Genomic DNA, 115,343 nt, shown 5'->3' on the forward strand with positions numbered 1-115,343 from the left:
CCCATGTTAACTTCAGACTTGCTCACACTGGTGGCTCTTCATCAGCAGTCAAAGTAGTGAAAAGTGACCTAATTTGAACTGCGCTTCAAACGTACTATGTTAACTAATCTATAAAACCAAGACCCCTATTCACTAACTGGCTATTGATTTTAGAAGCTTCAGCTCGTCTTTTTGATGCGAGGCCGTTTGGGTCTGGCAGGCTTAGTAGCTGGTGAGGAAGTTAGTTTGTTGGGCTGGGGTAAAGTTGGTTTGTCAGTATCCATCTTGTAGGGTATAGTCAATTGATCCAACCACATTTTAAGCAGTAGAGTTTACAGTAATGAGGTTGTGGCGACGGGGGTTTACTCGTAATTGGACGATGGGCAGACACTTTTCTAAGTGGGCGATTACCGTTGGGGTACGAAGCTGTGGCTCGTAAAATACGTCACTTACCTACAATTCCGTGTAACTCAAATTGAGGGTTTAAAGAGATGATGTTACATGACTAGTTAGCCTACTAGTTTGTATTTTAGCTATCAGTCAACAGCTTGCACAGCAACTTTTTACATAACGAAGCCTTAAGGCGGTGAAAGTAAATGAACTTAGTTAAACCAACAGTCCTAAAGCCCGGCGATAAAGTAGCTACCATTTCACTTTCCTGGGGAGGAGCAGGCGAACTACCCCAGCGCTACCAACAAGGCAAGCGAGAGTTACGAGCGACATTTGGGGTGGAGGTTGTTGAAACAAAACATGCCTTAAAATCGGCGCAGTGGATCTACAAAAACCCCCAGGCACGTGCCCAGGATTTAATGGAAGCTTTTGCCAACCCAGCCATAAAAGCCATTATTTCCACCATTGGTGGAGACGACAGTTGTCGTCTCTTACCCTATGTAGATGTCGAGATTATCCGGCAAAATCCAAAAATATTCATGGGCTTTTCCGATAGTACCAGCACTCATTTTCTTTGTTTAAAAGCCGGTCTGTCAACCTTCTACGGTACGTCTTTGCTGGTTGGTTTCGCCGAAAACGGGGGCATGCATCCCTATCAGATTGCCGATATTAAGCGAACGCTCTTTTCAGCAGAAGTGATCGGAGAAGTAAAACCCAATCAGATGGGGTGGACATCAGAGCTGCTGGACTGGTCGGATCGCTCATTACAAACTAGGAAACGGAAGTTAGAACCGAATCCAGGGTGGAATTTTCTGCAAGGGGAGACAATCGTGCAGGGTAGGTTAATTGGGGGTTGCATGGAGGTGTTAGAAATGCTAAAAGGCACCGAATTTTGGCCTGACAAAGACCTGTGGACCAACTCGATCTTATTTTTTGAAACCTCCGAGGTTCAGCCAACCCCCGACTCTTTTCGGTGGTGGCTACGGAATTATGCCCGGCAAGGCATCTTGACCCGTGCGAATGGTCTTATTTTGGGTAGGCCCGATCACAATGCTTATGTGAAGGAATACAATGCTGAACTCCTGAAGGTGCTCCACGAAGAGGGCTTAACGACAATGCCTGTTATAACGGAAATGGACTTTGGCCATACCTGCCCCGTTTTTAGCCTTCCTTATGGGGCCATGGCCCAAATTGACTGTAGTTCGAAAACGTTTAGTATCCTGGAAAGCGGTGTTGAAGGCTAAACACCCCATTTTAGAAGCAGATGCACAAAGAGTACATCGTCTCAAGAATGAGCCATTTTGTAAGACAGTTGGATAGAGAACATATTTAGGGTAGCTAACAGTTTTAGGCCGGGTCGCATCAACATAAACTTACTAATTCAATGGCGGTCTAATCTACGACGAAAGGGTCAAAACGGTCAGCATCTCTCGTTACGTAATTAATACTTCCCAGCATGGCATCTATCAATACGGTTAAATTTCGATCTGATTTGGCCTTAGAGCTCGAATTAACCGCCATCCGGCGTATCTTAGATACCAACGCTCCCGCCTTGTTTGCGCCCTCCCGGGCGGGGTTTTATCATATCATCTGGATCGAGCGTGGACAAGCGGTACACCTGGTAGACTTCAAACCCGTTCTCCTAGCTTCAGGTACCCTATTATTTGTCGGGCCCAGCCGCGTCCACACCTTTGATAAAACAGCCGACTATGATGGGCAGATGATCCTCTTTACCGACGCATTCTTCGCCCGAAGTGAGGCAGACAGGCAATTTCTGCATATGACAACCCTATTTCAGGATTGGCTTGACAGTCCGGCAGTGCCAGTCGGCCGAGAAGACATAACGTTTACAACACTGTTCGCGCAGTTTGCCACCGAACTGAGCCAAGTGCCTGACGCCTGTCAACCCGTCATATTACAAAATTTGTTGCACAACCTACTGCTTCTGGCGGAACGTATAAAGCAGCAGGACGATCCGCTATTCGAACAAGGGCCCGATCTACACTATACGTTGCTGTTTCGCAACTTAGTAGAGGAGCAGTTTAAGACTTTGCGTTCCGTACATAAGTACGCTGGCCAACTAAGTGTGTCGGAGAAACGCCTGGCCCAGGCCACGAGTAGAACCTTGGGAAAACAGCCCAAGAAGGTCATTGACGAACGGGTTACTTTAGAAGCCAAGCGCCTGCTAGTACATACCAGGGCCTCTATTAAAGAGATTAGCTTTGATTTAGGATTCGAAGAGCCCACTAATTTTATCAAGTTTTTTCGCCGACAAGTAAGCTTAACGCCCACCGAGTTTCGGGCATTGCCCTTAGCATAGACAGTAGCATTGCTTGGGGGCATGGCTAAATTTTATCATAAATAGGCGTTAATTGACCTTTTAATGATAAAGAAACAGCGGGAATTTTGTCTGATGAATTGGATACCAAAAGCAAGCGCTTCGACTATGCGTTACGTTGTGCGATCGCTGTTAGGTAAAACTTGTGCCCAAGATCAATAGCATGCCTAGGCATATTTCCCGTTCATAGTGTTAATTTAAAGCTACTGCTATGACAGACAACGAATTGCAAGCCATCTTCGAAAATTACTTACATGCCTTTGCCGCCCCCTCTAAAGCCGAGCAGCAACGCCTGTTACACGGTAGCGCCGTGGATGAGGTAGTCTATTCCAATCCCGGAGTGGCTGGTAGCGGAATTAATGATCTTTTGATGCATATCGAGGGTTTCCAGCACAAGTTTCCAGGCGGCCGCTTCCGCATAAACTGGCTTCGGCAACAGCACGGCCAAGCGCTCACGGAATGGACCCAACTTGACCAGGATGGTTCTGAACTTCTTACCGCCCACAGCTATGTGCGAGTCAACGAAGCGGGCCGGATAACGCACTGGGCTGGCTTCTGGGATACCGGAGCCGTATAGCCCACCAAGACTTTGGTTGTCGTGCTGGTATTGAGGGCGAAGACCTCATACCATACCCCTCGGCCAGATGAGCCGCCTGTAGCTCGGTATGCACCGACTGCCCGGTTTTGGCTACCTGTCCGTACAAGTCAAACCAGCCTTATTTGAGATTGATACAGAGCCCGTTTAGTGGTCAGATCCTGGTCATTCCCTGTTGCACATTAGACACCCGTACCGTCTATCTCGTTTAGGTTTGGCAATGGCCATTAGCCCATGCTAGCTGGAAGCACCACCTGAACCCCGGAGAAGTCGGTTGATGTTTTCTTTGTAGAAGTCCCCTACCGGAATCTCTTTGCCCCCGATACAGACCAAATCCCGCTTGACAACTGTAATTTTTCGGACAGATACTAGATACGACTTATGCGTTCGAACAAAGGCCAACGCTGGCAACTTTTCTTCCATCGCTTTGATCGACATCCGTGTCAGCACGGGTTTAGGCTTCGAGGACAGAAAAATTTTGATATAGTCGCCTAAGCCCTCGATGTAGGTAATGTCGGATACGTCAATTTTTACTTGGCTATATTCGACAGGAACAAATAAATCGGCTACTTCCGGAGCCGATTCGGGCAGGGCACTCTGTTGCAGCCGGAACAACTCATGCGCCCGGTTGCAGGCTTTTACAAAACGCTCGAACCGGAAGGGCTTGACTATATAATCAACTACCTGGAAACTATACCCTTCCAGCGCATACTGCTCGTAAGCCGTAACTAAGATGACCAGGGGCGGCTTGTCCAGCAACCGAAGAAACTCAAGTCCGCTTAGGCGGGGCATCTGAATGTCCAGAAATAGCAGATCGATGGGCTCGGTTTGCAGAATGGTGTTCGCTTCCAGCCCATTTTTACAGGTGGCTACCAGGTCCAGGAACGGAATCTGTCGGATCGTGTCTTCCAGCAGCTCACGCACCAGGTATTCATCATCAATCACCAGACAGCGCATCAGTATAAAGACAGGGTTAGGGTAACGTCAAACCAACTATTCGTATCGGTAATGAGTAGGGTATGGGTATGCCCGTAAAGCAAGGCCAGGCGCGCCCGCAGATTCGCCAGCCCGATTCCCCGATTCGTATCGATATGAGCCGCCGATTCCGCATCGAACCGATTTCGCACCCTAAAAACTAACTCCTTCTGTCTAACGGCCAGGCGGATATAAATCTGGGAATTTTCGATCACATTAACCCCGTGCTTAAAGGCGTTTTCGACCAATGGAATCAGCAGCATGGGTTCTATCTGATAAGGATAGTCCGCTTGATCGACCTCAATCTGGCACGTGATAGGTACATCCTGGCCAAACCGGAGTATCTGTAAGTTGATATAGCTGTTGAGGTAATCCAGTTCTTGGTGAAGGGTGATTTTTTGTCCCTGAACATCATAAAGCATATACCGCATCAACTCGGAGAGCATCAGCAGGGATGGCTCCAGTTGGTCCGAATTCTGGCGGGCTAAGGACACCAGATTGGTCAGGACATTAAACAAAAAATGGGGACTGACCTGCGAGCGAAGAAAACTTAACTCCGCCCGGAGTTGCTGGGCCTGCTGGTTGGTCTGCTGCTGCTCGGCTTGCCGCTGATCAAGGATGTTTCGATACACCAGGCTGATGAAGAAAAAAGCAACCGAGGGGCCAAAGATAAATTTGTCCGCATTGGCTTCTCCCAAAACAGCCGGAAACCAGCTAACCAGCATCTGATACTTTAACCGAAAGGATAAGCCAATAAGTCCAACACTGGCCAATAGGTACAACCACCAGAATCGCCGGTTTAGCCAGCGGGGGTATAGCACATAAGCGTTGAGATAGAAGATGGCCAGGTGAATCAGGCCCGTCAGGGTGAAAAACAGACCGGGTAGTACGCCTAGTTTATACCCATCAGCAGCCGTTGAGACCACGTAAGGGAGCAGCAGGTAGATGCTCCAAATCAGGCTATGAAACCCAATGGCTATCAGTCTGGGTTGGCGAATCGAGTTCATTTGAATGGGGTGAAACCGCGGAAAACATTCGGCTAGTGGGGCAACGAACCGGGGCTTTTGGGTGAGGAACGGGTGTACGTTATCCAAACTTCGGCTCCGATGAGGTGTATTACAAAACCAATCCAAAAACTAGTACCAAAAAAATCAGCTAGGGCCAGGCCCGTCCAAGGGCTGGTCGCAAATAAGAGCGCGTTAACCAGCCGGATGGTGGCCACCGACAGCCCAATGGCATACACCCGGATCATCCACTCCCGATGCAAGGCAACGTTGCGGTGTCGAATAGAGCGAAATCCCTGGTAGAGCGCCACCAGAAAAAAGAGGGCGAAAAGCGTGGTGGCGGCTGCCTGAGGGAACCCGCCAATGGCCGGCATGGTAAAGCTCATCCACAGGGCGGTTAGACCCATAACGCTGCTAGCGACTACAAAAATGCGACCACTCCATCGGTGCCAGTTGAGGTGACGACGGCGAATTCGTCGGCTGAATTGAAGGGGTCCCAAACCAATAAAAAGCAAGGCGGGTCCTATGTGGATTAGGGTTAATAGGGGGTGCTGGCCAAAAAAAACGTCTATTTGTCCAAATGGAGAAGCCCTCCTGGACGTAGCCACTTCTGTTTGATAGCCACCGACCAGCGTTGGCCATAGGACAACGATTCGCCGGATGACAATGCCCACCCCAATGAGTGACAGCAGCGTTAACAGCCCATAGCCGATGTACAGCGTTGTATTGGGTAAACGCGCGTTGTTTTTCCACGGAACAGTTCTTCTCATCTTGGCTCAGTAACTAGTCGTGCGGTAAGGGGTTAAAACTGATTCAACAGGGTACGTAGGTTGAGGCTTTTCGCATCTTGGTCAATGCTTACCTGGTAGAGTGCTTTCTTCTGGGGGCCATCAACACCCACCCGATAGATACCAGTGGGAAGGTGGCTTATGTTGATTAGACCCGCGTGCTCTTTTTCTTTCGACTGATTTTTGTAGAGATAGTGAAACGAATCGTCGGCGATGGTGATTAGCAGTTGTTCACCAGCGGGATTTCGGTACGTAAGCAGGAGCTGACCCGGATTAACAAGCTTTAGATTGACCATTGGTCGATGTAAGCCAACACTCAGGGGCACCCTATCTTCGGACTCAGTCCTTGTTTTTTCGCTAGGCGAACTCGCTATCCATTGGTTACTGGCCAGTAAGTCATATGATTTTACCTGATTAACTACCAGGTTATGATTCACCAATCGCATTAATAGGTCGTCAAATTGGCGTATGGTTCGTTTGGATAAGTTGACATAGCGGTCTTTGATTTTTTCCTGGTAGAGTAGTTCATGCCGACTGGCATAAAAGCTAACGTAGGTCGTGCGCGTGGCATAGTCGGTGTATACTCGCCAATAGCCTTGGGTCGAATCACCGCTTAAGGGTTGATTCTCGGGGCTTGACTGACCTATTGCCGCACTATGGGTGAGCAGCAACGAGCTAACCAGTAGGGTTCTTAGGAGCCAGCTGCAGGGTGAGGGCTGAACAATCGACATCGTCTTAGCGACTAAAAATGAAACCAATGAGCTAGTAAGTAATAGCAGGACCCAAGGGATGGAAATTGGGCTACGGTTCGTTCGAAACGAAGATATAGGATGGAAAGCAGTGCTAGAAAATGAATCGACAAACGGATCAACTGTGTCGGTCAACCGGGTAAATGGCGCTCGCTACTTATTCAGACCAGGGTATACGCTGGCTGCCACTTGATTATAAACTCATTAGGGCTTACTAGCTTTTACTAGCAGAAATCAACGAACGTATGTGACTGATGGGGTTGACCGTTATTAAACCAAGCCGTTTACTAAACGACCGATTTTATGACTGTGATCATTCCTGTCTCAAGTAGGAGCGTTTTTTTGAGTCGTAGTTAGAATAGGGGCTTTGCTAGCTGTCGTATACAAGCCCATTCCTACGTTAGTAGCTATCCCACCCAGCGGTCCCATGTAGTAATGCCAACGTAGGGGCCTTTACAGAGCCAGTCGGGCTGCTTACTTGACTACAGGGGCGACCTATCGCCGGAAAATTGAATCTAGAATTTTGGATAAGCCTACACTGAATTTCTAAAACGAATTTTACGCTATCGCTAAGGCCTTCCGTATTTGTCAAGCTGAACAGACTACTGATTCTGGCACATAGCCAAATAAACAACGACGTACCCAACATGTACAAAGCCGCATCTTGGCTGCTGCCCTGTCGTCAGTTGGCTAAGGCAAAATCAACCGCTGCTTTCGAATGAATGGCAATAGTGTCAAATATGGGAATACTGCAATCTGTCGGTTTAAGCAGTATGGAAAATTCAGCGCTGCCAAAGACAACACCTTCTGCTCCGCCCCGTTTTAATTTGTCAATAATTTCGATGTATTTATTTTTTGTCTCGTCGTTGAAAACTCCTTTTGTCAACTCGTTAAAAATAGACGCATGGATATAGTCTTTATCCGCTTGGTCGGGCAACATGGTGGTAATGCCGAACTGGGATAGACGATCCCTAAAAAAAGGATTGTCCATGGTAAATTTTGTGCCCAGAAGAGCCACCTTATGCCTGTTTTGACCAACGATTTCCTTGGCTGTTTCCTCCGCACTGTGAATCAACGGAATGGTTATTTTTTGGCGGATCGCGTCAGCAACCAGGTGAACGGTGTTGGCGCACATCACAATGCAGTCTGCACCCGCCTTCTCCAGTTGTATCGCAATGCCCGATAACATGTTTTCAACTGCGTCCCAGTCGCCCACTTCTTGAAGTACTCTGAATTCCTCAAAGTCGACCGAAAAGAGCAGGAGTTTAGACGAATGGGAGTTACCAAGCCGTTGATTTGTGAGTTCATTGAGCATTTTATAATAAACGGATGTAGCATACCAGCTAAGCCCACCAATTAGTCCTATTGTCTTCATAAGTTATCGTATTACCGGAACCCCTCATTATCGCCTTTTGTGATAACCGGATTACCTTTTTCTAAACTTGTTTTATTCGTCTCAATTAGTGGAATCAAGCTTTTTTGTCAGATGCTATAGTCAATTAATACTTGAAAACAGAGAATTGTTTCCCGAACCAGAACGTGATTGTCTCTCCAGACGCCCAAATATTGAGGCAACGCATAAAGGCTCGTTCGTCACAATTGGGAGCCTTTTTTGAGAATTCGCCTTTTGGGTACTAGTCGGCCTGCCTAGTAGAAAACGCCTATTAGCTGCAGCTTTATATTGACAACATTGCTAAACCAGTAGGTTAAAAATAACTTAACCACCAGTTTTCTTTATGACGCTGTTTGTAAGCAGCAAACTTTTTACAGATTGGATATAACAAACCAATCAAGCTTACCCAAACCACATAAACCACCCAAAGCGGATAGCCATAGCCTTGCAGGTCAGGATTAAAACTGGTCCAAGCCCTTAACAGATAGTGGCGCCAGCCAAAACCGGACAATTCAGCCAACAACATCGCTAGCCCATGGATAAAATAGATGTGCAGAATGTAATAGAAAAAAGGCACCCGGCCGAAGGTAGAAAAGAACGTAACGACTTTACCCCGTACGTTTTCTGAATTAGCCAAAAAAATTAAAACGGTCCCTACTGTCATTAATAAATACAACAGGGAAGGGGGATATTTGGTGGGATTGAAAAAAGAGATCAGGTCTTTACTAAACGAATGATAATGGACAAAAGCGCTTTGGTCACCGTATAGGTTGGTGATTCTAAGAAATATGAATAGTAGCCAGGCAAAAACGCCTATTCTATTAAACAACTTTCTTCGTTTAGTCCCGTCATATAGTGGCCCATAAAATAAGCCAAACCAATAGCCCAACGCCATGACCGCTATCCACGGTAAAACAGGATATCCAACATAGAGGTTGTAAATGCCCCAAACAGGAAACACGTTCTCTTCATGAAGCAAGCTCCAGCTAATACTGTTTTCAAAATGGATATTATCCAGCAGGTTATGGCCGAAGATCAACAGACAGCAAAGCCCCAATAACAAGCCTCTTGGGAGATAGATCAATCCTGCCAATGCCATCATACTAATACCTAACGACCAAAGTACCAGCAGGTCAATATTTCTGAAGTGCACATCGAAATACCATCCAAAGTTCACCACGGTCAGTTCCATCACCACTAGCCACATCCCCCTTTTCAGTAAGAAGGCGGAGCGGTCTTTTTGGGGTTTTCCCTGGCCAGCCATATAGGCAGAAAGCCCGGCTAGAAAGCTAAAGGCAGGCGCACAAAAATGGGTGATGAACCGGGTCAAGAAAATGGGTACTGACGAATGAAGAGGATCAGCTGGATCGAACAGAAAAGCCGGTGCATGAAAATACTCCCGGGTATGGTCAATGGCCATCAGTATCATCACGACTCCTTTTAAGAGATCGATGGATGCAATCCGGCTCTTTATTTTTGCTGTCACAACTAAGCTCATTAATAGGCTTATCAAGAAGGGCTGTCCCCTAAGGAGGTGCGTCTTGTTGCTGAAACGACAGAGCACCCACTTTTTTTCATAATCCAGCCCGTTTGGTTCCGCAATTTTTCACACCATGTATTTCTTTCCGTCTTAACGGAAAGAAAAATTGGCCGATGCATCTTATCTACAGTCGTTTAGTGCCATGCCTTGATGGTAGCTTGTAAGTTGTAAGCTAGGGTTTATTCTGATAAACACGACTTCATTAGCTTATTATTTCCTTTTGGTCACAGTCTACTTAACCGACCTATTTATGGACCAGAAACACGAATGCTTCTTCGTCTCAAGAGGGAGCATTTTGTGAGAATATTCATCCAGATATAAGCCGTCCATAATTTTAGTATTTTGGCGGACCTTTTGCCAATGACACGACCGATTGATTCACTCAACAAACACACCAAGGCATATGAAAACTTTTTATCTACTTATTGGCTTCCTACTAACCAGCACCTTAACCGCTTCGGCCCAGTATATTGAGGTAAGCGCACAACTCACAAGTAGCCTATTTTCCTTTCAGGGTAATAATGTTGTTCACCAATCCTTCTTTAACATTAGCCGGGAACTTCCGCCACCCAAGGTTGGCTCTGCTTCTTATACCAATGATCCCTGGAGTAACCGCAGTAGTTTTTCTTGGGGAGTGACCATGCAGGCTCAACGTGTGGCCAAAACAAACTGGATCACTGGGCTACAGCTCGCCTATGAATCGCTGGCGACTCAAACCAGCATCATAGGTGGCAGTGATCTGGGGCGATTCATTAGTTTTCAGCAAGGCCGCTCAACCTTTACCTATGAATATATTACGCTGCATCCGTTTTTGGGCCATCGTTTTGGCAATCGACAAGTGAGTCTGGATTTAACAGCCGGCCTGGATGTGTCCTTCAACTTACGGACTTGGGAAAAGGGAAGGGCTCAACCCCGACGAATGAGCTATACGTAACTTATCACAAACATACCATGCCCGATTTGGATATGCGTCCTCGTCTGAATGCTACAGCTTATTTTCATCGTGTAGGGTTGAGTGCTAGCTACGCTCGGGGCTTGACCAACTACAGTGCAAATCTGGTAGGTCCCTCTCCTACAGCGACCACCAGTCAAGTTTGGCAACTAAGCGCTATCTATCGCTTGACCAATTAAGAGCTATCGTACGTATCACATTTCCAACAGTATTTCCCAAGTAGTAGATAGTTGAATACTTCTTGGTCTTAAGTAGGAGCATTTTGGGAGATTGTAAATGAATCGTCTAGGTGAGAAAAGCCGGCCTTTTCTTAATGGATTACCGGATCATCTCCTTTCAAGCAAATCTAGGCATCCCCCGTTGACACAAGTTTAAGTAGCCCGCTGTAACCTTAGCCCGAAACCAAAGTTTCCAGCTAAAAATTAGGGGCTTACTTACAGAAAGCAGCATGCTACGCAACTACCTCAAAATCGCACTCCGCAGCTTCCGCCAGAACAAAACCGTTTCAATCATTAACAGCCTGGGACTTGCTCTGGGACTGACTTGTGGCTTGTTCATTTTTCTATGGGTTCAGGATGAACGAAGCGTGGATCGCTATCATACCAACGGGCCTCACCTCTACCGACTCATGTGGCGACAAATCGCCGACGGCAAACGCATGGCCATGGCGGCTACCCCTGGACTCATTGCCCAGGAATTGCCCAAAAAATTTCCGGAAATTGTCCGGGCCGTGGGCTATACCGATCGGCATATGGCCATGACAGTCAGGGCCGGTGATCAGTTTGCCAAACACATTGGCGACTGGGCCGGTGTGGATTGGTTCAAGATGTTTAGCGTACCGCTAGTGGTGGGCTCTGCCCAAACCGCCCTGCAAGACCCGACCAATATAGCTATCTCCCGAAAACTGGCCGAAACGTATTTTGGCAGCCCTCAACAAGCCATGGGCAAAACCGTTCAACTCGACAATAAGGCCGTCTATCAGGTAACGGCCGTCTTCGAGAATTTGCCCCGCAACTCCTCCCAACAGGACGATTTTCTGCTCAACTGGGATGATTTTTTAAGCCGTAATCCCTGGGCGCGTGGATGGGATAGTCCAAGTCCCCTGGCGTATGTACAACTCCGGCCAGACGCCGACGTGTCGGCTTTCGAAGCCAAAATTAAGCATTATGTACGCCCCTATTTAGGGATTACAGCCAGTAAAGCGAATCGGTTTGATGTCGAGTTATTTCTTCAGCCGTTTGAAGAGGCCTATTTACACGATCAAACCGAAAACGGTGAAGTATCCGGGGGGCGTATCACCTATGTCCATCTGCTGAGTGGGGTAGCCATCTTTATTTTGCTGATTGCTTGCATCAACTTTATGAATCTGTCCACAGCCCGTTCCGCTAAACGAGCCAAAGAAATCGGCATCCGCAAAGTGGTAGGAGCCGAGCGATGGCGGTTGATCCTCCAGTTTTTGGTCGAAACCATCTTACTGACGACCCTGGCGGCTATGGTAGCACTTTTGGTAGTGGGTGTGCTTCTGCCCCGCTTTAATCAACTGAGTGGTAAACAAGTAGCCCTGCCGCTTGGGGATGGCCAGTTCTGGGTCGCTCTAGGCTGTATTATAGGGGGTACAGGGTTGGTAGCGGGCAGTTATCCGGCTTTTTTTCTCTCTTCACTCCAGCCCGTTCGTGTGTTAAAAGGCATGGGTGCCACCTCCGCGTTACTCCTTCGACGAGGCCACCTGCCGCTGCGTGAAGCCTTGGTGGTGGTTCAATTCGTGATTTCACTGTTTTTGATGATTGGTACGTTTGTGGTGTACCGACAAGTCCACTTTATTCAAACCAAAAACCTGGGTTTCGACCGAGAAAATCTGATTTATGTCCCCTTGGAGGGTAGCTTAGTGGCCAACTACGAAACGCTCAAGCAAGAATTACAACGTATGCCGGGTATTCAAGCAGTGGCCAGGATGGACTATCAACCCAGTAACATTGGTAGCACTACCAGTTGGGTCGATTGGCCTGGAAAAGGGACTAGTAAAACCGCCCAGTTCGCCCAAGTTTCGGCCGGCTATGATATCGACAAAGTACTGAAGATGAAGCTCCTGAAGGGACGTTTCTTTTCGCCCTCTTTTTCAACTGATTCGGCCGGCTATGTGATTAACCAGCAGGCCGCCCAGCAAATCGGCTATACGGATCCGATCGGCCAGCCGCTTACTTTCTGGGGCAAGCCGGGTAAGATCATCGGCGTAGTGAACGACTTTCACTTTCAGTCCCTACGCGAACCGATTAAACCCCTCATCATGTGGTTTGGCGAGCAGGCCAGCTTGGGTAATCTGTTGGTGCGCACCCAGCCGGGCCAGACCCAGCAGGCCCTGGCGAGCCTGAAAACCCTCTACCAGCAGTTGGCTCCGAGCGTTCCGTTTAGTTATTCGTTCGCTGATGAGCAGTATCAGCGCATGTATCAACCGGAACAACTGGTTGGCCAGCTGCTGAATTACTTCGCGGTGCTGTCACTTTTCATCGCGGGTTTAGGCTTATTTGGGTTAGCTTCGTTCAGTGCCGAGCAGCGCCGAAAGGAACTGGGTGTGCGTAAAGTCTTAGGCGCATCGGTGGTCAGTCTGGTTGGCTTAGCTTCGGGGGCTTTTCTCAAACTGGTCCTGCTGGCGATTGCCATTGCCAGCCCTTTGGCTTGGTACACCATGACCAACTGGATGCAGGGATTCACCTACAAAGCAAGCCTACCCTGGTGGCTTTTTGTGGGATCAGGTTTGTTAACCATGGGCATCGCTTTGGCTACCATCAGTGTTCAAAGTATTCAAGCAGCCTTGGTAAACCCGGTAAAAAGTTTGCGAAACGAATAGGTTAGCCTAATTAAGTGATAAAGGCTTCAACGCATCAACCAACCATTGATGCGTTGAAGCCTTTATCACAAAACGCCCTATTTATGGACATAGAATTTCTGCCTGTCGCACTTAGGAGCGTTTTTGCGAGACTGTAATTATTTAATATCTGTACATTTAAATCCGTCGCATACGTTCACTTATTTTAATGAAAATGGTTACAGGTTTTCCATTCTATGTCACTAATGTGCTAATGGCGGTTGGGCCGAACAAGGGAGCCAGGACGTGAGAACGGGCTCGCTGATCGGACTCGGCTTCGGCTGGCTTTGGTGGCTGGCCGGTACGGGCGTCGTGGCCGGCTTTCCCGGATCGGTCCTCCAGGTGCTCGGCATCCTGATCTTCGCCGTGTCGGGCATCTGGATCGTTAAGCGCCGACCGCAGCCGGCACACCTGCAGCCGCGCTGGGCTTATTATGTGGCTGCCATCGTCGTCGAGATCGCCGCGATCGTCCTTGCGCAGGCCTGGCTCACCGCGCGGGGTCTGGAGCCGCTGCTCTTTCCTGTTATCGGGATCATTGTCGGCCTACATTTCACCGGGTTGTGGCCCGCCTTCGGACGACGCCGCTTTCTGGTCCTCGCAGGAGCAATGATGGCTATCAACCTGTTGGCGCTGCTCCTGCCGCTTGAGCCCGACACGCGGCTGATGCTATCGGGCTTCGGCTCATCGGCATGCCTCCTCGCAACGGCGCTGCTGCCGTAAGCTTGCGCATTAATAGGGGAATGCGCTTCCGCAGCGGTTTAGTATTCGGATATTCAGAATACCCGAATACTAAACCGCGTAAATACGACCGAGCCGGCAACTTGCAAAGCCGATGTGTTGAAAATGATTACTAATGCCAGAATATGGCCTATGTGTTGTTGGCACTTGATTATTGAGATTGAAAAAGAGGGTTTTCTGAACCAGAATGATTTACTCCTGAATAGAAATCTGAATAATTTTATCATCATTCACTTTCTGGGCAACCCCCTTCTTAGTTTGTGCCTTTACGTCTTCTAACTGAATCACCAACCGATCCCCTTTTTTAGCCTCTTTGAGCAAAGTAACTATTGATTCCTCTCCTGACCAATCTAGATACCCAACCCGTTTAGTATCTCGTACTAAATTCAAAATTGCTTTATTAATGGCTATATTAGGCTTTAATTGGGGGTACTCTCGTAAACTCTCCTGAGTGAGTTGGGCCGTTAAATCCAAGGTCTTAGTCGTGAGTGAAATGCCCTGACTAAGATTTAAGGGTTTACCATCGGCTACTACTGTCACAATGTATTTTGGATTCTGGGCTAAACAGGCGAAGGGAACCAAGAGAGTGCTTGCGGCAATAATGAAGGAAAAGAAGACGATGGTACGCATGGGGCCGGGGTCTTAAGTGACATCTACCCTGAAAACGAAGTTGATAGGCAAAACAATATAGGCAAAACTAGAAATATAGTTATTGGTAAAAATCACGAGTATAACTTCTTTCTTAATTCGTCTTCAAACAACGATCATAATTGAAACGCCCTAAAACAGAAGCAGAAATATGAACGTATCTTCGTCTAACTTGGGAGCGATTTATGCGACGATTGTTTTTAACAACTGTCAACCCTAAATCGTAGCATACGAACCAACAAACACTATTTTACTGGCAAAGTGATTTGTAAAATTGCAAACCCGGCAATCTTGCTTTTATCCCCTTTTCAATGAACCCGAATAAGGCGGAGTGAATCAGTTTTTGGCCGACCAATACCAAAATAACCCCGCAAATGGAATTTAAGAGGGTTGAGGTATTTCATACGTATTACACCCACTCTTGATAATACTGCTCACTCCTGGCAAAAAAATACTCATTTATTATTCAATTAAGCCTATTTAATTGATAGGGAAACTAAGTATACGTTCATTTGTTCCTATCAAGCCGGGTCATCCGGCACTAAACTTAACTAAGATACGCTTATGAGTAACACAGACTCAACGCCCCGCAGAACCTTTTTTAAAAAGTCAGTAACAGGTGGTCTTGCCCTTAGTGGTGGTATGTCTCTCCTGGGTTCGTTGCTAACCTCGCTTACAAGCGAAGCAGCCATTCTGGTAGATGATTCGCCTACGGCAGCCTCGGAAAAGGAATTTCGGCAGAAGGTTCTCGGGCCTGCCGAGTTGTCACTGGCAACTAGTCAGATTGCCGTGAGCAAAGCCGCCAATAAGTACGCCAAGGAGTTTGCTGGTTTTGAGTTGGAAGAAGCCAAGGCCGTTACGTCTGTACTTAAAGATCTGGGTACCCCCGTACCAGCCATGAACGCCAAGGCCCAGGCAACGCTGACTAAAATCAAAACGGCCACCGGTGCTGCCTTCGACAAAGCGTATATTCAGGCCCAACTCGAAAACCACGAATTCTTACGGGATCTGGCCCAGAATTATTTGAAGAATTCAATGGGCAAAACTAGCTCTGCCGAAAGTCAGACGCGGCATTTAGCGACTCTGGCCCTGGCCGTGTTTAAGGAACATGTTGCGCTAACCAAACAGATTTTGGATCAGCAGCTAAAGGGTTGATCTGGCGAGGACTAGTTGACAAAAAAGACTGACTTTGCGCCTGAGAAGGCCGGGTCAGTCTTTTTTGTAGCCTCGGATTTCTCTCACGTCGTCCGAGATTACTACCTGGCGCTGCGAAGTGCCAGAAACAGGCCCGCCACCACAACGGCGACACCTACACCAATCAGTATGTTGTTTGGGGGCTTCACCTCCACTGGGGCCTCAGTCCGCTCCGGTTGAGCCTGATACGTTCCGTCGGTCACGTCCAGAATCAGTTGTATTGCTTCTTCAGGAACGTCGAGTTGGGGAAAGTGACCCGAGTTGGCGAACCAGTGCAGTTGCGCATCGGGGAACAAACTTAGTGCGAGCTTCGACTGACCGGGCAGACAAACCAGGTCCCGGCGTCCCCAGCCAATAACTAACGGCTGTTGAATGAGACCCGCCGGGGCACCCTGCTGTTTTTCGCCATGGGCCAGATTGTCCAATAGTTCGTTGAATGCGGGCGTGGGCACAAACGTTCGCAGTTCCTGTAGCGCTACCGGAGCGGGGATTTTCCAGGGAGCCGCCGAAAACTGAGCGAACAGCAAGGTCCGGCCAACGGGGTTGCCGGTCAGAAAAGGCAGTGCGGGTTGTAATGTGCCGACGAGCTGGGCTGATAACCGCACGGAGTGGTAAAAGAACGGAATTTCCCAGCCCTGCCAGAAACCACCCGGGTCAAGCGACACGACGGCACCCAGCACCCCGCCCCGCCGGGCTAGTTCGATCACTAACCGCGCGCCCATCGAACTGCCGACGGCGTCGATGCCCGTCAGATTATTATTGGCCAGAAAATCGGTCACGGCGTCGGCAAGGGTACGAATGGAGGTCTCGCCTATCAGGGGTGGTGTGGCTCCGAAGCCGGGTAAATCTACCGCGATAACGTCGCGTTTGGTGGCCAGGCCGTCGATGATCAGATCCCACGACCGGTGGCTACTACCAATCCCGTGAACTAAGAGTAGGGGTGTGCCGGTGCCTCGCCGGACGTAGTGCATTGTCATGGGTCGTTTCGGTTTAATGGATCGTACTGTCAGGTGACAGACCCGCTGACTCAACTCCGATCAGGACGCGTTGGTTTTAAAAAGTGACTCCGGCTCAGGTGTGATGGGCGGACGATTTTGCAACTCGTCCATATTTATACGTAGGTCTATACTGCAAAACGGCGGGGACGCCCGTGCGGGCCAATATGAAACTATGGAGTTAGAAAACTCAATATTCGACACAGCTTAGCTTACTTTAATTGTTTGACCAAGTTATCTGCCTTGAAATGGAACAAAATAAGCTGTATTCAGCGTGTTAATCCATCAGTAGAGTAAAAGACCGTTTTCTTTACTGACTATTAAAACCAGCCTTTAATAGGGATACAGGAATGCTCTTTTTTCTCAAGAATGAGCGTTTTAGGAGAATTGCAAGTCATTAGGATAACAATTCAGGAACAACCATTGCAACTATGTAATCCCATTTACTAGTAAACGCTCGTGTGTGGACAAAACCTGATGAGCAGTCGTTTATAGTAAGGAATACATTGAGAAAGCAGCAATTATATCGTATCACCGTCTAGTGATATAAGAGTAAGCCAACTCTTCACTACTGGATTAGGATCGTTCCGACGCCAGACCATCGACAGATTGGTTTGGTATTGATCGCCCACCAGTTTGATGAAACGCAGTTTAGGACCCGCCCCCTTGTGATACGAATAGGGCAGAATCGAAATACCTAACCCCTGTTCAACTAATTGTAGGATAGTTGCCCCAAAATTGGACTCAAGAAGGGGGGTAGGGGGCGAACCGATCTGCTCAAACAACTGCTCGATCAGGTTGTGATAAATCTCCCCGGCATAACGAGGGGGTAAAATAAATCGCTCACCCGCCAGCCTAGGCAGATGATCAGTTAAGGCGTCTGTCGCCCAGTGTTCCACCGGAACCACCAGACTAAGGGGTTCGCTAATCAACAATCGGGATTGAAGCCGGGGATCGCTAATCGGTTCGCGCGTAAATCCGATATCCACGGACAAATCAACGAGTCCCGCAAACATATTGGCGTCCAGCAGTTCTAATAGCGATACCCGTACATTGGGTAGCCTCTCTTGCTGCTGTTTGAGTAAATCGGGCAACACCGAATAAATGGCCGAACCGGGGTAAGCGATGCGCAGCTCACCGGCCTCTCCTCGATGGATTAGTTGCGCCTGCCGACGAATATGTTCCGCCTGGTTAAGTAAGCGGGTAGCCTCCTGCTGCAAGAAGATCCCCGCTACGGTTAAGCGTACGTTGCGCTTATCCCGTTCAAACAGTTGAACGCCCCATTCATCTTCCAATTGTTGAATTTGCCGACTCAGCGCTGATTGAACAATATTCAATTGCTCGGCTGCTTTCGAGAAATGGAGCGTCTGGGCGACACCCAGAAAGTACCGTAATTGCCGTAAATCCATTTATGCTTTTTGGAGATTAGTTAAGCGAAAATAAGCATTTCCAGAGATTAATTAATTACTTTTTCTTTGTAGAAAAATTCGCGTAACCGACATGGTGCTTAACATTCAATCGGAAATGGCTCCCCTTAAGCGGGTTATTGTCGGGATCGGCACGGAGTACCCCTTGAACCAAAATAATCCCGTCTGTACCTATCATCTTGAACAGGGAACCTTCCCCAGAGCGAATGATTTAACGGCAGAAATGGACTACCTCGCTGAAATGCTGGAGCAACTGGGGATCATCGTCCACCGACCAACCAATTTGTCGGGTGTTGGTCAACTCTTTACCCGAGACATCGGCTTTGTCATTGATGACTATTTTGTTCGGGCCAACATGAAACTAACGACGCGCCAGGCGGAGTATACAGGCATTACGGATTTATTAGCCACGATTCCTGCCGAGAAACTGTTAATTCCACCCCTTGATAGCACCCTGGAAGGTGGGGATGTTATTGTGGGGAAAGATCGCTGTTATGTCGGGGTTGGGAATCGAACCAATCCGGCGGGATTGACTTATTTACAGCAGCAGTTTCCGCACCGGCAGATTATTGGCCTTCCCATCATTCAATCATCGGATCGGTATACGAACATTGTCCATTTGGATTGTGCCTTCAATCCGGTCGGTCATCGGTCCGCTTTACTTTACAGGCCCGGTTTTCATCAGCTTCCGGCTGCGTTCTATGAGGAATTTGACCCCTCGAACCTAATTGATATTACCGCCGACGAAATGGTCAATCTGGTGCCCAATTTATTGTCCGTCTCGCCGGAGCTGGTGTTCATCCGGCAGGGATACCATCGCATTCGGTCCATCCTGGAAAATCATCAGATCAACGTGGTGGAAATTCCGTTCGACGAAGTAGCCAAGTTAGGTGGCTTGCTTCGTTGTGTCACCCTACCGCTTGAACGCACTAGCTTCTAAACGACATGTATATTCCAAAACAGTTTCGTAATCCCGATCAGGAATCCATTCGGGATTTTATCCGGCAGTATAGCTTTGGCTTGCTAATTAACCAGATAGACAATCGGCCTTATGCCACCCACATTCCACTCGAGTTGGACACCAATGCCAACGGCGAAGACGTGCTTCTTGGCCATATCGCACGGGGTAATCCCCAGTGGAAAAGCTTTTCAGAAACGGATGAAGTGCTCGCTATTTTTCAAGGACCACACGCCTATATTTCATCGTCCTGGTACGATCATGAAAATGTGCCGACCTGGAATTATCAAGCCGTTCACGCCTACTGTTCCGTCCGAATTATCGACGGTGAGGAGCTGCTAAACTCGTTACGAAAGCTGGTGGCTCGCTATGAACAGGCTAGTGTCAACCCCGTTTCCGTCGACACAATGAGTGAAGGCTTTTTGCGGGCTGAACTGCGGGGCATTGTGGGGGTTGAGCTGACGATCCGTCAGCTACAGGCCGTGGACAAGCTGTCTCAGAATCGGGACGATAAAAATCATCAGGCCATTATTCAGGAACTGACTCAACAGACTGACCCGCAGGCCCAGGCCGTAGCGGTTGCCATGCAAAAAGGACGCTGCCCTATACACCCCGCCAATTCATGATCCAGCCAGCCCAGATAACCAATCATGTCTTAATGATCCGTTCGGAGCATTTCGGTTATAACCGAGAGACCGCGGAGTCGAATACCTTTTTAGACCAGGCAACTGAGCAATCTCCGGTAAAACTAACCCTGGCCCTCATGGAGTTTGATCGACTGGTTGCTCAGCTGCAGGCATCCGGGATTCAGGTAACCGTAGCGCGTGATACGGATGGACCGGTAAAACCCGATGGGGTTTATGCCAACAACTGGGTTTCGTTTCATCCGGGAGGACTACATGTGTTGTATCCCATGCAGGCTCCTAACCGACGGGCCGAGCGACGCCCGGAGGTCATCGACCAGTTGGTCGAAGGGGGGCGTCCCACCCAATCCGTCATCGACCTGTCGTATCTGGAAGCCGAAGGCCAGTTTTTGGAAGGCACGTGTAGTGTGGTGTTGGATCGGGTCAATAAAATTGCCTATGCCTGTCAATCGGTGCGAACCAGCCGGGAAGCCCTACAGGTGTTCGCTCAGCGAATGGGCTACCAAACCGTTTTATTTCATGCATTTGCCCTTGATCAGCCCGTGTTTCATACCAACATCGTGATGGCCATTGGGGAAGCATTTTGCGTGATCTGTCTGGATGCGATCCCCGATGTAGTTGAGCGCCAAACGCTCGTAGAGCGCTTAACCCGAACCGGCAAACAACTCCTGGTTATCTCCCTTGACCAAATGCAACAGTTTGCGGGTAATCTCCTCCAGGTAGCTGGTAGCCAGGGTGAACGATTCATCGTCTTGTCCAATCGAGCCTTCCGCTCATTAGAACCGAGTCAAGTGGCTCAATTAACCAGGCACGGCCAACTCATCCACCCCGATTTGTCAACCATTGAAGCCTATGGTGGCGGGAGTGCCCGTTGTTTGCTCACGGAGGTGTTTTAAACCATCGTCCGATAAAACGCACTCGGCCTGGAGATTTATAGTGGGCAATAGCCTTACAATTAACTAAACTGCGTTTGCGTAGTCGATTTATCATTCGCTATGCATCCTTCGATCAGAAGAGATCTTGCCAAGTAGAAGGACGACCTTCCCCTTATTGGGAACTGATTCGGGACGGCCCGACCTAAAACGGTTAATGCCATGTCTTGGATTTATTTGTTGTTTGCGGGCCTGCTGGAAATTGTCTGGGCCTCGTTCATGAAGCAGTCGGCAGGTTTCACCCGGCTTGTTCCCTCTGTCATTACCGCAGTTGCCTTAATCGCCAGTTTTGCCCTGCTGGCCCTGGCCATGCGTACCCTTCCTTTAGGCACGGCCTACACGATCTGGACAGGCATTGGTGCCGTAGGTGCTTTCCTGGTGGGTATCTGGGTATTTGGCGAGTCTATCAACGCGGCTCGCCTGATCGCAGCCTTGCTGATTGTAGCCGGGCTGTTGTTGATGAAACTTTCTTCTAAATGAAATCACGCATGAACAGGGAACCAATCACGATTCGTAAAGCCGAACTAAGCGACCTGGCTACGGTGCAGCAGATCGGACGAGAAACCTTTTTTGAGACGTTTGCCCAGGCCAATACCGAAGCGGATATGCAAACGTATCTAAAGGAAAACTTCAGTGATGCGAAAGTTTCGGCCGAGCTAAGCCACCCCGATTCTCAATTCTTCATAGCCTGGGACCTCGAAGCGCCCGTTGGGTATCTGAAGATCAATGCTGGTCTGGCCCAAACCGAACCACAGGGCGAAACGGCCCTTGAGATCGAGCGTATATACGTCTTAAACGCCTATCACGGGAAGAAGGTGGGGCAACGGCTCTATGAGCAAGCACTGGCTGTTGCCCATCAACAAAACAAAACCCACCTCTGGCTGGGTGTCTGGGAAGAAAACCCGAAGGCGATCCGCTTTTATGAAAAAAATGGCTTTGTCGCCTTCGACAAACATATTTTTCAATTTGGCGACGACGCCCAGACCGACCTACTAATGAAAAAGGAATTGACTGACTAGTCGGCCAGGTCGCAGTCCATTTTGTCACCATGAGTAAAAAGAATCTTTTCATTCTGCTGTTGATTATCGGAACCGCTTTTTGGGGCATCTCTTTCCCGCTGGTCAAAAGCGGGGTTGGGTCGTCGGCTCCCTTTGTGTTCCTGGCCTACCGGTTCTGCCTGGCTGCACTAGTCATGCTGCTCCTTTTCCCGGCCAGCATTCACCAGTTTACTGCAGATACCCTCCGAACAGCGGCCTTTCTAGCTATACCACTGTTTCTTGGCATTGTGCTACAGACCTACGGTCTAAAATATAGTCCCGCCGGGCAATGTGCTTTCATTGCGGGGTTGTGCGTGGTCACGCTTCCCTTGGTGAATCTATTGATCTATGGCAAGCCTATTGCGACAAACTTATTGCTGGCTTCGCTGTTGGCCATAGCCGGGTTGTACACGATCTCAATCAAGGACGGTTTTTCGATTGGCCTGGGTGACATCTATACACTACTGGGAACAGTCGGTTTTGCCTTCTACTTAATCAACGTATCGAGACAGTCAACGACCCAAACCTTGATTCCATCGGTCACGCTGATGTTTGCCCTGTGTGGCCTGCTGGCTTTTGCATTGGGCGCTTTCAGTACGGATTCCCAGTGGATAACGACCGATAAGCATTTCTGGGTCGGAGTGGCTTTTTCAAGCCTGCTGTCCACGGCTTATATGTATTCGGTTTCCAATAAAGCTCAACAATATATCGAAGCCGAGAAGGTAGCCCTCATCTATCTATTTGAGCCGATTTTTGCCTCTGTTGCCGCTTTTTTTCTGTTAGGAGAGCCCTTTACCTGGCGGCTCTTATTGGGTGGCTCATTAATCATCGCTGCCACGCTAGTATCCGAGTTAAAAACCTGGCAACGTGTCTCTTAAAATGCCCCATTCCTGGAACAGACAGATGATGCTTTCTTCGTCTCACTTTGGGGGAGCTATCCGAACTTCAGGAGGATGAGCTTAAAAAGCGCTGACCGTTGTACAGCGCTATCAAAACTTAACTTCGAGGTAAAAACGTTATATTTGTAAAGCAACTCTACAGGCAATGGCAACAGATACCAAAACCTCCAAATCGTCAGTTAAAAAGTCCCCTGCCAGTGGCCAGCTTGCCCCCAAGTCAAATATGAAGGCAGGGCTAGGCTTATTTAAGGACAAAATCGTCAGCGAGTCGTCGGCTTGGGAAGATGACCTGCGCGTGACGATTAAGAAATGAAGAGATATTTACTGGATACGCACATCCTGATCTGGTGGCTAACCGATTCGCCCGATTTGCAAGCCCCTGTTAAAATGATTCTTCAAAACCGGGCTAATGAATTTTACGTCAGCTATGAAAGCCTTCGTGAGATTGTTATCAAGGCTAAGCTCAAGCGGGCTGACTTCCAATTAAATGGGATTACCATTGCCGACATTGCCAATGCGCTACGCGAAACGCTAGGGGTGAAACTACTGCCATCGAAGATCGTCCACTTGGCAAAGCTAGAAGCCTTGATCCCGATACACAATGACCCCTTCGACCATATTCTGATTAGTCAGGCCATTGCTGAGCGGTTGATTCTCATAAGCCACGATGGTAATTTTCCCTTCTACGAAAGTCAAGGTTTGAAGCTATTAAGAGCTTAAGCTCCATATATTTCTGTCAGAAATAGTCTGACTCTTGCTCGAAAGAGTTCACCGAAAATTCGTCCCCTCGTCTCAAGTGGGAGCGTTTTATGCGATCTACTAATCATGAGTTTGACTTAGCCACTCCTGTGCCGCATTGGTCTTTTTCTCATTGATTCGATCGATACGAAAATCGGGCAAAGTCGTCAAGCCACTGGCTTACTCAAGGGCCAACAAAAGCCTGCTTCCTCAGACTGCTTGTCGACTTTGGCTTATCCATCGCCAAGTGAACAACGCCGGGCCCCACGGCTAAAAAACACCGGTTGGCGGCTGCGCTTTCCTCAGTTGGCTAAGGCAAAATCAACCGCGGCTTTAGCATGAATAGCAATCGTGTCAAAAATGGGAAGAGGGCAATCCGTCGGTTTGAGCAGGAGTGCCAATTCAGCGCTGCCAAAGACAACCCCCTCAGCTCCGCTCCGTTTTAAGGTGTCAATAATGTCAATGTATTTATGTTTGGTGTCGTCATTGAAAATTCCTTTGGTCAATTCGTTAAAGATAGACCCATGGATATACGCTCTATCCGCTTCGTCGGGTAAAAGGGTGGCAATACCAAACTGGGAAAGACGATCGCTAAAGAAAGGATTCTCCATGGTAAATTTTGTGCCAAGTAGTGCCACCTTCGTCAGGTGTTGGTGAGCAATTTCCTTGGCCGTTTCCTCGGCACTGTGAATCAACGGAATGGTTATTTTTTGGCGGACCGTGTCCGCCACCAGGTGAACGGTGTTGGCGCACATCACAATACAGTCGGCCCCTGCCTGCTCGAGTTGGAGGGCAATGGTTGATAACATGGTTTCAATGGCCTTCCAGTCGTCCCTTTCCTGGAGCAATCTGACCTCTTCGAAGTCCACCGAAAACAAGAGCAGTTTCGAGGAGTGGGCGTTGCCAAGCCGTTGATTGGTGAGTTGATTAAGCGCCGTATAGTAAACGGAGGTAGCGTACCAGCTAAGCCCGCCAATGAGTCCAATGGTCTTCATAAATTAGTTTATTAGTTATTTCAAGTTGTCATTTGTTTTAAATAGTCTCCAAGGCCCAGGCGGGCTGATGGGGCTCCCACAAGGTAGTACACCTGAACGTAGCTACCCCTTTAGGCAATCAGGGTACTAAAATGATCTTGCCATACAGGGAACGCGATTCCGCCATCGTCAGAGCGGCCTGAATTTGGTCGAGCGGGAAGCGAGCGGCAATCGGGGGGATCAGTACGCCTTTGGCGAGTAGACTCATGAGTTGAGCAAAGTCTTCCTTCAGTCGCTCCATAAAGCTGGCTTTCCCTTGACCCGACCAAATATGGTATAAGCTGGCCCGGCGGCCGTTGGGTAAAATTGTGTACCAGGCAAGTTGACTCAGGAGTTTGACAAAAGACCAAATCAGGGACGAATCGCCCTGCACGGCCGATGCGATGGCATAGCTCACTAAAGTCCCCCCTCTTTTGAGCAGCCCAAACGAGCGGGCAACACTGGGGCCACCGACGTTGTCAAAGACGGCATCCACCCCCTGGGGTGCCAGCTGACGGATCCGCGCGAGCAGATCCGGGGCCCTGTAATCCAGGGGTTCGACGCCCTGCTGGCGCAACCGATCATGATGCACTGGGGAGGCCAGGCCGATGACCCTCAGGCCCTGGTAGCGAGCCAGCTGGATTAGTACGGTGCCCACGCCCCCATTGGCCCCATAGACGACAATCGTTTGGCCCGCCTGAACCTTGGCTTGGCGGTACAACATTTGCCAGGCCGTCAGGCCATTAACAATCAGGGCTTCGACTTGGGCCGCGTCGAGTCCCTCGGGCACCGGCAATAGTTCGGCCGCGGGTCGGATCGTATGGCTAGCCCATCCCCCGGTTTTAGTTAAAGCGGCAACACGCTGGCCCATCAGCGCGGGGTCTACATTGGGCCCTACCTGGATCACCCGGCCGACCAGGTCGTAGCCTGGCACAAAGGGAAACTTGGGCTGGCCGCCATACCGGCCCCGGCGCATGGCTTGCTCCGCAAAGGAGATGCCACTGGCCTCCACCTCCACCAGCACCTGATCGGCGGCAGGTGGCTCCAGGGTGCGCTCTTGGATGAATAATCCGTCCGCTTCAACCAGGCCAGGCAGGATGACTTCCTGGCTGATCGTGCCTTTCGGAATAGTGTCCATGTAGGGGGGGGCTGCTGGCATGATTTTGGGGTGATTGGCGCGCGTTGACATAAAGTTTCGATTGGCTTGGTACAAAACTAGCGGGCGGTGAGCACTCAAAACGATAACAAAAGATAAGAAACAAACGGGCTGGCCAGTCATCAGAAGGAAACTACTTTTGGCTGATGCGGTGGCGAATGCGACTCAGGCTCACGGGGGTGATGCCTACATAATTGGCGATATAGTGCTGCGGCACCCGTTGGAGTAGATTCTTCTGGTCCCCTTCCAGCAGATCCAGATAGCGCTCTTCAGGACTGAGCAGTAGCAGACCCGCCATGCGTTCTTCTAGCGAGACCAGGATGTATTCGGCCAGCCGCCGACCAAACAACTGCCAGCCGGGATAGCGCTCAAAAAGCGTTTGTAGCACGGCGTAGGGAAATGTCAGACAGGTGGTCTCGCTGAGGGCTTGAATGGTAACGGGCGAAGGCCGGTTGGTAATACAGCTCATGTAGGCGCCCACCAGCTGATCCTCCAGGAAAAAATAGGTGGTTCGTTCCTGGCCATCTTTGGTATAAAATTGCCGAAACAGGCCTTCGATGACGAAGCCGATTTGACTGGCCACTACGCCCTGCTGGGCCAAGCACTGCTGTTTTTTCAGGGGCGTCATCGCCAGATGCGGGACAAGCGCTTCCCATTCGTTGTCCGTCAGGGGGGCAAAGTGGCTGATGTGCTGGCGCAATTGATGGGTTGCCTGGTTCAACATGCTGTTCATTATTAGCTAAATGGACTTGTAGGGAGCGGCTGACTACTGCCGGTTGAACCGGTAAGCGATCTACTGAAAGCAAGTAATCTGTTTTCTTAATAATCTACAAGTCGCTGCCTTATTTGCTCCACCTATATTGATTGGAATCCTGCTTGCCCACCTGTTTCATCGGAACCCATCGGTTCCGCACTCAATCGCTAAAATTGCTTCTTAAGCAGACACGTATGCACTCCTCTGTTGTTGCTCAACGGCGACGTATGGCTATTCGGTAGGCGGATCTACCGGATCATGGAAATAAACACCCAGCAAACATCAGTTCGCTTGTGGGTCAGGATTGGGACCAAGCTAGGGCGGCTTTTTACCGTCGTTCAGCCCACTAACCAGCCTGGCAAAAAAGTGACGCCAAAATAAGTCGAGTTCATAGTCAGGGACCAATCCTTTCCAGATATAAGACATTGTGGCCGGTCCGTGGGTGCAGCAAACTGAAAGGGGAAGGGTTGAGGCCAGCGGATTACTCAGAACAAGACCGATTATTTTATGCCTTTATTGGTTGTTTAGCGAACGTAGGTGATAACTTAGCCATCAACTTCAGTTTCTTTACCCTAAGCTCATTCATGTGACGTACTTAGACGTAAACACATAAAAAAACACTTCGTCTCAAGTTGGAGCGTTTTGTGAGATGAAGTAATGAACAGGATAGCTTACGTTTTCTATACCCGCGCCATCGAAGTTCCAGCCGCAGAACTACTTCCCTGGGGAGCTGGGCAGGTATACAGTAAAGGTGGACCCTTGCCCCGGTTGACTCCGCGCCGTAATGGTACCCCCGTGGTTGGTCACTACTTTCTGGACTACGGCCAGACCAATGCCCGTACCGGCAAACTCACTTCGACCATGCAGCCGCTGAAACACCTGAAAGATGCGGTCGACATACTTCTCCTCGAAACCGATGCCATTATCGATTACCTCAATGCGGTGATACGCCACCCCGTAGCGTGAGCCTACTAGGGAAGCGGGTAAGTCTTGGTTGGCCGCCAGACTGGCCCGAATTCGAATCTGGGGCTCTACCAGCTGATCCCCCGTAGCCCGGGAACGAAACTTGATGGCATTGGCCAGCAGGTTCTGAAAGAGCTGGCTGAGCTGAGTCCAATCGCCCGCTACAGTTGGCAAAGCGTCAACGGTAATCTGAGCGCCACTCTCGTCAATAACTACCGAGAGGTCCTCGACCACCTGATCGATCACCTGGCTAAGCGCTACGGGTTGGGCGATGACCTGACTAGTCGCTATCCGAGAGTAGGCTAACAAATCCTTAATCAACAACGACATCCGGCTGGCGGCACTTTGCATGCGGTCGAGGTAGCCGACGGTCTCCCCCCCGACGTCCGTAAAGCGGCTCCTGAGCATATCCCCAAACTGTTGAATTTTACGCAGGGGCTCCTGTAAGTCGTGGGAGGCAATGTAAGCGAACTGCTCCAGATTCTGGTTCGAGCGGGTCAGATCCGAATTGGCCCTCTCCAGGGCTTGATTGCTGTTTAGCAGCTCCTCATTCGTAGTGGTTAGCGTTTGGTTAATGGCCGCCAGTTCTTGCGTGCGAAGCTGCACCTGCTCCTCGAGTTGTTGATGAATTCGGACCTGCTGGGTCACCTCCTGTGCTACCCCCGCAAAGCGGACCACCTCGCCTGACTCGGCGAAGGTCGCTTGTCCGTAGGAGCGTACCCAGCGCTGGCTACTGTCCCCAGGCTTGCAGACGCGGTAGGTTACATCGTAGCGGCCATCCGAGTCCAGCGTGGCCAGCCGCTGCAGCTCTTCGCCCAGTAGCACGAGGTCCTGGGGGTGCACCCGTTCAATAAATTGCTCGTAAGCAATTTGGCTACCCTGGGTGAAGCCGTAGAGTGCCCGGCAGCGCTCATCCCAGTTGACCACCCCCTTGGCCAAGTCCAATTCCCACAGGCCTAAGCCAGCCGCTTCAAGAGCTAAATCAACGTTAAGTCGTTGGGCAAGATTGGCTGCTAATTGGGAGGGCTGTTGATGGCCAGGCATCTGTGTGGGATCTGGGGGGATTTCAGGGGTCTGTTCATAAACAGTTCTTGGGGATTAAGTGTTTGACCCGGCTGAAAAAGCGGTCTGATCGGAGACCAGATCGATTACCCCTGGCTCTACGACAGCTTCGGCTTATCGAGGGGAAGCGAGCAGCGCTAATCCCTTTTTCAAACCACAAGTGATTTGTCGAACCAGCCTTTTGTAAGACCTAATTAGTCAATAACGCCTGTGCCAGGTTAACCGAATGAATCACGAAACGCTGCCGGAGAGGAGTTGGTCTTGGTCTTGAACAACTTGCTGAACGATTGGGGATACTCGAAACCCAATTCATAGGCAATTTCACTAATCGACAACGTCGTGGTTGACAACATGGCTTTGGCCTTTTCAATGAGCTTATCATGAATATGTTGTTGGGTGTTTTGCCCCGTCAGCGATTTCAACAAACTACTCAGATAGGTAGGGGATAAATTGAGTTGATCAGCCAGATAGCCTACCGTTGGCAAACCAGTTTCTGTCAGTTCATGACCCCTAAAATAAGCCTCCAGTAGAGCCTCAAATCGGTCAAGAAATTCGTGGTTGATTACCTGGCGGGTGATAAACTGACGCTGGTAAAAACGGTCACAATAGTTGAGCAGCACCTCGAGTTGAGCAATAATGATGGGCTGACTAAACTTGTCAATGGGAGCCTGGTATTCTTGCTGAATCTGCTGAATGAGGTGAACGATCCTTGACTCCTCGGCATCCGACAAAAACAAGGCTTCACGAATCGAATAGTCAAAATACTCGTACCCGCGAATCCGTTTAGCCAAAGGGGTATGCCACAGAAAATCGGGATGAATCATTAACAGCCAACCCGTGTGTGCTTGCACCTCCTCCGTCCGAACCGTCAGTACTTGACCAGGCGCTAGAAAAACCATCACCCCTTCATTGAAATCGTATGGCTGTTGACCATATTTCAATTGACCATTAAAATTTCGTTTTAGGGCAATGGAGTAAAAGTTATTCACCAGGCTTTGGCACTTTTCAAGCCCTCTTGGTTTAACGTCCTCAAACCGAACCAGACTGATGAGTGGATGAGTGAGCTTGGGAAGATTAGCCAGTTGGTGATAAGCGGAAATGGTATCAATCCGGTGAAGCGGCTCAGTGGGCATCGTTCGACGAGTTTATCGCCCCTGACGTTAATCCAGAGGCAATGGCTTACAATTTATACAGCAATCGCAATCCTTCTTGAAGTGTAGTCGGCTTTCGGCCTAGCAATCGTTCTAAATCAGGATAAACCAGTCCTTCTTGCCCATTGGCAATATCGGTGATAAATCCGATAATTCGCCCTGCCATTACTGTTGACAAGCCGCGTTGAATGAGTTGGTTTGCAAACAGATCAGGCTCTGTGGGTGTATAGGCGACCGACTGGCGAGCCAGTTTGGTTAAGGCAGCCGCTACGTCATAAAAGGAATAAGACTCACTTCCCGTTAAGTGGTACGTTGTAGTGGGTCCGTGAGTAGCTACCAGCGCATTGGCCATGGCTTCTCCCATTTCGCTTCGTAGTGCCAAGGCCACTTTACCCTGCCCGGCAGGCACCCGAATACCGTGCTCAAAAACAGCCTCCCCACCTAAAAATTGGGGAATAGCCTCCATGTAGAGGCTGTTTTGAAATAGGGTATAGTTCAGTCCACTCGCTTTAATGTAATCTTCCGTCTGAAAGTGACTTTTCATTAAGGGATTAACCAGGGTTGCCGGGTCTTTCAATGCCCGGCTCGTGTAGGCAATCCGTTGAACCCCTGCCTGCTTGGCGGCATTGACGACCTGTTGATGTTGCCGGAGCCGGTTCACTTCATCCGTACCGGCAATCAACAGGATTGTTTCAATACCTTGCATCGCCTGGTTGAGTGAGTTCATATCATTATAATTGCCCAGACATATTCTCACCCCCTGTTTCCTTAAAGTAGCCGCTTTAGTCTCTTCCCGTACAAAAGCAGCAATCTGACTAGGGGGTAGTTTTTGTAGTAACTGTTGGATGACACTGGTTCCCAGTTGGCCTGTAGCACCGGTTATTAAAATCATAGAATTAATTTGGTTTTGATACTGACAAAGGTCTGCTTTAGCCAATACAGGGGCGTATCCAGATTTATGCGTATCGTAGCCAAATTAACTTTTTAGGACAGGTAGTAAGCTATCCGTCTCTTCAATTGCCCGTTTACAAATACGCAAATCTCTCTGTCTCACGTGAGAGTGTTATCTGAGATCACATAGCTTTATGAGTGATTCGGACAAGTGAAGAAAGAATGGCTTTAGCCATTAACTTAGCAGTCATAACTAACGACAAGTCATCTATCTGATGAAGGCTGGATCGCTGCAGGAAATCAAGAATAACCTAGCCTCTAATCCGATGGACTGGAAGCCCATTTCCGGGGGTAGCCTGGTCCTGCTTTGGCTAGCCATCCTTCAGGACTTACTTGGATCAATCCACCAAAACTCCTCGTTTTATCTCTCCGAATCCCTGCTGTTTCGAGGTGTCTGGCTGTTATTTATACCCATCATTTTCCTTCAGAAACAACTTTTCAGTTGGTTTACTTATCAGATAAGAAGCAAGGGAGGGTCAATTGTAGTCACTAGTCTAAGCTGTTGTTTTCTCCACGCGGTAATCTTTTCGTTACTCGTCTGGTGGCTATCGCTCCTTTTGTTTGATCATACCTACCAGCCACTGGGCACCTTCTTGTATACACTCAGTGAAGATTTATCGAAATATACATTGGTCTATGGAGCGGCCGGCGTCGGCTATTTCCTTACCGAGAATCAGCCTCGGGTCTCACCGGCCTCGTACCCAGAAACGATCTGGGTTGGAACCGGGCAACAGAAAACGAATGTAGCCATTGAAGACATCATCTTTATTACCGCTGCCAGTCCTTATGTAGTGCTCCATACGGGCCAAAAAAAGTTTATTCACGCGGAGTCCTTAAAGTCGATTGCCGCCAAACTTCCTATCCAGCACTTCATCCGCATTCATAAATCCTGTATCATTAACCGACAGAAAGTCGTCTCGGTCAAGTCAAGGTTGAACGGCGATTACGACATCCGGCTGGTGAACCAGGTTGAGGTCCGATTGAGCCGAAATTATGTGTCGGCGTTTAAGAAAGGGGTTGGCTAGTCATCCTCTTACAACAGAAACTCATCATGTTGCCCAGTTCGATTTTGATTGTCCATTCCTTGGCGGGAGTTTTGTCAAAACGCCATGTCATGACATTCAAACTCATCGCTTTGCTGATCAGTATCTGTTTTATCGGCTTATCGGGCTGCCAGGGCCAGCCCGATAAGCCTCCTGTTCGACAACCAGTTGCTACTAACAAGCCGGTTGGTGGGGTGTGTGATGGCTGTGAATTACTGTTTGTCGGCCTGCCCGCCATTATCAACAGCGTGGATACCAGCGCGGGCTGGTATGAGGGAGGACAAAAATTGGTCGTTACCGGCACCGTGTATAAACCAGACGGCAAGACCCCTGCTCCCGACGTCATCCTGTATTACTGGCATACGGATCGCAACGGCTACTACGCCGCAACGGATCAACAAACGGGACCCGCTCGGCGTCACGGTCACATCCGGGGGTGGATCCAAACGGATGCCGAAGGAAAATACACCCTCTATACCAGTCGGCCAGCTCCCTATCCGAATCGGGATCTACCCGCTCATATCCATATCGCCGTTAAAGAGCCAACCATCGACACCGAATATTACCTGGACGAATTTGTTTTTGATGATGATCCCTTACTGACCACAACCAAGCGGAAAGCACTCGAAAATCGGGGCGGCAGTGGCGTATTACGGGTGCTACTAGACGGGGATCGGCAAATCGCGGAACACACCATTGTGCTGGGCTTGAATATTCCCCACTACCCTCAGGCCGTAAAGGCCGCCAAACAATCGGGCCTGTCCATTGGCGAAGCGAGTCCCTCGTTCACGCCGTTTCATGCCTTCGGCCCTGACAAAGGGACAAAAACCTGTCCAGTTTGCAAATACGGGCGCCACCACGGCCTGCTCTATTTTGTGGGCAATAATCCTGACTGGCCCGAGATAAAAGCCTGGCTGCGGTTTTTGGAAGCAGCGAGCAGCCAGCGGCCCACCTACCGAAAGGCCTATTTTATCTATGGGAATGAGAAGAAGTATGATCCGGCCTAACGGCAAGGAGAATTAGAACAGCTGGGCCTCGAGCTCAACCTGAAAAACATCGCCCTGACCTTTGTTCCTTCCCTGTCGGATCGGGCCAGTGAGGTGTATCTCAATAAAATCAATCCAACCGTGGGCAGTACGTTGATTGTATATCAGCACACGACCATCATCGATACGTTTATAGACCTCAAGCCTACGGCTACGAATTTTAACATGATTCTGCGTTTACTCGACAACAGTCGGAGCCCTTACGAGATGTTGGGTGAGTCCAGACATCGTTGATCATCAGCGTAGCCAAACCGGTTGACAGGGAGTTTGATTATAGCTTTAAGCAAAAATGGCGCTCAGTTATAAAAAGCATTCTGTTAATAGAGCGTTTCCGGAAACGATGAAGTTCTTAGTATCAGAGCTGAGTGCTGCTCTAACAGCGTCTACTTGTGACGGCCTGATTACCCCACCCTCTAATACTGTAATCCTAAAAACTTGGCTACCCAACCCAACGCTTTGATGGCCCCATCGGGCGGACTTTTAGCAATGATTTCGGCGCGATAGTTATTCATCAGTACACTCATATACAGCATCGTGCGTAGATTCATCCGAAAATGCTTTCGACGCTGGTCGGTAAGCTTATCCAGTAGGTGACAGACATCCTCAAAATAGTGTTCCATCTTCAAGGCTGGCTGATGCGTGTTCAGGACGCGTACGATCTGATTGGTCGGGTTGCGAAAACAGTGGGTAACCCCTTTGGGAACCCAGAGGTGGTCTCCCGCTCTAGCAGCAATCCAGCGATCCCTGACAAAGAACTCCATCTCACCCTCCAGCACCTCATAGGTTTCGATGGCCTCGGGGTGGACATGCACCAAGGGGTCCTTCATGTTACAACCCGGCAACAACTCCCAGTGAAGCTCCAAGGACTTGCCCAGGGTGTCGGCACTGGCTTGTAAGACAGTAAACTTTATACCGACGGGAGTCATATCCAAGATTTGCCCTTTGGTAGCCATGCTTCGGGTTAAGGGTTTAAGTGGGTGAATGTAAGCAATGAGTGGTTAAAAAGCCAGTTGCTTCCACCTATGATCTTGCACTGTCCCGCTAGGTCATTATTCTTTAAACCATGCCCTTTTTGGAGCAGATACATGGCTACTCAGTTATCTCAGGAGGGGGCATATTTTGAGACGGTTATTACTAATAATTGTAAACTCAAGTTAGTCGCTTACAGACGTGTTCGGGCTGTTGGTATCCGATAATTATCGTCGACTTTTAGACTCTTAAGCCGCTCAGAACTTGTTTCGTCGTATCTGGCTAAAAGCAATAGGGTGAAAAATATCGGCATTATTTTTCAAAAAGGCTCGTATTCTTAAAATAATATATTTACCGGTACCGTCTTTGTTGACATAATCAGATTGGGGAGTACTTTGCGACCTATGCCTATTCGGTTAACTGTCCTAGAGGATAGTCAGGAAAGCCGCCAATTTAGTTATGATGTTCCCAAACTATCAATTGACATTAGGCGTGTCACTTACACGCTAACTAGGTCGGGATTTTATAATCAAAAACCATCTCTATTAAAAAGCTCCACGGGCTAGGAAAGCTCGAATACTTTATTGGCTTAGGGCATAGGCTAACAAACTTACAATTAAGTGGTGACATCGTATGTCACCACCTTTTTTATGCCTAACCAAATTGAACTTTTTTAGGGTTGTTATATAAGAAATCTTTTGAACCGTGTTTAAAGTCGTACTAAACCAAAACACCCTTTTCAGCTTCCATTTTTATAGGCACTAATCGGCTCAATAAAGCACATTACCTAAGCCGCATTAAACGATTTCAGACTCAGACTTCTGCAACAGCCACGAGCCTTATTTGAGATAGGGATTGGCGAATTGGGGATTATGAATAAAAGTACTATCCGTCAACAACCGTAAAAACGAAATTAAATCCGTTTTTTCATCCTTTGTCAGATGAAACCCGTTCGGCTGAACAGCTAGTTCAGGAGCCAGCATTGGACTAGGCTGAATATGTTCACTATAATGGTCCAGCACTTGTTCTAAACTATTGAACCGGCCATCATGCATGTAGGGAGCGGTGAGGGCTATATTCCGTAAGGTCGGCACTCGGAAACGGCCCTGATCGAGGGCTAACCCCGTAACCGCTTGTCGACCCGAATCCCTAGCTTGCCGATCCAGCCCATTATTATGAAATAATTCCTGGTAGAGTTTTGCCCCCCCGTGACAATGGGCACAGTTGCCACCCCGAACGGTGCGGTCCGGTGAGGGCGATCGGTTGAACAACTGCATCCCCCGCTGTTCCGATTCGGTTAACTGGTACTGACCCGCTACGTACTGATCATAGCGGGAGTTCGCCGATATCAACGTCCGTTCAAACTGAGCCAGGGCCTTTCCAATGCGAACATCGGTGATGGTGTCGGAACCAAAAACTTGTTTAAATAGCGCTGGGTATGGTTTGGTTTTCTGTAAAAAGCGGGCTGCTTCGCCGGGTTTGGCACCCATCTCATCGGTATGACCCAGCGGTACCAGCGCCTGTTCTTCCAGACTCGTGGACCGACCATCCCAGAATAACTGACGGACCCACAGTAAATTCGTCAGCGACATCGAATTGCGTCGGGTCGTTTTCCCATGAACACCAATGCTCAGCGCTAAACCATCGGTAAACGCCCGGGCCTGCTGATGACAACTCGCACACGAAATCGTTTGGGTAGCCGATAACCGGGGCTCATAGAATAACAGTCGCCCTAGGTAAACCCCTTCCTGCGTGGTTGGATTGTCGGCCGGAATGGTGAACCGGCTACCGAACGAAGCCGGATAGCGTAACCGGTAGGGTCCGGTTGGCACAGGATCGTCGACCATCGTCCAGGCCGATAGGGCAGCCACCACCATGGCGCCGACAAAACTACGCTTCCAGTATCGCATAGTCCTTTATTTAGCAAATCGTACCTCAATGGACTTCACTTCCCGAATCCAGCGGGCCGGCTTTTTCTCACCCGGTACGACGATTCGATACGGGCCAACACCCGACCCTAGTGGCGCGCCATCCACGCTGTCCGCCAGAATAACCGATCGTGAAGCAAACTCTGTATCCAGTTCAGCCAGGGCGAATAAGACCTCATACCCATCAATGGCTTTGACAATGACATATTTGGTTAGGTTTTCGCCCCGTAGTTCACCACCTACGGTGGCACCCGCCTGTTTCAGTAGGTCTACAATCAGGATGCCGGCATACTGATGTTCTTTCCCATCGCGATCTTTTCCCGTTACCTGAGTATGGGCCATGGCTGTCAAATCGACTGCCTGTAAGGTTAACGGCTTGGTGACTTCTCCCGACACGGTCAATACTGTCTGCGCTTGACTCGTCAGCCCAGTTAGCAGGCAAACGATTAGTACGGATGCTTGCCAGTAACTGGCCAGTTGTGCGTTTATGATCTTCATGCTCGTTTTTACAAATTACTGATAACCAGGTTAACAAAAAAATTGCGGCCCGGCTCGGGGAACCCCTCTGCCAGGGCATAATTGCGGTCGAAGAGATTATTCACGCCACCCTCTAGACTCACATACCGTTGCAGGCGAACGCTCCCTTTCGCATTCGCCACCATAAAACGAGCGGCCTGCGTGCCATAGCTGGTGCTGTATCGGTCAGAATCATATTCGACACTGCCCACAAGCGCCACCCGACGCAGCAGCTGGGTCTGAGCATAAACAAATACTTTATGATCCGGCACGTCGATAAATTTCAAATCGGGATTACTTAAATTTTCCCGGTGAATGTAGGAATATTGAACACCGGCCTGAAAGGCTGGGCTCACGGGAATTTTCAGCGATACATCACCCCCATAAAATTGGGCCAGCCCCGTATTCTGGAATTGATACACGTTGGGCTGTACGTTATTCACCTGCTGAATGGCATCCGTCAATCGGCTGTAGAATGCACTGGCCTGTAGGGATAGGTATTTACTCCACTGATCGGCAAAAGCTGCTTCCAGATGTAGGGCTGATTCTGCTTTCAAATTGGGATTGGGAATGGCCGCTCCCATGCGGTAAGAATAGCGGTCTTTAACCGTGGCAAATCGGGTTTTCTTAGCAACCGTGAAACTGAATTGGCGTTGTCCGCTAGGGCTATAAAACAGGCCCGCCTGGGCATTCAATGCCCCGCTGTTGTTACCCGGAAACGGCGAAATCGTTTTGGTGGTGCTGTTGTAATTTTCGGCCTGTAGACTCTGCCGCGAATTATAACTAATGCCGGGTACGACTGATACACGATCTCCCAAGGCAATGACATCTTCGACACCCAGCGATAGGGTTTGGTCAATGAAGGTACGAACCGGTTCGCCCGCGTTGTTTTCCCGGTGCCGATCCTGTTTATAGTGGAAAGAGGCCTTCAGGTTGTGGCTCTTAGTCAGTCGGCTCCCATATTCGAGCGATCCACCTTTGGTATCGTCATTGTAATAACTGTTAAAGGAGGAGCCCCGGGTTTGAGTCGTATAGGTATTGTTGTCAAACGCGCTCAGTAGATTTTTGAACTGGTCATAGAACAGCCGAACCTTCAGGTAACTGGAAGGGCTGAGGGCGGTTCGGGAAATAAAATACCAGCTTTCTTTATCCCAGTAAGGCCACTGCCAGAACCGGGCCGTTTGGCGGGAATCGCTACCGACGTAAGGGGGCGTTCCTTTGGTGCCGTGTTGATTGATATAACTGACGGTGTATTCGTCCGTAGCATTGGGCGTAAAGCCCACTTTAAGGCTGTATTTGCGGTCGTTGCGATAGGCATTTTCGCGATTACCGCCATCTTCCTGTACTTGCGGCACAAAATCGGCGGATAGCGGAAAGGTTTCCTGCTTAAGCTGGGAAGCTGACCCTTGTATATAAAACATGCCCAGATTACTACCGATATTCAGATTCAGCCGATGCCCCTTTCCGCTCAGCAGGCCCGCCCGCCCATCGAACTCGAGTTTTTTCTGGGGTCGGCGGGATACCAGGTTGATGGCACCGCCCAACGTGTTGGGGCCATAAGTGACGGAAGAGAATCCCTTTGCGACACTGACTTCGGCCAGATCGAAGGTGGTGAACCGCCCCAGATCGACATAACCATCATAAGGAACGTAAACCGGAATTCCGTCGATGAAAACCGGCACCTGCCTTAAATCGAAGCCCCGTACATAGACCATGGTTTCGTTTCGAGCCCCTACGCTGGATACGTTCACTCCAGGCAGCAGATTCAGGGCTCTCCCCACATCGAGCCGATTAAAAGCCTCCATGCGATCACTCAGCGCTGTATTGGTGGAATCGATGCCTCGTCGGCCCAGTACGGTGACTTCCCCTAATTTAAAGGTTCGGGTCGAATCCCCGGACGGGGTGAGTTGTGCGAATGCCGATTGAGTCAGTCCAGTGCCAAGAATAATGCTTACTAGTAAAGCCTTGTATAGCTTATCGTTCATAGAAGAGGATTGAGATAGTCGTTATATTTCTTCAAATATAACGACTGATCCTCCAGGATATAAATCTGATGTCAGTAAGCCGATACTAATCCAGGCAAAGTCTTGAAGGGAGGGTCATCAGAATAGCTGTTGAGTCAGTAGTGAGCCAGTGATGTACCGTGACTACCCTGTCCTTTTAGCCAACCAATACTTGCTGGTTCACGGTGTTGCAAACGCCCGAATTATTGATACTTACTGGTATCAAGTAGGATCGAATTGTGAGACGATAGTATCAATAACCGATTGTCAGCGAGCAAGTTCTTTTCGTACTTTACTTCTCGAAGTCCGAAAACCTCATTGGACAAACGGACCACCTTCATCATGCGTTTGTCAAAACTATTTTGGGCAGGTGAGAGAGCGTTATTAAAAAATAGGTAAAATCACCGAAGCGATAGTCCCTTGACCAACTTCGGATTGAATACGAATCAGTCCCTGATGATTTTGGGTTACTTTACGACAATAGGCCAACCCAAAGCCCTCTCCTTGCTGGCTATGGGATAATGGAGAGAATAAGTCGAAAATCTTTTCAAGCTGGGACTTCTCAATACCGACACCATTATCAGCTATCCGAATTTCGACGTAACGAGTTTCATTGCCTGATGGCAAGGGATGGTTTAACGCCGGTTGAACAAAGTCCTGACTGCGAATCGATACATGCAGGGGAACCTCTTTTTTAGCGAATTTGATGGCGTTATGCAGCAGATGATAGAAGAGAACTTCCAGTTGTTGAGGTATAGCAGGTAGGGACGGTAAGACCCCAACATCCACCGTTGCCTGCTTCAATTTGAACAGTGGACTTAATTGAGCGCATACCGCAGCGACAACATCATTCACATCCGTTCGTTCAACCAAGCCATCCTCATCATCTAAGATCGAAAAGTCGGATAAGTCTTTAATCATCGTCGAAAACTTTTCCGCTCCCGCATTGATTTTCTCCGCTAACAACTCGGCTTTGTCGGCATCTTTTTTCCGAACAGCCTCCACTAACATACTACTAAAGAGCCTGAGTTTTCGGAGTGGTTCCTGGAGACTGTGATTGGAAATATGCCGATACTGCCGATTTTCATCCGCCGATTGGGTCAGCTGGCGGCTCAAATTTTCAACCGCATGATCACTCTGTTCGAGCAAGTCAACTTGCTGCAAATGAAACGAAATCAAGTCAGCAAATGCCGCAAACATGCCTTTAATCTTGGTATTTTCGAGTTGGGCCGGTTTGGGATCAATCGCGCACAGGGTACCAAAAAACTCACCTGTTTTCAGCATAATGGGAAAGGAAATATAACTTTGAAAACCATACATGGCCGGCGTGTGATGGGAGCAAAACAGCGCATTTTCCTGCACATGATCGATAACGACAGGTTGATGCGAATCCCGAATTTCATCACAAATGGTTGTTTCGACGGTCAATTCTCCTCCCGGAACGAGCCCGAATTGAATATCATCACGCACACTACAGGTAATCCATCGGTCCTGGGTGACGCGAGCCACCGCCGCAAAGCCCATGCCGGTTGTCTCACAGATCACGTCAAGCAAGGTAGGCACAATAGGTATTCGCTTAACGCGATCAATATCTTTGGCTAATTCCGTATCTGTATAAGTCATGGGGTAGGATTATTACCAAAGGTACTGATTAATAGGGCTGTTAGTTTAAACTAGGGCACTATCTAAAAACATCCCAATTACGTAATAAATCCAAGAAGGTTATTTCCTGTCAAGCGGGAGCAATTGTGAGATTTAAAAACTGAGGGTACAGTCAAAGGACGACAGTTCTAGTAACCTCACATTATTGATAAATAAACCAGTTTCATGTAGGTGGTAAAATCTTTAGCCTTACCCGTGCGGGGTAAGACTGATTCAATACATCGGCTTGGCGTTACGCCCAATCCTTAAAATCCTACCCCTACGCTTTGTCTTATACAAAGCCCTGATCGCTTAGTCACTTTTAGATAACGATCATTGGCTAACATTGGCAACACTTGAACATTTCTGTTCTTATTTTAGTCGTTTCGATGGATACCTAGCGACCCGCCTTCAATGACTGACCCCCATCCGCCTTTTGACAACCGACCCCTTAATGAGCGGCTGGATATAAACTTTGCGCTTAAATCGGCTGGTCTGGGCGTCTGGGAGCTAGACCCCCTCACCAACCTGGTGCTCTGGGATGACCGATGCCGAGCGCTATTCGGCTTGGCGACCGATAATCAATTGCCTTTCGAGCAAGCGATCCACTACATTCATCCCCAGGATGTGACTCGCGTGACGCAGGCGGTAGAATGGGCACAAAACCCGGCTTCTGGTGGCGCCTATGATGTGACGTATCGCACCATAGGGGCCGATGATGGCCTCCTTCGCTGGGTCCGCTTTTGGGGGCAAAGCTACTTCACGCCAGCCGGTGAACTGTTGCGTTTCGCGGGTGTCGCCCAAGAGGTCACCCAGCAAGTGATGGATAAGCAACAAATAAAAGACAGCGAAGAGATTTTATGGGAAATGGTACGGCAAGCCCCCATTGGGATCTGTCTGCTGAATGCACCGGATTTAGTGGCCGAAAGTGTCAATGACTCGTTTCTGGAGGTGGCCGGCAAGCCTTATGAAGTCATTATGGGTAAACACTACTGGGAACCCTTTGCGGAAGTAGCTTCGTATTATGAACCGGCCCTCAACCAGGTCGTGGAAACGGGAGAAGCCTATTATGCCAATGAGGTCGAAATGGTGCTCATCCGTCATGGCCAGCCAGAAACCATTTATGTTACGTTCGCCTACATACCGCTAAAAGATCGAGCCGGTAGGGTCCAAAAAGTAGCGGTGTGGGTGCTGGAAAATACGTTTCAGGTCACGCAGCGAAAAAAAGTCGAACAACTCGTCGATGAGCGAACTCAGGCGTTACATGTGGCTAATGACGAATTAGCCGAGGCGAATCGATTACTCATCCGGTCCAATACGAACCTGGAAAAGTTTGCCTATGTAGCCTCGCACGACTTACAGGAGCCGCTTCGCAAGATTCAGCAGTTTGGGGATCTACTCAAGGCCCGTCAAAGCTCCTTATCGGCGAGCGACAGTGACTACATTGACCGGATGCAAGTAGCCGCCAGCCGCATGGCTACCCTGATTCGGGATCTGTTGGCCTACTCCCGACTTTCGGCCCGGCAAATTAGTGATGAGCTAGTACCGTTGAAAGAGATCGTTCAGCAGGTACTAACGACTTTCGATTTAGTAATCGCGGAGACGAATGCCACGATAACCGTAGCGCCTTTACCAACCATTCAGGGCGATAAGACTCAGTTCACCCAACTATTTCAAAACCTGATCAGTAATGCCCTGAAGTTTCGTCAGCCCATGGTTGCGCCCGTTATTCGTATCACTGCGCACACCCTATTGGTAAGCGAGTTACCCGTACCGGTGAACCCTGTTCGAGCGGTTCAACACTATCACCGGATTGAGGTGGCTGATAACGGCATTGGCTTTGATGAGCAGTATGTGGACCGCATTTTTGAGGTTTTCCAGCGGTTGCATGGCCGGAATGAGTTTGCCGGCACGGGTATTGGCCTAGCCATCTGTGAACGGGTGGTGGCTAATCATGGGGGGGCCATCACGGCCAGTAGTCGGCCTGGCCAGGGGGCTACTTTTACCATTTATCTTCCGGTTACAGTCTAGCCATTTTACACCCAGCACTTTGCCGCCTGCGATGCCCTTCAGGCAACACGACTGGCCGCCTATCAATAGGCCCACTAACCAATGTGAGTTTAGCATCTTTTAAAACGCCCAAATTACAGATACTTCTCCGTCTCTGTTGGGAGCGTTTTTTTGAGAATCCCTGAGTATCGATTCAATAATATTAACCGATCGAGGGTAGGAAGACAACTCGATAAACGCTTGCCCTCTTTAGTCAACCGAAAGTTAAACGGTTCTTAGTTTACTACGATACCGACTCAGGGTTTCTCGGGTTATACCCAGATAGCTGGCTATGTATTGCAAGGGAACCCGCTTAAAGATTTTTGGATGTTCCGCCACCAACGAGCGGAATCGGACTTCAGGGTGATCTTTTAAAAAAGCAGCTTCCCGTTTTTCGGACCGAACAAATTGATCCTGGGCAATGATGCGTCCTAACTTCTGCCAGGCCGGGAAATGATCGTATAGATTCAATACATCCTCATAGTACAACTCGATGACCTGCGTCTCTTCCAGGGCTTCGATATGGAGCATGGATGGTTCCTGAGAAAAGAAACTGGCAAAGGAACCCAGCAGACCGTTTTCAAAAATGAAATCCTTACAAACCTCCCGGTCTTCAAGCTGATAATAACACCGGGCCGACCCTTTTTCAATGAAAGCGATCCGATCGCAGACGTCACCCGCCTTTAAATATGGTTCATTCTTTTTCAACAGGCGCGTATGTAGTACGTTTTCTAGGGCTGCTTTTTCCGCTGCCGATGGATTAATAAGTCGCTCAATGTTGAATAATACGCGCATAAACACTCGTTTTTCGCTCTACTTATTTGGAGAATCAACCGCAGGCAGGATGGGGTAAAAATAAGTCCTCACTGAGCCGAATTAGATGGCTGGCTGGATGACTTGGTAGAAAAGACGCTTGAACTGAGCTTTAGCTTGTACTAATTGAGAAGTAACCAGTAGTCCACAATGCTACTTGCTCATTATGAACGTATTGGATTAAAGAATCATGACAGAGAAACGTACTTAAAAAAATTTACTCCCGTTTGTTTTTGTGATTTGAATCAAATGCGAAAGGCGATTGTCAGCCTTTACTTTGCCCCAACAAAACACAAAAACACCATGAACACACTCACTAACACCGCCTTACCCCAATCCCACGAGCAGCTATTCGTGCTGACCACATTGATTACGTTGCTGGTTCCTTCGCAGGCAACAGCCGGCAAGTATAGTGTCTGGGAAGAGACGGTCCCACCCCTGGCTGGTCCGCCACCCCACAGCCACCCTGATGAAGAAGTGTTCTACGTGCTCGATGGCTCGTTTGAATTTTTCCTCCATGATCTCAGCCAGCCGATTCAGGCCACTACGGGAGCCGCTATTCATATTCCCAGCCAGGCCTTGCATACCTACCGGAACAGGGGCACAACTGCCGGTAAACTGTTAACCATGGCCACACCGGGTAAACTGGAAGCGTATTTTCGGGCCGTCGGCAAGCCCGTACATTCTGCTGAGGATGTCCCTGATTTAAACCAGGTCCCCGACTTTCCCAACCTCGACGCCAGGGATTTTCTCGAACGGGCACCGGAGCATAAGGTAACCTTTTATTTCCCTCAATCGGAAAAGTAGCCAGCAGCCTGTAGTGAGTACCCTGTCAACCTCAAACCGACTTCTTTTTATGGATACCCGACCGGTGTTATCGACGAACCTGATTTTTCGTACTTTTAACCCAGCAGCGATCAACCAGGTGGTAACCCTCGAAAAAATAAAAAATCAGGCCGGCGAGATTTACGCGGTACTGAGCTACGAGCCGACTAAAAACTACTTGCTCATGAAATGGGTGGGCTATTCAACCGAAGACGAAGTCAAACAAGCATCACTAAAAATGATGGCCTGGCAACTGAATGAAGGCCTGAAGAAGCAATGCCGGGTTCACGTTCATGACACTAAGGAGATCGAAGGGGCCTGGATTGGCGTCGTCGACTGGATTAATACCGACATGTTTCCCCGCTGCTACCAGGCTGGGTTGCGGTACAACCTCAGTATTACCTCACCCGACCTGTTTTCCAGAATGTCATCAGTCGCTTTACAGCAGCAGAAGTCCTGGCAGGTGCCTACCATTCTGGTCGAGAGTTTGGTCCAGGCCGAAGAGTGGATCACTCAGCACGCCCGATCTCTCTAACATTCACCAGCCATGCATTCGCTTTTCTGGCTTTAACGAGCCAGCCGGGCTGTCTTTGCCCAAACCAATCATTTGAATACGTAAACACACAACTCCGTTGAAATTAATGAAAGTCCTCTTAACAGGCGGCTGCGTCATTACGATGGATGAGCAGCAAACCATTTACGAACGCGCCGACGTACTGCTGACCGGCGACCGAATTACGGCGATCCAGCCCAGTATTGACGCCGATGATTGTGAGCGAATTGACGCCAGCAACCAAATCATTATGCCCGGCTTCATCGATACCCATCGCCACCTGTGGGAGAGCGTAGTGCGTGGTACCGCTGGCGACTATTTCCTAATGGAATACCTGCAGCATGTGTTAGGACCACTAGCCGCATCCTTTCGGGCGCAGGACGTTTATACCGCCAACTTGCTGGGGGCCTTAGAAGCCCTGGATGCGGGAGTAACCACCCTATTCGACTGGTCACACATTATGAATACCCCCGACCATGCTGATAGCGCCATTGCCGGGCTGAAAGAGGCCGGTATTCGAGCCGTTTTCGGCTACGGAACACCGGGTACATCGGTTTGGGAATGGTTTTACGAAAGTCAACGTACCCATCCGACCGATATTGAGCGGCTTTGCCAGCAGCATTTTAGCTCAGCTGATCAACTGGTTACCCCGGCTATGGCGATTCGCGGGCCTGAATATTCCGCTTTCGACGTAGCCGCCCAGGATATACACCTGGCTCGACGGCTGAACCTGCCCATCTCGATGCATGTCGGTTGTGGTACGTTCGCCGATAAGTACCAGGCGGTTTCTAAGCTAGCCTCGGCGGGCTTGTTAGGCCCTGACCTGAATTTCGCTCATGGCAATTTTCTGTCGATAGACGACTTCAAGCTTTTAGCCGACCACGGTTGTTCGCTATCGATTACACCAGAAGTAGAGATGCAGATGGGGCTGGGTTTTCCGGCTACCGGTAAGGCCTTGGCGGCTGGATTGAAACCGTCGCTGGGTGTTGATGTGGTTTCGGGCGTGAGTGGTGATTTGTTCACCCAAATGCGGATAGCCCTGCAAACGGAACGGGCGCTGGCCAACGACACACATCTTCGGGCTGGCCAAATGCCCCAGACGATAGCGCTGACGATGGCCGATGCGTTGAGGTGGGGTACCATAAACGGAGCCAAAGCCTTACACCTGGATCGCAAAACGGGCTCGCTGGTAGCGGGCAAACAGGCTGACCTACTGCTGGTAAATACCGATGCGCTGAATCTTTCGCCGATGAGCAACCCCATAGCGGCCGTTGTCTCACAGGCCAGTGTGGCCAACATCGATTCGGTATTTGTGGCGGGCCAAGCGGTCAAACGACATGGCCGACTACTCTATCCAAACTTAGCCAGCTTGAAACAGCAAGCGAAGAAAACGGCAGGATATCTGCTGGAAAAAGCCTTGATGACTAGTTTGGCGCAGGTCTGAGTCACGCCGATAGCCACTACGTTTAAGCGAAATCAGGTATAAAAACAGTTCGTTCTTCCCTGAACATCTTGACGTTCATTACCCACTTTTTCCTTTCCTAGTATAAGCTAAAACCAACAAGACAATGAATCTTACCCCAATCAATCCCTGGCAGTGGCAGGCCAACTTTGGCTACGCCCAAGCCGTATCGGTTCAGCACCATTCGCAAACGCTTTATTGCTCCGGGCAGGCCGCCCTAGACGCGGACGGAAAACCCTTGGGCGGCCGTCTGAGTGAGCAATTGCAAGCGAGTCTGCAAAATCTGGAAACCGTCATCCAGCAGGCGGGCTACGATCCGGCCCACATTGTCCGGCTAAACTTTTATACGACGTCCATACCGGATTTCTTCGGAGCTTACGGTGCCGTTGTCGCCTGGTTGAGCGCATATGGCATAATGCCAGCTAGTACCTTAGTAGAGGTGACAGCCCTGGCCTTTCCGGAGTTGACCATTGAAATCGAAGCAACTGTCGTCGGCTAAATTGATTCGTACGCCCATGCTGCTGCCCATCTAAGGTAGCAGCATGCTTCTGTAGCACTATAAGTCATAGCGATCAACTCGACAACCCATTACTTTTATGCGACTAAATCTGCTATGTTAGTTCGGCCGATGGACAACAGTTCGTCACACGAGTATTGCTTTCGGGTTACATAGTCTCAACGTATTCTGACTCATGCAGGAAGGCCACCAGTTAGATGCGCTCGCCGGGGGTCAGGCTAAACTCGAATTTCGGTTGGCAGGCTACCAGCCCGCGGAGGTTATTGACCTATTCGAGCGCTACAATCTTGAAGGGCGGATACGCTATGAACGGCTTACCTGGCTTGATATGCCCTTTCCTTTTTTGGTAGCAGCTTTTGGCAGTTTGCTGTTTAGTATTACTTTCCGACGGTGGGGATGAATTTGGCTGGGCAATGTGGGCCGGATCGTAGCCCGCTTGCTGGATGGCGGCTTGTAGTCTGTTGACTCGCGTGAAATTAGTAGCTTTACTCGTAGTTTATACCGCAATACCATGGCATTCACAGGCTCCCTGTGGCAATCGGGCTTGCATTTACGTAAACACATCTGATGGCCATTTATTTCTTTCAGAACGGGTCAGTCTAAATACCGACTCACGAAATTTCCTATTCATGACGTATATTCATAACGGCTACGCTTTCGTCTCAATTCGGGTAGCGTTTTTCTAAGATTGAGGGTTGAAACTTACTCTTCACTTGTCATCTCAATCCCGGCTCGTATGGCTGCTTCAAGTGTATCCAGGTATATATCGCTCAGCCGTTTAAACTTGATGCAATAGCCGCTCACGCTCGCCTTGCCAATCGTTTCACCAAACCGTTGCGCTAAGTACTGCTTATCGTCAAGGCCAAGGATATAGACCGAGATGCCAGTGGTATTCGCACTAATACCTACTTGATAAAACTCTTTGGTTTTTCCATCCGAGTAGGTTATTGTACGTGATCCATAGCCAATGGACGGATTAGACACCGTTTTATTGTCGCTGTTTTTTCCATCCGAGAACCACAACTTCCCCGCTGGCATCACACGCTGTATGAGGTGGTGCAATGTTTGTATATCAGTGCGTTTTGGTTCAGTTTGGTTGGTGATATAGGCCTGGATTTGTTCTTGTGTGTTCATCGGGAATCGCCCGTGGGGCGTGGCTACTTTACCTGGTCAAGGTTGGGTTTATGGTTAGGCAGGTCGGTGCTAGGCTTAATAATAAACGAGTCGGCCTAAGCGTCAAGTGGTGTGATCGTGGTTACGATTGACGACAAAATTAACTATACTGATCTTGGTCTTAGGGGGTAATTACGACAAAATGAGGGCGTTTTAGGCTATCATTGGGTCGCATTGCAGAATCGTACATAAACCCTCATGACTCGCTGACGGCTCTTTTTGATTTCAGAATAGTCGTTAGGTAGGTGGGTTTCGTGAAATCTGATTTCACGAACAACAATGTGAAACGATTTAGTAGCCTAGACACCCCATTTTTAACGTTGCCTTTTTCGTTTCAATCAATTGCTCGTTTGAATGAAATGTACTCAAATGGGCATAAAGTCGTCTTTCAAGGCAAAATAGTGATTGGATGAGGGTTTATGTACGATTCTGCAATGCGACCCTGGTTTATGTGGTTTGGGTAAGCTTGATTGGTTTGTTATATCCAATCTGTAAAAAGTTTGCTGCTTACAAACAACGTCATAAAGAAAACTGGTGGTTAAGTTATTTTTAACCTACTGGTTTAGCAATGTTGTCAATATAAAGCTGCAGCTAATAGGCGTTTTCTACTAGGCAGGCCGACTAGTACCCAAAAGGCGAATTCTCAAAAAAGGCTCCATCCTGAGACAAAGTGATTAATCGCTATCAAGTAGAGTGAGCAACCTTTCGGCAAACCCTAGCCAGCACCCTTTTCTCACGTTTAGTGCCCATTACGCGCTTCGTGCTGAAAATCCACTGTAACCTTTTGTAAGTAACTCAGTTTCCGGCTCGATTGGAAGCCATCGAGTCTTGAACTAATTTGTATTACGAATGAAACCCCTTGTCCTGCCAGGCGTGAAATTTCACCTCCTAGTTTTGCTGCTTGTTTTATCAATCAATACGCGGGCTCAACAGAAAGATGATGGGAATCAGACTTCCCAAAAAAAATATCTACCAAAGCTCTTACAAGAAGATTTTCTGATATTCCGCAAAACCCTGGAAACAACCTATCCGAGTCTGTACCGCTATGCCGATTCGATGACCATCCACACCTATCTGAATCAGCAAGCTGGCTTACTCAATAGGCCCATGAGCGAAGCTGAGTTTTATAAACTGATTGCGCTCTGCTGTGGGCGACTAAACGATGAGCATCTGATCCCCAGACTTTCCCTTGACTATATTAAAAATCAGGACTTCAACAAGGCCAAGCGGTTTCCCTTTACCTTCAAGATCATTAACCGCCGGTTTTATATTACCAAGAGCGCTTTTACCCCCTCACCCGTTCCAGTGGGTTCCGAGCTTATTTCGATCAACGGCCGGCCCATGGAAGCGATCTTAACCCAATTACTGCCAGCTATCGCTGCCGATGGCTATAGTCAAACCTTTAAGATCCGTCATCTGGAAGATTACTCGACCACCCAGGAGGAGAACCTATTTGACAGACTGTATCCCATTTTTGTCGAAGAGGCCACTTCATTTCGTCTGGAATATATTCCCATTGATCAACCCTCAACCAAACAAACCATGGTGGTAGCTGGTCTGAGTTCAGACCAATATCAAACATTTTATCAGGAAAGGCAGGTTCTCAATAAACCACTTACATTTACCTATTTAAAAGGCGATGTAGCGTATTTAAAGATTAGTTCATTTCTGGGCTGGCACAGGCGCCGATTCAGGCAAAACGTTGATTCGCTATATCAAGCAGTCTTTACTGAACTTAACCGGAAACACATTGCTCACCTGATTCTAGATCTACGCAATAACGAAGGCGGAGACCATACAGGGGAGGAGTTGCTGACTTACTTACTGAAAAAGCCTTACCGGCATTTTGCCTACATTGAGAAACGATATGTTGGTTTCCCTGAGGTAAGTCCGTATTTAGCCAACGCAAAAGACCTGTATGTAGCCGATTCAACCGTATATAAAACGGCATCGGGCAACTACCGGCCCCAACCAGCTTATTACCGCTACTGGACGCCCCTTTTGCTGGAGCAAATCCCCAAAGCGGCTCATTACACTGGGGACTTGCTGGTGCTGGCCAACGGAGCTACGGGCTCGATGGCTGGGGTTGTCTGTAGTTTTCTGAAGTCGAATCAGCGAGCGGTGTTTATTGGTGAAGAAACGGGAGGGGCCATGGAAGGGCCTACGGCGCGATCTTTTGCCAAATTAACCTTACCCCATACACAAATCCGGATTGAAGTGCCCTTAACCAAAACGGTTAATTCGGTAAACTATACCAAAGGGAGAGGAGTCCTTCCCGACTATTGGATTGAGCCGACGATCGAAGATTTGCTTGATGGGGTGGATACCGAACTGAACTTTGCCCTGAAGCTACTCAATAACCAATAGGCCGTGATTAACAGGGAAAAGTATAAGCTGGACACTTTTAAAGTTTGCGAGTTGGGAAAAGCGTCGGTGTTACCCAATGGCATCCTAGCCCAGCTTCTGCGAGTAAGATAATATGGACCCAGAAGTGCCAGAGGCGATTCAGCGTACCTTTATTGCGTTAGAAAATTCTCAAAAAATGCTCCCCTTTTCAGTACGTTCCGCTTCTTATTAGTCAAGTGAGGAATTGCCTACTCGGCCTCGCAGGGGCGCTCCACCCCCGTCCCGCTCAACTACTTAGCCTTCAGCGATCGGTTCAGGTTGGTACGGGCCTGGTTTACCGTGACAACTAAAAGTAGGCCCATGACAGCCCCCGCTAGCAGAAAGGTTATCGACATGTTCTTCATCCGTTTCCATTGATTAGTTAAAATGGTAACTCAAAACGTGGTTACTTGTTAGTGATGCATCTCCTTAAACGCTCATCAAAGTGAGAATGCTGTATTCTCTGGTTGAGGCAAATGACGGCGACGCCAACACGTGAGTGATCCGCTCACATCGGTCCGTTTCAGTGGTCTCGCCCCAGCGTACCGGCCACTGCGGCAAAACTCCCTAACTACGCATAAACTTTATCAAGTTAAAACAGGATCAAAGAATTTTTATCGACTTATTTCCCTCCAAAGACAGGAAATTTGCTAGCCTCTCCGTAATGCTCAATTTGTTCCATATTCGTTAAGTCCTCCATATCTTCTTCCGAGATAACGAACTCCACGTTGGCGTTGGCTTTCATGTGCTCTGGATTGGCGGTCTTAGGAAGTGGGAGCATGCCAAGCTGCAAGCAATACCGGATACTTAATTGAGGCACAGAAACATCGTATTTTTGGGCTAGGTCGGCAAGCTGTTTATTCTTCAATAATTCGCCGTGGCCAATGGGTGAGTAAGCCTCCACCAGAATACCGTTATCCTGACAATAGTGGATCAGTTCCTCTGGCGTATTGCTGATATGCGCTAAAATTTGATTGACCATTGGTTTTACTGAGCAGGAATTCAGGATATTGTCGATGTCTGCCTGTTCAAAATTCGACAGGCCGATGGCGCGAAGTTTTCCTGCTTTGTAGGCTTCTTCAAGTGCTTTCCATGCTTCCCGGTTCCCGTCAAAGTAAGGGTCAGTCCCGCTGAATTCTGCCCAGGGTTTGGGGCTGTGAATAATCATCAGGTCAATATACTCAAGCCCTAATCGTTCCAGAGAGGCATCAATGGAAGCTAAGGCTTCTTCGTATGACTTTACTTCAGCGGCAAGTTTGGTGGTCACGAACAGCTCTTCTCGGGGTATGCCACAGGCTCTGATACCTTCGCCCACTCCGCTTTCATTCTGGTAGGCCTGAGCCGTATCAATATGCCGGTAACCGATTTTTACCGCATCCTGGACTGCTTGAACAACCGCTTTATTGTTGATAAACCAGGTGCCAAGACCCAGTTTTGGTATTTTCACGCCATTCAATAACGTATAGGTTTCGTCTAAAATCATCAGTTTTTATGTTTATGGTAAACTGGACTTGTTTTCACTGTCGCTCCCGGTAGCGTACAGCTACCGGGAGCTATTGTACTCCGCATCCGTGACGGCCTGAAGCCAGTTAACAATGCCTTTTTCAGTGTTAGGAACGATATGAATGTGCGTCATGGGACTGTCAGCGGAAGCGCCGTGCCAATGCGGAATATTTGGCGGGCACTTCACCACGTCCCCTTTTCGAATGATCTCCCGAGGCTTTCCCTTCAACTGGTGATAGCCAACCCCATCCGTGACCAACAGAATCTGCCCACTCGGATGCGAATGCCAAAAGCTGCGGGCTCCCGGCTCGAAGGTGACGCTGCCACTCGCCAGTTGATACGTTGAATCGGCGGCTACCAATTTCTGAACCCATACTGTACCAGTAAATGTTTGGGCAGGACCCTTTTCACCTTTCGGAAAAATGGCGCTCTCCGTACTACGTTTAGTTCCGCTTTCTTTCGTCTGCGCTTGGCATGGATGCAGGTAAAGACTTGCTAGGCTTATTGTTATTATAAAGCCTGTTCGTGCACGTACGTTTTTCATAAGTTTAGCTGTTTACTAATTCAATCCACTTCGATAGGCGATGGGAGTAGCGCCAACTTGTTGTTTGAAGAATCGCGTAAAATGTTGAGGGTATTTGAAACCTAGTTCATAGGCAATTTCACTAATGGATTTGCTGGTATCAAAAATCCGCTCTTTCGCCAGATCGATCAGCTTTAGCTGGATGAATTCCAGGGCAGATTTGCCGGTTTCCTTTTTAATTAAATCGCCAAAGTAGTTGGGCGATAGGTGAAGCTCCTGAGCAAAGTAAGCCACCGTTGGCACGCCATCGATTCGCAGCTTTTCGCCTGTTAAATAATCATTTAGTTTCTGCTCAAACTGCTCAATGATCCCGTGATTGGCGTGTTCGCGGGTGATAAATTGACGATCATAAAACCGGGTGCAGTATTTCAACAGCAATTCCAGGTTGGCGACAATTAGCTCTTTACTGTGACGATCTATATTTTGGCTCACTTCAGAAGTGATGTTGCTGAAACAAGTCGTCACGATCTCCCTTTCTTTATCGGAAAGGTGTAATGCCTCATGGGAATGATAGCCGAAAAACGAATACTCATGAATCTGCTTGCCTAAAGGGGTGCCTTTAATCAGATCGGGGTGAAAGATGAGCGCCTTCCCATAGGGCTGGTGCGTTTCGCCTTCGGGCTCATGGGTAATGACCTGTCCAGGGCTAAAAAAGACCAGCGTTCCTTCGGCATAGTCATAGTATTGATTGCCATACCGTATGTCTCCACAATGGGTTTCTTTCAGGATAACGGCATAAAAATTCAGCGTAAACTTTTCCCGTTTTAACGGCTTGGACAGATTTAAATCGACCAAACTGATTAGCGGGTGCTGGGTTTTGTTCCCAAAGGTATCCGCGTATTTTTTTATCGTGTCGTAGACTAGCATTGCTTACGGTTTGGCAGCAATCGGTGCGCCGACCTAAGGCTAACCGCGCGTGCCATTCGATTTTTAATCAAATCTACGGAGGGAACCTGTGACTCATTCCAAGGTCAGTAAAAGTGGTAGGTAAAACCGTAAAATGTATAAAAGGTACAGTACTGCTACGCGGTAATTTTGCCAACGATTTGCTGAGTATCAGGATAAATGCCTATAAGTGAAGCTTGTCATCATCGACGATTATGAAACTAAACAGAACACTTCTCCTACCGCTCCTGCTGTTTTTTGTGGGTGGTATGGCTTGTAAAACAGATATCCCGATGGCAGAAGAGAAACCAATTAAGCTGGATAGTACTGGCACGGATACGAACCCCGTTCGGGATAGTTCGTCCAATCGGCTACGCATTCGGTTTGGCTCACACACCTTTCAGGCGACTCTCCTCAACAACCCAACCATAACTGCGTTCAAAGCCCGGTTGCCGCTTACGCTGTCTATGAAGGAGTTGAATGGAAATGAAAAATTTGCCGATCTGCCAACCAACTTACCAACCAATGCCGCCAATCCCGGCACCATTCAGGCGGGCGATCTGATGCTGTACGGCTCCAATACGCTGGTGCTATTCTATGAAACCTTTCGGACCTCCTACAGCTATACCAAACTGGGCCGGATCGATAACCCAACGGGCCTTGCTACCGCCCTGGGCTCTGGAACTATAACGGTTTCCCTGGAAATGGAGTTATAAATCCAATACGTAGTGAACGAAGTTATCAACGTTAAATCGTCTGCTGTATGGCTGAAAATGACTATTTAGGTGATGAATTAGAACCATCTGATTCGTCCCGGCGGAATTTTTTGAAGCAATCCTCCGCACTGGCTGCCATGGCGCTAACTCCGCCTGTTGCCCTAACAGCGGTTGACAGTGGCCTCCACGAGAAAGTGGCGCTGGCCGTTGAGCAGATGCCGTTGCGGCTGACCATCAATGGGAAGGCTCAGCAGCTCAGCATTGAACCCCGCGTTACGCTCCTCGATTTGCTACGTGAACAACTTCATCTGACCGGCACCAAGAAAGGTTGCGACCACGGTCAATGCGGAGCCTGCACAGTGCATGTTGACGGGCAGCGGGTCAACTCGTGTTTAACGTTGGCCATGACCACGGAAGGTTGTAACGTAATAACCATTGAGGGCTTAGCCAATGGTGATAGCGGTCGGAATGCCGCACCATCGACGGGTCGATTGCACCCAATGCAGGAAGCCTTCATTAAGCACGACGGCTTTCAGTGTGGCTATTGTACGCCCGGTCAGATCATGTCGGCAGTGGCCTGCATACGGGAAGGCCATGCGGATTCGCCGGAGGAAATTCGCGAGTACATGAGCGGCAATATCTGCCGATGCGGAGCCTATGCCAACATTGTCGATGCAATCATGGATGTAAAAAAGGGAGGAACCAAGGTATGAACCCATTTCAGTTTACGCGAGTTACAGACGCCAAAGCCGCCATTTCAGCGATCACGAAAGAAAGTGGTACCTACTTTCTGGCGGGTGGTACCAACCTCATCGACCTCATGAAACGGGAAGTTATTATTCCCGAGCGGCTAATCGACATTAACAAATTACCCCTGACGTCGATTGAAAAAACGGGCACCGGTTTACGTATTGGGGCCATGGCCAAAAATTCAGCCGTAGCTGATAACGAGTTGGTGAAAAAGCATTTTCCGCTGCTATCCATGGCGCTCAACGCCGGTGCGTCGGCGCAGCTTCGGAACATGGCCACGGTGGGCGGGAATATGATGCAGCGCACCCGTTGCCCCTACTTCTACGATACGTCGATGCCCTGCAACAAGCGTGGTTCTGTGCAGGCTGGTCCCGACAAAGGAAAGCCGAACGGACCGACCGGCTGCGGAGCCATCGGCGGCTCTAACCGGATGCACGCCATTTTTGGAACAAGTACAAAATGTATTGCAGTACATCCCAGCGATATGTGCATTGCGCTGGTGGCGCTAGATGCGACGGTGAATGTATCAGGTCCGAAAGGTGATCGCAAAATCCCATTTAGTGAGTTTCATCGGTTACCCGGCGACATGCCTCAAAAAGACAATACGCTTGGTCCCGGTGAACTGATTATGTCGGTCGATTTGCCGATGAATGAAATTGCTAAGAACTCTTATTATCTCAAGGTTCGCGACCGGGCGTCGTATGCCTTTGCGCTGGTATCGGTGGGTGTTGGTCTCGACCTGAAACGTAGCACAATACAAGATGTTCGATTGGCGATGGGTGGAGTGGCTCACAAGCCCTGGCGACTGACCGCAGCCGAGCAGTTTTTAAAAGGCAAAGAAGCCACGGATGCCAACTTTAAACAAGCCGCTACGTTGACTATGGCTGGGGCCAAAGGCTATGGCGAGAATGATTTTAAACTCACACTGGCTCCTAACTCGATTGTCGAAGCCCTGAAAATGGCCACAAAAACCGCCTGATCCATGACAAAAGATACGAAAAATCCGCCTATCGACCGGGTTGATGGACGACTGAAAGTGACTGGCGGAGCTAACTACTTCGCTGATTTCGAGCTACCCAACATGGCCTATTGTGTGATTGTCGGCAGCGAGATTGGCCGGGGTACGATCACTAGTCTGGATACGAAACGAGCGCAGGGTGCACCGGGTGTGCTGGGCGTGTTTACGCACCAGAACATGCCGCCTATTCCGGGCTGGGATGCACCCGTGGGAGGGCCAGCGGATGGACCGCCCCCTAAACCAAAGACGGAAGAAACGTACCGCATTCTGAGTAGTCCGAAGATTCTCTTCGACGGGCAGCCCATTGCGATTGTCGTGGCCGACACGTTCGAGCGGGCCACCTATGCCGCTTCGCTGGTTAAAGCGACATACAGTAAGCAAACGGCCCGTACCGATTTACAAAAACACGTAGCAGAGGGTGTTTCGCCTAAGGGGAATGATGGCGGTAATTACTCGCGGGGACAAGCTGACGCATATCAGACGGCCCCCGTTACATTAGAAGCCAATTATATCATCCCCATCGAGGTGCATAATCCAATGGAGCTGCACGGTATTCTGGCCCACTGGACTGGTGCCGATACGTTGATTATTTACGCCAAAACGCAGGGCGTGAACGCTACTCAAAATGCCATGGCGCAGGCGTTCAAAATCGACCCAAAAAATATTCATGTCCATACGGAATTCATGGGGGGCGGATTTGGCATGGGACTACGTACCTGGCCGCAGGAAATGGCGGTGGTAGCCATTGCCCGGAAGATTGGCCGCCCTTTGAAACTGGTAGTGAATCGGAGTCAGATGTTTACATTGGTTGGTCACCGGCCTTATACCGTGCAGACCATTCAAATGGGAGCCGACAAGGATGGGAAACTGATTGGCATTGCACACGCAGCCACCGCAGAGACTGCCAGTTATGAGGACTTTACCGAAGCGACCGTTAACATGACCAAGTTCATGTATGCTTGTCCCAACGTGAGCACCCGCTACCGCCTGGTCCGACTTGATCGAAGCGTACCGATCTGGATGCGCGGGCCGGGCGAAGCTACTGGCGCCTTTGCGCTGGAATCCGCCATGGACGAGATGGCTCATAAGCTAAATCTCGACCCCATTGAGTTTCGACTGCGTAATTACACCGAAACCGATCCCGAACATAACCGACCGTATTCAAGCAAGCACCTGAAGGAAGCGTATCAGAAAGGAGCCGAAGCGATTGGATGGAGTAGTCGAAAAGGCGAACCGGGTAGTTTGCGCGAGGGTAACTGGTTGATTGGGTATGGTATGAGTACCGGCGTGTTTAACGCTTTTCGGTGGGAGGCCAGTGCCCGCGCCCTGCTGAAAGCCGATGGCTCCCTGACGGTGCAAAGTGCAGTGACCGACATTGGGCCAGGAACAGGAACGGCGCTGACGATGATTGCCCACAATGTGCTGGATGTACCAATTGACAAGATTAAGGTAGAATATGGGGATACCTCGCTGCCGAAAGCGCCTACACAGGGTGGTTCAGCCATTGTCTCGGCGGTGGGATCGGCGGTATTTGATGCCTGCACCGCCATCAAACAGGAGCTTATAGAACTGGCTAGTAAAGACGGAGGAGCGCTGGCCGGTCGGCAGGCGGATGAACTGACACTGGCTGACGGGGTGCTTTCGGTTGACAAAGAACCGGCTAAAAAAGTAGCTGTAAGCGAATTGATGCGGGCGAATAACCTAACGGTAATCGATAAAACGAAAGATTCGAAAGGCGGACCGGACATTCAGAATTATTCGATGTATTCCTTCTCAGTGCATTTTGTACAAGTACGTGTCAATCCACTAACGGGTGTCGTGCGGGTAGCCAAAGCCGTTAGCGTGGCTGATTCAGGCCGGATAGTTAGCCCTAAAACGGCAGCTAGTCAGATGATCGGTGGAGTTGCCGGTGGCATTGGTATGGCGCTGACGGAAGAAGCCGTTATCGATCATCGATTTGGCCGGTTTGTGAACAACAATCTGGCGGATTACCACGTAGCGGTTCACGCCGATGTACCGGCTATCGAGACGATTTTCATCGATAAGCCCGACCCGATCATCAATCCGATGGGTGCTAAAGGCATGGGGGAAATCGCGCTGATTGGGTTTGCCGGGGCCGTGGCAAATGCCGTTTTCAACGCCACCGGTCAGCGTATTCGTGACCTACCAATTACCCCGGATAAAGTGATGCAAAAGTTGGTTTAGATCGCACAGATGGGAATAAACCGTATTAGCAAAACCGGACATAGATTAGTTAGCTTACTACGTTATTGAAAAACGGTTTCGCTAATTACAGCACAGTAATTGACGGAGCGAAATTTAAAAAAATATGACCATCAGTAAAAATGGAACGCAGCCATCAGCCATTGGGCCCGAAGCCTGGTTTACGGGCGCGGTGCGAATTGATCCCTTGTTCTCAAAAAAAGAATCGACGAAAGGGGCTGGAGCGCTGGTAACCTTCGAGCCGGGGGGCCGAACCGCCTGGCACACCCATCCAGCAGGTCAAACGCTTATTGTTATCTCGGGTATGGGTTGGGTGCAGCGCGAAGGTGGCCCCATCGAAGAAATTCATCCGGGCGATGTAATCTGGTTTGAGCCGAACGAAAAACACTGGCATGGAGCCTCACCCACGAAAGCCATGAGTCATATCGCTATTCAGGAAGAATTGAATGGTGACGTAGTTACCTGGATGGAAAAAGTGAGTGATAGCGACTATACAAAGTAATTACAGAAACACGCTGTAAAAAAGATGAGTAAGTCTGAAAACAATTCACCAGTAGCCAGTTCTAACATTTTCGAACGGCTAAAAGCGGGGGAGCTTTTACGAAAGGATGATCCGGAGTATGACAAGTTTGCTACCGTTGTGTCGCGAACTATCCAGTTATGTGTTCAGATGAATGCCACCGCTACCGATATTGATCAGGTACGTACTCAATTGAGCAGCATTATCGGCAGTCCGATTGATGCCACGACAGCAATCTTCCCGCCGTTCTACACCAATTTTGGTCGGTCCATTTCGCTGGGGAAAAACATCTTTATCAATCATGCCTGTTCTTTTCTGGACATTGGCGGCATCACGATTGAAGACGACGTGCAAATTGGGCCTCGGGTCAATCTGACCTCTGAAAACCATCCGTTAGACCCAACTGATCGTCAAACGCTGATCCCCAAACCAATTGTCATCAAACGCAATGCTTGGATCGGAGCCGGAGCGACCATTTTACCAGGAGTGACAGTTGGTGAAAACTCAGTAGTCGCTGCTGGTGCCGTAGTAAGCCGGAATGTACCAGCCAATGCGGTCGTGGCCGGTGTTCCTGCTAGAGTCGTTAAGAGTTTATAAGGATGTTCGAGCAGGCTTATCATTTTTTGGGTCGCATTGCAGAATCGTACATAAACCCTCATCCAATCACTATTTTGCCTTGAAAGACGACTTTATGCCCATTTGAGTACATTTCATTCAAACGAGCAATTGATTGAAACGAAAAAGGCAACGTTAAAAATGGGGTGTCTAGGCTACTAAATCGTTTCACATTGTTGTTCGTGAAATCAGATTTCACGAAACCCACCTACCTAACGACTATTCTGAAATCAAAAAGAGCCGTCAGCGAGTCATGAGGGTTTATGTACGATTCTGCAAATACACCCGAATTGATCAGGCATTGGCCTAAGAAAGCAGGGCCTGTTTGACTCGTCCCTGAAGGGGTGGTTTCACCCCTTCAGGTCAACCTTTCGTTAGGGTTTTAAGCGTTTGGCGGTCGCATCGAACGTAGACAAGGTACCTTTCAGGGTATCGTCATCCACTTTGGTGAGCTCAATGGGCACTTCCCCGCCCTGAGACGACTCAAAGTACATAACCACCTTCTCGCCCGTCTCCTCAACCCGGATTAGGGGGCGTTTGGCCTGGCCTGGATCAGTCGTATTCGTCAAGTCTCCCGTCAGTTTACCCGCCTTGCGGACTAAATCCGTTGTAAATTTTACGTCGCCAACGGGGGTTCCGACGGCACTGATTTCCCATTTATCCGCGAAGAAATCAGGCGGGGTCGTCGTTTGCGCAAAACCGGCATGGGCCATCCCAACCAGTAAGAACAGAAGCAGGATACGTACGTTTCTCATCTCAGTTAATAGTTAAAATGGAATACAGTTTTCTTACGTGAAGGAGTTTGTCCCTATTCGACAATGACCCGGACCCGGTCCAGATTCTGGATGCGGGTAAACCGGGTTTTCGCATCGCCTTCCCGCTGAGCGGCTACGCGAAGGGTTGGGAAGTAGGTACCGGCTTTGGTAAAGGTGTAGGTAGACGACACCTGGGCATGGGAACCGGTTTTATCGGATGGCTTGAGTTGGGCCGGTACGGGGAAGACATCCGAGCTGTCAAAGTTCCAGCCATGAAGATCACTGATGGTAAAGCCACCCGGTAACCCCTCAAAATTCCAGACCGCCTTCACGACTTTACCTTTGTTTTTTGGTACGGCTACCTCGGCGGTAAAGCGAACCGCTTGCCCCACTTTTACCACGGCTCGTTTGCTACCATTGGCCAGTACGCTGACCACCGGCTGAATGCCACCGCGCTCGTCTGCCGTAGGGGGAACAACAACCTGTCCGTCGGCAATCGTATAGTGGGTCGTGGCGGCTGGTTCGATACCTTTCTCCACCCAGGCGCTCAAATCCAGCAACGCCTGCTGAAGCACGCCGAGATAACTCACCGTTCGGGTGGGGTCATCTTCGATGGCTATATCGCCGTGCAGGGCATGGTCAGTATACCAGAGTCGAAAATGCTGATCGGTCTGGTCGCCCCAATTCTCCTTCACGCGGGCCCGGTACCAATCCGCCTGCCAGCCGAACGCTTCCCGATCCCAACGTGATTCGAGTAGAATCATCTTGCCTTTAAACTTACCCGTCGGCAATACACCAGCTGCTCCCTGGGTAAAGATGGGCCCTAAGAGCATGGGTCGCTGAGGGTAGATCGGTTTGCCGGTGGCATCCCGGAACTGGTCGTATACATGATAGGTCTTGTCAGGGACCTGATGCCGGTGATAGGTTTGTACCGCCAGGAAGTTCGAATTGTCGACCTGTACGCTGTCCCCCGGTTTTACCTGAGCCAGCAAGGCCGGATCGACCGGGCCAAGAACGACTTTGTCCCCCGAAATTTTGGTCAGCTGCAGGGTCTTACCAGCAGCAGCACCGCTTTTAATAAGCAGGTCACCCCCCATAAAGTCAATGTCAGGTAATCCATTTTGCAGCTGAAACCCAACGGGCATGGCCCCTTCCACCCCGCCCAGGCTTTTCCAGGCCGCATCGGCCGTGCCCCGGTCTTGGGCTGACATCGATTTCGTTAAGCCTAAGGCCACCGCCTGGTCACTGCTGACACCAGCCTTGATGGTACTTTTCTGCTGAATACGCGCTTTCAGCAGGGAAGCCGGGGCGGCAGCCCCCAAATAGCCGGGGGTGTTCCAGAAATCCTTCTCGAAATAGGCCCGATCGATGCCGACAATACTTTGATAGAGTACCAGAAACCCATGGATACCCATGGTCTGGTAGCCAAACCAGGACTGGGGTGGGAAGCCCATCTTGGTGACCTCCTGTAAGGTTTCTTTTTCTTCGGGATTCAAACCCGCATACATATCGCCACTGCCACCGGGTTCGAGGGCATCAATGATCTGAGGAAATTTATCGTGCAATACCCGCATGGCATGCATCCGAACCGTAAAGACGTTGGGAATGGCCATGGGCGAACCCAGTACATACGGCACGACCCCATCCCAAATCCCCTCCGTATTCTCAATGCCACCCACGGTCCTGTAAGCACCCCCGCTGCCCCCGAAGGCATAGCCAAACGGACGCTTACCCCCGTATAGTTGGGCCGCGATCACCCGGGAATACTGAGCCGATGCCGCATTAGCCCGGTAGGCGCCAATGCTGGCATCCCGAGATTGGGGCTTGGCAAAGTCGATCTTGCCACCAGCATTGGTTTCAACAAAATAAGCCCCGTGGGTTACGGAAAAGCCGATCTTATCTTCCTCGCCGGAGGCTCCTTGGGACAAATTCTCGTTGTCGGGAAAGGGGGTGATATAGTGGAAAAAGTGGCCCTGATAGGTTTCATTAGGCGGGAAGTAAAATGAGAAACGAGCGTCGGTTCCCTTAAAACCACCATGCACGTACCGATGGCGCACCGGCTTATCCCGCCACTCATCCACGTCCACGTACGGCTGGCTAAAGAGCGTGTCTTTGGTGGTGTATTTCTTAGCGAGTGATGCGCTTTGCTGGGGCAAATTGGTTGGCGTCTGACCAAGGGACACAGAAGCGGTCGTCAGCCAAATCACGACGGAAAGAAAACGGAACGACTGCACAAAGATTGATTTCATCGGTTTTTATTAGGTTAAAAGGGCTATGCGGTGGGTAGGAAAAGACTAGAGACCGGTTGCTTAGTTGGGCCACGCCTTTACCCGGTTGTCATCACCGCGACGGGCGTTGCCAGTAGCGACTGTATATGCTCATCGAGGGCTTGAAGCCCGCTGGGCGTACAGAGACTTCGGATGTACTGGCCGATCGTATGAATCATTAAGGCCTGGGCCGATAAACCAAACCGGTTAAACTCCTCGGTCCGAACCGCAGCCTGGTGAAGCACCAGTACACTTCGTAGCGCAACGTCGGGTAGAATGTCGGCTCGAAAGGCCCCCTCGTCCATAGCCTGGTAGATAACGGACAGAAAGTATTGCTCAAATTTTGGCCCAATCACGGCATTCACACTCTGTTCCAGCTCGGGATAGTAATAGTGTAGATCCTCATAGAAGACTTTATTGATCTGGTACTCTTTGTCAATGGCCGTTTGCCAGATCGTGAAAAAGAGACAGGCCACGTTTTCTCCTGTGGGGAGGTTTTCCAGCAATTGGTACTGTTTGCCGTGGTAGTGATACAGGACCGCTTCCAGAAGCTCTTCTTTATTTTTAAAATATTTATAAACTGTTTTCGTGGAGATGTTGAGCGACTCAACGAGCTTCTGAATGGACATTTGCCGAATGCCATACTGTAAGCACAGGTTCAGTGATGCTTGTAAGATTTCATCCTTCATAAGAGCTAGCTATGGAAAATAAAAATCTTGTTATATTTTCCATAACAAAGAAAGAGGAAAATATTATTACAATCAAATTTTCCTTGCGGTTTTGAGAAGTTTACGGGTTAATGCGACAGCTTGCCGATGTTTTTTAGAATGTAATGGTTAGTCCGCCATCCACCGTCAGCACGGAGCCGGTCATGTAAGGGGCATCGGACCGGCTAAAAACCAGGCGACACCGGCTATTCGGATGGGAGCGGATTTCTCGGCGGAAATAAAGTCGAAAGGACTGAATGAACAGCAGGCACCATTAGCAGCATAACCTACTTTCAGGTGTTTTTAGACTACTGGAGGTCACTCTTGGTAGTCACATTAAACGCCCATTTTTTGAAGCATATGCAATCAGCCTGATTTGTTTTCAGTAGAAGGATATATAGTACAAACCTAGATAGATCGCTGATATTTCTTTGAGATAAGCGGGGAGACTTACCTGATCAGGGAAACTATCTGCAGAAACTGACCCATTGTCACAATGGTCGTGTTCTGATAGGTACCCAATGTCAACAGATCATTGTCACCCGTGATTAAAAAATCAGCCTGACTGCTTTCCGCTATCGCTAGTAAATAGTTATCGGCCTCATCCCGTGAAAGGGAAGGAATCTCACCTAGCGACACTTCGTGAAGGTAAAACAGAGTAAATGCCTTGAATCGAGCTACTTGATGAGGTCTGATCACCTTTGAAAACTTTGGCCGGCTGATAACGCCCTCAAACTCAGTTAGCAGCTCAGACGAATAATAGATTTGAAGATGGGCGTTTTTTATTATCTTATAGTAAAGCGTTCGGCGGGAGTTTCGACTAATGCAAGCGGAGATAAACCAATTGGCATCAATCACTAACCTAATCTTTCTTTTTTTGGGCATTCCGGTAGGCTATGATCTCTTGCTGAATTTCCTGGGTTGATATAGACACATTGGGTAGTTCGGCATCTAAATCGTCAAAGAGTTCATCCGCCATTTGCAATTGTATTTTTTTGGCAATGGCTAACCTTTGCTTGGGCGGTAGGGCGTTGAAGGCCTGAATGACTTCGTGTTGAGACATGATTGATCCTGGTATCGAGTTATTGGCTAAACTAGATAACGCTACAAATTACTAGAAAAATCAAAGCAAGAGGTATAAACTACCCTTTATATATGCACCAGTTGCTCAGAAATGAAAGCGTCTTATTGAGCCGTAACCTAATGGCAGACCGCTCAGAGGGGCCGCGTAATTAATTCATCGCTAGGCTCAAGGCATCATCATCGGTCTCAATAATTTGAGGGTTTCGCGAGACGATTATTTTTCGATAGCTGTCAAGTGGCCAGCAGTCGGTGCGCCGACCCGAGTATACCCAGCACCACCGCGGTCCAGTTCCTAGCATACGGGTTCATCCGGCAAATTGACCTATTAACCTCTCAATAAACTAGGTTGGTCATAAATTCAGGGGCCCAGAAACGCTTTAACTTACTTTTGCATCATAAGTCCACTCACTCATTGCTCCGTATGTTTCACTCTACCGCCGGTTTGGTTCATCTTTTAGCGGCTTTGCTGGCTATCCTTACCGGTACCCTCGTTTTTTTGAATACTAAAGGAGGTTTGTTTCACAAACAAGTCGGGTACGTCTACATCGCCAGTATGCTTACCTTGAACCTTACCGCCTTCCAAGTTTATCATTTGACGGGTAAATTCGGGCCCTTTCACTGGCTTGCCGTCATGAGCTTATTGGGTTTGACCGCAGGGATGATTCCCGTCTATCTGCGAAAGCGCATCCCTAAATGGATTTTTTGGCATTACAATTTTATGAGTTGGTCTGTAGTCGGTCTGTACGCCGGTTTTTGGGCTGAAACGTTCACTCGGCTTCTGCCAATGGGTGAGTTTTGGCCCGTTGTCATTATCTCGATGCTAGTGACAGCTTTTTTGGGTGGCTACCTGATCCGACGGAATGCTTCTAGGCTTCCTCATTGGGAATCCCCCTTACCTATCCAGTAGCTGAAAGGTAGCTAGCAATTGTCTATAAACAGGAACGAATGCTCTTGAGTCAGACTGCCGGATCGGCACGATTCAGACCCCCGACTTAAGAGCAGTGTTATGCACTAGTCGAGTTGTACAATAGCCACGCTCTCATTAAGAAGCAGACACATGTACGCTCGTTCATCTCGGATGGGAGCCTTTTTTTGAGATTCGCATCTAACCTGCTCTACTGTAAAACAACGTTCATCTAATTACAAGACTAGTTTAGCCTGAGATGGATTGCCCAGGCACGCTCTGGTTAAGGAGTGAAAATCCTCAATGAATGACCAAAAGGTAGTATTTCAATAGGCCTTCGTGAAGGCTAGCCGGTGTAACACTGTAACTTTGTGTTGTACTCGAGAGAATCAGCACGTATTCGTAGCAAATTAATGGAAAATGCATTTTACCGCCTTTTCGCCAAGACACCACAAAGCCAACAGGTTAACATGTCAGACTTTGACGGAAAAGTCGTGTTAGTTGTCAACACGGCCACTAAATGTGGGCTGGCTCCTCAATTTGAAGGCTTGGAAACGCTCCACCAGCACTACAAGGAGAAGGGCTTAGTGGTGCTGGGCTTCCCTTGTGACCAGTTTGCCCAGCAAGAACCTGAAACTAACGATACCCTTGAAGCTGTCTGTAAGCTCAATCACGGGGTAACATTCCAGTTATTGGAGAAATGTGCGGTCAATGGCGTACACACGCATCCGGTTTTTAAGTATCTAAAGCACGAGCTAGGGGGATTTTTGGGCAGTAGCATCAAATGGAACTTCACCAAGTTTCTGATTGACCGGAGTGGAAAGCCGGTCAAACGGTTTGCTCCAACGACCAAGCCAGCAGCTATTGAAGGGGACATTATCAAGTTACTTTAACGGAAGGTGGATGGCTAATCAAGTCTGTAATGGATTGATGGCATTAAAGGATAGGGTAGTGGCTTAATTGCGTTTATCGGCGAAGAAGAACTGATTAATGAACAGGCCGATTATGGTATCGTGGACCGCCACTGATTTAGAGAAGCAAATGGTTCGACGGGTCACCGGGCCGATTTCTATGGTTCAAGCAAGGATTGGCGTATAATTTTTGTCATATTTTTTGCCCCGTTTGACGACTGCATAGACTCTATGGATGAGTTTGTTTCTTAGTGCATTGATAACCAGCATCTTATTTTTGCCTTCTTTGACTTTTCGTTGATAATAATCCTGTAGCTCACCCTTCACTTGTAGAGCCGACATGGCTGCCAGATGGAGGACCGTTTTTAGTGATTTTCGAGCCTGGTGGTTCACGCGGGTTTTGCCCCGGACACTACTGCCCGAGGAGTGTTTGAAAGGGGCTACGCCAGCATGGCAAGCTAGCTTTTTGGGATCGTCAATGGCTTTGAATTCATCGCTGGCCAGAATCAGTTCAGTAGCTACGACTTGACCAACACCAGGGATAGAGGTGATCAACTCAAAGAGTGATTTCAGCGTAGGATCATCAGCAATGAGTTGTTTAATTCCTTTTTCAACGCCTTTTAAATCACTCAGTAGCGCCTTTAGGGAGTTACTACAATGCTGACCTAGTTGGGTAGTCAGGGCTTTGTCACCGAATCGTTTTTGCTCAGCTAAAGGCACCTTCAGTTGGCTGATCATACCCTGTAAGCGCTGACGAAGGCGGGTGAATTCAGCTAGCTTTTTCATCACTGGCCGGGCTGGTTGCCACAGCCGGATACGATCTTGAAAGCGATAAGCATATTCCGCAATACGTTGAGCATCAATACTATCGGACTTGCCTCGCTGTAAACCACCAGCTTGTTTGATATGTAGGGAGGCTTCCAGCCAAATTGGTAATTGAGCCTGAAAAAGTACCTCTAGGGCATGTGCGTTGTAAAGCCCGGTATGTTCCATGCAGACCACACAGTTTACTGACTGGAAGTTGGGCATAGCCAGGAGTTGTTTGATGATTGCCCGAATGGCCGAGGGTGAATTTTCAGATTGGGTTTGCCAGATGATGGCTTTATTAGCATAAATAGCCCAGTCGAGAGTGTTCTTAGAAACATCAATACCCATGAAATGGCGAATGTCCATTCGAGTGCTTAATTTTATGGTTCAACAATCAGACTGCTTACTCATCACTCGCTACCTTGCTAATGGGCCACAACGCCCTAATTTCTATTCGAGGTTAAGTAAGAAAGACCGAGCGGGACCTGAATCGGCCCATAGGTTGCGAGCCTAGCCGGAGACGGTAGGGAAGCCCGCTCGGTTGTCTGTCTGGCAAGCTACCCAAATCTTGGAATCTTACCAGCCTTCAAACCTAAAGGCCGGAGCGGTCTCTTCAAGCGCGTTCGAAGAGTAAGATGCTTACGTTCCAGTCCTTGTAATGACGCCTTACGAACTAATCGTAAGCGTAGATCTAAGCAATCGCCTACTAACGGCTAGTGAGCCCAACTGGGTACTGGCATCATAAAAAAAATCTTATTATTTACCTAACATTAGTTTTATTCATCTTTATTTTAACTCTCTTTTGTTACCAATAAATGGATTTCATTAATAATAAGGTAAATTTGATTCCTTATTCGATAAATAAGTGAAGTCTATGTCTTTGACTCCTGATAAGTATAAGCGACTAGAAGCTTTAAATCAGTATCAAATTCTGGATACCCGGCTTGAAGAGGCATTTGATCAATTAACTGAACTAGCATCGTTGATTTGTGAGCCCCCTATATCTCTGGTTTCGTTGCTCGATGACCAACGGCAAGGAGGTATATCCTGTATTTCATCCGACAGTCAGTATCTCATTCATGTTTATGGCTACTGCTAACTTACCCTTTCAACGGATTGACACGCATGACCCATAATCAGAAGCCCTCCGATCAGGGCAATGAACTTAGCAAACGGTTAGACATCGACTTTGCCCTCAAAGCTGCCCGGCTGGGTGTTTGGGAGTGGGACCCCCTCACCAGGGTCGTTAACTGGGATGATCAGTGTCGGGAATTATTTGGATTGGCTCAGGCTAATAAACTCCCCTACGAACAGGCCATCCGGCACATTCATCCTGATGACCGGGACCAGGTAAATCAGGCCGTTCAGTACGCTATGAATCCTCAATCCGGTGGGTACTACGATGCGACCTACCGCACCATCGGGGCCGATGATGGCCTGCTGCGCTGGGTGAGGTTTACCGGCCGCAGCTGTTTTAACGAGAATGGAGTCGTCCACCGCTTTGCGGGGGTGGCGCAGGATGTGACCAACTATAGGGCCGTTCAGCAGCGCAAACAGGCGTTGATCGGGTGCCAACAGGGGGCAGAAAACGAACAGCAAAAGCTCAGTACTATTCTCGAAGCCAGTCAAGACTTCATTAGCCTGGCCGATCCAAACGGGCACATCCAGTACGGCAACCCGGCCGCCCTGGCCCTGTTAGGCTGGGATACCATCGAGGGCAGAACCGTACTGGACTGTATTTACCCCCAAGACCTGCCATTGGCTCGGGCCACACTGACTAACTTACAGGAAACTGGTGCGGCATCCCAAGAGATTCGATTCGTGAATGCCCGCACCGGTGAGCCCTTCTGGATGCAGTGGAATACCGTAGTCATCCGTGACCCGAGATCGGGCGAAGTGTCCGAGTTAGCAACGGTCAGCCCCAACATTACCCGGTTCAAACAGGCGCAGCAAGCCCTACGGGAAAGTGAGGAGCGCTTTCAGGCCGCGATTGAAGCCGTTCAGGGGATTCTGTGGACCAACAATGCGGCGGGCCAAATGGAAGGCCAGCAAACAGGCTGGGCAACCCTGACAGGTCAGACGTATGAAGACTACCAAGGCTATGGCTGGGCCAAAGCCGTTCACCCGGACGATGTCCAACCCACCATCGATGCCTGGCAGCAAGCCGTGGCCCAGCAACGGACGTTTATTTTCGAACACCGGGTGCGGCAGCACGACGATCGTTGGGGCCTGTTCGCCATTCGGGCCGTTCCCCTGCTGAATGCCGATGGAAGCCTCCGGGAGTGGGTCGGTGTTCATACTGACATCACCCAACAACGACAGGCTGTACTGACCTTGGCTGAAAGCGAAGCCCAATACCGGCAATTATCTCAGGAGCTGGATGAGCGTGTCCGGCAGCGTACCGAAGAGTTAGCCGAAACCAATGTCGATTTGAAATGGACCAAGCAAATACTGGAGCAGACCAACGAAGCGGCCCGAATTGGCACTTGGGAAGCCAATTTTACCAAGGGAACGATGTACTGGTCATCCGTTACCAGGGCGATTCACGAAGTTCCAGATGACTTTGTACCCCTGCTTGATTCGGGCGAAACCTTCTTTAGAGGAATAAACTATGAACGCATTGTTGAGTCTGTTGACAAGTCCATCAGCGAAGGGACCGCCTTTGATATAGAACTACAGATTGTTACAGCAGCCGACCGGAAGGTATGGGTTCGGATAGTCGGAAGACCTGGATTTGAAGAAGAAGGGGGCAAACTCCTCTATGGTACGTTTCAGGATATTGATGAAAAGAAACAAGCGGAACAGGCACTAATTAACGAAAAATTACGACTGGCAACCTTCGTTGAACATGCTCCGGCGGCCGTAGCTATGTTCGACCGGACAATGACATACCTGGCCGTCAGTAATCGGTGGATGGAAGATTATCAGTTGGAAGGTTCTGTAATTGGTTTATCCCATTATGCGGTATTCCCAAATCTGGCAGATGATTGGAAGGCCGTTTTTGAGCGGTGCCTTAAGGGGGCGGCAGAAAAGAATGATGAGTATGTCCGGCGCCCAAACGACTGGGATCATGATCAATATCTTCGCTGGGAAATAAGACCTTGGTATCAGTATGATGGCTCTATTGGGGGCATCATGATATTTACCCAAGATATTACCGAGTCCTGCCTGCAACGGGAGGAATTGAAAAAAGCCAAGCAACAGGCAGAGCAAGCCAGCGTTGCCAAATCCGAATTTCTGGCCAACATGAGCCATGAAATCAGGACCCCGCTTAATGGCGTCATCGGCTTTACCGACCTGGTACTCAAAACGTCACTTAACGAAACCCAGCACCAGTATCTCTCCATTGTCGATCAATCGGCGAATGCGTTATTGAGTATCATCAATGATATTCTGGACTTTTCAAAAATTGAAGCTGGTAAACTGGAGATGGCTATTGAGAAAGTAGATGTGTACGAAATCAGCAGCCAGGCCGCCAATATCATTACGTATCAGGCTCAGAACAAAGGGCTTGAAATGCTGCTGAATCTGCCCGCCGATTTACCCCGGTTTATTTATATTGACTCGGTACGCTTAAAGCAGATACTGGTCAATCTGCTGGGGAATGCCGTCAAATTCACCGAAAAAGGGGAGATTGAGCTGAGAATAAAGCCATTAACCGATCCAACGCAAGACTACGTCACTTTCCGCTTTGAGGTAAGAGATACCGGTATTGGTATTAAGCCCGATATGCAGAACCGCATCTTCGACGCCTTCTCTCAGGAAGATTCCTCCACCACAAAAAAATACGGTGGAACCGGCCTGGGATTGACCATCTCCAATAAACTGCTGGGGTTGATGGGCAGCCGTCTTGAGTTAGTTAGCCAACCAGGAGCGGGAAGCTGCTTTTCCTTCGATGTGCGGCTTAAAACGGAAATCGGTGATCCAATTAACTGGCAGGACCTAAGCCTGATCAAAAACGTACTGATTGTGGATGATAATGAGAACAATCGATTGATCTTACGGCAAATGTTTTTGTTAAAACAAATTAGTGTCGATGAAGCTAGTAATGGATTTGAGGCCCTCCAGCTAGTAAGTAAGAATAAGCCGTATGATGTGATTCTGATGGATTACCATATGCCCTATATGGATGGCCTGGAAACCATAGAGAAAATCCGGGCCAATTTCTCATCGCCTACCGAAAAGCAAGTCATTATTCTACTCCATAGCTCATCCGACGACGAACGACTTATCAAAGCAAGCGAGTCATTAGCGATCAGCCAGCGCTTGGTGAAACCCGTTAAGATGGCCGACTTGTTTCGGGCCTTATCCCGATTAGGTCAGCAGGAGGACAAAACGTTGGCCTTGGAGACGAATATGCCCATTGAGGTTGTCACGTCCCCCATAAAAATCTTACTAGTTGAAGATAATAAAGTGAACCAGTTATTGGCTAAAACCTACGTAACCAAACTGATTCCCAATGCCCATATTTTGGAAGCTATTAATGGGCAAGAAGCGATAGACCTGTACACCCAGCAACAGCCAGATCTGATCCTGATGGATATTCAAATGCCAGTCATGAACGGCTATGAGGCTACGCAACGCATTCGGGAACTGGAACAGGAGCGCCATATTCCGATTATCGCCTTAACGGCTGGCACCGTAAAAGGAGAACGGGAAAAGTGTCTGGCAGCGGGTATGGACGATTTTATCACGAAACCCATCGTTGAAAAGTCGATGGTTTCTTTATTCCAAAAATGGCTTGAAACGCCATCTGTTGACCAGCAGGTACTTGATAAAGCAGAAAGGGCTGATGTCCACTTTGACGCTCAGGTATTTAAAACCATAGCAGGCCAGGATATGGAATTTCTGGAGACACTAATCGAAGTCGCTGAAAGTGAGCTTCACCGTTCGCAAGCCGTACTGTTTCAGCAAGTCGAGGCCCGGAATCTGGACGGCTTAAAATCGGCAGGTCATAAATTGAAAGGAACTGCCCTGAGTGCTGGTATGCCCAGTCTGGCACAATTGGCTCACAAGGTAGAGCATCTGGAACGTTTTGAACCCGACTTAGTCCATGAATTAATGGATCAAACCCAATCGGAAATAAATCGGGTCATTTCCTTACTGCGTATCAGGACAAGCGCATGAATGACTTTTCTAAGAGATCGTGGTACTTTTTGACCGATCAATAAGTCTCTTCGAGACAAAATCGACGCCTGCGAGCCTTTGGCAGATCACATTTTACAGGATAAGAGGCCAGTCTTGATCTAACTAGCTATTTCATGCATTTACCGTGACTGCGTATGCGCCTGATAGCATTTGATAGATATTAAAATTTGCAAGTTTTTCCCGATCTAAATCGGACGTGGCTGTTGCACAACTATTTTGAGACAGAGTTTAACCACAGATTTGCTCGCTAAAAGGCCCAGAAATGGGGAGTTCAGCCAAAGGATCGGTCCGAATCAACTAATTTATCGTAAGCGGACTACCAATATGAGTTGTGCAACAGCCACGAGCCTTATTTGAGAATGACTTTTAAGTAAGGAAATGAATCCAAATGGATCACGCGACCGGATTACGAACAAAATATGTACGAGCGCTTTAGGCTACACAGGTAAGTAAATAGTAAAGGTAGCCCCTTGGCCGGGCTGGCTGCTGGCCGTAATGACACCCCCATGATTGGCGACTACCTTCTCACAAATGGCTAAGCCAATCCCCGTACCCACATACTCATTCTTACCATGCAACCGCTGGAAGACTTGGAAGATACGGTCCAGGTACTTCTCCTCAAAACCAATCCCATTATCAATGACATCAATCCGGTGATAAGCGATGGCCCACCGGCTGAGTTTGAGATCCTTGGGAAGGTGTTCAGCCGCCAGCCAGCTCGACTTGACCACAATGGTAGGGACTACCGGAACGCCGGTCCGGTCCATACGATGAAACTTAAGCGCATTGGACAACAGGTTCTGAAAGAGTTGGTTCAGTTGCGAGGCATCGCCCATGACCGTGGGTAAAGGCTCGACGCTGACCTGAGCGCCCGTTTCCTGGATGGTTAGCTCTAAGATGGACAGCACCTGCCTAACAACATCCTCCAGAGATACCGGACCACTGGTATCCCGCTGAGTGGAGATACGCGAGAAGTCCAGCAGGTCTTTGATTAAGGTGGACATCCGGGAGGCCGCCGACTGCATACGCTCGATATAAACCAGTTCGTCACCCACCGAGTCGGCGTAACGGCTCTTCAATAGATCCCCGAATTGCTGAATCTTGCGCAAGGGCTCCTGTAAATCATGAGAGGCTACGTAGGCAAAGGTTTGCAGGTTCCCATTGGAGCGCACCAGCAGGCTGTTAGCTTCGGCCAACTCTTTGTTGTTAGCGGCCAGCTCTTGGGTGCGCTGCTCCACCTGTTTCTCCAGGTCGGCCGACAATGCCCGGTATCGGGTGTCGCTGGCGCGCAGCGCTTCCTCAATCTGCTTATTGGGTGTAATATCGGTGGCATGCACAATGAGCCCAATTACCTGCTGCTGTTGGTCTTTATGAGGGGTGTACACAATGCTGAGCCATCTGTCGGCCTGCATGCGGGTGGGCGCAAACAACTCATACCGAACCGACTCCCCGGCGTAGGCCTTGGCCAGATAAGGTGCTGTTGACTCATAGGCGCGCTCGCCCAGAAATTCCCGAACCGTTTTGCCCAGGGCTTCTTTTTCGTCCACATTGAACCATTCCCGAAATACCTTATTGTAGGATTGGTAGCGCTGCCCCTCGTCCAGATAAAAGATCATGGCCGGTACGGTGTCCCTTAAGAGTTCAAGGTGCTGCTCACTTTGAGCCAGCGCCTGTTGAGCCTTGATTTGGGCCGTTACATCAATGGACATATTGAGTACCGCATAAACCGCACCGGCGGCATTACGCACCGGCGAGTAGGAGATGTTGAAGTACTTGTGCTGGAGCACCCCCTGCCGCTCAATCCTAATCAACGACCCCGGCGAGTGGAAGGGTTCTCCGGTGGTCAGTACTTCATCCAGGATCTGGAGAAAGGACTGGTCTTCACTGACTAGTTCGGGCATCACCTCCCGTAGGGGAAGTCCGGCAATGTTGGGCCCTTTACCCACAATATCGATGAAGGTCTGATTGGGGTTCTTAATCACCAAGTCTCGTCCGACAAACAAGCCGATCCCCGCCGGAGCCGTTTCCAGAATGCCCCGCAGTTGGCCTTCACTGGCTTCGATTTGATGCCGAGCCAGCACCTGCGCCGTCACATCGGTGATTACGGCCAGCACGCCGATCACCAAGCCATCCGCGCTTTTTTGGGGTTGGTAGGTGAAATTGACGTAAATGGTCTCCAGCTGGCCGGCCCTTGCCAGTTGGACCTTTTGTTCGTTCGCCCTGAAAGGGATTCCTGTGGCGATCACCTCCCGTAGCACCTGGTCGAAACCCTGTCCTCTCAGTTCCGGTAATGCTTCCAGCAGGGGCTTACCCACCAGGGCGGAAGGGCTACGGCCCACCAGATGGCTATAAAAGGGATTAACAAATTGAAAGACCAGGGCCTCCTCAACACTTAGCATGGCGATGCCTACCGGAGCCTGCTCAAAGAGGGCCAATGTTTGCTGGTGACTTTGTTGGGTGGCCACTGGCAGGGTTACATCCTGGGCGACGCCAGCGAACCGAATCATTTTACCCGTCTCATCAAAATACCCTTGTCCACTATAGCGCACCCAGCGTAGCAGTCCATCATCGGCACCCAGGGTACGGTAGGTTTGATCGTAGACTCCCCTAGATAGGGGATCAAGTGCCCACTGGACAGCCTGGTTGACCCGGTCCCGGTCTTCGGGGTGGATGTACTGGATGGCCTGTTCGTAAGGCAACTGGTTATTAGCGGCCAGCCCAAACAGCTGACGGCACCGATCATCCCAAATCACCTGGTTGGTTCGCGGGTCTAGCTCCCAAACCCCCAGTCCGGCAGCCTGGAGGGCAAAGCCGACATCCAGTCGTTGTACAAGGGTTTTGGCAGGATCAGCGGTTGGCTCTTGAGGAGTCATGGGTTAGGAAAGGGCATAACAGGGGTAAGTTAGCAAAATTACCTGGTGATTGCCGGGCGGAATGGTGATATTAGGGGGGCTAGCATTGACGTTACATGTCGCCATCAGTAAACGCCCGACTTAAGGAGCAGACACATGACCGTTTCTTTGTCATATAAATGAGGGTTTTATAAGACACTGAATTTTAATACCTGTCCAATCTGATCAGTCGCAAACGAAATGCGAAAGCTCACTTGTTGTGTTCGTCATTTGGTCGAGCGTCCAATGAGTTGGTAGAAATGGTCCCGATACGTGTTGGAGATCGGAATCAGCACTTGCCCAATTTTTAGGCGGTCCCGCTCAATCGAATCTATTTTATCCAGGGCTACCAAATAGGACTTGTGGACCCGGCAAAAGCCATGAGCCGGGAGTTGTTGTGCCAAGTCGCCGAACGTTTCTAAGGTCATAATCTTTTCGGCCACCAGATGAATACGCCGGTAATCACGCATGCCTTCAATGTACAAGATTTGATCCAGGCTTACTTTTTGCAGACGATACTCGGTTTTTATGAACAGAAATGAGGGATCCGCTTGAGCTGACCCCGTCTTCAGCACTGATTGCGCGCGTGTCACCGCTTGTAAAAAACGCTCGAAGCTGTAGGGTTTTAAGAGATAATCGATTACCTGTAAATCAAAGGCTTTCAGGGCGTACTGGTCGAAAGCCGTCGTTAAAATGACGGCGGGTCTGCGGGGCAATGCCTCTAATAACTGGAGCCCCGATAAACCATCCATTTCTATATCTAAAAATACCAAGTCAACCGATTCCCGGTGCAGGATGGGAATGGCATCTACGCCGTTGTCGACCGCATACGCCAGCGTGAGAAATGGAACCCGCTCGACATAGTCTTTTAAGCGCAGCATGGCTAAGGGTTCATCTTCAATCAACAGACAACGCATGGGCTGGTAGCGATATAGTTAAGGAAACAGAGTATATAATATCCGTAGACTCAACGATTAAGGTATGGGTATGGGGGTAAAGCAACGCTAATCGTTGTCGTAGCAACTTCTGACCCAGGCCCCCGTATTCATTCGATACCCTTCGATCCGGATCAATCACATTCACACAATGAAAGTGAATCTGAGCCCCCTCAATCCGAAACTGAATACGGATCGCCTCCGTCACTTTCTTGTTGGTGGCATATTTAAAGGCATTCTCCAGGTAAGGCATAAACAACATCGGCGCAATGAGCACGCTGCCCGCTTGACCCTCGATCTGCAGGCTTATATACTGCTCATTGGGCGTTCGAATCCGTTGCAACTCAACATACTTCTCGATACTGGCTAACTCCTGGGCTAAGGGGATCTGATCAGACTGTGTTTCGTACAAACTAAAGCGCAATAAGTCAGATAGTTTATTTAAATACAAGGACGCTTTAGGGGCATCCCGCTCCATCAGAATATCAATGTTGTTCAAGGTGTTAAATAAGAAGTGAGGATTAAGTTGGGATTTCAACCAACTTAGTTCGGTCTGTAAGGCTTGGTTGGCCATCCGTTCTCTGAGATGAATGTCCGTATACCAGGTGATCGCTCCCCGCATCGCCGCGCCGATCAGCCCATTGATGATGGCTAGTAAGCTGAAACCAACAGTCAACATGAGCTGATCCTGAAGTTGGAAGAATAAGAAGTGCGTTTGATGCAGCGTCAGGTAGAGCAGGATCGTGGTAGCTAGTGACACGAGCAGCGTTGACCCTATGGCTAGGCTTATACTGACCAGCAGACCTAGGCCAATAAAGCGCTTGACGCGACGAGTGGTCAAATACCGGGGCACTAACCAACCGTAGAAGGCATAAAAGCTGCTGAGTCCAATGAGCAGAGTGGCCACCAAAATAGTCGCCCAGTCATCCCAATCGGCAAACACCGACTGGTCGGTCGATTGCGATAGGATAAACAGAAAGCTAACCAAAAAGCCGTAGAGTAGCCAATAGCCCAGGTGCAGCAGACGGATCATGGCTTTGTTCATCGCTTTATGGCTAAAAAATAACCGGCAATCGTTTCGACTTCGGGCAAGTTAATACGGACGCCACTCATATTGGCTGTGATGGCTACGACCAGATCCTGAGCGGGATACACTAACAGGAAGGTTCTTCCCCCATCAATTAGTCCCCCGTGGTGAATGATCGTTCGCGCTTGGTGGTCGATACCCACCCGCCATCCCATTCCATAATGCGTATTGGTGCCATCCAGCAACCGCTGTGGGGTCAGCAGGATAGCTACCGTTTCTTTCTGCAGCGTAGTGGGGTGAATAAGCTCCGCGCCTACCTTAACCAGATCCATTGGCGTGGACAAAAGTCCACCTCCGGCCCACTTATAACTGTTATCGACGAAGGGGGCATTCACCCGTTTTCCCTGTCGGTGTTCATAGAAGCGAACGCGATTAAGGACAATGCTGTCGCCATAATCGGCACCTGTATCATTCATCTTCAGGGGTGTAAAAACGGCTTGTTGCATGTACGACAAATAGTCGGTATGGCTTATCTCCTCGATGACCGCACTCAATAAAGAGTAGCCATAGGTGGAATACTGATAGGCACTCCCCGGCTGGAACAGCAGACTATCCTGTTTAAAAATGGTTAAACCCTCCTGCACGGTGGCATAGCGTTTAGCACAAGCTAAGGGGTCAGTATCCAGATAGTGGCGAATCCCGGCCGTATGTGTGGCTAACTGGCGAGGAGTAATCATGAATTTTTTTTGGGGGAAGTCCGGCACGTACTGCTGAATCGGTGCATCTAAGTCTAATCGGTGCTGTTCCATTAATCGGCCAATGGCCAGCGAGGTGACGGATTTAGAGACCGAACCCAACCGAAACTTGGTGTGAATGGTCACGGGCAGGTTGGCTTCCAGATCGGCGTAGCCAAAGCCTTGCGCCCACAGGATTTTTTTGGTGGTGCCTATACAAAGGGATATACCAGGAATGTCTTGACGGGCTCGTAGCGAATCAAGATAGCGTTGGGCCTTCCGAATAGCGATTTTGTAGGCTTTATCCCGGATTGACTCAGTAGTGTGAGGGGGGATGGGTTGGCCAAGGGCTGGAAACAGATAGAGTAGTCCTACCAGCGTGAGGAAATAGTTCATAATTGCCAAGTTTGATAAATGGTTGTATCAAAATTGGTCTAGCCAGTTGAGGGCTAAAAAGATAATCTGCCAACTGGGTCATGATGTCTGCCAAAGAGGTAGTTTGATCGGTATAATCCATTGAGTTTTTAGCCCCTAGGCCCCCTTCTCGATACGATTCCAAACTCCGTGTATGCATATGCAGTTCGTCGTTCTCGGATCAACGTGTTTTGTCACCCGATAAACCACCGTTTAATTGGTACTGCCATTCTCCAACGTTTCAGTCGATCATACTAAGGCGAAAAGCGCCAATAGTGCTCGAAAGGAGCGATTTGTAAGATTTTGACACCCCTATGATAAGTCTACCGTTGATAGCTAAATTTGGTTATTGATAGCCAAACGCTTCCTGTAGGGACACGCCGATCCGATTGGTCAACTCAACAATCGGCTCATCCCGACTGAATGAAAAAACGTATTGCTAGTACGTCAACGGAAACAATAAGGTCATGGTCGTGCCCTGGCCTTCCCTCGAATCGGCCCGGATGATCCCATGATGACGTTCCACAATCTTTTTGGCTAACGAGAGCCCTAACCCGATCCCTGGCGTGTGCGGGTCTAGTTTCTTTAAAATGCCAAAGATCTCCTCCCGATACTGGTTGTTAAACCCTATCCCGTTATCGCTCACCAGAATTCGGGCATAGTCGATGTATTGGTACTTGTCGGGCGTGGTTTGATACCGATTCTGACTCACCACACTACCGCTGATGGTCACCACCAGGGACAGTTCCAACCGACGAAACTTCACCGCGTTGTCTAGCAGATGACCAAATAAACTTAGTAACTCGGCTCGATTCCCAACAATCGTCGGTAAGCTGGCGATCTCGAACCGAATACCCATGGAGCTATAATTAGCCACCGCTTCCTTCAGCAAGGCCGTCAAATCGACCGATTCATCCGCTGATCGGATTGGCTCAAACGTGAAGTATACCTGCAAATCGTGAATAAGCTGGCGCAAGCGGGTACTAGCCCGAACCATACCTTTTACCCCTCGCTGACCAAGATTACTCAACCGATTGGTATCTTCCTGATGTAGGGCACTGGCCAACAGATTGATCTTGCGCAAGGGCTCCTGGAAGTCATGCGCGATAATGCGACCGAATTGCTCCAACTCCTCATTCCGTTGCTTCAGGTTAGTCACCTGGCGGTCCATCTCGGCCTGATGCTGTTCCAATTGCTGTTGTAGAGCCATTAACTCATCGTTGCGAAGCAGTGCCTGTTCAGAAGCCTGCTTACTGGCCAGCAGCTCCTGCTCGTATTGCCGTCGCTGATAAACCGGCATTAGACACAAATAGGTAAAGCCTCCTCCCGAAGCATCCTCCTGCCGAATGGCATTGAGCAAAACCGGAATACGCGCTCCGGACTGGGTTTGCAAGGTCAGGTTCAGCTCATTGGCGAGCTTACCCAAAGCAATCAAGGGGTACAGGTTCGTTTGAACGTAAATCCGACTCGCCCGGGTTAACACCACATCCATTCGTTGCCCTATCAGCCTACCCGGCTCGTAGCCCAGCAACTGGTCGGCAAAGGGATTCAGGTAAATAATCTCATTTTGATCATTCAGGGTGATCAGACCACCTGGCATCAGCGTCGCGATCTCCTGCATAGACGACTTAGTTGGCAGCTTGCAAATAGTGTTGGATAGCCACAATGGTTTCAGCCGGGTCACTTAAGTGAGGGGAGTGCCCCTGGACCTGGATCACCCGCAGGGTGCTCTGGGGCATCTGGTGCGCCATATATTCGCCCACGGCAACAGGCGCAATATCATCGGCGACTGATTGAATAATCAAGGCGGGTCGACCGATCTTAGCTAAGTCCTCTCGATTGTCGCCCAGAAAGGTGACCCGGGCAAACTGCTGCGCTACAGCCTGATCCGTGGCACAAAAGCTTTGGGTGAGTTCCTGACCTAATTCAGGCCGTGCCGCATTGGCCATGATAGCAGGCCCCATAACGGTGGCCCAGCCAAAAAAATTACTATCCATCGTGTCCAGTAATTCCTCAATATCGACTCGCTCAAAACCCCCGGTATAGCCTTTCTCATTGATATAATGGGGCGAGGGGCTCACCATAATGAGTCGCTCGAAGCGGTTTGGCTCCTGAATAGAGGCTAATAAGCCAATCATGCTGCTGACCGAATGGCCCACGAAAATCACCTCGTTCAGATCCAGATCCTGACAGATATCGAGTATATCCTGGGCATAGCCTTGCAGGCTGGCGTAGCGTTCACGGTTATAGGCATCCAGGGAAGCCTTCCCATGGCCGATATAATCGAATCGGATGACCTGGTAGTGGGTTTCAAAGGCGGGGGCCACGTAGCGCCACATGGTCTGGTCACAACCAAAACCATGTGCAAATAAAATCGGCTGAGTGCCTTTTCCCGTGATGGTTATGTTGTAACGGTTCCTAATCAGGGAGGTCATCTTGACGGTTCACCTAATACCACGACCAGGTGTTTTTACTCAAAGGTACTCAATCGAATCCACTCCTACGGATTAAATAAAATTAATCAGTCATCTACCCACGAATCAATTCGCAATCGATAAAAAGAGAGGATCGAAATGACACCGATACTTGCCAGCTACCCCCATTTTGACAAGCCTTGGGACTAGCGGATGGTACGTGCAGTCTGAAGATCACGCCGACCTCAACCGGAAGCGTTGAAAGAAGACTTTACCGTTCAGTCAGGTAAACCCGTAACCAGAACAAATTGGAGAGAAGACTCGATGACCTGCCGGTATCTAAGTAATCGCACGATCGTTTAACCTTGACGCCTCATTTGTGTTTATACGAACGAGGTTGTCAGGATTATTCTGACCTACCCTTTCTCGCGTGTAGATCAGGAGGTTCGGATTAAAAACTGCTTGCTTACCAAACCAGTCCCTCCGTACCGATAAATTCGATTAGTAAAGGATTGGTAAGTAGCCCTGATCCGTTGATTATTTTAGCTTGCTTACAGCCCGATACGTTTGAATACGCCTTCGACTAACCCTACGTTTTCCTTTCTCGCCGGTGGTGGGGAGATGGGCCAGCTCACCCGCCGGTACGACTGGGTTAGCTCACCCCTAGGTACGCCTAATCACTGGCCGGTCAGTTTACGGGCGGCTGTTGGGATTGTGCTGCATTCCCGGTTTCCCATGTTTTTGTGGTGGGGAGCCGATTTAATTCAATTTTATAATGACGCCTACCGACCTAGTCTGGGCCAGCTCGGCAAACACCCCACGGCCCTGGGCCAACGGGGGGATGCGTGCTGGCCAGAGACCTGGCCCGTGATCAAACCCCTGATCGATCAGGTACTGGCCGGTGGAGAAGCGACCTGGAGTGAGGATCAACTGATTCCGATCTACCGCAACGGGCGGTTGGAGGATGTCTACTGGACGTTTAGCTACAGTGCAGCTTACGGCGATGAGGGTCAGATCAACGGGGTGTTTGTGACCTGTACCGAAACCACCCAGGCCGTCCTGGCCCGCCGGGCGTTTGAGCGAAGTCAAACAGCCTTTCAGCACGCCATTGCCCAAGCCCCGGTCGCTACGGCTCTATTTCGGGGACCCCAGTTCGTCATTGAACTGGCCAACGAGCAGGTATTAGCCTACTGGGGACGAAGCCGGATGGAGGTCATTGACAAGCCTCTGTTTGAGGCCTTACCCGAGGCCGCTGGGCAGGGATTTGAAGAATTATTAACGGGCGTGCTCATGAATGGACACCGTTTCGTGGCCAACGAATTAGCCGTCAAAATACAGCGGGCCGGTAAGCTTGAGCAGACCTACATTGACTTTGTGTACGAACCTTACCGAGAGATTGATGGGACCATCAGTGGGGTGACTGTTGTTTGTGTGGAAGTCACCGAGCAGGTATTGGCTCGGCAACAACTTCATCAGGCACAGGCCTCCCTACAGTCGGCTATGGCCGTCGCCCAACTCGGCATCTGGCAGGTAGACCTAGCCACCAACCAGGTGGAGGTTGATGAGCGGTGCCGGGAAATCTTCGGTTTTGGCGCTGAAGAAGGACTTACCCTGGAGCGGATTCAGCAGATCATCGACCCTGGGTATCGATCCCTGGCCACAGAAGCGTTGACCACTGCCCTGCGGGAACCGACGGCGACGGCGGAATATTACCTCATTCAGCCCAGCACAAAGCAACAGATCTGGATTCGCAGTATCAGTACGCTTCAGCAGGATGCCGATGGGTCCCGGTATGTGAAAAGCGTCGTCCAGGACTTGACGGGCTTAAAGCAGGCGGTGACCGACATCGAGGGGTTGAATGGGCAACTCAACCAGACCTTGTCGCAGTTACGGGACAGTGAAGCCCGATATCGCTTACTGTCTGTCGACTTAGAGCAGCAGGTCCAGCTGCGGACCCAAGAGCTAACGGTGAGCAATGCCGATTTACTTGATTTGAACGGTCTTCTGGTACGTTCCAACGAGAATCTGGAAAAGTTTGCCTACATCGCTTCGCATGATTTACAGGAACCCCTGCGCAAGATTCAGCAGTTTGGCGATTTGTTAAAGACGCGCTACGCGGCTACCACCGGGGACGAGCTGGTTTACCTGGAGCGGATGCAGCTAGCGGCCAGTCGGATGTCGACGTTGATTCGGGATCTGCTCAGCTTCTCACGGATCGCTACCCGGCGGGATTTAATTACGCCCGTCCCGCTGAACGAGGTGGTGGATCAGGCCCTGACCAACTTAGAGTTGGTGCTGGCCGAAACCAATGCCAGCGTGCACGTGGCTCTCTTGCCAACGATCCCCGGCGATGCCACTCAGTTGGGGCAGCTCTTCCAGAATTTGCTCAGCAATGCGCTCAAGTTCCGCCGAAAAGATGTATCGGGTGATTGGGTAACACCTCAGATTGAGATCCATGGGCAGCTGATAAGCCCTGATGAACTACCTGCATTGGTGAAGCCTGCCCGGCAGGTACAAACGTATTACCTGATCGAGATTTCGGACAATGGTATTGGCTTTGAGGAGAAATATCTGGACCGCATTTTTCAGATATTCCAACGGCTGCACGGCAAGGGTGAATTTACCGGAACAGGCATAGGTCTGGCTATTTGTGAGAAAGTGGTGGCGAATCACGGCGGAGCCATTACGGCCACCAGCCAGGTAGGGCAAGGGACCACTTTTTTGATTTATCTGCCCCTAATCGGTGCATAAGTCCCGCTAAAAAACGGTTGTAAAACTTATAACCTAATTGTCTCCCGAAACGCCCGTTTACCGAAGCATATATCTGAAACTTGTTTTAGCTCTTCGTACAGGATTCTAGAATACGTTTTAATCTATCTTCATTAGCCCCTAGAGAAGCCTGGAATCCCAAAAATAGTCCTCGGTTCTAACCAGCTGAACATGCTGACTGAAGTCTGGATGTTCGGTATTGATGATGTAATTGTACTCGTAAATAATGATCGCGGAAGGAACCTTCAGGATTAGACTTTCCTGGCTGGTGTACCAGTCGGACCCGATTGTTTGCAAGACAGAATAACCCGCTAAGGTTCGCCAGTTGGCAGGAAGTTCTTTAAGGTGAACCGTTCGCATCAAGTAATCATCATCAGCAATAGAGATGACCATCACCTTATAGGAAGAGGTGAGCTGAATGACTCCCCGGTGAACGACTAGTTCTAGAGAGGATAAGGAACGCGATGCGCCGGTGTAAATAACTTGCTGGCCTTTTGTATTCCACCGATTCGCACTGCCTGATGAACGTAAGCTATGGGCATGAACGTCTTTACTGATTCGAAATACTTCCATCCCTTATACATTGTCTCCGTATTCCATGGCCGTCAACCGATCATCGACAAATCGTAGTCCGGTGACCGTATTTAAATAGACATTGGGGCTCTTGTTGTCAAAATAAAAGTTGGACCGGTTCAGCCACTGGTCGAATTCTTTCACCGAGCCAAATACAGCAATGCCGTGCTTGATAAGGGCTAACAGGAGTAAAACCTGCTCTTTGACGTTTTCCTTAAAGGTCGTTGGCGGCTTTTTGTATTCGCGGAATGTTTTAACACTCACATTAAGCCAGTCCGAAATGATGGTATCGTTAAAATCAGTCAACGTCTTAATGGCATTGACATGCTGCCAATTGACCTCTCTGGTGTAAAGAAAGGAAAGGATTTCACTATCATTAATGTGTCCAGGCACATCTCTGAGCAGAAGATTTTCGGGTGAGGCAACTCGTTTCATCATGCGTTTCCTTTCAGTGCTGACACAAATTTAGGCAATTTTACCTTTATCCAGAGGAACAATTTCACTTCACAAATAATTCAGTGAATCGAAAAACATACGAGCTGAGTTAGACAGACAATAAAACTAGCTTCAGCATTACATCTAATCTGTCTTCCACAGAAGCGTTATTTGATATCCTTAGTCAAGACTTTCCTTAATCGAGTAGGCGTTAATTGATAGCGTGCCTTGAACGAAAACGAAAAGTGCGACACATCTTCAAAGCCTATGGCAAAGCAAACATCCGAAACGCTCCGATCCGTTTTTGTTAGCAAAAAGTACGCTTCTTCTAACCGCTTGGCTAACAGCCAACGACCCGGAGCGAGGCCAAAAATCCGGGTAAAATCTCGTTTGAAAGCGCTTAAACTACGACCCGTCAAGTAGCCAAACCGAGCCAAGCTTACATTGAACCGGTAGTAACGATTCATAAACGCTTCCAGATCGATCTTACCTGGCGGTTTGAAATCAAACAGCACATGACTCAAGCTAGGATCAAGCTCAACTAACAGTATAACCAAGGCTTTCTTTGTAGCAACTTGGTCTTGTTCGCCCTCGGGTTTGTCCATAACCTGCTCCTCAAGGAGGTCATTAATAAAGCGTAGTAGGGGCGGATGGGGTTGAATCTGGATCAGAGCGCTTTTTTGGCGATGCACGTCGGCCTGGTACCCCTGTTCTTCGCTCAAGCTTTTTAATAAATCTTCACTGAAGAAGACGGTAGTTGTCTTAAAACGACCTTGGTAAGACTGTTTCTGGTACTTGGCTAGATGATTTCGGGTGGCTAAGTAGCAATCCCCCGCATGAATATGATACGTAAGACTACCGTCATAAACCTGTAGGCTTCCCGCTTCCAGGTAGGTGAAGAAGTGTTGAGCAATAAACTGCTCTTCCGAAATAGTGGGCGCGGTATGGCAGGAAGGGTCCATCATCTTAAGCTTTCTAGGTAAACCAGCCAATCACTGGTTTGTCTGCGTGTTCCTTAGACTAAGGTGTAGCAAACTGTTGGCCGTGGCCAGAATGGCCTCTTCGTTCGAGCGGGGGGACCAACCTAATTGGCTTTTGGCCTTTTGGTTACTTACGGTTTTGATCTTACCGAGTTCAGGCAATACGCCTTGAAGGGCTGGATTGAACAAAGCCACTAAATGGACCAGCCAGTTGGGCAGTTCTTTAGTCGGAACCTTTCGAGCTGTATCACCTAACTTTTCTCTTAATAGCAGGGCAAGCTCGTGCATCGACAGGCAAGGGCCGGCCAGCGCCAAAAACCGCTCTCCTTTTGCCTGAGGACTGGTCATGGCCAGCACATGTAAGTGGGCTACGTCGCGCACATCGACCACGTTAAAATATACCTGGGGACACGCTTTAATTTGGCCAGCCAGCAGTTGGTTGATTAATTGAACCGAGGCCGAGAAGTCAGCTCCCAGAAGTGGCCCAAAGATACCGACCGGATTAATGACGGCGAGTTCTAACGGATCACCCTGGGTGCGGATAAACTCCCAGGCGGCTTGTTCGGCTAAGGTCTTTGACTTGACATAGGCACTTAGACCACTTGCCTTCAGATCGGTCCAATCTTCTTCCGTAAAGATATCGGTGGTCGCGGCATGTCCATAGCCAACAGCGGCAAACGAGGACGTCAGCACCACCCGTTTAACACCGGCATTCCGAGCCGCTCTTAACACCCGTAATGTACCCTCTTTGGCCGGTGTAATGAGTTCCTGCTCGTTTTTGGGCATGATGGCGGGGAATGGTGAGGCCACGTGTAGGACATACTCACAGCCTGCAACGGCTTCCACCCAGCCTTGATCCGCGAGCAGATCAGCGGCCACAAACGAAAGCTGGTCACCGGCCTCCATATCCGCTGCTTTAAGCATGGCGCGGACCTCATCCTCCCGCTTCAGGGAGCGAACCGTGGTGCGAACCCGATAACCGGCCTGCAATAAGTTCAGGATACAATATGCGCCTAAAAATCCAGACCCACCGGTAACCAGGACAGTCGTGTTAGCGATTTGCGTAGTCATAGAAGGATAATCGTTTGAGCGTATAATTGCTCACAAAATTCGATTAAAGATTTCTGTCTGACTTTGTTGAGGAGTCCAAGTTGTTCAACAACAAGCTAAAAGCACTTGATGAGAGCCAACTATTCATCAAATCAGCCGTTGGCTCTTTTAACCCCCGAATTATAAATAATACAAATCGCTATTCGTCTCAGGAGGGAGCATTTCTTGAGAATAAGTACTGAAATAGTACTATAGCTCTTTTATAGTTGCCCGGCTCATAAAAATTCGTCAGTCAAGGGGACTTTGTGCCGTTTTACTCACTCAAAAAGACTTAACCACAGGATTGGCTCAATGCAGCAACTAGTATGTTGAGCGGATTTTATAGTATGTATCGCTTCGAAATAACTTTTCAATCACGTAGGTAAAGATGATAGCTTGGCTGTATTTATCAGTCCGTTGTTTTTACTAGTTAGTCCCATAAAGGGTAGAGCTATTTTATCAAGTGATGATGCAACCTCCTATTAAGTGTCGCCAACTCCTTTTGCTGGTATGTTCATTGCTAGCTTCTACCCAAACCCAGGCCCAGACCTGGGCCGATACCTTACGACTCATCGATAAAGCCTTTAGTCGATTTCAGCCCAAAATGCCAGGATGTCAACTGGCGATCTCCCGAAACGGGCAACTCCTCATTTCCAAAGCCTGGGGCATGGCCGATTTAGAAAGACAGGTACCATTGAGTACCACATCCATCATTGAAGTCGGCTCCGTCTCTAAACAGTTTACCGCAGCGGCTATTTTATTACTGGCCCAACAGGGACGAATCGCTTTAACAGATAATGTGCGAAAATACATTCCTGAACTGCCCGACTATGGTGATCCCATCACCCTTGGCCAAATGATGCATCATACCAGCGGCCTACGGGATTGGGGGGCCATCGCGCTGCTGACCGGCTGGCCCCGGGGGCGAACCTTTTACTCCAACAATGACGCCCTGGAGATTATTGCTCGCCAAAAGCAGCTGAACCATAAACCAAACCAGGAGTTTCTCTACAGCAATTCCAATTACAATCTGTTTGCCATCCTGGTGGAGCGGGTGAGTGGATTGAGTTTAGCCGCTTTCACCAAGAAATATATCTTTGAACCCGCTGGTATGACCCACACCCAGTGGCGAGACGATCCCAACCGCTTGATTGCCAATCGGGCGATCGCCTACATCACCTCGGACAACTTCAAGGCCGATAGCACCTTTAAAATCGACATGCCCAATGAGTACGCTTACGGCAATGGCGGCTTGCTGACTACGGCAGAGGATTTAATCAAGTGGAACAACTTTTATCTACAGGGCCGCTTGGGCACCTCTTCCTTACTGGCCCAGCAACTGCAAACCAAGCCCTTAGCGAACGGGGCAATGAATCCCTACGCAGCCGGTCTATTCATCAGTACCGTGTTAGGTTGGAGCAATGTCAGTCATAGTGGCACAACCGCCAGTTACTGCGCCTACCTGGAAGCGTTTCCCCAGCTGAATTTATCGGTAGCGGTGATCAGTAACACGTCCCTGTTTAGTGTGTATGACTTTAAAAGCGCTATGGATAGCTTGTTTGTTGTGAACAAAACCAAACCAGCAGCAGCCGTAAAGGCGGGAGCTTCTTCGACGTTAGCGGCTGACAAGGGCATAGCGGGTTTGTATGTGTTAGAGCGAGATGGCTCGACCTTTCAATTAGCCATAAATGAAAATCAAGTGGTGATGGATAACCATTCACCGTTAATAACTGTCACTAAGAATGTATTCAAGTCAGCGAATGTTCAACTAAACATCAATGGCCTCAACGGACTCTATATCACCCTGTCGTCAGCTGACACGATTCGATTTCGTAAAGTGCAACCCGTTAGCCCTGCTCAAAAGGAACAAGTCGTCTACACGGGCAGCTATTTTTCTCGGGAGACCAACTCAACGCTTCGTATTGAAGTAGAAGCCACTAAACTCGTCGTCCGTCTGAAGGCTGATCGCGTTTATCCCTTAGTCGGCACCTACCAGGATGGCTTCACCGTTCCTAAATTAGGTAATGTTGTCTTTCTTCGAGGAGTTCATCATCAAATCACTGGCCTACAGTTCAATACAGACCGAGCCCGTAAGGTAAGCTTTGAAAAAGTAGCTATTCCGGCTCCACATGAGCGACTGCCAACTAGCCACCATGGGGCCAGCCAGCAAAGATAATCTTATCGATGAATTGTGGGTAAGTCGTATTTAGGAGACATACTGAGCCAATCTCAGTGCTTTTTCGTGTCTTAAAACGCCCGAATTATAGTTACTCACTCGTCTCAGATGGGAGCTTAATTTGAGAAGGGACTCTGAAGGAGGTTGGTGTATCCAAAAAGGACCACCTGACCGGATGAGCCACAAAACAGGGCCGAACCCAGGCAGCTACGCCGGCAGGTAGATGGTGAAGGTGGCCCCTTGACCGGGTTGGCTCGTGGCCGTAATAGCTCCTCCATGATTGACGACGACCTTTTCACAGATGGCTAAGCCAATGCCCGTGCCGGCATACTGCTCCTTGCCATGCAACCGCTGAAAGAGCTGAAAGATACGGTTTACGTACTTCTCATCGAAACCAATGCCATTGTCGGCCACCGCAATTTGGTAATAAGCACGAGCCGCCCCCGTCGGCCGGGCCGAATCCGGCAGGTTAGTCGACGCTATACGCCGACAACTGACCCGGATGGTGGGGCGGCTTGCGGATCGGCGGAACTTGAGGGCATTGCTCAACAGGTTCTGAAACAGTTGCCTTAACTGCGAAGGATCGCCCAATACGGTGGGCAGCGGCTCTAGCTCCACCTGGGCACCGGTTTCCGCCAGGCTGAGATCTAAATCGGCCAGTACTTCCTGTAGCACCTCCTGGAGAACAACGGGCATTGTGGTGTCCTGCTGGGTCGAGATGCGCGAATAGGCCAGCAAATCTTTGATTAGCCTGGACATGCGGCTGGCTGACGATTGCATCCGTTCCAGCAGATCGATGCCCCCGCCCAGCTGATCGGCGTATTGTGTCTTCAGCAGGTCACTAAAGGACTGAATTTTGCGCAGCGGCTCCTGCAGGTCATGGCTGGCAATGTAAGCAAACTGTTGCAAATTCTCATTGGAGCGTTTGAGGTCCTCAATCTTCCCCTCGAGTTGCAACTGCAACTGCTTCAAGCCAGTGAAGTCCGTGAAATACACAACGACCTCGTCCTCCAGCTTAAAGGTGCTCATCATATTATATAAGTCAAGCCCATCCTGGTCATAGTGAATCTCAAAGGTGAGGGGCTGGCCGGTGGTGTAGGTGGCAACGGGGTTGGTAAAGCTGACCGTGTCGAGATAGCCTGGAAAGACCTCGCTCACGCGTTTACCCTGCAATTGCTGGGGCGTCGTCTTGGCGTAGGCAGCATAGGCTTGGTTGGTGAGTTTGAAGCGAAAGTCAACGAGGTGGCCGTTTTCAACAACCGGTTGGAGCACCTGCATGGGTTCCTTCATTAAATCAATCAGGGTCTGTAAATAGCGATTGGCCTGAGTGGCCTGGTCCAACTGGGCGGCCTGGGTGACATCCTCAATGGTATGAAGGATACAGATGAGCTCGCCCCAGTGATTCAGAACCGGTTTGCTGCTGGGACGCCAGGTACGCCATTCCAGGATACCGGTTTGGCTATTGGGCCACTGGTGAGGCTGATCCGCCATTAGGTGAGGCTGCTTGGTTTGTATGACCTGAGTCAATGAGTGGCGGAGTTGTAGCGCAACCACTTCCTGGGCTCGATTGGGGAAGAATACCTCGAACAGCGTCGAGTTCACCAGCGCCTCTCGTGGCAAGCCGAAGGCGGCCAGATATTCGTCGGAGACGGCCACAATGGTAAACGCTGGGCTATCGGGTAAGAGGACCAAATGCTTGCCCGGCATGGCATTAATGAGTAACGAAGCTAATTCCGGGTTATCATTTGGCATAACCATCATCCTTTAGGCTCATCCTGGTAGTGGGTATGATTGATTGGCGGTAGGCGGTAGTCAGATTAGGTATTGGTTATCAGCGGAAGCCGCGCCGTGCTGGCTATGTCGTTCACGGAACTGCAAGATAAATCATTACGACCTACTCTGGCCGGAGTAGGGTACCGAATTATTTACTGGATCGGGTTTGGCAGGCTCGAGGAACGAAGGCTGCGAAGTAGAGTTGACAGGTATGAAACCAGGCGTCAATTTAAACACCTTATTTTAGAAGCCCGTAGATGAAAAGCCTACGTCTCAGCTGGGAGGGTATTCTGAAAATATATAAATCAATTGTCACGATCTGTTTTTAAACGCATTCGAGTGTCAGGTGATGTTATTGGGTATGTATTCTCAATAATCGCACCTACTTAAGACTAAGGAGTATTCATGTATTAGCTTCTTTACGGATCGAGGGCTTGACATCGGCCTGGGCAAACGCCACGCGATGGCGGTAAAATAAGTCGCTGCAGGAGGCCAAGTGATAGCCACTTATCAATAGCTTTGGACCTAAATTCTATAGGCCAATGGAAAGTAGTTCCACCCCCAGGAGCAATGCCGCTACTCAAAGCCAGCAGATAGGCAGGCAGATCAAAACCTTTCGCCGGCAACGCAACCTTTCCCAGGAAGAACTCGCCCACGTAGCCGGGCTATCGCTGCGCACCATTCAGCGAATCGAAAAAGGGGAATCGGTAGGCAGCGCCTATACGCTGCGCACCTTGGCCAGGGCTTTACAGCTAAGCCCGCAGGACTTAATGGCTCCCCAGTCACCACCCAACACCGTTCCAAACCCCACCAGCTTAACCCACCTACTTTGGCTCAACTGGAGCGCCTTAATCGGTATCATTCTGCCCCTGGCCAATATTATCCTACCAGCCATCCTGCTTTGGCGCTACCGAGATGATCGGCTTGTTCGGCAGCGTGGGCAACAGATTGTTAGCTTTCAGCTTATTTGGACGTTGAGTACCCTGTTGATGATGCTACTCATTCCCTTACTATTGGCAGGGTTGTCATTCCTGATCGGTTTGCCCTTTCCCTTATTTATCCCCGTCTATGTGATTTGTCTGGGCGTGAATCTAGTCGTCATCTTTCGCATCGCCCTGCAACTGCCCAACCCACCCTCGTTTCTCGATAAGTTGCCTACGGTGCTCTGAATTAGCCTTGTCATAGCATTGGCGGGAAAATGTCATACCTATTTTTTAGGGGATTGGACTCGGCGCATCGAGATTTGCCAACCTAATCCGGTTCAGTAATTGATCATCGCCAATGATAAGTAAACGTGTATTTTTTCTCCTGGTCATGAGTGGGGCTTTTTGCGCCAACGCTCAGTCCGTCAGCCAACAAATTGAAAAGTTAGTCGATACCTACGCTGCGTTAGGTAAATTTAACGGCAGTATTCTGGTCACTGCTCAGGGTAAACCCTTACTTAATAAGGGCTATGGCTACCAGGATATCAAACAGAAAACGCGCAATGATCCGCATACGATTTACCAGATTGCCTCCCTCACCAAGTCCTTTACCGCTACCCTCATCTTAAAGCTAGTCGAATCAAACCGCCTGACCTTAACCGATAAAGTCAGTCAGTTTTATCCCGACTTCCCCCAGGGCGATAGCATTACGATTGACCAATTATTAACGCATACATCCGGCCTTTCGGACGACGATTCGAACACCAGGGCGAAAACGTATCCCGGTTCCGAAGAGGCTAAATTTATGGCCGCCTTGAGAGACCGGCCCCTGGATTTTAGCCCCGGAACGGACTGGAAGTACAGTAACGCAGGCTACATCTTGCTGGGGTACATTATCGAACATGTATCCGGCATGAGCTACTATGAGGCCGTCCGAACTTACCTGTTTTCGCCACTTGGGATGGAGCACAGTGGGTTTGATTTCATTGGCCTGTCGAGTCCCAATAAGGCAACGGGCTATTGGGAGTTTCCCCAAAACGATACGGTTCGTGCGGCCACCCTGATTGACCATCGAGGCCCTCGTGCCGCCGGAGCCATCTATTCCACCATCGGTGATCTCTATAAATGGCATCAGGGCTTACAGATGGGTAAACTAGTGAGCTTATCGTTACTTAACCGGGCGTACACTCCCGTCAAGAACAACTATGGCTATGGTTGGATGATCGATTCGGTGGGTAGGGCAAAAGTGGTTTGGCACAGTGGTGATATCTGGGGTTTCAAGTCCGAGCTGGCTCGTGTGCCCGCCGAAGACATCTGTATCATTATGCTCAACAACATGGAAGACGTGGATTTGCATATCATCACGCGCAAGATCCTGGCGATTCTTTATCACCAGCCTTACCAATGGCCCGCCCGCAACAAGATTCAGCTTAGCAGAAGGCTGTTGCAAACGTACGTGGGGGAGTACCTACTACGGCCAGGGGAATGGATTAGAGTAATTCTTGAAGGTAATCATCTAACGGCCACCACGACGCGCAAACAAGAGCTGTATGCCCAAAAGAAGGATTATTTTTTGTTAGATGATGGCCGAGAACAACTCAGGGTTTTATTTAACCGAAACGCCTCGGGCTTAGTGACGGACTTGTCGTTTCGTCTTGGCGAACGGAAAGTGGTCTGCCCCAAAAAGCAATAGGTGTCTACAGGGTGGGTCACGACTTCATCCGCTAATTTACCTTTTATGTCGCTGGACCCATTCTCCCTATTGAATCGGCTCATTTAAGGCCCAAATTACAGATACTTCTCCGTCTCTGTTGGGAGCCTTTGTTGAGAATTAAGACACTATGAAAGTAACAAGGGTTAACGCTGATTTCATGACAATGAACCTCGATCACTTCGCCTGTTGCCTGATCATAGTTTGTTATAATCCCAGATTTAACAGGCTAGCCAATCGATGAGTAAGTAGGGCATACCGAGTATAACTACATTGGATCTGCTTATAGTTATAGATTACGCGTATGCCGATAGTATCTTAAACGGCACTTCGTTGATTCTCTCGCTTAACCGACTCCTATCGTGATGACTCTCTACAACGGGCTGGCCGCTTCGTGGATTATACTACTCAGCTTTATGGCGTTGACTAGTTGCCATCAACAGGAGCCTGCGCTAACCTCAGCAACGGCCCAGGCTTATGTAGATGAAGTCGTAGAGGTAATGAAGAACCAGTCAATCAATCGAAAAACGATTGACTGGACCGTATTCAGGGCCAAAGTCAATGCTCAGGCTCAAGGCGCACAAACCATCGCCGATACCTACCCCGCTATTCAACTTGGGTTGACACTCCTGGGCGACAATCACAGCATGTACTACACGAGTGCCGGGAAGGTTATGTATGGAACTAGCAAAGTAAGCTGCATGGATGCTACTCCAATTACGGGGGCAATTGATTCACGAATCGGCTACGTCAAGATCACTAGCTTCAATGGGGGCGGTACCGAGGCCACCCAGTACGCCCAATCGATCCAGGACGCCATCAAAAGGGCAGACAGTGATTCACTCCGCGGATGGATTGTCGATCTGAGAGGTAACACCGGTGGAAATATGTGGCCAATGGTGGCTGGTGCAGGCCCCCTATTAGGCGAGGGCGTATGTGGTTATTTTATTGATCCCGATGGGAATGCTTCGCCTTGGTCCTACCAGGGAGGTAGTTCGTTCCTGAGTCAGGCTGAATTGACAAAAGTGGGATCGGCCTACAAGGTTCGAAGGGCAGGTGTTAAAGTAGCCCTACTCACCGACCAGGCTACCGCCAGTTCGGGGGAAGCAGTCGCTATCGCTTTCAACGGACGGCCAAACACCCGTAGTTTTGGGAAAGCTACATGTGGGTTATCAACGGCTAATGTAACCAACAGGTTAAGTGATGGTGCCCTGTTAAATTTAACGCAATCGGTCATGGCCAACCGCTCCAAACAAGCCTATGGCTCTTCGATCCAAGTAGACGCGCCAGCTGTTTCTGGAGCCGTATTAAGTGAAGCGGTGGCTTGGTTACTTCAATAACGCTATTCTTATGCCTAAACCGATGAAACTACTTTTCCTGTTTAGTATCGTGCTCGCGAGCCGTGCAGGCATTGCCTTGGGACAATGTAGGGTCACTAAAGATGCCTATGGCCAAGTATTAACGATCTGCCAGTCCACTAACTATGGATCGGAAAGTGCTTCCCTCAATAAACAATTTACCCTGTTAGGCAGTGAATTTAGTAGTTTTCCCATTTGGCAAGAAGGGCGAATTCGGTTAGACAAATCGGGCCAGGAGCTTACTTGTCTGCTCGCCTACAATCTATTCAGCCAGGAAGTGCTCTGCCAGCTAGGGGGTGATTTACCGATGAGAAGTGTCACTCCGGATTGGTTTACGGTCGATGGGGTTGAGTATACGCGTCAGATGACCAGTGTGCTTGGCTTGACTTACAAGCTTTATACAACAGCACTTAACAGGGGACAAACGAAGGTGTTGAAAAGTGCAAAAGCCCGTTTAATCAAAACCCCCATTCGCAATGGCTATGATAAAGACCAGCCCTTCGCGGGTTATTATCGAGTCGATCAACAGTATTATATTCAAAAAGGGAGTGCTGTTCCGCAACCCATTACGCTAACGGGCCACTCGGTGTTGAGCGCTCTTGGCGATCACGGGCTCAAGCTCAAAACCAACCTATCCAAGCCCTCGCTTACGGTCGATGAGGTCATCAAACTGGTTAGCCAATATGATTCGCTGCGGATCATGGCCCAACTGAACTCAACCTCCCTGTCCACCGACCCTGAATTTAACGAAGTCCTGGCGTCTGAGCTGACGTATCCAGTGCAGGCCTGGAAGGACAAAGTATATGCCCGGGTCTATGTTGGTTTTGAGATAACAGATGTCGGGCAGGTGATTAATATCGGGTTAGTAAGCCCCGAAAACGTGGGTTTTGGTTTTAAGGAGGCCGTTGAAAAGGCCTTAGGCCACTTGTCTACGACCAAATCAGCCTATAGGGGCCGGTACGCGTTACCGGTTGCCTTCACGTATAGCTACGTTCCAGCGAAGGAATTGACCGTTATGCCGGTTAATACCCTGTCCGATGAACGGTTGGATGGCCGTATTTTACTGGACGAGTTTGTGGTCCATCAACTCGTCCAGCGCGACCGGGCTAGTTCCCGAGAAGTGTGGGGGTATTATAAATGAGAAGAGTGTCGGCTCGCCGTTGGTAGACCAGACATATCCTTTACTGATCAACTATCGCTTATTCACTATCATATCAAACGCCCAATTGTTGAGATTGAGACAGTAGTTATCCTGGCAAAAACAATCTATTTATCCCTTAATCTCAAAAAGTCGTCTCATTAATCAAACTAGAAATCTCACATTGTAGCTGAGTTTGTGAGACGATATGTATGCTCATACCCAAGAATCCAGTTTAGCCCTTATCGCTCGTTGAATGCGTGAAGCCAGTCGATGCTTCGCCCAAATCAGATGGGTTACTGGTAGATTTGACCCGGTTGCCTTCCCCATTGATTCCGACTGGTATGCGTCGCTCTATCTAAGGCGTATTTCTTCAGCTCGTGCCTTGAGATGGTCCAGGTTTGACGGACAGTTGAGTTGCTTAACTTAGCTGTACCATGACCAAGAAGCACAACGTAGTAAAACCACGCCGAAAGTACGACGAAGACTTCAAAAACGAGGCCGTTCGCTTAGTGACTACTGGCCAACGAAGTGTGCCGGATGTAGCCCGCTCCTTGGGTATTTCCGAAAATATCCTCTATCGTTGGAAAGGACATACAAACAAGGCCGTTGAGAGCCCAACCGGAATCTCTCAGCAGGACTATGATCAACTCCGGGAGCAGCTGCGCCGAACCGAACAAGAGCGCGATATACTAAAAAAAGCCTTAGCCATTTTCAGCCGCATGACTTGACGCTCTCTTACCAGGTAATCACCGAGTTAACAGCCGATTTTCCCGTAGAAAGGCTTTGTAAGACGCTCGCTATCAGTCGCAGTGCTTACTATGCCTACCAAGCTGGCCAAAGCCATCGGCTGACAGAAGGGAAAGAAAAATTACGGCAGGCAATGCTGGACAGTTTTGGGGACCATCGACGACGCTATGGCAGTCCGGGGCCGCCCGTGCGGTCGGTTGTTGACCGAACTACAGGAGCAGGGCTTTGAAGTAGGTCGCCACCAACTTAGACGGCTCATGCAAGCGGAAGACCTACGGGCCATTCAACCCCGCAGCTTTATTCCCCGCACCACTGATAGCAATCACAGTGGGCCATTCTGTCCCAACTTGTTATTGGAAGTAGACTTTCCGACGGCACCGGGTAAAGTGCTGGTTGGCGACATTACTTACATACCGTTGGCGGGTAGCGAGTGGGCATATCTAGCGGCTTGGATGGATTTGTTCAGCCGCAAAATCAAAGGTTGGTCAGTGGCAGATAATATGGGAGAAGAGCTGGTCCACAGTGCGTTGCGTAAAGCGATTAACGCCAATCAGTTAGCAGCAGGCAGTATTATCCATTCCGATCGGGGTGGGCAGTACATTGGTAAAGCATTCCGCCAAACTCTGGCTGACCATCAATTTCGGCAAAGTATGAGTCGTCCTGACGACCCCTATGATAATGCGTTTATGGAGTCGTACTGGTCGAGGTTAAAAGCTGAACTGGTTGAAAATGGCGTGTTCCGTTCCGTAGAAGATGCTCGTGTTGAGTTGTTTGATTATATTGAGTGCTATTACAACCGGAAACGGCGACACTCCTCGCTGGGCAATATTAGCCCTGAGCAATTTGAGCAGAACTATTATCTAATGTTAAATCAAAACTTGCATACTTAACTGTCCGGCTAAACAGGACCACCCCACCTTACCCAATCAGGGGCAGAACATTTTCTTACGCCCGCAAGGGCTAGCCTCATCAACGCAGTTCATCCATACATGAGCAACCATGCACAACGCCCCCTTAACAACCGGTTGCTCAATTGTTTCAGCTGGCTATACCGTAGCGAATTATTTTACTGACCGGATGGGGCCATTCCCTACTCCTTTAATCCATTACTGAATCATGAAACAAATTGCCTGGTTTATTCAACGGCACACTCAACGCATCACGACGGCTACCCTGATGGGCTTATTGATCATCGCCTGCACCGATCACACCCCGCCGACCGACCCCCAACCACCGGTCGTTACTTGTCAGCTCGCCAATGGCACGATACGCCCCTACCCCTGCGAGTTTTCGATTGAGAAACTAATTTTTCTGGGCAACGATGGCTCAACACTCGGTGAAGTAACGCCCGCCATGGCCAACATTACCTTATCCATTGCGAAAGCAAAGACGAATGTGCTCAGTGGATCGGTAGGCTCGGTTACCTACGCCGTCAAAGCGGTTGTTCGCCGGCAGAACGCTCCCTCGTTTAGTGTCAATACTGGCTACATACTGAGTTACGCCTTTGTAAACAAGGCGCTTCAATCCGACCCCAGACCCATCATCACCGCTACCCAACAGTTTCCCATAGCCATTGGGGAGCAACAGGAAGCGTTGTTTGACCTTCGGTTTAACTATTCCAAGTCCGGCTCGTTAGTAACTTTTGAAAATGGTCCCCTATCGTTTTTTATCGAAAACGACGTAACCACCACCAAGTTTGCGGTTGTTTCCAGCGTACCCGTCAGTGATAAAGCCGAAGCCACGATCAGTTTGCAAGCCTCTATCATAAACTAACCAGTTCGGTGTGTTTTAACGAAAGGGTATAGGAATAAGGGGGCACCGCTGCGGAGCTAATCCAAAAATGCCCCTAAGAAAAGTGGAAAATAGGATTACTCCTGTTCCAGCCTCCACAATAAAATCCCTGCCCTGCCGTTTTATATCTGTTATGCTTCTTCAGCCCCACCGCTAAACCCGTTGGGGCTTTTTCATTGGCCTAAGCTTACCTTTGTGGATATGGAACCCCTATCTGATCAACCTCCCTCCCAGCCTGATCCAGTAGCGATCCAGAAACAGCGCGTGGAAGATGCAACTGATTTTTTGAGCATCTGCGACCGACTGTCCACTGGATATGACAGTGGCTACTACTGGGAGGATGTGCAACGAGCGCTCCGGATTGCTGCTGGACTAGAGAAGTGGCCCGACTGATGAACTTTCAATTATCCTAGCCGATAAGTAACCAATATTGTGAGCTGTTTTTATAAATTCACTTTGTAACATTTTCACAACGCACGTTGTGAAAATGTTACAAACTCCTATTTTTGTCTATCTTCGCTGGAAAAGCACTTTAAGCAAGCCAAATTAAATTTGGAAAGGGAGATAAAGTAGTATTTTCAATCTCCTATTCAACCTTAACCTATATACGTCATACCACACTATGAAATATGTCCCTTACTACCGTGTCTCGACCGCAAGCCAAGGTAAAAGTGGATTGGGGCTGTCAGCCCAGCAGGACATTGTCCAACGATTCCTCAAAGCCGGCGACCAACTGCTGGATGAATTTATCGAAGTCGAGTCGGGCAAGCGAGCCGATCGACCTCAACTGGCGGCAGCCATTGCCCATGCTAAACTCCATAAAGCACGTTTGCTGATTGCTAAGCTGGACCGGCTGAGTCGCAATGTGTCCTTTATCTTTTCCCTGCGTAACTCCGAAGTCGACTTTGTCGCTTGTGACATTCCCGATGCCAACACCCTAACCGTAGGTATTATGGCTGTGTTGGCCCAGCATGAACGGGAATTGATCGGCGAACGCACCCGAGCGGCCCTAACCGCTAAGAAAGCACAGGGGCATAAACTGGGGATGCCTAACATTACTCCGGAAGTAACCAGTCGAGGGTTAGAAACTCGCCAGCAAAATGCTCAGGTTAATTTAGCCAATCGACAAGCGGCGGAATTGATTCGGTTGTATCGCAAAGATGGATTGACCTACCGAGCTATTGCTGATCGGTTGAACCAGATGGGTTACCGGACCCGACGAGGCCAGGAATTTTTGGCGATGAGTGTGAAGCGATTAGACGGACGGCCTGCTCAAGAATAGATTGGGTTGACTCACCCCGATCCCATGCCCTTAACAACTCAACATATTCCATAAATATAATTGTAATTTTCGATGAATATGTGGCTGGCCATCGAGAATAGAAAAATTAGTAAAAGTATCATTTTTTTAAGAACAGGTTCTTCAAACATCTAGAATTTAGATTCCTTTTCACGAGTCAGTTATGCGTGCTATTTTAAACTAACTCGAAGCAATGGGGGTACTAGTAAACTACATTTTTTACCCAAGCTGGCTTAGCCCATGACGCCCAAACAGACCCAACAGCTGATCAAGAAAATAACGGATATTAAACGGGCTTTAGCCGCTGAAAAACGGAAATTTGGCGGCTACGACGATTCCCGAGGCTTGCGGTATTTGCCCACCCGGTACTATATCCAGTTGGAGGATTACAAAGCCGGCTTAACCTATACCCGCTGGTTCGCCAAAACCTTTCCCGATGACATTGGCTTTCCAGACTTTCTGTTTGAGTGGGCGGTACTGCTTTTCAAGACGGGTAAGCTAACCGAAGCGAAAGCGAAGTTGTGGCAAACCTTCTGTGCTAACACGTATGTACTGGATAAGTTTTTTGGCCATCCCATTCAACCGCTTCCCAAATATGAGTGGTCAACCATGGCTCAACCAGGTTTCACGGAGCATTTCTCATATTCGCATCAGCAAGCCGATTTACTCGACATGAGTCTATGGTTGGCTGAGTTTATGGCCAGCGATACTTTTTCGGCCCTTAAAGAGCGTTATCTAATTCTTCATCGACAATTACTTCTGGAAGAGGATGGCGAAATCAGAGGCTATTTACTGAAGGAAGTGTATGAGTTGGAAAGCCAGATTAATTTCTAATTTTAACTGGGGCTAACCTGGCAAAATGTGTTTTACACACTGTAAGACACTACTCCATTTTGTCTTACAAACTGTATTACTTTACATAATCGTGATTATATAACAAGTTTGATTGTATGAAACTCTTCGTTCTGCTGACTTGGTTGAGTCTGCTGGTTATAGGGCAGGTAAGTGGGCAAAATCGACCTTATACCAAGCTTTATTTGGGGAGTCCTGCTTCTGATCTCCGCACTACGTTAGATCCTTCAACGCCCTTAAACGTGGGGGCCAAAAACCGAGCAGGATATACACTCCTGGAAACAGACTTGGATAGCTTAGGTCTTATTTTGGCTAACAATAAAACGGTCTTTCTCAAATTAGAACCGGGTAAAACCTATTATTACTACAACTTATTCGGCGGTTACCGGGATATATCTGAGAATGCTTTTTGGTTGACAGTGTCAACTTTTACTGGTGGCCGGTATCGCCATTATATTCTCAGTCAGAAATCTGGCATTACCCAAGTTGACGACTGATTAACATATTGCCACTTATACAACACTTTTGAGCAAGGTATTAACATCGGTAAGCTCTTGTAAAGAAGCTGTCTTTATTGATGGGTTTTCCATAAGATGTTCTGGAGACATACACCGGCTTTGCTCACTTCGACCTAAGAGTGGTTCCAGAAGTTTATACGCTAGGTATTTGACCCACATGGAGCACGTTCCAATCTGGATAGTAGTTGGTGCTGGTTGATCTATCAACTCTTGATAATAGAGTAGTGTAGAATGGAGGATATTGTATTCAGAGGAGTCAAAAGTAACCTTACTTCGAATAACCCCCTTTAACCAAAGTGATTCTCTGCCAGCAACAGATTCTAATATCTTGATGACCTGATCAGGCTTTAGTCTGTCTTTGTAAAAGTGAGAAAGCTCTATCCAAGCAGTCCAACGCACTCGATCAATGGACAAATCAGCTTGCCTTAGATAAGCGTAAAGAAATATGATTACCTGCTTATCAAATGCCATTGGTGAAACGAGTCTATTTTGTTAATGATATGAGTTTTCCAATATTAAACCTAAAACATAAATTTACCCTTTCCGGGATCAATCGAATAACATAAAATCAGTTATAAAACAGGTCTCTAAAAAGTGATACGTTTTGTCAGCGGCTCGCCTATGCCCAACGTTGTGTTTTTCTTCTTTCGCTCCCCTGCTACTTTGGATTTGCCATTTGTAGAAACTCATTGAAGTACCGCTTCCAAAGCCGTTGGCCGTTCGGTCGAGTATCATTAAACCAATGGTCGCAAGCCAAGCAGGACCGATACGTTAAATTGGTCTTGCCTTGCTGTGCAAAAATGATAGGCAAATAATCGGCACTTTCGGAAATCGTATTCTTGTCTAACGTCGCTGAAGCTACATAGGTGGGAATACGTAGCTTCAGTAGGTTGTCCGCCATCGGCTCCGCGTAGCTTGACCACCTTTTATAAGTTTCTCCCTCCCAAAACTTGTTTGTCGCCTGGGGTTGTGCCATAATACTTTTTACTGTTGCCATTAAGCTATCAACTCGGCCTTGTGCAGCCTCAGGGGTCAGCAGTCCGGCACGGGCTTTTAGCCGAGCATCGAGCATAAAATCGTAAAAGTGAGTCAATCCTGGACCGGCAAAACAACCAACATGAGTTGCATGAGGATTTAAGGTAGCCAGTTTTGCCGCTACTGGTGCTCCTTCTGAATGACCAGCAACTATTATGCGCTTTTTGTTAATAGGTACAAGATTTTTGGTTAAAATGGTGTTTAACACTTCCGCCCCGGCCTCCGCTCGCCAATCTAAGCTGTTGCGTTGAACAAACTCATTTGCACATTTTGAACCACTACGTTCATTCTCAATGTATTGCCCTAGGTTGAACGTATCAAAATCTTTAACTCTTATTGTATCCGGTTCCTTATAAGGAACGCCCGGTTTACTTATAAATACAATGTGATAATGACGAGAAAGGCTGTCTTCATCAATCATGACCGTGTTAAAGAAGAGACAGCAGTTTTTACCATCGGTAAAGATCATACGAATGGGTAAACATCCAGACCCGTCAAGCCACAGTAACAACGGTTGTTCTGTTTTATTGTTAATTGTATCTAGGTGATATTCAATCTTTCCGAGCTTAGAATGATTTATGGTATAGTGCTTATAGTTATCGTTGGTCTGCTGCGCTTTCAGGGAAGTGTGAACCGATACTAACAGCAGAAAGAAGAATAAATAACGCATAATTTACGGGATAGATGCAAATCGTGATGTATGTTCAAAATCTGTTGTATAATCTGTTATATGTTAACCTAGTACCTATTGATCGATGCGATGCAACGTACGGTTAGATGCTTGACACTACAACTGTCTATTATCTCAACGACTAAGCTATAATTCGCTGTAAAGCAATAAAAGCAGTCAACACATCTACTGAAGTAGCCAGTCGATGGCTTTGCTCACCGCAGGCTGGCTCAACAGTTGTTCATCGGGTTGCACCGCCTGACCATAGACGGTCTTGGTGCGATCAACCATTTTGCTGGCAGCTATACTCAACACGGCACCATCACTCAAGCGCCCCGCTTGATTACCCGTCGAAAGGCCACAAGTTGGGTTGCCAAAACTGCGTGTGTTAGGCCTGCCTTTGAAGGCAACGGCAATCGCTTCGGCTGCACTAGCGGTATATTGATCTGTGAGGACGGCTACCTTAGGGTTGACCTTGCGTAAGACGTAAGGTGTGGGAAGACTGTAAATGGGAGCACCATTGTTGAGCGCTACCTGTCCATTGGTATACGACCAGGCTGAGTACACAGCATCCGGATCCACAAAATAGCCAGCGATACCCTCTCCCAGAATGGGCCCTACGCCGGCCAGCATCGCCCAGGAATCCCCCCCTACGTTGCCTCGTAAATCCACGATCCACCCTTGCAAGCCCTCTTTATCGGCGGCTTTAATGGCGTCTTGAAGCGCTTGTGAATAGGCGACTCCCATCAGGCCGTAGGCCGCTCCTTTGGCATCATAGCCTCCACTGGCGGGCACTTTCAGGTAGCCTATCGTCGCCGTAGCTGGTAGGGCCACAGCGAGCACATCGGTACAACGAATGCTTCTAGTGCCAACAAGCTGGATGCCGCCCGCTGCGGGTACATAAGAACTATGGTTGTCAGCCAACAAGGTCAAAGCCAAGTCAATGGCGGGGTATAAATCCTCTTTCGTTTGAGCTCCTTGAGCCTTGGCCGACACTTTTTGTTTGAAATCCGTCCAGTCAATAGTTTTTCGATTGACGGAGAAGGCTTGCATGGCATTAACAATCTCATCCAAATAGGTTTGAGCCGCTACGGAAGTGGTTGCCGGTAGTTTCTCTTTGGTGCAACTGAGCAGACCGATCAGGGCTAGATAGATGAAGAGTTTTTGGCCTGGGTTGGGTCTGTAGATAGACTTGTTTTTTGAGAAAAGGCGCTTCATTCGTTTAAGGGGACCCGGATTTTTTAATGAGCCACACAGCCCCTCAAAAAGCTAAAAGTGAAGCGGCTTTACTCTCAGTTATTAGGGCTAACCTATGGATACTAAAGTAACATGATATCGCTCCTTTGCCTTCCCTTTCCCACGTGCAATCAGGCCTGGTTTTATGGCTTATATAGTGGGGTTGATCTAGGAATAATCGCTTAACATATAATCGGTTACACAACGCTTTTGGTCCTTTATGGCTATCTAACCTAGCCAAAATAATACAAATAAATTACCATTTAAGCCTCTAATTATCATTTAATTATAATATTTCTTTATCCGTGATATGAGGGTAATATCAGCTACCTTTGCTTCATCTTCCAATCGTTTAACGGACTCCAATACCTTCCGCTCTGTTTCATCCGAGTTGCTGGTGTAGCCTTCCCAGCAACTTATGAACTTTCCTAGTAAGCCGACCCAATCAGTTGTGGATAGCATCCACTATGACCACTGGACCATCAAAGATTTTAAAATCGTATTTCTGCTTTCGGAACGAATCCTAGCCGAGATTAAAAAACTATCTCGTGTGTCGAATTGGTACGAGGATGTCATAGCCGCCGACACCTATATTGACCGGCTCAATACGTGCTTTACCAGCATTCAGAAGTATTACAACGCGTTTGGCGTCTTACCTCAGGTAGGGGATCGGCTCTACAATGAGGAGACGGGTATGATCATTCAGGATCGCTCGATTGATGGGGGGTTGATGACTATTACTTTCACGCTAAGCCTTTGAGGGGAGCCTAGTGTGACTAGGCGTTTGTGTTTTTTATTTTTGTACTTGGTTAAGCCCAAACTGGCCCGTAATTAATGTGCTTTTACCTGATCTAATTCTCGGAATAATCGCTTAACATAAGAACTGTGGCTGTTGCAAAAGTCTAAAATCGATTGATTCTACACCAGTAGTTAATTCTATACGATCGAATTTTACGTCAAAATCGGGCAGCTATCAGAAGAGATTTGGACCATTATTGACTTTTGCAACAGCCACAACTCTTATACGACAACCCTCAAAATAGTCCAATTTAACCAGGGCACAAAAAAGGTGGTGACATACGATGTCACCACCTGATTGAGGATTAGCTTCGGATGTCAATAAAGTCAGTGTCCCCGTCAAGAATTACTCTTGAAATGGCTTTGCCCTATACTCGCAATAAATTGAAGAGCCGGAAAAACACACTTGAAGCCCCTGTCATCTAATTGACATGGTTGCTCATCAGCCACTCCCAGGCTAATTGGCGCGTTATTGGAACCTTCAGCCCATCAAATACATCGATGGGCAGAGTCAGCTGTCTATCTTCGTGGATCAGATCCACTTTCAATACTAGATGACCTTGACCAACTGCATAGTTAATTAGATTTAAACCAACTTCTAGCCTACTAACATCACAAATAAATTGACGACTTTCTCGGTTGCCGTCAATAACATCAAAGCAAATTATCATCTCTTCAGAAGTTGTTTACACAAAAGAAGACGACACCGCTAGCTAGATTATTTTAATGACAGGGGTCTTTTTTGAAAAATAAACTGGATATTTTTTCATTATGTAACCCTATTTCTTATATAGTAACCTGTTTAAGGGCCATGATCAGGGGTGATCCTCTAAGCGATTAGAGACAAAAACCTCGAATGCCATCCAGCAATCGTCCTGAGGCAGCCTAAGGCCTTTCATAGGGCTTTCGCTTCTTCGCCCTGATCTCCCGCAGTAACTCACGGGTCATCTTTTCAGGCACCGGATAGGTTTTACTCACTTGACGAATATAACGGATAAGCAACGTCTCAAAGTCCGTCGGGGTAGGAGTAGCGGTCGGCTTCATGAGTTGAACGTGAACAGCGCCGTAAAGCTAACAATCTGACTACCAACAATCAATAGAACTTTTAGGGATATACAGCAGCGAATAAAATGGACTGTATTCGGCAAGGGATGAGTCGGCAGACCTTATTTTCTTTTCATTCTATTGTCATAGGCTCGTTGGATCCCTCTTTATAGGGGAAGTTGCTTGGGCAGGGTAACGATGGTCAACCAGTAATGGGCTAGCTCATCCAACTGCGCTTGCCAGCGATCCTGATCCGGCGACTTATAGACAAAAGCCTGAATGCCTAGCTCATACACTTGCTGAATCGTTTCTAGCTGCTGATCCGAACTGATGACCACGATGGGTAACAAGCGATAGCTAGCCCGGATTTGCTCCAGTAGCGACCAAGCCAGGGGCCGAGGGGCCATGTCCAAGTCCAGGAGCAGCAGACTCGGAAAATTATAGTACTCCATGGCCGTCGTCGACAAACAGATGAGGGTTTCATCAACCGTCGCACTATAAAGCAACTCGACCTTGGACCAGCAGGTTTGTAAACGCTGAGCGATCAAGTGCTGATCAGTTGGGCTAGGAGTTGCGATGAGCACGCACACGTGTTGATTGGGATGACTATCGGCAGCTTTCATGAATAGCGTCTTTTGATCCTATTAACACATTAAAAGACGCTTTTTTGTTTAACAAAATCAATGCTTCACTTCAACAAAAGAACTAATTAAGGGTATCATTATCAATGCCTTTGTGAGGACAGCAGGTGTAAAAGGCGATTGGCTGCTTGCTGTTGATCCCACTCCCCGAGGACATAAAATTGCACCGACCGGCTCATTAATCGCACCGTACCGGCGGCCCGGCCCATTCCAGCGGCCCGTACTATCCTGGTAGATCACCGCCGGTCCGCCGGTGCGGTACCCTGCCAGATCCCCCAGCTCAGCCCGAACATCCTCAAGCCCGTTTTCTATATCGTTTGTCACGCTCTTACTGCCTTGGTCTAGATCCATAATGGCAATCACACTGCCGTCGACGGTGTTGGTGTAATCGGCTCGTGGCCCTGAAAATCGCTTATTCATGACGGACAAAATTAATCGGTGTTCTTTTTCCCCTTTTCAACCGTGAATTTACCTACAGGATTATCTCCAAGCCGCGGATACGGCCCTGCTCGTGCTAAATCTTTAACTCCCACTGCTGACTCAGTGCTATCTTTTTAACCTGCTCTGCCTGTAGCTATATCTCATCGGCCAGTTGACGATCAGCTACGGCATAGCATTTTTTGTCTAACGTATGATATTATTTCTAATGATAACATGTAATTATCTTATTATATAATTACGGGAATTTTCCCGTTGATCATCAATTCTCAGCGGCTGTACTTAGCGGATCAAATCTGTTACTATAACTGCTAATTTGATGTAGCTATGAAAACTTATTTGTACATCTTTTTATTTCTGTTTATATCAGGTATAGTTTCTGCTCAGAGTTCCAAGTATTCTAAAAACGGAATATACAGATGGACTAAGCCTGTATTGCTTACCCCTTCAGATATAAGAGGTGCTGCCACTGGTGGTAGACCCATAGAGAACAATCCTGGTCAGCGCTTTGCTGTTATCGATGTTATCAATGATAACAAAACTGCTGTCATCAGGATATTAGACTATACCAATAACATACTAGAATTTAAAAAATATAATGTGATAAGCTCCGCCGCTAGCAAATACACAGGAAAGCCCGAAGAGTCCAGACCCAGCGAGGACCAAGCTTACTTTACTGTTCCGGTGGAGGCTATTGAACAGTTAGCCGTGGGGGATAACACAATTGCTGGTGGTTTAGCATTGGGCTAATAAACTTTCCTTTCAGGTTTAGACCGCAGTCTGGTAAAAATGATTTTTCTGGCTCGTTCAATTTTGGCGCAGCAGTAGGATACAAATTTCCACACAAAGAAAGAAGGCGGTTTACCAGCACAGTGCTCACAGGATACAGTATATCCAATGTTGTTTTAGATGCGCCTTCCGTTGAAAGAAACGCTAACCTACTGACAGAGACCAATAATTTTACTGCCCTTTCATTATCGGTTGGTTACATGTTTGAGAATGAGAAGATACAGGTGGGCGTTTTTATGGGTAACGACAACCTTAGCCGTGTAAATCAGGAGAATTTCGGATGGCAATACCAAGGTAAACCTTGGTTCAGTATAGGGTTAGGTTATTCAATCTTTTCGACTGAAAAGCCTAAAACCGATTCTTCCAAAGAGAAGCAAGATTGATTCATGGCCAACTTATAAACTTAACCCTCGGTTTCGCTGCTGTTTTTGCTGACTACTCAATTCTTGTTGCTGTCAATTCTATTTTTTTTAGCCTGCTCAGCCTGTAGCCGTAGTTCTTCGGCCCGCCGGCGATCGGCCGCTACCTGTAGTTGGTGCTCCTGATGCCCATCGCGTAGTTCGAGCGTCATGGCCGCCTTCCCTTGGCGGGTCCCATTGCTCATGGTGTTCTGGTAGCGGAAGCTCACTTCCAGCTCCCGACGGTAGACCGACTGTAGATTAAACGCCTGTTCGCTGCGCTCCTTGAAGTCGACCCGATTGAACTGGCCAAACTTGTGATCATGCACGGCGCTCTTGTTCTGGCCTCGATGATTGTTCATCGGGCTAAGTAACCGTTGCTTGTGGTTGTCCTTATGGAGTAGGCCTACTCCATAAGGACAACCTAGTTATAGACCCGGGCAGGTAACCTTTTATCAACCAGCCCCGCCTGTTAGCTCATCGGATTCCAGCCGAAGCAAGGTCAATTCATTGACCCGGTTGTACCACAAGGCTAGATCGGCAAAGCCCGCACCAGGCTGGGTGGAGTATCATCATCGTCATGTACTTACCGTATAGTATACTAACAAGTCCGTTTGGTTATGGGTGAATATACAGGTCTAAGTCGTTAGACGACCTGGAAAACGATTGATCTGGGGGTATGGGTCAAGCATTTACGAAAAGTAGCGCCTGTATATTGGCTGAGGGGTGTCGCCCTGTCGATACCGAAGTAGCTAATCATTGGGGCCGGTTATATCGAAGAGGAGGACTCTCATACCTGCGGCAGAGTAAAAACCAGCTGGTCAAACAGGTTAACGTTCAGCCAAAACGAGGAGGGTTATCATAAAACGGCAAGATTACCCATCAGCATACCTAGTTGACTAAGGCTAGCCACCTATCTTAATCGATTGTGCCGGGAGGGTTATTTGACGAGTTTGATCAGGGCCTCATCGGCTTCCTTTAAATAAAAGGCAATAAAAGTGAGCGGCTCCTGGGGTGAGCCATTATCAAAGTGGAGGATGACTTTATCTTTGGGTTCGTAAAACGCTTCGCCCTGGTGGATCACCCGCTTTTCTTCCCCTTCGATCTGAAACAACACGCTGCCTGATACCACATAGCCCACCACAGGACAGGGATGCATATGCGTAGGGGCGGCCTGGCCAGCCGGTAGGGTTACTTGTTTAATGTCAATTTGAGAAAGGGATTGTTTGGTAAGTAGTACCTGCAATAAGTCTTTACGAAGGAGTTGTGTCTGAGCCATGCCGACGGAGGTAGTCATCCAGATAAGAATCAGCAAGTTGATGCGTGCTGCCGTTGTTTTCATGGCTCAAAAGTAGGCGGCTAGGGATGGGCTTTTGCTTGATGTAGATCAAGACTTTTGATCCGCGACAGGGTTTCGGGCCGAACCTTGAGAAAGGAGGCAATCAAATACTGGGGAAACTGCTGTTCAATCAGTGGATAGGTAGCTACTAAATTAGCGTAACGCTGGGCGGCCGTTTCGGTCATTAACGACGTTGTTTTGACGCATTTGCGTATGAAGAGCTGCTCACTGATGTATTTGAAGAGTTTCACCCAATCCAGCGATTGATCAGTAGCGCTATAGCGTTGATAGGGAATCGCATATAGGGTGGTAGGGCTGTAGGCCTGAATACTGCCTGGTGAAGGGCACCGGGTGAGAAAGCTCCGGTAGGAGGCCACAAAGGAGCCCGGTAAAAAGAAGTCGTCCACGGACTGCTCACCGTCCTGGGTCTGGGTGGAGGAAACCAACGATCCTTCGGTGACCAGACCAATGAAGTTGGCCACTTTTCCCTGTTGAACAAAGTAATCATGCCTGGCCAGCTGAATCGATTCGGCCGTGCTATAAAATTCGGCCGGAAATTCTGGCGATAAGCCTAGTTGGTGGGAAAGCTGCTCGATGAGGGCCATAGCGTAGGATGTTTACCGTCGTGCTAGTAGGTAAGCACCGTAAAATTACACCTGTTGCTTTTTTACTAAAACCGGATGGGTCAACTAGAGAAGCTTGGCATGACCGACGAAAACCATTTTTTAACAGGGTTACCTGGTCGATTAAATAGTACTCTGCTAATAGATGGCCTGTAGGCAACATGCTAGTATCTCTTTGAGAACAATTGTACTTTTTTGATATAACCAAGAAAAGAACCCCTTTAAACGAACGATTTCTGATAAAGAAGATAGATCCGTTTACTTGTTAATAACCGATACAACCTATTCTAGTAATTTTATGAATTAGCTGCCCCAATAATTCTGTATCTTCACCGCCTACAACCTGCTTTCTGAATCGAAACTAGATTGCTCACTTTCACGTCCATGACGTGGGAAAGACACTATTGTATCATGAAGTTAGGTTACGCTCGTGTATCAACTCAAGACCAAAATCTAGCTCTTCAGCTAGATGCCCTCAAAGCAGCCGGCTGCTTGAGAATCTTTCAGGAGAAAGCTAGCGGCTCTAAAACCGAAAGGCCTGAATTAAATAGGTTACTAGAAATCATCCGGGAAGGCGATACGCTCATGATCTGGAAGCTAGATCGACTGGGGCGTTCCTTGAATCATTTGATCGAGATCGTCACTCAGTTAGAGGAGCAACATGTTGGGCTAGTCAGCCTAAACGATCCTATTGACACCACGACGGCTCAGGGTCGGCTCGTTTTTCGCATCTTTGCCAGCCTAGCCGAGTTCGAAAAGGAAGTCATCCGGGAGCGAACATTGGCCGGTTTAGCCTCCGCTCGTCGTCGGGGTCAACTCTTAGGCCGTCGCAAGGGGCTTACCAAAGTAGGTGAGCAAAAAGCCCGCATCGCCGAAAGTCTTTATAAAGAGAATAAATTCTCGGTGGAGCAAATCGCTCGGGAGTTACATATCTCGAAAACAACATTATATAAGTACCTCCGCCAGCGAGGGGTTGAAATTGGGCCCACAATTCAACATCCAATCGCCACTATATTAATCCGTTAAAATTGCCCTATTTTACAGTTATTGGATGACCGTAAATGATATGTAAAATGAATCAGAAGCAGATTGGGTCGTCAATTATGAGTTCTGTGAGAAGGAAAGTGGATAAGAGACTTTAACTGAAGCGGAAAAATTCTTAAGCTTATTACAACAAATTAAGGAGGTCCCATTCAAACCGGTTATATAAAACAATCTCCCCAATACGATTAGTCAATCTGCGTCTTAGCTTGGTGGCAAAGCGAATTCAAATGGAAATACGTAGTAGTTTTTACCCATGACCACCCTCCAGCTTGGTCAGATTGCCATTAAAGCCCATTATAATAACTAAAAACGTAGTTTAAATCAAGAACATAGAGTCGGATGTTTATAGGTCCGATTCATAAAAGCTGTTATTGAAAGCATGCGAAAGAACAAGTCTAATTGACACCTGAAGAAGTCTGTAAAGCCTATAGCAGGCAGTTCCGATTTTCAGTATAAGAGCAGCCTCTGTAAGTCAGCAACTTTACAGGCTAATTCAGGCATCAGTAATAAATTTTAGAATATGTGTGCAGCTTGAGTTTTAGTAAAAGTAATTATACCATTTCTTTCCGGAGTGACATTTGATAATATTACTTTAAACCCTTGTGATAACCATGCATTCTTTTGAACATGGTACTCAGAACCGCTATTTCCCCAAAAGCTTTTTGCGTGAGTAAACGCCCAAACGGGTAAAGGTTGCTGAATTATCTCCTCAATTTCATCAATAGTTAAACTCACGCTAAAGATGTTATTTTGAACGGCTTTTTTTAGTTCTAATTGCAAAGGAAAGTATTTATCGTTCGAGGAAAGTTCAGTGAATGAACGGTTCAGTGATTCTGTTAATTCTGGCAATAATATTGAAGAAATGTTCTTGGCACCAAATGAAATAAAATGGTTTTCAATTATATTCCATAATTCCAACCTAGGATTGGTCTTTGATTTTGTAGTTTTTAATGAGAATCCGAATAAAAATTGCTCTAGTTTAGAAGCGGGTACTTCTAATGTATCAGCCCAATTATTCAAATCAATAACATATTGAGCATACACATCTTGCTTGTTACTATAGTTTACTTGGTATTTATAATTATTATTTATACCGGAATAATAGAATTTACGCTCTGGATAATTTTCGATTAGCTGAATCGAAAGAGCGCAATGAGCATTAGAAGTCCATTTGTCAAAAATTAATGGTTTAACTTTTATATCATTTATCTCGCCCAAAAAGAAAAACAATTTTGTAAAATAAGCAGGACCAACACCAGGTATTTTATTACATCCTGAATCGAAAGACAAAAACAATTCTTTAAAGTTGCCTTTCTTTATCTGCTTTTCAGCATATTGAATACTCTGTTCAAGTTCTTTACGTTTTTTGACAGTATGCTCAAGCAATCTACCAAAATGTGTATCATTTCTTTCCTTAGATTGTGTAGCATTGATCCCTCCCCACATCATACTCGCTAAAAATCCTATAAAATAGTCGTTCTCGAAAAGTTGAATAACGTCCTTTCTTTGAATATTTCGAGTTGGGAATAATTTATATATATCCTGAATTACTGGATAAGCATCTATAAAATAATCATAGCTTTTATTCCACAAAGCAATATTTTGTTCGGGTAATGATTTAATTTGATCAATATTTTGAGCTAGGTAAACAGGAAGTGTCATCTTAGTTTCTATAAGTAGGCTTAATGGCGAAGAATTTTGGTGTTATAATTTTCTTACTTCGTTGGTAGGTGTACTCATAAGATACTGAAAGCTATAAGTATCTCCTACAGCAAGGGGTTTAAATGGACCATCAGTTCAAAATCCAATTGGTACAACTTAAATCTGTTATGAGTCTGCTATTTGACAGTTAATGAACATCGTAAATATTATGCAAAATAGGAAAAGGCATGAAGTTCTAATCATTCTTGAGGTCTTTCGAAATAGAAATGTTGGAAAGGGATTGAGAAGAGCATAAAATTGGAGGCAAATTGTCACAAAACATGAAGGTGCGTTCTAGCCTTGTGACAAACCAAAGCTAAATCAACACTTAGGGCTTTTCCAAACGTAAAATCTGCCAGGTTGACAGTTTGGATAAAATTTGTTGGAAACCGAAGCAAGAACGGTCTCTAATCGAAAAGGCGGTTGAAAGAAGGGCATTATCTCCCTTATAGAAAAAACAAAAAAAGCCCTGTTCAATCAGGGCTCAATATCGTTACTCGGCGTCAGAGGCCTGCTTTGGCTTTCGGCCTCTGGGCTTGCCTATGTAAGGTACTTTAACGGCCGGTGCTTCAGGAGCTACTTTTAGTTCAAAGGCGGTGGTGCCTTCGTACTCGAAAAGACAAATCGTAAAGTCGTATTTGGTTTTGGTGAAATCAACTCCACTCTTTTTTAGAATAAAAGGCAAAGCCAACGTATAGCTTTTGGCCGCTTTCTCGAAAACGAAGGTCCCCTCAGCTGTACTACTTGGCACTAAATACAACGATTTGGCTTTACGCTTGCCCTCGTCCATGCCTACCTTGAAGGATGTTCTGTCTAGATCGACACCTATATGAGCCACGGTCTTGGCCGGCAATACGAGTTTACCAGCCGTCGAAACGTAACCGGTTAACTTTACTTTAGCTGGCTTTGAGGCTTTTTCAGATTTGGCCGTATTCTGTTGATTCTCACTGGGCGAAAAAAAACGGATGTTAGATGCTTTCATTTACTTGACTTTAAGACTTTTATCAACAACAAAGGTAGCCAATAAGCACTGGCTTACTGACTATTAAGCTGGTATAGCAGTAGGCAAGTAGTATATTGACTTATAGCCATTAAAATAGTTCATCCTAAATTAACTAGCAGACTAGTTACTCCAGTAATTTATGAAGAAAAACATTGAGTTCAAGCTGGATGACTTGGTAACGCTAATTGACCCGAAGATTGCTCAAGAGTTAGTTGCGGCTAACGGTGAAATTGACTGGCCAGTCCCGGTGATCAGTCAATATGGTCAGCGGGTACACTGCTGGAATAGTCAACGGCGTGAATTTAAGATCACCCCAGTGCGACTGAGATTAAGAAAGTAGACTAACCAGACTGTTACTACATCTTGTTGACCTATACGATATAGAGAGAATGGTTAAAGACGACATCATAAACTTTGGCCCGTATGCCTGGCAAGTGCTGGCTATTGAGGACGGCCGCAGGGCACTCCTTTTCTTCTGGTAAAAGCCCATAAGCTCAGTGTTTTCAATCTTTTGGCCCCCAAAGATTAACCAAACTTTGCACTAGGTTCGTAAGATGACCGAATTGAACCGGTTTGTAAACAAAAGCATTAGCGCCAGCATGATAGCATTTATCTCGATCCTCCTCAGAGGATGAAGTTGTGAAAATTACGAATGGGATCGTTTTGAAAACGGATTGGAGTCGAAATTGCTGCAGCAGCTCCAGGCCATTTCGACGAGGCATATTCAAATCGGAGAGTACAAACAAGGGAAAAGGTGGAGCTTGTATGAAAAGTTGTGCTTCTTCACCGTCAACTGCAAAAACACGAGCAAGATCCGGACAAACTGATTCGAAAGCCTGATTTATTATCAATCGATCGTCTTCGTCGTCCTCGACAATTAAAATCCAATCCGAAATAGTCCTCATGTTTTTTAGGTTTGGCCGAAATCAGAATATTCTACAATCCCAATAAAGCCGTAAAATCATTGATAAGAATGGCGGATTTTCAATTTACTATATGTTGAAAATTACTACCCTAGGCATTATGAAAAAATAGACTACCTTCATATAGATGGTATTACTAAATCAAAGCATGTGCCATCGAATAAAATCTTCATAATACCCCAAAACATGCTGTATACCTATTTTATCTTGGACGGCGACGAATTATTCTGTCGTATAAATCCAAATCTAAGCGTAACTCCAAAAAAATTAGCAACGTAAAATTGTAGATAATTCCGAGTATACGGTTATCCTTAATTCGCCAGCTTAATCAATTGTTCCATTCAAAATTTTCTGCGAATAGGAATTATAAATAATTGCAATACAGAGACAGGGTAATAATTCCAGATCGCTTATAAATCTAGGCGAACATTTGAGTTTTGAAGCTAGAAGATATCTCCAATCGATCTACAGTTCTTTGGGTTACTCCAATAAGTTGGAGTAACCCAATTTTGCCTTGCAAGGAATATGTCAAAAAACCTCTCGGTTCTTCTTCAGATAGGATAGTCCTCCTTGCTGTATACAACTTTTCTCGAATTATCTAGTGCATTTTCAGAGCAAATTTTACCAGTTAAATAATCTTTAATGGTTATTTGAAGCTCTAATAGGGCCATCAACAGGCATTCTCTCAAAATCTGTTTGCATTATTAATCCATAACAAATCCCCCCACTTAATTCATTTGAGAAAAAGCTACAATCAGGGCTTGATTCTTGTAGGCCTATTTGCCTATGAATAACTGAACATCAAATTCTGTCTGTTCAACTAGTAGACTAATTTGTATAATCTTCCATTTATATGCCTTCGTGTGGATCGAGAGGTGTTCTGTTATGTTTAGCATGGTTATTCCTATTTATAAGTTATAGTAAGGCGCAATCTTCTGCTTCAAGAGAAGAAGTGGATCGCCTTCTCAGATCGGTCACTAAAACCGTAACAGATACAAATCAGGTATGGACATTACTCCGCTTAAGCGAATTCTACTTAAGTAGTCCGATAGCTGATAAAGCATTGTCGGACAGTGCACGTCACTTTTCTGAATTAGCAGAACTGTTAAGCCGCACAATCCACTTTAACCATGGAATTGACAAATCATTATATCTGAAGGCTATCTATCATCTTGAGCAGCAGAATAATGGAGAAGTTGCCCGCATCTCCCAGCAACTAAGTGATTCGAGCCGAATACGATTATTTCTCGAGCAAGGGAAGCGACTTCTTCGACCCACCCAACTTCGGTATGCCAAGCGCGATAGTGCTATTTATTTTTTCCAAAAGGCAGAACGGATTTGTCAATCAATTGGTCATAACCTTTTGGCAGAGGAGAGTCAGAATTTAATAGGAGTCGCCTATATCCTTAAAAAAGACTGGCCAAAAGCGAGGGCCAGTTTTATGAAGGTAATTCAGGCACGGCAAACAGCGGGGGATCGATCAGGGGAGGTTAAGGTATGGCTGCGAATGGCAACAACTACCTATTGCGATGATTGCCGGGAAAATATGAAAGCGCTGGAAACAGGATTAACGCTATCTCGTCAAATCAGGAGTAAGGCGCTGGAACTGTTGATTTTATTAGAAATGGGTTTCGAACACTTCCAATTAGATAGCGGAGAAACCTGGCGCGCAGATCAAAGAGCAGCCCAAGCCCTGGCAATCCAAAATGTCATTGGTTTCAGAGCATTAACAGCAGCCTATCGTAATCTGGCAATGTCAAGTGTTTACAATCGGCCAGGTGAATATGGATATCTTTCCAACACAAATTACTTTCTGTCAGATTTAAGTCAGGCCAAGGGCGATTTAAATCAAAAATTGTTTTACATACTTCAGGTTGTAAAAGCCGAGGAGAAAAATGGGCAATCGGCTGAATTAGATTATGCCTATTTCAGGTTAGGTAATGCTTATTTCGGACTTAATCAATAT

Annotated in this window: 104 protein-coding genes (1 of these 104 running past the window's edge); 50 read left to right on the forward strand and 54 right to left on the reverse strand. The window is 48.3% G+C overall.

All coding sequences use genetic code 11. The annotated features are described in order from the left end of the window. Positions 1–575: 575 nt before the first annotated feature. The 3 genes from ACYVC2_RS31995 to ACYVC2_RS32005 all read left to right on the forward strand — a co-directional run bounded on the left by ACYVC2_RS31995 (position 576) and on the right by ACYVC2_RS32005 (position 3,284). The gene (locus ACYVC2_RS31995; RefSeq protein ID WP_461109759.1) at positions 576–1,613 is read left to right on the forward strand and encodes a S66 family peptidase; all 1,038 of its coding nucleotides are present in this window, start codon (positions 576–578) and stop codon (positions 1,611–1,613) included. 212 nt (positions 1,614–1,825) lie between these two features. Continuing rightward, positions 1,826–2,689, forward strand: a complete 864-nt coding sequence (locus tag ACYVC2_RS32000) for an AraC family transcriptional regulator (RefSeq protein WP_461109761.1) — start codon at positions 1,826–1,828, stop codon at positions 2,687–2,689. Between the two features lie 229 nt (positions 2,690–2,918). Then, on the forward strand, positions 2,919–3,284 hold the full coding sequence (locus ACYVC2_RS32005; RefSeq protein WP_461109763.1) for a nuclear transport factor 2-like protein: 366 nt from the start codon (positions 2,919–2,921) through the stop codon (positions 3,282–3,284). Between the two features lie 255 nt (positions 3,285–3,539). On the opposite strand, the gene ACYVC2_RS32010 is transcribed toward ACYVC2_RS32005, so the two are convergent. The 6 genes from ACYVC2_RS32010 to ACYVC2_RS32035 all read right to left on the reverse strand — a co-directional run bounded on the left by ACYVC2_RS32010 (position 3,540) and on the right by ACYVC2_RS32035 (position 9,709). After that, positions 3,540–4,259, reverse strand: coding sequence for a LytR/AlgR family response regulator transcription factor (locus ACYVC2_RS32010; protein WP_461109765.1), 720 nt, complete (start codon positions 4,257–4,259; stop codon positions 3,540–3,542). Then, entirely contained in the window at positions 4,259–5,284 is a 1,026-nt protein-coding gene (locus ACYVC2_RS32015) for a sensor histidine kinase (protein WP_461109767.1), read from the reverse strand. Before ACYVC2_RS32015 ends, ACYVC2_RS32010 begins: the two co-directional genes overlap by 1 nt. 32 nt (positions 5,285–5,316) lie before the next feature. After that, positions 5,317–6,051, reverse strand: a complete 735-nt coding sequence (locus tag ACYVC2_RS32020; RefSeq protein ID WP_461109769.1) for a DUF2306 domain-containing protein — start codon at positions 6,049–6,051, stop codon at positions 5,317–5,319. A 32-nt stretch (positions 6,052–6,083) separates the two neighbouring features. Continuing rightward, positions 6,084–6,800 (reverse strand): hypothetical protein, encoded by a 717-nt coding sequence (locus ACYVC2_RS32025; RefSeq protein ID WP_461109771.1) that lies wholly within the window; start codon positions 6,798–6,800, stop codon positions 6,084–6,086. 700 nt (positions 6,801–7,500) lie between these two features. Next, positions 7,501–8,193, reverse strand: a complete 693-nt coding sequence (locus ACYVC2_RS32030; protein ID WP_461109773.1) for an aspartate/glutamate racemase family protein — start codon at positions 8,191–8,193, stop codon at positions 7,501–7,503. Between the two features lie 331 nt (positions 8,194–8,524). Further along, entirely contained in the window at positions 8,525–9,709 is a 1,185-nt protein-coding gene (locus ACYVC2_RS32035) for a DUF1624 domain-containing protein (protein ID WP_461109775.1), read from the reverse strand. 445 nt (positions 9,710–10,154) lie between these two features. Between ACYVC2_RS32035 and ACYVC2_RS32040 the strand changes: the two genes are divergently transcribed. From ACYVC2_RS32040 to ACYVC2_RS32050, 3 genes are all read left to right on the forward strand, one after another. Then, complete coding sequence (locus ACYVC2_RS32040; RefSeq protein WP_461109777.1) at positions 10,155–10,685, forward strand: hypothetical protein; 531 nt, start codon at positions 10,155–10,157, stop codon at positions 10,683–10,685. A gap of 466 nt (positions 10,686–11,151) precedes the next feature. Further along, positions 11,152–13,548: an ABC transporter permease gene (locus ACYVC2_RS32045; RefSeq protein WP_461109779.1), complete on the forward strand. Its 2,397-nt coding sequence runs from the start codon at positions 11,152–11,154 to the stop codon at positions 13,546–13,548. A 264-nt stretch (positions 13,549–13,812) separates the two neighbouring features. Next, a complete protein-coding gene (locus ACYVC2_RS32050; RefSeq protein WP_461109781.1) occupies positions 13,813–14,286 on the forward strand; it encodes a hypothetical protein in 474 nt (157 codons plus the stop codon). Positions 14,287–14,496: 210 nt separating this feature from the next. Here the strand turns inward: ACYVC2_RS32050 and ACYVC2_RS32055 are convergent, their stop codons facing one another. Continuing rightward, positions 14,497–14,934, reverse strand: coding sequence for a hypothetical protein (locus ACYVC2_RS32055; RefSeq protein ID WP_461109783.1), 438 nt, complete (start codon positions 14,932–14,934; stop codon positions 14,497–14,499). 582 nt (positions 14,935–15,516) lie between these two features. Here ACYVC2_RS32055 and ACYVC2_RS32060 point away from each other — a divergent pair. Further along, entirely contained in the window at positions 15,517–16,107 is a 591-nt protein-coding gene (locus ACYVC2_RS32060) for a DUF4142 domain-containing protein (protein WP_460984178.1), read from the forward strand. A 101-nt stretch (positions 16,108–16,208) separates the two neighbouring features. Here the strand turns inward: ACYVC2_RS32060 and ACYVC2_RS32065 are convergent, their stop codons facing one another. Next, the gene (locus ACYVC2_RS32065) at positions 16,209–17,123 is read right to left on the reverse strand and encodes an alpha/beta fold hydrolase (RefSeq protein WP_461109785.1); all 915 of its coding nucleotides are present in this window, start codon (positions 17,121–17,123) and stop codon (positions 16,209–16,211) included. Between the two features lie 539 nt (positions 17,124–17,662). Then, a complete protein-coding gene (locus ACYVC2_RS32070; protein WP_461109787.1) occupies positions 17,663–18,550 on the reverse strand; it encodes a LysR family transcriptional regulator in 888 nt (295 codons plus the stop codon). 91 nt (positions 18,551–18,641) lie between these two features. Between ACYVC2_RS32070 and ACYVC2_RS32075 the strand changes: the two genes are divergently transcribed. From ACYVC2_RS32075 to ACYVC2_RS32105, 7 genes are all read left to right on the forward strand, one after another. After that, positions 18,642–19,508 (forward strand): dimethylarginine dimethylaminohydrolase family protein, encoded by an 867-nt coding sequence (locus tag ACYVC2_RS32075; protein WP_461109789.1) that lies wholly within the window; start codon positions 18,642–18,644, stop codon positions 19,506–19,508. 5 nt (positions 19,509–19,513) lie between these two features. Next, complete coding sequence (locus tag ACYVC2_RS32080) at positions 19,514–20,152, forward strand: FMN-binding negative transcriptional regulator (protein WP_461109791.1); 639 nt, start codon at positions 19,514–19,516, stop codon at positions 20,150–20,152. Between the two features lie 32 nt (positions 20,153–20,184). Next, positions 20,185–21,066 (forward strand): citrulline utilization hydrolase CtlX, encoded by an 882-nt coding sequence (ctlX, locus tag ACYVC2_RS32085; protein ID WP_461109983.1) that lies wholly within the window; start codon positions 20,185–20,187, stop codon positions 21,064–21,066. 198 nt (positions 21,067–21,264) lie between these two features. After that, a complete protein-coding gene (locus tag ACYVC2_RS32090; protein WP_461109793.1) occupies positions 21,265–21,582 on the forward strand; it encodes a DMT family transporter in 318 nt (105 codons plus the stop codon). Positions 21,583–21,590: 8 nt separating this feature from the next. Then, positions 21,591–22,121 (forward strand): GNAT family N-acetyltransferase, encoded by a 531-nt coding sequence (locus tag ACYVC2_RS32095; protein ID WP_461109795.1) that lies wholly within the window; start codon positions 21,591–21,593, stop codon positions 22,119–22,121. Positions 22,122–22,150: 29 nt separating this feature from the next. Then, positions 22,151–23,017 carry a DMT family transporter gene (locus ACYVC2_RS32100; RefSeq protein ID WP_461109797.1) on the forward strand — a complete coding sequence of 289 codons (867 nt, stop codon included), beginning with the start codon at positions 22,151–22,153 and terminating at the stop codon, positions 23,015–23,017. Between the two features lie 330 nt (positions 23,018–23,347). After that, the gene (locus ACYVC2_RS32105) at positions 23,348–23,758 is read left to right on the forward strand and encodes a type II toxin-antitoxin system VapC family toxin (RefSeq protein WP_461109799.1); all 411 of its coding nucleotides are present in this window, start codon (positions 23,348–23,350) and stop codon (positions 23,756–23,758) included. A 320-nt stretch (positions 23,759–24,078) separates the two neighbouring features. Here the strand turns inward: ACYVC2_RS32105 and ACYVC2_RS32110 are convergent, their stop codons facing one another. From ACYVC2_RS32110 to ACYVC2_RS32135, 6 genes are all read right to left on the reverse strand, one after another. Then, entirely contained in the window at positions 24,079–24,771 is a 693-nt protein-coding gene (locus ACYVC2_RS32110; RefSeq protein WP_461109801.1) for an aspartate/glutamate racemase family protein, read from the reverse strand. Positions 24,772–24,889: 118 nt separating this feature from the next. Beyond that, positions 24,890–25,948, reverse strand: coding sequence for a medium chain dehydrogenase/reductase family protein (locus ACYVC2_RS32115; protein WP_461109803.1), 1,059 nt, complete (start codon positions 25,946–25,948; stop codon positions 24,890–24,892). A 130-nt stretch (positions 25,949–26,078) separates the two neighbouring features. After that, positions 26,079–26,669 (reverse strand): Crp/Fnr family transcriptional regulator, encoded by a 591-nt coding sequence (locus ACYVC2_RS32120; protein ID WP_461109805.1) that lies wholly within the window; start codon positions 26,667–26,669, stop codon positions 26,079–26,081. Positions 26,670–27,413: 744 nt separating this feature from the next. After that, positions 27,414–28,706 carry a sensor histidine kinase gene (locus ACYVC2_RS32125; RefSeq protein ID WP_461109807.1) on the reverse strand — a complete coding sequence of 431 codons (1,293 nt, stop codon included), beginning with the start codon at positions 28,704–28,706 and terminating at the stop codon, positions 27,414–27,416. 236 nt (positions 28,707–28,942) lie between these two features. Beyond that, a complete protein-coding gene (locus tag ACYVC2_RS32130) occupies positions 28,943–29,857 on the reverse strand; it encodes a helix-turn-helix domain-containing protein (RefSeq protein ID WP_461109809.1) in 915 nt (304 codons plus the stop codon). A 46-nt stretch (positions 29,858–29,903) separates the two neighbouring features. Next, entirely contained in the window at positions 29,904–30,767 is an 864-nt protein-coding gene (locus ACYVC2_RS32135; protein WP_461109811.1) for an SDR family oxidoreductase, read from the reverse strand. Between the two features lie 274 nt (positions 30,768–31,041). Between ACYVC2_RS32135 and ACYVC2_RS32140 the strand changes: the two genes are divergently transcribed. Both ACYVC2_RS32140 and ACYVC2_RS32145 read left to right on the forward strand, forming a co-directional pair. Next, the gene (locus ACYVC2_RS32140) at positions 31,042–31,851 is read left to right on the forward strand and encodes a LytR/AlgR family response regulator transcription factor (protein ID WP_461109813.1); all 810 of its coding nucleotides are present in this window, start codon (positions 31,042–31,044) and stop codon (positions 31,849–31,851) included. A gap of 89 nt (positions 31,852–31,940) precedes the next feature. Beyond that, positions 31,941–32,876, forward strand: coding sequence for a dioxygenase family protein (locus tag ACYVC2_RS32145; RefSeq protein ID WP_461109815.1), 936 nt, complete (start codon positions 31,941–31,943; stop codon positions 32,874–32,876). Between the two features lie 452 nt (positions 32,877–33,328). Here the strand turns inward: ACYVC2_RS32145 and ACYVC2_RS32150 are convergent, their stop codons facing one another. The 5 genes from ACYVC2_RS32150 to ACYVC2_RS32170 form a co-directional block, all read right to left on the reverse strand. Then, positions 33,329–33,868, reverse strand: coding sequence for a cupin domain-containing protein (locus ACYVC2_RS32150; protein WP_461109817.1), 540 nt, complete (start codon positions 33,866–33,868; stop codon positions 33,329–33,331). An 855-nt stretch (positions 33,869–34,723) separates the two neighbouring features. After that, positions 34,724–35,794 carry a cytochrome-c peroxidase gene (locus ACYVC2_RS32155; RefSeq protein ID WP_461109819.1) on the reverse strand — a complete coding sequence of 357 codons (1,071 nt, stop codon included), beginning with the start codon at positions 35,792–35,794 and terminating at the stop codon, positions 34,724–34,726. Positions 35,795–35,800: 6 nt separating this feature from the next. Next, positions 35,801–36,310, reverse strand: a complete 510-nt coding sequence (locus tag ACYVC2_RS32160) for a molybdopterin-dependent oxidoreductase (RefSeq protein ID WP_461109821.1) — start codon at positions 36,308–36,310, stop codon at positions 35,801–35,803. Positions 36,311–36,318: 8 nt separating this feature from the next. Next, positions 36,319–38,313 carry a TonB-dependent receptor plug domain-containing protein gene (locus ACYVC2_RS32165; protein WP_461109823.1) on the reverse strand — a complete coding sequence of 665 codons (1,995 nt, stop codon included), beginning with the start codon at positions 38,311–38,313 and terminating at the stop codon, positions 36,319–36,321. 402 nt (positions 38,314–38,715) lie between these two features. Next, complete coding sequence (locus tag ACYVC2_RS32170) at positions 38,716–39,954, reverse strand: GAF domain-containing sensor histidine kinase (protein WP_461109825.1); 1,239 nt, start codon at positions 39,952–39,954, stop codon at positions 38,716–38,718. Between the two features lie 432 nt (positions 39,955–40,386). Here ACYVC2_RS32170 and ACYVC2_RS32175 point away from each other — a divergent pair, with 432 nt between their 5' ends. Further along, on the forward strand, positions 40,387–42,003 hold the full coding sequence (locus ACYVC2_RS32175; protein WP_461109827.1) for a sensor histidine kinase: 1,617 nt from the start codon (positions 40,387–40,389) through the stop codon (positions 42,001–42,003). A gap of 243 nt (positions 42,004–42,246) precedes the next feature. Here ACYVC2_RS32175 and ACYVC2_RS32180 read toward each other — a convergent pair whose 3' ends face one another. Then, positions 42,247–42,816 carry a Crp/Fnr family transcriptional regulator gene (locus tag ACYVC2_RS32180; RefSeq protein ID WP_461109829.1) on the reverse strand — a complete coding sequence of 190 codons (570 nt, stop codon included), beginning with the start codon at positions 42,814–42,816 and terminating at the stop codon, positions 42,247–42,249. 321 nt (positions 42,817–43,137) lie between these two features. On the opposite strand from ACYVC2_RS32180, the gene ACYVC2_RS32185 reads away from it, so the two are divergent. From ACYVC2_RS32185 to ACYVC2_RS32205, 5 genes are all read left to right on the forward strand, one after another. Further along, positions 43,138–43,641, forward strand: coding sequence for a cupin domain-containing protein (locus tag ACYVC2_RS32185; RefSeq protein ID WP_461109831.1), 504 nt, complete (start codon positions 43,138–43,140; stop codon positions 43,639–43,641). A gap of 49 nt (positions 43,642–43,690) precedes the next feature. After that, complete coding sequence (locus tag ACYVC2_RS32190; protein WP_461109833.1) at positions 43,691–44,194, forward strand: hypothetical protein; 504 nt, start codon at positions 43,691–43,693, stop codon at positions 44,192–44,194. 106 nt (positions 44,195–44,300) lie between these two features. Beyond that, entirely contained in the window at positions 44,301–45,656 is a 1,356-nt protein-coding gene (locus tag ACYVC2_RS32195) for an amidohydrolase family protein (protein WP_461109835.1), read from the forward strand. Between the two features lie 124 nt (positions 45,657–45,780). Then, entirely contained in the window at positions 45,781–46,173 is a 393-nt protein-coding gene (locus ACYVC2_RS32200) for a RidA family protein (protein WP_461109837.1), read from the forward strand. A 193-nt stretch (positions 46,174–46,366) separates the two neighbouring features. After that, the gene (locus ACYVC2_RS32205; protein WP_461109839.1) at positions 46,367–46,591 is read left to right on the forward strand and encodes a hypothetical protein; all 225 of its coding nucleotides are present in this window, start codon (positions 46,367–46,369) and stop codon (positions 46,589–46,591) included. A 302-nt stretch (positions 46,592–46,893) separates the two neighbouring features. Here the strand turns inward: ACYVC2_RS32205 and ACYVC2_RS32210 are convergent, their stop codons facing one another. Next, the gene (locus ACYVC2_RS32210; protein WP_461109841.1) at positions 46,894–47,325 is read right to left on the reverse strand and encodes a DUF1801 domain-containing protein; all 432 of its coding nucleotides are present in this window, start codon (positions 47,323–47,325) and stop codon (positions 46,894–46,896) included. An 888-nt stretch (positions 47,326–48,213) separates the two neighbouring features. On the opposite strand from ACYVC2_RS32210, the gene ACYVC2_RS32215 reads away from it, so the two are divergent. Continuing rightward, positions 48,214–49,731 carry a S41 family peptidase gene (locus ACYVC2_RS32215; protein ID WP_461109843.1) on the forward strand — a complete coding sequence of 506 codons (1,518 nt, stop codon included), beginning with the start codon at positions 48,214–48,216 and terminating at the stop codon, positions 49,729–49,731. A gap of 640 nt (positions 49,732–50,371) precedes the next feature. Here ACYVC2_RS32215 and ACYVC2_RS32220 read toward each other — a convergent pair. Genes ACYVC2_RS32220 through ACYVC2_RS32230 form a run of 3 tightly spaced genes read right to left on the reverse strand, consistent with a single transcriptional unit; the run spans position 50,372 to position 52,702 of the window. Then, on the reverse strand, positions 50,372–51,232 hold the full coding sequence (locus ACYVC2_RS32220; RefSeq protein ID WP_461109845.1) for an aldo/keto reductase: 861 nt from the start codon (positions 51,230–51,232) through the stop codon (positions 50,372–50,374). Between the two features lie 60 nt (positions 51,233–51,292). Beyond that, the gene (locus ACYVC2_RS32225) at positions 51,293–51,796 is read right to left on the reverse strand and encodes a (R)-mandelonitrile lyase (RefSeq protein ID WP_461109847.1); all 504 of its coding nucleotides are present in this window, start codon (positions 51,794–51,796) and stop codon (positions 51,293–51,295) included. Between the two features lie 15 nt (positions 51,797–51,811). Then, the gene (locus ACYVC2_RS32230) at positions 51,812–52,702 is read right to left on the reverse strand and encodes a helix-turn-helix domain-containing protein (protein WP_461109849.1); all 891 of its coding nucleotides are present in this window, start codon (positions 52,700–52,702) and stop codon (positions 51,812–51,814) included. A gap of 233 nt (positions 52,703–52,935) precedes the next feature. Here ACYVC2_RS32230 and ACYVC2_RS32235 point away from each other — a divergent pair, with 233 nt between their 5' ends. The 6 genes from ACYVC2_RS32235 (at position 52,936) to ACYVC2_RS32260 (ending at position 58,544) form a co-directional block, all read left to right on the forward strand. Continuing rightward, positions 52,936–53,436, forward strand: coding sequence for a cyclophilin-like fold protein (locus ACYVC2_RS32235; protein ID WP_461109851.1), 501 nt, complete (start codon positions 52,936–52,938; stop codon positions 53,434–53,436). A 47-nt stretch (positions 53,437–53,483) separates the two neighbouring features. Beyond that, positions 53,484–54,149 carry a (2Fe-2S)-binding protein gene (locus tag ACYVC2_RS32240; protein WP_461109853.1) on the forward strand — a complete coding sequence of 222 codons (666 nt, stop codon included), beginning with the start codon at positions 53,484–53,486 and terminating at the stop codon, positions 54,147–54,149. After that, positions 54,146–55,165 carry an FAD binding domain-containing protein gene (locus ACYVC2_RS32245; RefSeq protein ID WP_461109855.1) on the forward strand — a complete coding sequence of 340 codons (1,020 nt, stop codon included), beginning with the start codon at positions 54,146–54,148 and terminating at the stop codon, positions 55,163–55,165. The genes ACYVC2_RS32240 and ACYVC2_RS32245 overlap by 4 nt, the downstream gene beginning before the upstream one ends. 3 nt (positions 55,166–55,168) lie before the next feature. Further along, complete coding sequence (locus ACYVC2_RS32250; protein ID WP_461109857.1) at positions 55,169–57,409, forward strand: xanthine dehydrogenase family protein molybdopterin-binding subunit; 2,241 nt, start codon at positions 55,169–55,171, stop codon at positions 57,407–57,409. A gap of 124 nt (positions 57,410–57,533) precedes the next feature. Continuing rightward, positions 57,534–57,929, forward strand: coding sequence for a (R)-mandelonitrile lyase (locus tag ACYVC2_RS32255; RefSeq protein ID WP_461109859.1), 396 nt, complete (start codon positions 57,534–57,536; stop codon positions 57,927–57,929). A gap of 24 nt (positions 57,930–57,953) precedes the next feature. Continuing rightward, on the forward strand, positions 57,954–58,544 hold the full coding sequence (locus ACYVC2_RS32260) for a sugar O-acetyltransferase (RefSeq protein ID WP_461109861.1): 591 nt from the start codon (positions 57,954–57,956) through the stop codon (positions 58,542–58,544). 392 nt (positions 58,545–58,936) lie between these two features. Here ACYVC2_RS32260 and ACYVC2_RS32265 read toward each other — a convergent pair whose 3' ends face one another. The 5 genes from ACYVC2_RS32265 to ACYVC2_RS32285 all read right to left on the reverse strand — a co-directional run bounded on the left by ACYVC2_RS32265 (position 58,937) and on the right by ACYVC2_RS32285 (position 63,354). Next, complete coding sequence (locus ACYVC2_RS32265; RefSeq protein WP_461109863.1) at positions 58,937–59,317, reverse strand: hypothetical protein; 381 nt, start codon at positions 59,315–59,317, stop codon at positions 58,937–58,939. Between the two features lie 53 nt (positions 59,318–59,370). After that, entirely contained in the window at positions 59,371–61,566 is a 2,196-nt protein-coding gene (locus ACYVC2_RS32270; protein ID WP_461109865.1) for a hypothetical protein, read from the reverse strand. 77 nt (positions 61,567–61,643) lie between these two features. Next, positions 61,644–62,273 carry a TetR/AcrR family transcriptional regulator gene (locus tag ACYVC2_RS32275; RefSeq protein WP_461109867.1) on the reverse strand — a complete coding sequence of 210 codons (630 nt, stop codon included), beginning with the start codon at positions 62,271–62,273 and terminating at the stop codon, positions 61,644–61,646. A 468-nt stretch (positions 62,274–62,741) separates the two neighbouring features. Continuing rightward, entirely contained in the window at positions 62,742–63,176 is a 435-nt protein-coding gene (locus ACYVC2_RS32280; RefSeq protein ID WP_461109869.1) for a putative toxin-antitoxin system toxin component, PIN family, read from the reverse strand. Further along, positions 63,154–63,354 (reverse strand): hypothetical protein, encoded by a 201-nt coding sequence (locus tag ACYVC2_RS32285; protein ID WP_461109871.1) that lies wholly within the window; start codon positions 63,352–63,354, stop codon positions 63,154–63,156. The genes ACYVC2_RS32280 and ACYVC2_RS32285 overlap by 23 nt, the downstream gene beginning before the upstream one ends. A gap of 441 nt (positions 63,355–63,795) precedes the next feature. Here ACYVC2_RS32285 and ACYVC2_RS32290 point away from each other — a divergent pair, with 441 nt between their 5' ends. Then, complete coding sequence (locus tag ACYVC2_RS32290; protein ID WP_461109873.1) at positions 63,796–64,281, forward strand: DUF2306 domain-containing protein; 486 nt, start codon at positions 63,796–63,798, stop codon at positions 64,279–64,281. A gap of 410 nt (positions 64,282–64,691) precedes the next feature. Continuing rightward, the gene (locus ACYVC2_RS32295; protein WP_461109875.1) at positions 64,692–65,171 is read left to right on the forward strand and encodes a glutathione peroxidase; all 480 of its coding nucleotides are present in this window, start codon (positions 64,692–64,694) and stop codon (positions 65,169–65,171) included. Between the two features lie 63 nt (positions 65,172–65,234). Here the strand turns inward: ACYVC2_RS32295 and ACYVC2_RS32300 are convergent, their stop codons facing one another. After that, positions 65,235–65,336, reverse strand: a complete 102-nt coding sequence (locus tag ACYVC2_RS32300; protein WP_461109877.1) for an IS1 family transposase — start codon at positions 65,334–65,336, stop codon at positions 65,235–65,237. A gap of 18 nt (positions 65,337–65,354) precedes the next feature. Then, positions 65,355–66,362, reverse strand: a complete 1,008-nt coding sequence (locus tag ACYVC2_RS32305) for an IS110 family RNA-guided transposase (protein WP_461109879.1) — start codon at positions 66,360–66,362, stop codon at positions 65,355–65,357. A 759-nt stretch (positions 66,363–67,121) separates the two neighbouring features. Here ACYVC2_RS32305 and ACYVC2_RS32310 point away from each other — a divergent pair. After that, positions 67,122–71,123 carry a response regulator gene (locus ACYVC2_RS32310; protein ID WP_461109881.1) on the forward strand — a complete coding sequence of 1,334 codons (4,002 nt, stop codon included), beginning with the start codon at positions 67,122–67,124 and terminating at the stop codon, positions 71,121–71,123. Positions 71,124–71,581: 458 nt separating this feature from the next. Here the strand turns inward: ACYVC2_RS32310 and ACYVC2_RS32315 are convergent, their stop codons facing one another. The 6 genes from ACYVC2_RS32315 to ACYVC2_RS32340 all read right to left on the reverse strand — a co-directional run bounded on the left by ACYVC2_RS32315 (position 71,582) and on the right by ACYVC2_RS32340 (position 79,580). Next, positions 71,582–74,017 (reverse strand): PAS domain-containing protein, encoded by a 2,436-nt coding sequence (locus tag ACYVC2_RS32315; protein ID WP_461109883.1) that lies wholly within the window; start codon positions 74,015–74,017, stop codon positions 71,582–71,584. 245 nt (positions 74,018–74,262) lie between these two features. Further along, on the reverse strand, positions 74,263–74,952 hold the full coding sequence (locus ACYVC2_RS32320; RefSeq protein WP_461109885.1) for a LytR/AlgR family response regulator transcription factor: 690 nt from the start codon (positions 74,950–74,952) through the stop codon (positions 74,263–74,265). Then, positions 74,933–76,015, reverse strand: a complete 1,083-nt coding sequence (locus ACYVC2_RS32325; RefSeq protein ID WP_461109887.1) for a sensor histidine kinase — start codon at positions 76,013–76,015, stop codon at positions 74,933–74,935. The genes ACYVC2_RS32320 and ACYVC2_RS32325 overlap by 20 nt, the downstream gene beginning before the upstream one ends. Next, complete coding sequence (locus ACYVC2_RS32330) at positions 76,012–77,127, reverse strand: serine hydrolase domain-containing protein (RefSeq protein WP_461109889.1); 1,116 nt, start codon at positions 77,125–77,127, stop codon at positions 76,012–76,014. Before ACYVC2_RS32330 ends, ACYVC2_RS32325 begins: the two co-directional genes overlap by 4 nt. Positions 77,128–77,584: 457 nt before the next feature. Then, a complete protein-coding gene (locus ACYVC2_RS32335) occupies positions 77,585–78,766 on the reverse strand; it encodes an ATP-binding protein (protein ID WP_461109891.1) in 1,182 nt (393 codons plus the stop codon). Positions 78,767–78,773: 7 nt separating this feature from the next. Continuing rightward, entirely contained in the window at positions 78,774–79,580 is an 807-nt protein-coding gene (locus tag ACYVC2_RS32340; RefSeq protein ID WP_461109893.1) for an alpha/beta fold hydrolase, read from the reverse strand. 546 nt (positions 79,581–80,126) lie between these two features. Here ACYVC2_RS32340 and ACYVC2_RS32345 point away from each other — a divergent pair. Next, positions 80,127–82,310 carry a PAS domain-containing sensor histidine kinase gene (locus tag ACYVC2_RS32345; RefSeq protein WP_461109895.1) on the forward strand — a complete coding sequence of 728 codons (2,184 nt, stop codon included), beginning with the start codon at positions 80,127–80,129 and terminating at the stop codon, positions 82,308–82,310. Between the two features lie 138 nt (positions 82,311–82,448). Here ACYVC2_RS32345 and ACYVC2_RS32350 read toward each other — a convergent pair whose 3' ends face one another. The 4 genes from ACYVC2_RS32350 to ACYVC2_RS32365 all read right to left on the reverse strand — a co-directional run bounded on the left by ACYVC2_RS32350 (position 82,449) and on the right by ACYVC2_RS32365 (position 85,387). Continuing rightward, a complete protein-coding gene (locus tag ACYVC2_RS32350) occupies positions 82,449–82,901 on the reverse strand; it encodes an RES family NAD+ phosphorylase (protein WP_461109897.1) in 453 nt (150 codons plus the stop codon). A 3-nt stretch (positions 82,902–82,904) separates the two neighbouring features. Next, complete coding sequence (locus ACYVC2_RS32355) at positions 82,905–83,339, reverse strand: antitoxin Xre/MbcA/ParS toxin-binding domain-containing protein (protein ID WP_461109899.1); 435 nt, start codon at positions 83,337–83,339, stop codon at positions 82,905–82,907. A 164-nt stretch (positions 83,340–83,503) separates the two neighbouring features. Continuing rightward, a complete protein-coding gene (locus ACYVC2_RS32360; protein ID WP_461109901.1) occupies positions 83,504–84,301 on the reverse strand; it encodes a helix-turn-helix domain-containing protein in 798 nt (265 codons plus the stop codon). 27 nt (positions 84,302–84,328) lie between these two features. Next, complete coding sequence (locus ACYVC2_RS32365) at positions 84,329–85,387, reverse strand: SDR family oxidoreductase (RefSeq protein ID WP_461109903.1); 1,059 nt, start codon at positions 85,385–85,387, stop codon at positions 84,329–84,331. 622 nt (positions 85,388–86,009) lie between these two features. Here ACYVC2_RS32365 and ACYVC2_RS32370 point away from each other — a divergent pair. Next, positions 86,010–87,581, forward strand: a complete 1,572-nt coding sequence (locus ACYVC2_RS32370) for a serine hydrolase domain-containing protein (protein WP_461109985.1) — start codon at positions 86,010–86,012, stop codon at positions 87,579–87,581. A gap of 207 nt (positions 87,582–87,788) precedes the next feature. Here ACYVC2_RS32370 and ACYVC2_RS32375 read toward each other — a convergent pair whose 3' ends face one another. After that, positions 87,789–89,333, reverse strand: a complete 1,545-nt coding sequence (locus ACYVC2_RS32375) for a PAS domain-containing sensor histidine kinase (RefSeq protein ID WP_461109905.1) — start codon at positions 89,331–89,333, stop codon at positions 87,789–87,791. Positions 89,334–89,896: 563 nt separating this feature from the next. Between ACYVC2_RS32375 and ACYVC2_RS32380 the strand changes: the two genes are divergently transcribed. From ACYVC2_RS32380 to ACYVC2_RS32430, 11 genes are all read left to right on the forward strand, one after another. Beyond that, positions 89,897–90,523: a helix-turn-helix domain-containing protein gene (locus tag ACYVC2_RS32380; RefSeq protein ID WP_461109907.1), complete on the forward strand. Its 627-nt coding sequence runs from the start codon at positions 89,897–89,899 to the stop codon at positions 90,521–90,523. Positions 90,524–90,635: 112 nt separating this feature from the next. Then, positions 90,636–91,970, forward strand: a complete 1,335-nt coding sequence (locus tag ACYVC2_RS32385; RefSeq protein ID WP_461109909.1) for a serine hydrolase domain-containing protein — start codon at positions 90,636–90,638, stop codon at positions 91,968–91,970. 383 nt (positions 91,971–92,353) lie between these two features. Then, positions 92,354–93,328, forward strand: a complete 975-nt coding sequence (locus ACYVC2_RS32390) for a S41 family peptidase (RefSeq protein WP_461109911.1) — start codon at positions 92,354–92,356, stop codon at positions 93,326–93,328. 22 nt (positions 93,329–93,350) lie between these two features. Further along, positions 93,351–94,487: a hypothetical protein gene (locus tag ACYVC2_RS32395; RefSeq protein ID WP_461109913.1), complete on the forward strand. Its 1,137-nt coding sequence runs from the start codon at positions 93,351–93,353 to the stop codon at positions 94,485–94,487. Between the two features lie 434 nt (positions 94,488–94,921). Beyond that, positions 94,922–95,215 (forward strand): transposase, encoded by a 294-nt coding sequence (locus tag ACYVC2_RS32400; protein WP_461109915.1) that lies wholly within the window; start codon positions 94,922–94,924, stop codon positions 95,213–95,215. A 186-nt stretch (positions 95,216–95,401) separates the two neighbouring features. Next, positions 95,402–96,124 carry an IS3 family transposase gene (locus ACYVC2_RS32405; protein ID WP_461109917.1) on the forward strand — a complete coding sequence of 241 codons (723 nt, stop codon included), beginning with the start codon at positions 95,402–95,404 and terminating at the stop codon, positions 96,122–96,124. A 226-nt stretch (positions 96,125–96,350) separates the two neighbouring features. Next, a complete protein-coding gene (locus ACYVC2_RS32410; protein ID WP_461109919.1) occupies positions 96,351–97,007 on the forward strand; it encodes a hypothetical protein in 657 nt (218 codons plus the stop codon). A gap of 219 nt (positions 97,008–97,226) precedes the next feature. Next, positions 97,227–97,418 (forward strand): hypothetical protein, encoded by a 192-nt coding sequence (locus tag ACYVC2_RS32415; protein WP_461109921.1) that lies wholly within the window; start codon positions 97,227–97,229, stop codon positions 97,416–97,418. A 229-nt stretch (positions 97,419–97,647) separates the two neighbouring features. Next, positions 97,648–98,307: a recombinase family protein gene (locus ACYVC2_RS32420; RefSeq protein ID WP_461109923.1), complete on the forward strand. Its 660-nt coding sequence runs from the start codon at positions 97,648–97,650 to the stop codon at positions 98,305–98,307. A 258-nt stretch (positions 98,308–98,565) separates the two neighbouring features. After that, positions 98,566–99,159 carry a hypothetical protein gene (locus ACYVC2_RS32425; protein WP_461109925.1) on the forward strand — a complete coding sequence of 198 codons (594 nt, stop codon included), beginning with the start codon at positions 98,566–98,568 and terminating at the stop codon, positions 99,157–99,159. 116 nt (positions 99,160–99,275) lie between these two features. Continuing rightward, positions 99,276–99,674 (forward strand): hypothetical protein, encoded by a 399-nt coding sequence (locus ACYVC2_RS32430; RefSeq protein ID WP_461109927.1) that lies wholly within the window; start codon positions 99,276–99,278, stop codon positions 99,672–99,674. A gap of 15 nt (positions 99,675–99,689) precedes the next feature. On the opposite strand, the gene ACYVC2_RS32435 is transcribed toward ACYVC2_RS32430, so the two are convergent. The 3 genes from ACYVC2_RS32435 to ACYVC2_RS32445 form a co-directional block, all read right to left on the reverse strand. Next, positions 99,690–100,166, reverse strand: coding sequence for a hypothetical protein (locus ACYVC2_RS32435; protein ID WP_461109929.1), 477 nt, complete (start codon positions 100,164–100,166; stop codon positions 99,690–99,692). Positions 100,167–100,353: 187 nt separating this feature from the next. After that, entirely contained in the window at positions 100,354–101,400 is a 1,047-nt protein-coding gene (locus ACYVC2_RS32440; protein ID WP_461109931.1) for a hypothetical protein, read from the reverse strand. A gap of 186 nt (positions 101,401–101,586) precedes the next feature. Beyond that, positions 101,587–102,618, reverse strand: a complete 1,032-nt coding sequence (locus ACYVC2_RS32445) for a S41 family peptidase (RefSeq protein ID WP_461109933.1) — start codon at positions 102,616–102,618, stop codon at positions 101,587–101,589. A 436-nt stretch (positions 102,619–103,054) separates the two neighbouring features. Between ACYVC2_RS32445 and ACYVC2_RS32450 the strand changes: the two genes are divergently transcribed. Continuing rightward, positions 103,055–103,396 (forward strand): hypothetical protein, encoded by a 342-nt coding sequence (locus ACYVC2_RS32450; protein ID WP_461109935.1) that lies wholly within the window; start codon positions 103,055–103,057, stop codon positions 103,394–103,396. 1,249 nt (positions 103,397–104,645) lie between these two features. On the opposite strand, the gene ACYVC2_RS32455 is transcribed toward ACYVC2_RS32450, so the two are convergent. Both ACYVC2_RS32455 and ACYVC2_RS32460 read right to left on the reverse strand, forming a co-directional pair. After that, the gene (locus ACYVC2_RS32455) at positions 104,646–105,101 is read right to left on the reverse strand and encodes a response regulator (RefSeq protein WP_461109937.1); all 456 of its coding nucleotides are present in this window, start codon (positions 105,099–105,101) and stop codon (positions 104,646–104,648) included. Between the two features lie 57 nt (positions 105,102–105,158). Then, entirely contained in the window at positions 105,159–105,539 is a 381-nt protein-coding gene (locus tag ACYVC2_RS32460) for a hypothetical protein (protein WP_461109939.1), read from the reverse strand. A 345-nt stretch (positions 105,540–105,884) separates the two neighbouring features. On the opposite strand from ACYVC2_RS32460, the gene ACYVC2_RS32465 reads away from it, so the two are divergent. Together ACYVC2_RS32465 and ACYVC2_RS32470 are read left to right on the forward strand one after the other, a co-directional pair. Beyond that, the gene (locus ACYVC2_RS32465) at positions 105,885–106,307 is read left to right on the forward strand and encodes a hypothetical protein (RefSeq protein ID WP_461109941.1); all 423 of its coding nucleotides are present in this window, start codon (positions 105,885–105,887) and stop codon (positions 106,305–106,307) included. 122 nt (positions 106,308–106,429) lie between these two features. Continuing rightward, entirely contained in the window at positions 106,430–106,729 is a 300-nt protein-coding gene (locus ACYVC2_RS32470) for a hypothetical protein (RefSeq protein WP_461109943.1), read from the forward strand. Between the two features lie 56 nt (positions 106,730–106,785). On the opposite strand, the gene ACYVC2_RS32475 is transcribed toward ACYVC2_RS32470, so the two are convergent. The 3 genes from ACYVC2_RS32475 to ACYVC2_RS32485 form a co-directional block, all read right to left on the reverse strand. Then, positions 106,786–107,106 carry a DUF5712 family protein gene (locus tag ACYVC2_RS32475; RefSeq protein ID WP_461109944.1) on the reverse strand — a complete coding sequence of 107 codons (321 nt, stop codon included), beginning with the start codon at positions 107,104–107,106 and terminating at the stop codon, positions 106,786–106,788. A 578-nt stretch (positions 107,107–107,684) separates the two neighbouring features. Then, the gene (locus ACYVC2_RS32480; protein ID WP_461109946.1) at positions 107,685–108,086 is read right to left on the reverse strand and encodes a cupin domain-containing protein; all 402 of its coding nucleotides are present in this window, start codon (positions 108,084–108,086) and stop codon (positions 107,685–107,687) included. Positions 108,087–108,103: 17 nt separating this feature from the next. Further along, positions 108,104–108,688 carry a Crp/Fnr family transcriptional regulator gene (locus ACYVC2_RS32485; RefSeq protein WP_461109948.1) on the reverse strand — a complete coding sequence of 195 codons (585 nt, stop codon included), beginning with the start codon at positions 108,686–108,688 and terminating at the stop codon, positions 108,104–108,106. Positions 108,689–109,117: 429 nt separating this feature from the next. On the opposite strand from ACYVC2_RS32485, the gene ACYVC2_RS32490 reads away from it, so the two are divergent. After that, positions 109,118–109,732 (forward strand): recombinase family protein, encoded by a 615-nt coding sequence (locus tag ACYVC2_RS32490; RefSeq protein ID WP_461109950.1) that lies wholly within the window; start codon positions 109,118–109,120, stop codon positions 109,730–109,732. 531 nt (positions 109,733–110,263) lie between these two features. On the opposite strand, the gene ACYVC2_RS32495 is transcribed toward ACYVC2_RS32490, so the two are convergent. The 3 genes from ACYVC2_RS32495 to ACYVC2_RS32505 form a co-directional block, all read right to left on the reverse strand. Next, a complete protein-coding gene (locus ACYVC2_RS32495) occupies positions 110,264–111,412 on the reverse strand; it encodes an 8-oxoguanine DNA glycosylase OGG fold protein (protein ID WP_461109952.1) in 1,149 nt (382 codons plus the stop codon). Between the two features lie 532 nt (positions 111,413–111,944). After that, the gene (locus ACYVC2_RS32500; RefSeq protein ID WP_461109954.1) at positions 111,945–112,433 is read right to left on the reverse strand and encodes a hypothetical protein; all 489 of its coding nucleotides are present in this window, start codon (positions 112,431–112,433) and stop codon (positions 111,945–111,947) included. Positions 112,434–112,957: 524 nt separating this feature from the next. Further along, positions 112,958–113,359, reverse strand: a complete 402-nt coding sequence (locus tag ACYVC2_RS32505) for a response regulator (RefSeq protein ID WP_231780111.1) — start codon at positions 113,357–113,359, stop codon at positions 112,958–112,960. A 970-nt stretch (positions 113,360–114,329) separates the two neighbouring features. On the opposite strand from ACYVC2_RS32505, the gene ACYVC2_RS32510 reads away from it, so the two are divergent. Further along, positions 114,330–115,343 carry the 5' portion of a tetratricopeptide repeat-containing sensor histidine kinase gene (locus ACYVC2_RS32510; protein ID WP_405520718.1) on the forward strand. The gene runs 1,461 nt beyond the window's last position, so the window shows 1,014 of its 2,475 coding nt (coding positions 1–1,014); it begins with the start codon at positions 114,330–114,332; its stop codon lies off the right edge, out of view.

It is taken from the genome of Spirosoma koreense, from assembly GCF_054777875.1.

Excerpts from the sequence above, each read along its gene's own strand:
- ACYVC2_RS31995 (WP_461109759.1), top strand. The coding sequence starts at position 576 with ATGAACTTAGTTAAACCAACAGTCCTAAAGCCCGGCGATAAAGTAGCT.
- ACYVC2_RS32000 (WP_461109761.1), top strand. The coding sequence starts at position 1,826 with ATGGCATCTATCAATACGGTTAAATTTCGATCTGATTTGGCCTTAGAG.
- ACYVC2_RS32005 (WP_461109763.1), top strand. The coding sequence starts at position 2,919 with ATGACAGACAACGAATTGCAAGCCATCTTCGAAAATTACTTACATGCC.
- ACYVC2_RS32010 (WP_461109765.1), bottom strand. The coding sequence starts at position 4,259 with ATGCGCTGTCTGGTGATTGATGATGAATACCTGGTGCGTGAGCTGCTG.
- ACYVC2_RS32015 (WP_461109767.1), bottom strand. The coding sequence starts at position 5,284 with ATGAACTCGATTCGCCAACCCAGACTGATAGCCATTGGGTTTCATAGC.
- ACYVC2_RS32020 (WP_461109769.1), bottom strand. The coding sequence starts at position 6,051 with ATGAGAAGAACTGTTCCGTGGAAAAACAACGCGCGTTTACCCAATACA.
- ACYVC2_RS32025 (WP_461109771.1), bottom strand. The coding sequence starts at position 6,800 with ATGTCGATTGTTCAGCCCTCACCCTGCAGCTGGCTCCTAAGAACCCTA.
- ACYVC2_RS32030 (WP_461109773.1), bottom strand. The coding sequence starts at position 8,193 with ATGAAGACAATAGGACTAATTGGTGGGCTTAGCTGGTATGCTACATCC.
- ACYVC2_RS32035 (WP_461109775.1), bottom strand. The coding sequence starts at position 9,709 with ATGAGCTTAGTTGTGACAGCAAAAATAAAGAGCCGGATTGCATCCATC.
- ACYVC2_RS32040 (WP_461109777.1), top strand. The coding sequence starts at position 10,155 with ATGAAAACTTTTTATCTACTTATTGGCTTCCTACTAACCAGCACCTTA.
- ACYVC2_RS32045 (WP_461109779.1), top strand. The coding sequence starts at position 11,152 with ATGCTACGCAACTACCTCAAAATCGCACTCCGCAGCTTCCGCCAGAAC.
- ACYVC2_RS32055 (WP_461109783.1), bottom strand. The coding sequence starts at position 14,934 with ATGCGTACCATCGTCTTCTTTTCCTTCATTATTGCCGCAAGCACTCTC.
- ACYVC2_RS32060 (WP_460984178.1), top strand. The coding sequence starts at position 15,517 with ATGAGTAACACAGACTCAACGCCCCGCAGAACCTTTTTTAAAAAGTCA.
- ACYVC2_RS32065 (WP_461109785.1), bottom strand. The coding sequence starts at position 17,123 with ATGACAATGCACTACGTCCGGCGAGGCACCGGCACACCCCTACTCTTA.
- ACYVC2_RS32070 (WP_461109787.1), bottom strand. The coding sequence starts at position 18,550 with ATGGATTTACGGCAATTACGGTACTTTCTGGGTGTCGCCCAGACGCTC.
- ACYVC2_RS32075 (WP_461109789.1), top strand. The coding sequence starts at position 18,642 with ATGGTGCTTAACATTCAATCGGAAATGGCTCCCCTTAAGCGGGTTATT.
- ACYVC2_RS32080 (WP_461109791.1), top strand. The coding sequence starts at position 19,514 with ATGTATATTCCAAAACAGTTTCGTAATCCCGATCAGGAATCCATTCGG.
- ctlX (WP_461109983.1), top strand. The coding sequence starts at position 20,185 with ATGATCCGTTCGGAGCATTTCGGTTATAACCGAGAGACCGCGGAGTCG.
- ACYVC2_RS32090 (WP_461109793.1), top strand. The coding sequence starts at position 21,265 with ATGTCTTGGATTTATTTGTTGTTTGCGGGCCTGCTGGAAATTGTCTGG.
- ACYVC2_RS32095 (WP_461109795.1), top strand. The coding sequence starts at position 21,591 with ATGAACAGGGAACCAATCACGATTCGTAAAGCCGAACTAAGCGACCTG.
- ACYVC2_RS32100 (WP_461109797.1), top strand. The coding sequence starts at position 22,151 with ATGAGTAAAAAGAATCTTTTCATTCTGCTGTTGATTATCGGAACCGCT.
- ACYVC2_RS32105 (WP_461109799.1), top strand. The coding sequence starts at position 23,348 with ATGAAGAGATATTTACTGGATACGCACATCCTGATCTGGTGGCTAACC.
- ACYVC2_RS32110 (WP_461109801.1), bottom strand. The coding sequence starts at position 24,771 with ATGAAGACCATTGGACTCATTGGCGGGCTTAGCTGGTACGCTACCTCC.
- ACYVC2_RS32115 (WP_461109803.1), bottom strand. The coding sequence starts at position 25,948 with ATGCCAGCAGCCCCCCCCTACATGGACACTATTCCGAAAGGCACGATC.
- ACYVC2_RS32120 (WP_461109805.1), bottom strand. The coding sequence starts at position 26,669 with ATGTTGAACCAGGCAACCCATCAATTGCGCCAGCACATCAGCCACTTT.
- ACYVC2_RS32125 (WP_461109807.1), bottom strand. The coding sequence starts at position 28,706 with ATGCCTGGCCATCAACAGCCCTCCCAATTAGCAGCCAATCTTGCCCAA.
- ACYVC2_RS32130 (WP_461109809.1), bottom strand. The coding sequence starts at position 29,857 with ATGCCCACTGAGCCGCTTCACCGGATTGATACCATTTCCGCTTATCAC.
- ACYVC2_RS32135 (WP_461109811.1), bottom strand. The coding sequence starts at position 30,767 with ATGATTTTAATAACCGGTGCTACAGGCCAACTGGGAACCAGTGTCATC.
- ACYVC2_RS32140 (WP_461109813.1), top strand. The coding sequence starts at position 31,042 with ATGAAGGCTGGATCGCTGCAGGAAATCAAGAATAACCTAGCCTCTAAT.
- ACYVC2_RS32145 (WP_461109815.1), top strand. The coding sequence starts at position 31,941 with ATGACATTCAAACTCATCGCTTTGCTGATCAGTATCTGTTTTATCGGC.
- ACYVC2_RS32150 (WP_461109817.1), bottom strand. The coding sequence starts at position 33,868 with ATGGCTACCAAAGGGCAAATCTTGGATATGACTCCCGTCGGTATAAAG.
- ACYVC2_RS32155 (WP_461109819.1), bottom strand. The coding sequence starts at position 35,794 with ATGCGATACTGGAAGCGTAGTTTTGTCGGCGCCATGGTGGTGGCTGCC.
- ACYVC2_RS32160 (WP_461109821.1), bottom strand. The coding sequence starts at position 36,310 with ATGAAGATCATAAACGCACAACTGGCCAGTTACTGGCAAGCATCCGTA.
- ACYVC2_RS32165 (WP_461109823.1), bottom strand. The coding sequence starts at position 38,313 with ATGAACGATAAGCTATACAAGGCTTTACTAGTAAGCATTATTCTTGGC.
- ACYVC2_RS32170 (WP_461109825.1), bottom strand. The coding sequence starts at position 39,954 with ATGACTTATACAGATACGGAATTAGCCAAAGATATTGATCGCGTTAAG.
- ACYVC2_RS32175 (WP_461109827.1), top strand. The coding sequence starts at position 40,387 with ATGACTGACCCCCATCCGCCTTTTGACAACCGACCCCTTAATGAGCGG.
- ACYVC2_RS32180 (WP_461109829.1), bottom strand. The coding sequence starts at position 42,816 with ATGCGCGTATTATTCAACATTGAGCGACTTATTAATCCATCGGCAGCG.
- ACYVC2_RS32185 (WP_461109831.1), top strand. The coding sequence starts at position 43,138 with ATGAACACACTCACTAACACCGCCTTACCCCAATCCCACGAGCAGCTA.
- ACYVC2_RS32190 (WP_461109833.1), top strand. The coding sequence starts at position 43,691 with ATGGATACCCGACCGGTGTTATCGACGAACCTGATTTTTCGTACTTTT.
- ACYVC2_RS32195 (WP_461109835.1), top strand. The coding sequence starts at position 44,301 with ATGAAAGTCCTCTTAACAGGCGGCTGCGTCATTACGATGGATGAGCAG.
- ACYVC2_RS32200 (WP_461109837.1), top strand. The coding sequence starts at position 45,781 with ATGAATCTTACCCCAATCAATCCCTGGCAGTGGCAGGCCAACTTTGGC.
- ACYVC2_RS32205 (WP_461109839.1), top strand. The coding sequence starts at position 46,367 with ATGCAGGAAGGCCACCAGTTAGATGCGCTCGCCGGGGGTCAGGCTAAA.
- ACYVC2_RS32210 (WP_461109841.1), bottom strand. The coding sequence starts at position 47,325 with ATGAACACACAAGAACAAATCCAGGCCTATATCACCAACCAAACTGAA.
- ACYVC2_RS32215 (WP_461109843.1), top strand. The coding sequence starts at position 48,214 with ATGAAACCCCTTGTCCTGCCAGGCGTGAAATTTCACCTCCTAGTTTTG.
- ACYVC2_RS32220 (WP_461109845.1), bottom strand. The coding sequence starts at position 51,232 with ATGATTTTAGACGAAACCTATACGTTATTGAATGGCGTGAAAATACCA.
- ACYVC2_RS32225 (WP_461109847.1), bottom strand. The coding sequence starts at position 51,796 with ATGAAAAACGTACGTGCACGAACAGGCTTTATAATAACAATAAGCCTA.
- ACYVC2_RS32230 (WP_461109849.1), bottom strand. The coding sequence starts at position 52,702 with ATGCTAGTCTACGACACGATAAAAAAATACGCGGATACCTTTGGGAAC.
- ACYVC2_RS32235 (WP_461109851.1), top strand. The coding sequence starts at position 52,936 with ATGAAACTAAACAGAACACTTCTCCTACCGCTCCTGCTGTTTTTTGTG.
- ACYVC2_RS32240 (WP_461109853.1), top strand. The coding sequence starts at position 53,484 with ATGGCTGAAAATGACTATTTAGGTGATGAATTAGAACCATCTGATTCG.
- ACYVC2_RS32245 (WP_461109855.1), top strand. The coding sequence starts at position 54,146 with ATGAACCCATTTCAGTTTACGCGAGTTACAGACGCCAAAGCCGCCATT.
- ACYVC2_RS32250 (WP_461109857.1), top strand. The coding sequence starts at position 55,169 with ATGACAAAAGATACGAAAAATCCGCCTATCGACCGGGTTGATGGACGA.
- ACYVC2_RS32255 (WP_461109859.1), top strand. The coding sequence starts at position 57,534 with ATGACCATCAGTAAAAATGGAACGCAGCCATCAGCCATTGGGCCCGAA.
- ACYVC2_RS32260 (WP_461109861.1), top strand. The coding sequence starts at position 57,954 with ATGAGTAAGTCTGAAAACAATTCACCAGTAGCCAGTTCTAACATTTTC.
- ACYVC2_RS32265 (WP_461109863.1), bottom strand. The coding sequence starts at position 59,317 with ATGAGAAACGTACGTATCCTGCTTCTGTTCTTACTGGTTGGGATGGCC.
- ACYVC2_RS32270 (WP_461109865.1), bottom strand. The coding sequence starts at position 61,566 with ATGAAATCAATCTTTGTGCAGTCGTTCCGTTTTCTTTCCGTCGTGATT.
- ACYVC2_RS32275 (WP_461109867.1), bottom strand. The coding sequence starts at position 62,273 with ATGAAGGATGAAATCTTACAAGCATCACTGAACCTGTGCTTACAGTAT.
- ACYVC2_RS32280 (WP_461109869.1), bottom strand. The coding sequence starts at position 63,176 with ATGCCCAAAAAAAGAAAGATTAGGTTAGTGATTGATGCCAATTGGTTT.
- ACYVC2_RS32285 (WP_461109871.1), bottom strand. The coding sequence starts at position 63,354 with ATGTCTCAACACGAAGTCATTCAGGCCTTCAACGCCCTACCGCCCAAG.
- ACYVC2_RS32290 (WP_461109873.1), top strand. The coding sequence starts at position 63,796 with ATGTTTCACTCTACCGCCGGTTTGGTTCATCTTTTAGCGGCTTTGCTG.
- ACYVC2_RS32295 (WP_461109875.1), top strand. The coding sequence starts at position 64,692 with ATGGAAAATGCATTTTACCGCCTTTTCGCCAAGACACCACAAAGCCAA.
- ACYVC2_RS32305 (WP_461109879.1), bottom strand. The coding sequence starts at position 66,362 with ATGGACATTCGCCATTTCATGGGTATTGATGTTTCTAAGAACACTCTC.
- ACYVC2_RS32310 (WP_461109881.1), top strand. The coding sequence starts at position 67,122 with ATGACCCATAATCAGAAGCCCTCCGATCAGGGCAATGAACTTAGCAAA.
- ACYVC2_RS32315 (WP_461109883.1), bottom strand. The coding sequence starts at position 74,017 with ATGACTCCTCAAGAGCCAACCGCTGATCCTGCCAAAACCCTTGTACAA.
- ACYVC2_RS32320 (WP_461109885.1), bottom strand. The coding sequence starts at position 74,952 with ATGCGTTGTCTGTTGATTGAAGATGAACCCTTAGCCATGCTGCGCTTA.
- ACYVC2_RS32325 (WP_461109887.1), bottom strand. The coding sequence starts at position 76,015 with ATGAACAAAGCCATGATCCGTCTGCTGCACCTGGGCTATTGGCTACTC.
- ACYVC2_RS32330 (WP_461109889.1), bottom strand. The coding sequence starts at position 77,127 with ATGAACTATTTCCTCACGCTGGTAGGACTACTCTATCTGTTTCCAGCC.
- ACYVC2_RS32335 (WP_461109891.1), bottom strand. The coding sequence starts at position 78,766 with ATGCAGGAGATCGCGACGCTGATGCCAGGTGGTCTGATCACCCTGAAT.
- ACYVC2_RS32340 (WP_461109893.1), bottom strand. The coding sequence starts at position 79,580 with ATGACCTCCCTGATTAGGAACCGTTACAACATAACCATCACGGGAAAA.
- ACYVC2_RS32350 (WP_461109897.1), bottom strand. The coding sequence starts at position 82,901 with ATGGAAGTATTTCGAATCAGTAAAGACGTTCATGCCCATAGCTTACGT.
- ACYVC2_RS32355 (WP_461109899.1), bottom strand. The coding sequence starts at position 83,339 with ATGATGAAACGAGTTGCCTCACCCGAAAATCTTCTGCTCAGAGATGTG.
- ACYVC2_RS32360 (WP_461109901.1), bottom strand. The coding sequence starts at position 84,301 with ATGATGGACCCTTCCTGCCATACCGCGCCCACTATTTCGGAAGAGCAG.
- ACYVC2_RS32365 (WP_461109903.1), bottom strand. The coding sequence starts at position 85,387 with ATGACTACGCAAATCGCTAACACGACTGTCCTGGTTACCGGTGGGTCT.
- ACYVC2_RS32370 (WP_461109985.1), top strand. The coding sequence starts at position 86,010 with ATGCCAGGATGTCAACTGGCGATCTCCCGAAACGGGCAACTCCTCATT.
- ACYVC2_RS32375 (WP_461109905.1), bottom strand. The coding sequence starts at position 89,333 with ATGCCAAATGATAACCCGGAATTAGCTTCGTTACTCATTAATGCCATG.
- ACYVC2_RS32380 (WP_461109907.1), top strand. The coding sequence starts at position 89,897 with ATGGAAAGTAGTTCCACCCCCAGGAGCAATGCCGCTACTCAAAGCCAG.
- ACYVC2_RS32385 (WP_461109909.1), top strand. The coding sequence starts at position 90,636 with ATGATAAGTAAACGTGTATTTTTTCTCCTGGTCATGAGTGGGGCTTTT.
- ACYVC2_RS32390 (WP_461109911.1), top strand. The coding sequence starts at position 92,354 with ATGACTCTCTACAACGGGCTGGCCGCTTCGTGGATTATACTACTCAGC.
- ACYVC2_RS32395 (WP_461109913.1), top strand. The coding sequence starts at position 93,351 with ATGAAACTACTTTTCCTGTTTAGTATCGTGCTCGCGAGCCGTGCAGGC.
- ACYVC2_RS32400 (WP_461109915.1), top strand. The coding sequence starts at position 94,922 with ATGACCAAGAAGCACAACGTAGTAAAACCACGCCGAAAGTACGACGAA.
- ACYVC2_RS32405 (WP_461109917.1), top strand. The coding sequence starts at position 95,402 with ATGGCAGTCCGGGGCCGCCCGTGCGGTCGGTTGTTGACCGAACTACAG.
- ACYVC2_RS32410 (WP_461109919.1), top strand. The coding sequence starts at position 96,351 with ATGAAACAAATTGCCTGGTTTATTCAACGGCACACTCAACGCATCACG.
- ACYVC2_RS32415 (WP_461109921.1), top strand. The coding sequence starts at position 97,227 with ATGGAACCCCTATCTGATCAACCTCCCTCCCAGCCTGATCCAGTAGCG.
- ACYVC2_RS32420 (WP_461109923.1), top strand. The coding sequence starts at position 97,648 with ATGAAATATGTCCCTTACTACCGTGTCTCGACCGCAAGCCAAGGTAAA.
- ACYVC2_RS32425 (WP_461109925.1), top strand. The coding sequence starts at position 98,566 with ATGACGCCCAAACAGACCCAACAGCTGATCAAGAAAATAACGGATATT.
- ACYVC2_RS32430 (WP_461109927.1), top strand. The coding sequence starts at position 99,276 with ATGAAACTCTTCGTTCTGCTGACTTGGTTGAGTCTGCTGGTTATAGGG.
- ACYVC2_RS32435 (WP_461109929.1), bottom strand. The coding sequence starts at position 100,166 with ATGGCATTTGATAAGCAGGTAATCATATTTCTTTACGCTTATCTAAGG.
- ACYVC2_RS32440 (WP_461109931.1), bottom strand. The coding sequence starts at position 101,400 with ATGCGTTATTTATTCTTCTTTCTGCTGTTAGTATCGGTTCACACTTCC.
- ACYVC2_RS32445 (WP_461109933.1), bottom strand. The coding sequence starts at position 102,618 with ATGAAGCGCCTTTTCTCAAAAAACAAGTCTATCTACAGACCCAACCCA.
- ACYVC2_RS32450 (WP_461109935.1), top strand. The coding sequence starts at position 103,055 with ATGAACTTTCCTAGTAAGCCGACCCAATCAGTTGTGGATAGCATCCAC.
- ACYVC2_RS32455 (WP_461109937.1), bottom strand. The coding sequence starts at position 105,101 with ATGAAAGCTGCCGATAGTCATCCCAATCAACACGTGTGCGTGCTCATC.
- ACYVC2_RS32460 (WP_461109939.1), bottom strand. The coding sequence starts at position 105,539 with ATGAATAAGCGATTTTCAGGGCCACGAGCCGATTACACCAACACCGTC.
- ACYVC2_RS32465 (WP_461109941.1), top strand. The coding sequence starts at position 105,885 with ATGAAAACTTATTTGTACATCTTTTTATTTCTGTTTATATCAGGTATA.
- ACYVC2_RS32475 (WP_461109944.1), bottom strand. The coding sequence starts at position 107,106 with ATGAACAATCATCGAGGCCAGAACAAGAGCGCCGTGCATGATCACAAG.
- ACYVC2_RS32480 (WP_461109946.1), bottom strand. The coding sequence starts at position 108,086 with ATGAAAACAACGGCAGCACGCATCAACTTGCTGATTCTTATCTGGATG.
- ACYVC2_RS32485 (WP_461109948.1), bottom strand. The coding sequence starts at position 108,688 with ATGGCCCTCATCGAGCAGCTTTCCCACCAACTAGGCTTATCGCCAGAA.
- ACYVC2_RS32490 (WP_461109950.1), top strand. The coding sequence starts at position 109,118 with ATGAAGTTAGGTTACGCTCGTGTATCAACTCAAGACCAAAATCTAGCT.
- ACYVC2_RS32495 (WP_461109952.1), bottom strand. The coding sequence starts at position 111,412 with ATGACACTTCCTGTTTACCTAGCTCAAAATATTGATCAAATTAAATCA.
- ACYVC2_RS32500 (WP_461109954.1), bottom strand. The coding sequence starts at position 112,433 with ATGAAAGCATCTAACATCCGTTTTTTTTCGCCCAGTGAGAATCAACAG.
- ACYVC2_RS32505 (WP_231780111.1), bottom strand. The coding sequence starts at position 113,359 with ATGAGGACTATTTCGGATTGGATTTTAATTGTCGAGGACGACGAAGAC.